The organism is Paraburkholderia terricola, assembly GCF_003330825.1.
In the GTDB taxonomy this organism is placed as follows: domain Bacteria; phylum Pseudomonadota; class Gammaproteobacteria; order Burkholderiales; family Burkholderiaceae; genus Paraburkholderia; species Paraburkholderia terricola.
Genome location: NZ_CP024942.1, coordinates 2,928,533 through 3,043,875 on the forward strand (window position 1 = coordinate 2,928,533; position 115,343 = coordinate 3,043,875).

The window sequence follows — 115,343 nt, forward strand, 5'->3', positions numbered from 1 at the left end:
CTCCGCTTCCGATCCCGATGCGCTCGGGCAGGCCAACGCGTCCACGTCGCCTCAAACTCAAACGCAGAATGATCGAGGCCAGCTTAAATGGTAATGAGCGGGTAATGAGCGCCGTAGTGGAGAATCAACGCGACGCCGCACGTTCTGAAGCGTGATACGCGCGTGCGAATGACGGGCCTCACCGCACGCGCATCTCACCTCACCACAATCTGCCCTGATAGATTTGAAGAATGTCCCGTATGTCGTTTCCGGTCAAAGATCTGAACGACTTCATCCGCTCCGGCGATTGCGTGGAATCACCCGAGCTACCAAGCCGTTCGAGCCTGACGATTGCCGCCTGAGCATCGCCCTCTTCGAGCAGCACGGCAATCGACAGCAACTCGCCCAGCACGCCGCCTCCGTTCAGAAGCGCATTGCGGATGACATCGGAAACCGGCAACTCGTTCACGAAAACCGGCAATTCCATCCGACACGCAACGTGCAGTAACGACAGCACGCCGGTGAGATAGGCGGTGGCCGCCAGCGAACCCGGAACCTCCACCAGCGTGTCGATCGCCTTTTCCATGAAACGCGCGCGCCGCTGTGCGAGCAGCGCAAGCGGGTCTTCCTCGACCGGAAGCCCGGCCGCGTTGGCATAGAGCAGCAATCCGCACCAGTGCATGAGCCTGCGGCTGCCGGCTATCGACAATGCCTGCTTCAACGATGAAATACGCTCGGTCTTGCCGTTGGGCTGTTTGCTGCTGTTGGCAAGCCGCAATAGCTGCGTGATGAGCATCGGAGCGCCCTTCAGGGCGCGCGCGATACTCTCCAGGGGCGCATCGTTGCCGACCAGTTCGAACACATGAAGGATGGCCTTCACCGGCGGCATCGAGCGCTTGCCGCTGACTAGCTGCGGTTTCGCAAAATAATAGCCTTGCAGCAGATCACAACCGAGCTGAAGGGCCAGCTCCGCGTCCTCCGCGCGCTCCACCTTCTCCGCCAGCACGACCTTGCCCGCACGTTTGAACTGGCCGATCAGTTCCGGCAACGCGTCGCGCTGCACGAACGGCCAGTCGATCTTGACGATGTCGACGGAGGGAAGAAAGCGGCGGATATCGTCGGTCATGCTCGTGACGTCGTCGAGAGCGAGTTGGAAGCCCGCGCCTCGCAACTCGTTGCAGCGTCGCGAGAGCGCCGGCGTCAGTTCGACCGACTCGAGGATTTCCAGAACGAAACGCGACGCCGGCAGCACATCGGGGTAGTCGGAGAACAGAAAGTCGTGCGGGCAGTTCAGAAAGGCGGCCTTGTTGCCGACCAGCCGTTCGAGACCGATCGCGCCCACCGCGTGCTCGACCACCGCGGTCGTGCTGCGCAGTTCGTCCTCGATCCGCACGGACGCGGTGGGTCCGTCCCTGAACAGAAGCTCGTAGGCGACCACGCGCCCGGAGCGGTCCATGACCGGCTGTCGCGCCACGAACACAGCCGTATCGCCAGGTGTTACGGCATCTAGTGGCACTGCTGTCACGATTGGCTCCCCGTTGAATCCTGTAATGGATATGTCGACGCTGCTGCCCCGCCCTCGCCCGCTGCGCGCGAGATGGCGCGCCGGCCCGGCGCACAGTCTGCCTTAATTCGTCGTAGGAGTGATTATGCCGAAGTATCGTCCGCGTCTACGCGTCTACGTGTTCCGGGAAGGTGAGCGATCGGCTTTCGATCTGCGCAAACGTCCGCGTCCGCGTCAGCCTCGCCGCGAGACGCCCGCGCCTAGCCGCATCGCCACCTCCACCAGGTATCCGCCTTGCTGCGTCCACACAATGACGCCGCAACTTTGTGTTCGATCCAGGACATCCGCCGGGCGCGTCATGAACGGCGTGCCGTCGCCGCCAGTCGACGCCGGCAACGGCGCCGGACGAGTCCGCTGGCGCGCACCGCATGGGCGCATCCGGGCACATGCCGGTGCTGTGGATCATCACGCAATTCGGAGGCAACCACGATGATGCTCACCGACGAGGAAATCGCCCGGCTTCAAGCCGTCGCGCCGTTTCTGCGCAGCGAGGCCGCCGAGGCACTCAAATCCAGCGGACGACACGAAGTGACGCTCGAACTGGAAGCGCATTTGCAACCCGGCTTGCGCATCCGCGCGCCGCAAACCGCGCAAACGCCACGGTCCGCCCGCGACCGCGACGCCGCCCCGCCCTATCCGCTGGACGTGTTTGTGGGTTTGCCGCTGAACGAACTGCGCGCTCGCCAATGGCGGCGACGCGGCACGCGAGCGCGGCGTCGCCCATTTCGGCGCGACGTTTTTACCTCGGCTTGTAAGCGCGATCCAGACGATGACGCCGGATGAGATCGATCTGACGGCCGGTGTGCAAAGCAAACCCGGCACGCTCTCCGTGATGCTGGACGACGAACAGTAGCCCGGAGAGCGGCCGGACTCGCCGCGCGCGGGCTTGGGGTTTCAGGATTCAAGCTTCGGGATTCGCCAGATCCGCCGCGACGATCTCCGCGCCTTTTGCCCTGGCGCTGTCGCGCGCTTCGCTGGCGGTGTCGAACGGGCCGATCGGCGGCGCGCCGTCGAACGGGAAGATGAGGCGGTCGTCGATCATCCGCACGACTTTCAGGTCGCCCATGAACGCACCACTCGGCGTGCGCCGGTAGGTCGCGTAGATCTGGTAATCGCTGGCTTGCACGGGCACGTCGATTCCCACCGACGACTCCCCGGCATTCTTGCGGAAGCTGAATTTTCTTCTTACCACCACTCCCCCTGTTTCGCTATGAATGACGCGATGTGTCGCGCATGCCAAAGCCGGTTCCACGCGACTAGCCGCAAACGCGGCAGGCGCATGCACGCTGCTGTCTCGCCAGCAACACAGCAAGGGGTATTCCAGAGAAATGGGCGGTGAATGGACGATGATTTCTTGCAAGCCCACGCGCGAGTCGCGAAAGCGAATTGCAAGGATCGCAAGACGACAAAGCGCGGGGGCGGCCCCCTCGATAGGGAAGCCGCCCCCGCGCGAAAGCGATGAATATCGCCTAGAACGCGTGCTTCATGCCGATCCGCACGTCGGACTGCGTGTTCGACGTGGACGGCGCGAAGCTATAGCCGATCACCGCGTTCACGCCATCGGACGCGCGCAGATAGTCGCCGGAAATATATACGTCCGTGCGTTTGGACAACAGGTAATGCAGGCCCAGCGATCCCTGATTCCAGTGATTGCCTTCAAAGCGCGTGTGCTGATAACCGCCGTACAACGCGAGCGCCGGCGTGAAGTTGTACGATGCGCCGCCCTCATAAACCTGCATATGCGAGGTCTGACCCAGGCCCTTGATGGTCGTGTACGTGAAGTCGCCGGTCAGCATCAGCTTGCCGATCGTATAGGCGGCGCCAATGCCGAACGCGCCTTGCTTATCGACCGGAAAGGATGACGAGCTATACAGATCCGTCACCGCGCCGGTTGCCGGATCGACCGAAACAGTCGGCCGGCCGAGGAAACTTCGCGTGCCGATCATCGCATACGGATCGAACGCATAGATGCCGTACGGGTTGTTCAACTGCGTATAAGCGGTGCCGATGTTGAACGCGCCGTGCTCGTAACGTGCGCCCACGCTCCACGCGCTTTTCTGATGGAAGTCGCCCGCCGTATTGCCGAACGAATACATGCCGCCGAAACTGAAGCCCGAGAAATCGCTCGACAGGAACTTGACCGAATTCGGCAGACGGTCGCCGTTCATGCGGTCGAAGTCGCCCTGGTGGATCGCGTAGCCGCTCGCCCATGCGGAGATGTTGTACAGATAGACGAACTCCTCGGTCATGTCGAGCTGATTGCCGAACGACAGCGTGCCCCACGAGTTCTTCAGGCCGACATAAGCCTGGCGTCCGAATTCGGCGCCGCCGAATCCAAGCTGGCCGTTGCCCAGGTGAAAGCCCGATTCGAGCACGAACACGGCTTGCAAGCCGCCGCCGAGATCTTCCACGCCCTTGAAGCCGATCCGGTTGCCGTACGAAATGCCGTCATCGAATTTGAACTGGTGGGCGCCGCCTGCGTTGTTCACGTAAGTGATGCCGGCGTCCAGAATGCCGTACAGCGTGACGCTGCTTTGCGCATGAACAGCCGTGGGCGCGAATGCGGCGCTGGCCGCGAGAGCGAGTCCCGAAAGACTGGCGGCATTTCTCTTCTTCATCTAGATTCTCCCCTGCTCTTTGCCTGCGTATTTCGTTGGATGAAGCGATCCTTGCCGGGCGTTGTATTCGACGCGCGGCGTTTCTCGCATGAGGGCAGTTCGAAACCGGCTGGGACTGACTGAAACGGAGTGGAGCTGGCGTCGAGGCAGTCAATCCGCATGGCGTGCCTGCCTCGACGGGTCAAGAATACGAGTCCAGATTTATAGCGAATCAACCGCACGCGACATGAATCTGTCGCCTGGCGACCTTGCCGCCACGAATGCCGCTTTATTTCACGCCGAGGGCGGTTTGCACCGCTTGCAAGCCATTCGCGCCGCTAGCCGTGTTAACACCGTCGAGCCACGACTTCAACAATTCCGGGTGACGCTTGAGCGCTTCGGTGGCCGCGACGTCGACGCCTGTTTTCTTTTCCAGTACTTCGGTGATCACGCCGTTTTCCAGATCGACATTGAACGTAAGCTGTTTGAAAAGGCGCCCCACATTCGGGCATTGCGCGGCATAACCGCTGCGCACCACCGTATTGACCGTGGCGCCGCCGTAATTCGGCCCGAAGTACTTGTCGCCGCCGTCGAGATAGGTCAGCTTGAACTTCGTGTTCATCAGATGCGGCTCCCAGGCGAGGAACACGATCCACTTCTTCTCGCGCACCGCGCGCTCTACCTGCGTGAGCATGCCGGTCTCGCTCGATTCGACGACCTTCCAGTTGCCGAGGCCGAACGCCTTGTCGTCGACCATCTTCTTGATGTTCTGGTTGGCCGGCGCGCCCGGTTCGATGCCATAGATCTTATTGTCGAACTTGTCGGCGTTCTTCGCGAGGTCCGCGAACGAGTGGACACCGGCAGCCGCCACGTAATCGGGCACCGCGAGCGTGAACTTCGCGTTGGTGAGATTCGGATGCACGACCTCGATCGATTTCTCTTCCTCGAACGGCTTGACGACCGGCGCCTGCGCCGGCATCCAGTTGCCGAGGAACACGTCGATCTGTCCTTTCTTCAAGCCCTGATAGGTGATCGGCACCGACAGGTTCGCCACCTTCTGCGTATAGCCGAGCGCCTTCAGTACAACGCCGGTCATCGCATTGGTCGCGTCGATGTCGGTCCAGCCCGGCCCCGCCATGTTGACCTGCGTGCACGACTGCGGCTCCGCGGCCGAAGCAAGAGTGGCCGCGGCGCAGAAGAGCGCGGCGCCGGATACGGCCTGTTTCAAGAGCTTTTTCATCATGTCGGCTTCCTGTAGGTGGGGTGAATCATGAGCGGGACATCGAGCGGAACACCGGGCGGTAACTAGTGCGCGACGGCGGGAAAGCGCGCCATCGCTTCCAGCGTATCGAGATCGATGTGGTTGCGCATGTAGCGCTGGCTCGCATCCACCAGCGGCTGCCAGTCCCACGACGCAACCGTGCCCTGCGTCGTGGCCGCGAAATGAAAATGACGGCGGCGCTGGCTTTTCAGAACCTCCTCGTGCAACGCGGCGAGATCCCAGCGTCGCGCGATCTCCTCGCGCAGCGCCGCCACTAGCAGCGCGTATTCGGCACGCGCGGCAAGGTTCTCGCGCTCGAACGGGTCCGCCGCGACGTCGTATAGCTGATCGGGATCGGCCGGCGTGTGGATGAACTTGAACTGCCCGCGCCGCAGCATCACGATCGGCGCTATCGCGCCTTCGGCCAGATATTCGCCGATCGCCTCGTCGTGCCCGCCACCGGCGCCGCGCAGATGCGGCATGAGGCTTTGTCCGTCGAGCGAATCCGGCCACACGGCGGGCAACTCGCCACGCGCCAATTCGACGAGCGTGGGCAACAGATCGAGATGCGATACCGACGCCTGCACGCGATGCGCGTCGAACTGCTGCGGCGCATGCACGATCAGCGGCACGCGGCAGCCGCCTTCGAAGAACGTCATCTTGTACCAGAGGCCGCGTTCGCCGAGCATCTCGCCGTGGTCCGATGTCACGACGATCATCGTGTCCTGGGCGAGGCCCGCCTGTTCGAGTGCATCGAGGATCGCGCCGAACTGATCGTCGACGTAGGAAATCGCGCCGTAATAAGCGCGGCGCGCATTGCGGATCTGCTGGTCGGTCGGCGGCGTGCGGTCGGTTTGAGAGACGTGCCGCAAGCGCTTCGAATGCGGATCGGCTTCGTCGAACGAATCGCGATACGCGGGCATGTCGATGCATTCGTCGGGGTACATGCCCCAGTACTTTTGCGGAATCGCGTATGGGTCGTGCGGGTGCGTGAGCGAGGCGACCAGGCAGAACGGCCTCGCGTCTTTACCGGCATGACGCTCGCGCGCGATGTCGAAGAGCTTTTGCCGGGTCGTGAACGTGACTTCGTCGTCGAAGTCGAGTTGATTGGTGCGCACGCACGGACCCGCGTCGATCACCGAACTCATGTTGTGATACCACGTCGGGCGCGTTTCGAAATCGTCCCAGTTGGGCGTCCAGCCGAAATCGGCGGGATAGATGTCGGTGGTGAGCCGTTCCTCGAAACCGTGCAATTGATCGGCGCCGCAGAAATGCATTTTTCCGGACAGGATCGTGCGATATCCTTCCGCGCGAAGATAATGCGCGAACGTCAGTGTTTGCGACGGAAATTCCGCTGCGTTGTCGTAAGCGCCAATCGCGGACGGCAGCTTGCCCGACAAAAAAGAAAAGCGCGACGGCGCGCACAACGGACTCGCGCAATACGCCGACTCGAACACCACGCCCTGCTTCGCGAGGCGATCGAGATTGGGAGTTTTCGTCAGACGATGCCCATAAGCGGCAAGCGCGAAAGGCGTCATCTGGTCGGCCATGAGAATAAGAATATTCTTTTTGGTGTCAAGCATTGGAACGTGCCTCGAATAGAATCGCAAATGTTGGAGCAAATGGCATTGCAAGCGGATGAATCAGGCCGGGCAGCAACAGCACTATTGCCGTCCAATTCGCCGCTGTGAAGACGGCAAATCGTTATGTGCCTATAAGGGGGCGTTATGTCGAGGCAGGATCGCTTGCCGCCGATGCAGGCGTTGACGATGTTCGAATCGGCCGCGCGGCTCGCCAGCTTCACGGCGGCCGCTCGCGAGTTGGGTTCGACGCAGCCGGCGGTGAGTCAGCGCGTCGTGCAGCTCGAAGAAGCGCTCGGCGCGCCGCTCTTCGAGCGCGGCCACCGCGGCGTCACACTGACCGAGGACGGCGTGCGTCTCTTCGAAGCCGTGCACGACGCGCTCGACACGATCCGCGCAGCCACCGCCGAGATTCGCGCGCGGCGCACGCCGCAAACGCTCACGCTCTCCACCGATTTCGGCTTCGCCACGTATTGGCTGATGCCGCGCCTGTCGCAATTCAAGGCGTTGATGCCGGACGTCGACGTGAAGATCATCACCTCGCAGAACGTGTTCGACCCATCGCACGAGCAGTCCGACATTGCGATTGCATTCGGCGACGAGAATGCGGATTGGACCGCGCGCGGCGTGGTCAAGCTGTTTCCCGAACGCGTGACGCCCGTGTGCAGTCCCGCGTTTGTCGCGGCGCATCCGTCGTTGCGCACCCCCGCGGACTTGACGAATCTGCCGCTGCTGCATCTCGAACCCACTCAGCCGGCGCGCTGGCTTTCATGGGCCGACTGGTTCGCCGCGCACAGCCTCGACGCGCCCGCCGCGCATCGCGGCATCACGTTCAACAGCTACACGTTGGTGGCTCACGCCGCGATCATGGGTCAGGGCGTCGGGCTCGGCTGGGCGCCGCTCGTCGACGAACTCCTCGCTACCGGCCAACTGGTCGAACTGTTCGATACGCCGCTCGTCACCGGGCGCGGCTATCTGCTCGTCACGCAGCGCACGGCCACGCCGGTCATCAGCGCGTTTCGCCAGTGGCTGCTGGGCGAATGCGGACTCGACGCCGAATGAGCGCCTGACGTTCCCATTCCAGCGCGACGGCGGTTAGCTTCTATCCGCGCGTCCGGTGGATTTGCTCTACTGCGATGATGCATGCCGCGCCCCGCGGCGTCGTCTTATCGTCTATGTGGAGAGCGCATGTCCGCCGATTCCCGTCCCGATCAACTGGTTCTCACCGTCGCGTGTCCGAGCGCGGCGGGCCAGGTTGCCGCCGTTGTCGGCTTTCTCGACCGGCATCATTGCTATATCGACGAACTGACCGTTTTCGACGACGACCTCAGCGAGCGCTTCTTCGTGCGTTGCGTGTTTCATGGCGTCGAGAGTAAGGAGAGCCTGGACATCGCGGCGCTCGAGCGTGAATTCACCGTCATCGCCGAGCGCTTTCAGATGACATGGGCCATGCACGATGTCGGCACGCGGCCGAAGGTGCTCATCATGGTGTCGAAACTCGAACACTGTCTCGCCGACCTGCTATTCCGCTGGCGCATGGGCGAGTTGAAGATGGACATCGTCGGCATCGGCTCGAATCATCGCGACCTCGAACCGCTTGCGCAGCAGCACGGCCTGCCGTTCCATCATCTGCCGATCACCGCCGACACCAAGCCGCAACAGGAGGCGCGCCTGCTCGATCTGTTCGAGACCTCGGGCGCCGAATTGATGATTCTCGCGCGCTACATGCAGATTCTTTCCGGCGAAACGAGCCGCGCGCTCGCGGCGCGGGCGATCAATATCCATCATTCGTTCCTGCCTGGCTTCAAGGGTGCGAAGCCTTATCACCAGGCGCATGCGCGCGGCGTGAAGCTGATCGGCGCAACCGCACATTTCGTGACCGACGATCTCGACGAAGGCCCGATCATCGAGCAGGTGGTGGAGCGCGTCGATCATGCTTACGGCCCGGAGCGGCTGCTCGCCACGGGACGCGACGTCGAATGCATCACGCTGGCGCGAGCGGTGAAGGCGTTTATCGAGCGGCGCGTGTTTATCAACGGCGATCGAACCGTCGTGCTGCAATAAGCAGAGAATAAGCAAAAACGCCGCTAAAAAGCGGCGTTTCCTTTAGAAGTTGCCGCTCGATACAAGCGGCAACCGTTTCACAAGAGCAGAGCGATCACTTCACCCAACTGTCCACGCGATCGCCATGCGCGCTGATCCATGCATCGGCGGCGGCGGTCGGCTTCTCGCCGTTTTGCGTCGCCAGCATCACGCTGTCGATCTCGCCCGGCTTCCATTGAAACTTCTTCAGGAACGCGACGACCGGCGGCGCTTTCTTTTCGAGTTCCGGATTCACGACGCTATCCACGTGCTCCGCTTCACCGAATACTTTCTTCGGGTCTTCGAGGAATTTGAGCTTGTACTTCGCGAACATCCAGTGCGGTTTCCAGCCGGTCACGATGATCGGCTTGCTCGCCGCTTCCGAGCGTGCCAGTTCGGCGGTCATCGCGCTGCCCGAACTCGGCATCAACGTATAGTTCAGCCCATACGCCTTGATCGCTTCGCTGGTTTTCTGCATCACGCCCGCGCCCGCGTCGATACCGACAATGCGCGCGCCGAATTCCGCCTTCTTCGCTTCCAGATCGCCCACGGTCTTCACGTCGGCATTCTCCGGCACGATCAGGCCGATCTTCGCGTCGTTGAAGTTCGGGCCGAGGTCGACCACCTTCTCCTTGAAGTTGTTCCAGTACGCACCGTGCGTGACCGGCAGCCACGCGGAGAGCGTCGCGTCCAGATCGCCGCGCGCCACGCCTTGCCACATCACGCCGGCCGCGACCGGCACGAGTTGCACCTGATAACCGAGGCGTTTTTCGATCACGCGCGCGGCCACGTTGGACGTCGCCACGCTGTCGTCCCAGCCTTCCACGTAACCGATCTTGATGGTCGGCTTCGTATCGGCCGACACGCTAACGCTGCTTGCCGCCAGCGCCGCGCTCAAGGTACTCAACACCAATATCTTTTTGATCAGTCTCATCGCCATCTCCCGTTCGCCGTCCAAAAAACAACCCATTGAGCATTTAGAATCGCCAGCCAGAAAGGCCGGGTAACGTTGTTTTCCGACATGCAGTTGTCCGCATGCGACCTCGCCCGAAATCCGGGTCCGATTCTTGTCTTACTTATCGACGACGAGATCGCTGAGCGGCTTGCTGCAGCACAGCAGCACCATGCCCTGGTCGATCTCACGCTGACGAATCCCGCCCGCGTGTTTCATCGCGACTTCACCCGACACCAGCTTCACCTTGCACGTGCCGCACATGCCCTGCGTGCACGATGCGGGCAGCCGAACGCCGGCTTTCTTCGCCGCATCCAGCACATGCTGACCGCTGCCGCATTCGATCTCGCGATGGCTTTTGGCAAAGCTCACCTTGAATTTCGTGTCCGTCGACTCGACCGGCGCGGGCGCAAAACCCGGCGCCTCTGCGCGCATTTCGGCAAAGCTCTCCGCGGTAGCGGGAACCGTGGCACTGGCTGTCTGCAACGCATCCGCGACATGCGCGGTCGTCAATTCGGCGGCGACCTCGCTCACCGTCTCGAACGAAAAGCTTTCCTCGTGATAATGGCTGCGATCGAATCCGCCCTCGTCCAGCAAATTGCGCACGGCCTGCATATACGGCGCGGGCCCGCAAGTGAAGATCTCGCGTTCGAGGAAATCCGGCGCGATCAGCTTGAGCAGCGGCAGCGTAAGAAAGCCGGTCACGCCAGGCCAATTCGTGCGCGCGCCGAGCCGTTCGCACACGAACGCCGTGCGGAAATGCGCCTGATTCGAGGCAATCAGATCGAGCTCGCGCGCGAAAATGATGTCGTCCGGCGTGCGCGCGCTGTGCACGAATACGATGTCGCTGTCCTGACCCAGTTCGTGATGCGCGCGGCTCATCGACATCAACGGCGTGATACCCGAGCCCGCCGACAAAAACAGAAACTTGCGCGCCGGATGCCGCGCGCAGGTGAATTCGCCGGAAGGCCCAAGCACGCGTACCTGCGAACCCGCATGCAGGTTGTCGTGCAGCCAGTTCGACACCTTGCCGCCCGGCACCCGCTTCACGGTGATCGAAATCGTATGCGGTCGCGTTGGCGGCGACGAAATCGTGTAGCAGCGATTCACCGCCTCGCCGTCGATCTCCAGTTCGAGCGTGATGAACTGCCCCGGCTCGAACACGAACGCGCGTTCCGACGGCGCGCGAAAGAAAAAGCTTTTGACGTCGTGCGTTTCCTGGCGGACCTGGCAGCACACCAGCGTGTCGTCGGTATCGCTGTTCCAACGCGCCGGCAGCGTCTCCCAGAACCGCGGTTGCGTCACGCGGTTGGGAGCCGGCTCGGTCCTGAGCTGAAACGTCGCCTGATCGCGCATCATTGTTTTCTCCCGCTCCTGGTTGCGGTATTGCGCTCAGCGCTTGAACGACACGACTTTTTCGCCGTGCGGTAGCGGCGCGGTACTGCCCGCGTCGCTGGTTTGGGGTGCGTTGTCGTAATCGGCAATGCGGCCGATGTACCACTCGCAGAACTTCTCGACCAGGCCCTCGGTGAACGGCGAATACGGACCCGGCTCGTAGGCGCTGCTCGTCGCGCCGCGCTGTGAGTATTCGACGAGCGCGCGGTCCTGATCGTTCGTCGCGCGCCACACGGCCGTGAGGTTGTTCACGTCGTAGTCGATGCCCTCGCGCGCGTCCTTGTGCACGAGCCACTTGGTGCGCACGAGCGTCTTGCCGGCGGACAGCGGAATCACCGAGAAGCTCACGATATGGTCGCTCATGAAGTGATGCCATGAATTCGGCTGCGTCCAGAACGACAGGCCGCCGAGGTCGGCTTGCTCGAAACCGCCGAGCAGTTTCTTCGAGGCGACTTTCGCGTCGAGTGTCTGCGATTCGCCGTCGCGATCGAGCGGCAAGCGTTGCGTGCGGAAACCCGTGACGAGATCGGCGAGCCGTTCGATTTCCGCCGAAGGCAGATTCATCGCCTCCCACTGCGCGGTGCGGCGCGCCACGGTTTCCTCGAACGCGGCCATGCCTTCCTCGTTGGCCGGCGTGCGCTGATAGCCGAAGCCGTATTCATAGAGCGAAATCGTCAACTCGGGATGGTTCGCGACGCAGTGATAGCACTCGCGGTTGTTCTCCATCGTGAGCTTCCAGTTGCCTTCCTCGATGATGTCGATCGACGCCGCGATCTTGCAGCTCGGCAGATCGTGCGGCAGCAGATACGGTTCCATCGCGGCGCGCACCACGGCGAAGTCGGCCGGCGGATGTTCCGCGAGGCAAATGAAAATCAGGCCCGCGAGGTTTTCGAGGTGCACGGACTTCAGGCTGTGCTTGCAGCGGTCGAACTGATCGCCCATGTGCTCGGCGTACATCAGATCGCCGGTCAGGCTATACGTCCAGCTGTGATACGGGCAGACGATATTGCCGAGCGAACCTTTCTCGCTGTTGCACAGCCGCGACCCGCGGTGGCGGCAGACGTTGTGAAACGCCCTCACCTGCATGTCGTCGTCGCGCACGATCAGGATCGAATCGTGACCGATTTCCACCGTGATGTAGTCGCCCGGTTCCGGCACATCCGGCTCCACTGCGACCTGAATCCAGTGCTGGCGGAAGATCGCGTCCATGTCGAGCGCGAAAATATCCTCGCTCGTATAGAACGGCGCTTCCAGCGTGTGATTCTTCTTGCGGCGTTCGATCATTGCGCGAACGTCTGCGGAAACTTTCATTGTGTGCTCCGTTGCGTATCACGTCTGGTGCCGCGCCAGGCCCTCCTGGTCGCGCGCTGGCCTGAATGAGAAATCAGTAATCCACGAGTTGATGCTCGCGCAAATACGCGAGTATCACTTGTGCTTTTTCGACGGAACTCCCTTCAATTACGACGCTGCCGCCACGGCTTTCGGTCGTCGTTGCCGAGAGCATGCGGGCGTGGCCGGAGCGCTTTTCGGCGGCGGCGAGGCGCACCGGTTTGGCGCTGGCCGGGCGAACTGTCCAGGCGACGGAGTCGGGGTCGCGGGACTTGCTCTCACTACGCGTGGCGACCGGGCGGATCGTGCCTTCACGCAGCCGTGCATACGCATACTTCGGCACGGCGTTGGCCATCGGATGCACCGCGAGCAAGGCAGGCAGTTGCACCTCGACGCGCCGGCGCAAACCCTTCGGCATGAATTGCCGGACTTCGGCGCAACCGTCGCGCAAGGTCAGATCGACCGCCGCGCCGATGAGCGGCATCTCCAGCGCATGAGCGACGCGATACGGCAGCATGCCGCTGTCGAATGCGCCTTCGGCACGCGTGCCGGTCAGCACCAGGTCGTAACCTCGCAGACGCGCGGCAAGCGGCGCGGCGGCGTCGGCCTGAAATTCAGGCGTCGCCGGCAATTCGAGCACTTCGACCGAGCGCGCGCCGAGCGCGAGATATTCGTTGAGCGCCGGATTCGACGGATCGCCCGCGTGCAGCACGTCGAGCGTCGCGTTGTGCGCTTTCGCGAGCGAGAGCGCCATTGTCAGCGCGGCGGCGTCGTTGCGGCTGTAGCGCGCGGCGCCGCTCACCGGATGACGGCCCACGGAAACTAGTACGGCGATCTTCATGCGAGCGCTCCCTCGGCCGGTGCCGTCGAGTTCAATAAGGCCGCGCCGGTTCCGCGCGCCGTGCGCGCCGCGGATGCGGCTTCGTTCAGCGCGGCGATGGTTTCCTGGGCGTCGGCGATCACGGTGAGATTCGCGCGCTTGGCGATCGGCGCGCTGGCGTCGAGATTCACCGCGATCACGTGACGGCAATCCTTGATGCCTTGCAGATGCTGCACCGCGCCCGAAATGCCGAACGCGATATAGACGCTCGCCTCGACCGTCTTGCCCGTCGCGCCGATCTGCTTGTCGCGCGTGAACTTGCCGTCGTCCACGGCCACGCGGCTTGCGCCGATCGCCGCGCCCAAGGTGGACGCGAGACGCTCGAACGCGGGGACGTCGCTCACGCCGTTGCCCGCCGAGACGATGAAATCCGCTTCTTCGAGCGCCAGTTGCGCGGCGTCGATTTCCTCGATGCCGAGATCGCGCACGGCGCCTTTGGACGAAACCGGCTCGCCGTCGACGCGCCACACAACCCGCTCGCCCGCGCCGACAAACGGCAATTTCGGATCGACGGCGTTCGGCGCGAGCAGCACCACTTCGGGCAGCGAGCGCGCGGCGAAAGCGGTATTCGCCCGCACATAAGCCGCGACGTGCGTGGCATCGATCTCCACCACATGCGTTGCGACGCTCGCATTGGCGGCAGCCGCATAGCGGCGGCCGAGGTCGCCGTCGCCGGTCGCGTTGTCGGGCAGGAAAATATGGACCGGCGCATACGCCGCGACGCATGCGGCCAACGCGTTCAATTCGTCGATCGGCGCAAACTTGCGGCGGTCGAACATCGGCAATTCGATCAGCTTATCCACGCCGAGCATGCCGAGCGCGGCGGCCTCGCCGGTGAACTCGCCGAATACCAGCAGCACCACTTCGGTGGTTGTGTCAGCGATCAATGCGGCGGCGGCCAGCGTTTGACGCGCGTGGTCGTCCAATGCGCCGCGGTCCGCATGGGCGGCAACCAGCAACACGCGCTGCGGCGTCGCGCTCGTGCGGCGCGGCTTGGCCTGCTCGCGATGATGGCCCGCCGAGCCAGCCGCCGCGAAGTCCGCCGACCCGGCCACGCCGGTCGCACCGAGCGTGATGCGCCTGAGGCCATCCGCCGTGATGATGAACGGCCGACGCGGATCGATTCGTTTGAGAGTGTTCATCGCGTTACTCCAGCGCCGCTGCAACCAGTTCGGCAACGTCGAGCACTTCAGGACGCGGTCCGACCACGCCTTCGAGCATCGCCGTGCAATTCGGGCAACCCACCGCGACGATTTCCGCGCCGACCGTGCGAGCGTCGTCGATGCGAATGTCGGGAATGCGGCGCTTGCCGGGAATGTCGGTCAACGGCGCACCGCCGCCGCCGCCGCAGCAACGCCCGCGCATGCCGTTGCGCTCCATCTCGACCACCTTGATGCCGATGCTCTTCAGCAAGCGGCGCGGCGCTTCGGTCTCGCCGTTATAGCGGCCCAGGTAGCATGGATCGTGATAGGTGATCTTGCGTTCGGCCAACGCGGCCACCGCGCGCGGCGACAGTTTGCCGCTCGCGACCAGTTCGTCGATCAGCGCCGTGTGATGCTGCACTTCGTAGAAGCCGCCCAGCGCGCGATATTCGTTGCGCAGGCTGTGCAGCACGTGCGGGTCGGCGGTGACGATCTTGCGGAACGAGTACTGCGAAAGCGTGCCGATCAACTGCCGCGCGAGTTGCTGAAAGGTGGCTTCGTCGCCGAGACGCCGGGCCGTGTCGCCGGTATCGGTTTCCACGCCGCCGAGCACCGCGTAGTCGATGCCCGCGCGATTCAACACCTTGACCAGCGCGCGCAGCGTGCGCTGATAACGCATGTCGAACGCGCCTTCGCCGGCGATCAGCAAGACCTCTACGTGACGCCCCGGTTGCGCGACCTGCACTTGCAAATCGACCGCCCAGTCGTAGCGCGCGCCGATGTCGTAACCGTTCGCGCTGCCCGTCTCGCGCAGATTGGCGAGCGTGATCGGCCCCTTGCCCGGCACGTTGCCTTCGACCAGGGTCTGATTGCGCCGCATGTCCACGATCGCGTCGACGTGCTCGATCAGCATCGGGCACTCCTGCACGCAGGCGCGGCAAGTCGTGCACGACCACAGCGTATCCGCTTCGATCAGGCTGGAAATCAGCGGCTTGCCGGGCGCGCCGGCATGCTTGCCGAGCGGAATGCCGGGCGTGGGACTGCCTGCATAGTTGGCGTCCGTGCCGCCCACCATGCCCGTCACCAGATCCTGAATCAGCTTCTTCGGATTGAGCGGCTGGCCGGCGGCGAACGCGGGACACGCCGCCTCGCACTTGCCGCACTGCACGCACGCGTCGAAACTCAGCAACTGGTTCCAGCGAAACTCGACCGGCTTGCCAACGCCGTATTCCTTTGCGTCGAGGAGCGGCGCCTTTAGCGCGGTCGGCGGCACCACGTCGCTATCGTTGCGCTCGGCGAAACGCTCCTGGCGCGGATGAAACGCGAGGTGCAGCAGACCGGCGAGCGCATGCTTCATCGGGCCGCCGCGCGCCGCGCCGAACGTCATCGTGAACGCGCCCGCCGCGATCAGCAACGCGACGACGATCGCGAGCGCACCCGACATCGCCGAAGCCGGCAGCGCGACGAACAGCACGAGACCGAGCGCGAACGAACCGAGCAGCAGCGGCAGATGATCCCAGGGCCCGCGCGAAAGCCGTGCCGGCACCGCCTTCGCGCCATGTCGGCGACGCCAGACGAATACCGCGCCCACCAGCATCACGAGCGCGGCGAGGAAAATCAACCGGTCGAGCCACACGGAGTAAATCGCCAGCCCGTAGTTGACGAACACCAGCGCCATCGCGAGGATCGCGCCGCCCGCGGTGGCGACGTGCGTCCTGGCAATGTACGGGTCGCGCGCGACCACATGGTGCAGATCGACGAAGTAGCGCTTGGGAATCGACAGCAGATTCGCCCAGCCGTAGGCGCCCGCCGCCGTGGCGCGGCCTTCGCGCCAGTAAGCGGCGCGTTTGGCGAGCGCGAACGCGAGGCCGGCCACCGACAGCCACAGCAGGACGGTGATGACAAACACGGGGCTCATCGTCAGAAATCCTTGCAAAGACGCAGCGCGTCGTAGATCGCGCCGTGAATGTTGTGCATGGAAATGCAGTCGCCGACGCGGAACAGCAGGAAGCGGCCGTTGCCGAGTTCTTCGCTCAAGGACGGTTGCGGCTCCGAGGCGAACAGCTTGTGCACGTCCACCTGGCCGCGATTGACCGACTCGGGCTTGAGCGTCCAGTAAAGCTGGTCATTGGGCGTGCTGCCGTTCTCGATCACCACCTGATCGACCGCGCGCTCCTCCTGCTCTTCCGTGTACTCGTTGCGGATCACGGCGATCTTCTTGCCGTCTTCCTCGTAGACCTTGTCGAGCCAGTAATTCGGCGTATGAATCACGCCCTGCGCATAGAGCCGGCGATAGAAAATCGGGAACGTGGTGCCGCCCACGTCGTCGGCGACCTTCACGTCCGGCGTCACGATCTCGACGTTCGAGCCGCGGCTCGACATGAAATCGGCGACGCCCGCGCCGGCGTGCGTGCTCACCCCGTCGTACACGAGCACGTTCTTGCCCGGTTCGACCTTGCCCGACAGCACGTCCCACGAACTTACGGCAAGACCTTCCTCGACGCCCCATGCCGCCACTTGCGACGTGAACGACGAGCCGCCCGTCGCCAGCACGACGATGTCCGGCTGCTCGGCCATGATGGTTTTCTCGTCGGCGGCAACGCCGAGCCGACGATCGACGCCGAGGCGCTTCGTCTCCATATCGAACCAGCGCACGATGCCCGCCATCTGTTCGCGCTGCGGCGCTTTCGCGGCCAGCATGATCTGGCCGCCCACGTAGTCGTTCTTCTCGAACAGCACCACGTCATGACCGCGCGACTTCGCGACGCGCGCCGCTTCCAGTCCCGCCGGACCCGCGCCGACCACGACGACCTTGCGCTTCGGCCCGCGCGTCTTCGCGATCACGTGCGGCATGGTTTCCTCGCGCGAGGTCGCGGCGTTCTGCACGCACAGCACGTCGAGCCCGTTGTACTGACGGTCGATGCAATAATTCGCGCCGACGCACTGCTTGATTTCGTCCTCGCGGCCATCGCGGATCTTGATGACCATGTGCGGATCGGCGATCTGCGCGCGCGTCATGCCGACCAGATCGACCATGCCGCCCGCCAGCAGACGTTCCGCCTGCCCCGCGTCGCGAATGCTTTGCGCGTGCATGACCGGCACCTTCACCACCGACTTGATGCCGGCCGCGAGATGCACGAACGGTTCGGGCGGCAGCGCCATCGGCGGCATGCAGTTCGCGAGCGTATTGTGCGTGTCCGCGCCCGAGCCGATCACGCCGAGGTAGTCGATCAGGCCCGTTTCGCTCATGGCCTGGGCGATTTCCTTCAACTGCTCATGATCGAGCCCGTCTTCATGAAACTCGTCGCCGCACATGCGCAAACCGATGCAGAAATCCGCGCCCACCGCTTCGCGCACCGCCTTCAATACTTCAGTGCCGAAACGTAGACGGTTTTCGAGCGAGCCGCCCCATTCGTCGGTGCGGAAATTCGTGCGCGGGCTCCAGAACTGGTCGATCAGGTGCTGGTGCGCCGCCGAGATTTCGACGCCGTCCATGCCGGCATCTTTCACGCGCTTCGCGGCCGCCGCGAAATCGCTGATGATGCGGCGAATCTCCTCCACTTCGATGATCTTCGCGTTGCCGCGGTGCACCGGCTCGCGCACGCCGGAAGGCGACATCAGATGCGGCCAATGCTCGCCATGAAACGCCGAACGGCGGCCCATGTGCGTGGCCTGAATCATGATCTTCGCGCCATGCCGATGCATCGCCTCGGCGAGCCGCGCGAGCGGATCGATGATCTTGTCGGTGGACAGATTCACCGACTTCCACCAGCCTTGCGGGCTGTCGATCGACACCGGGCTCGAACCGCCGCAGACGGCGAGGCCGACACCGCCCTTCGCCTTCTCCTCGTAGTAACGGATATAACGGTCGCCGGGCAAGCCGCCCGGTTCCGCATAGACCTCCGCGTGCGCGGTGCTGACGATGCGGTTGCGCAAGGTCAACTGGTTCAGCGTGAGAGGCTTGAAAAGGTTCGGGTAACGCATCGCGATCGACCTCGGAATGGATAGGCTCAGGCGTGTTACGAAGCGAGCGGCGACACTTCGAATACGCAATGATCGTGGCCTTCAGCCGCGCATTGCGCTTCCCGCGAATACGAAGGCGGGCCCTTGCGCGCGGCATCCGGCGCGGTGTCGTTGACCCAATCCATCGCGCCCGCGAACCAGCCGGCGAACATGTAGCAAAGCTTGCCTTCCTTGCCCGGCTGCGCGAGCACGAACGACGAATGATGCAATTCGATGCGCGCACGCGAGCTCGACGGATCGGATTCGGTGATCCTGAAGATGCCCCAGCCGCGTTGCGACAGACGGTTCAGGTAATGCTCGAACACCGCCATGCCGGAAATGCCGTGCTGTTTCGCTTCCTTGTCGCACCAGAAATAGGCGGACTTGTAGCCGGCCTTGTAGAGAATCTCGGCATACGTGTCGCGGCCCAGCGCTTCTTCGACGGCGGTGTGATTGTTCGTGAAGAAATGACGCGGCACGTACAGCATCGGCAGCGCGTCGGTGGTCCAGACGCCGGTATTCGGGTCGACGTCGATAGGCAGTTGGGGTTGCATGTGGAGACTCCGTTTTTTATAGAGTGAGGTTCGTTGAGTGGCGCTCAGACTGTCCAGACTTCACCGAACACCCGCACCCAGTTTTCACCCATGATCTTCCTGATGCGCGTCTCGCTCCAACCGGCGCGCTCCATCGCGGCCGTGAGATTCGGGAACTCGCCGATCGTGCGAATGCCCTCCGGATTCACGACCTTGCCGAAGTTGGTCAGTTGGCGATAGCGGCCCTTGTCGTGCGTGATCCAGTCGAAGAACTCGGTGCTGTAGCCTTGCGTGAAGTCCGTGCCGATGCCGACCTGATCTTCGCCGATCAGATTCACCACGTACTCGATTGCCTCGATATAGTCTTCGACGGTCGCATCCGCGCCGCGCTTCAGGAACGGCGCGAACATCGTCACGCCGACGAAGCCGCCCGCATCGGCAATCTCTTTCAGTTGCTCGTCGCTCTTGTTGCGCGGATGTTCTTTCAATCCCGACGGGCAGCAATGCGAGTAGCACACCGGCTTGTTCGAAGCCGCGATCGCTTCCGAGGACGTCTTGCCGCCCACGTGCGAAAGATCGACCATGATGCCGACGCGGTTCATCTCCTGAATCACTTCGCGGCCATAGCCGGACAGACCGCCGTCGCGTTCATAGCAGCCGGTGCCCACCAGGTTTTGCGTGTTGTAGCAAAGCTGCACCACGTTCACGCCGAGATCCTTGAAGGCTTCGATATAGCCGAGGTTGTCCTCGAAAGCGTGCGCGTTCTGGAAGCCGAAAATGATGCCCGTCTTGTTCTCTTTCTTCGCGCGGAAGATGTCGTCGGTGGTACGCACCAGCGTCAGAATCTCTCCGTATTCGCGGATTTGCTGCTTCATCTCGGCGATGTTGTCGACCGTCTTCTGGAAGCTTTCCCAAACCGAGACCGTGCAGTTCACCGCGGTGACGCCGCCCTTGCGCATGTCCTCGAACACCGAGCGCTCGAACTTCGAAATGTTCAGACCGTCGATGATGATGCTGTTGTCGTGCAGAGTGCTCATCGTGTGCTCCAGGCGTTCTCAGTAGATGGGGAAGCGTTCGCACAGCGCGAAAATCTCGCGGCGCACGCGTTGTTCGGTGGCGGCGTCGCCTTCGGGGTGGTCGCGCAGCGCGTCGAGCACCTCGACGATCAGCCGCCCGATTTCGCGGAATTCGCTCACGCCGAAGCCGCGCGTCGTGCCCGCCGGCGTGCCGAGGCGAATGCCGGAAGTGACCGTCGGCTTCTCTGTATCGAACGGAATGCCGTTCTTGTTGCAGGTAATGCCGGCGCGCTCCAGCGCCTGCTCGACCTGGTTGCCCTTGAGACCCTTCGGGCGCAGATCGACCAGCAGCAGATGGTTGTCGGTGCCGCCCGTCACCAGATCGACGCCGCCTGCCTTCAACACTTCGCCGAGCGCCTGCGCGTTGGCGAGCACGCTGTCGATATAAGTCTTGAAGCCGGGTTGCAGCGCCTCGCCGAACGCCACCGCCTTGCCTGCGATCACGTGCATCAGCGGGCCGCCTTGCAAGCCGGGGAACACCGCGGAGTTGATCTTTTTGGCGATGTCTTCGTCATTCGTCAGGACAAAGCCGCCGCGCGGGCCGCGCAACGTCTTGTGCGTGGTCGAGGTGACCACGTGCGCATGGTCGACCGGATTCTGGTGACGCCCCGCCGCGATCACGCCGGCAATGTGCGCCATGTCCACCATCAACTTCGCGCCCACGCCATCGGCAATCGCGCGCAGCCGTGCGAAATCGAGCGCGCGCGGATAAGCCGAGAAGCCGGCGATCAACAGAGCCGGTTTATGCTGCTGTGCGAGTTCCTCGATCTGCTCGTAATCGATCAGCATCGTGTCGCGATTGACGCCATACTGCACCGCGTTGAACCACTTGCCCGACATTGCCGGCTTCGCGCCGTGCGTGAGGTGGCCGCCCGCGTCGAGCGACATGCCGAGCACCGTGTCGCCCGGCTTCACCAGCGCGAGCATCACCGCGCCGTTGGCCTGCGCGCCGGAATGCGGCTGCACGTTGGCGAATTTCGCGTTGAAGAGTTGCTTGATGCGATCGAGCGCAAGCGTCTCGATCACGTCCACGTATTCGCAACCGCCGTAGTAACGCTTGCCCGGATAGCCTTCCGCATACTTGTTGGTCAGCACCGAGCCTTGCGCTTCGAGCACCGCGCGCGACACGATGTTTTCCGACGCGATCAACTCGACTTGCGACTGCTGGCGCTCAAGCTCTTTCAAAACAGCGCCGCGCACCGCGGCATCGCGCGTGGCCAGCGATTCTTCGAAGAAGGGATTCGGGTTCGACATGGAAGGGTCCGTGAAGTCGTTGACGGAAAGGCCGGAAAGCGCCGCTCAGTGGATCGTTTGAGCCCTGCCGCCGCCGGTCTGCATTGCGTCTATTCTTGACGTTCGCCCCGCGCGCCAATTTATGAATTCAGACGTGTTCTTTGCCTTTTCCGCCATGCCCGTCCTTTTTTCACAAGTCGGCGCTGACGCGCTTTCTCCGCCGATCTTCGCCGCCCAATCATCAGACGCAGGGCCGGCCTTCGTGCTGCACTGCAACCGATCGCCGCGCGCGGTTCAGGTGCGAAAAACAGGCTCGCGGCTCCGTTGTGGTGCCCCTTGTCGGGCTGTCCAACCTTAACCGGCGGCAACTGAGGGTTTAGCCTGATGGCATGGTAGTTGCACAAATACGCAAAATTGCAGGAGTCGCCGCTCCCCACGGCGACGCGACACTATAGATTCGAAGGAATCATTCCTCCCATGGCCACCGACCGCACGGCATCGTTGTCGCATTTCGCATTCATGCCGGTTCCGAACTTCACGATGATCGCTTTCACCAACGCGATCGAAGTCCTGCGCATGGCGAACTACCTGAGCGGACAGACGCTTTACCGCTGGTCGATCGTGAGTCCCGAAGGCGGACCGGTCACGGCGAGCAACGGCCTCTCGGTCGATACGGGGCCGGTGGAATGCGTCGGCCAGCCCGATATCGTGTTCGTGATCGGCGGCATCGACGTGCAGCGCGCCACCACGCCCGCCCATCTTTCCGCGTTGCGCCGCTTTGCCCGCACGGGCAGCGTGCTCGGCAGCCTGTGCACCGGCACTTATGCGCTCGCGCGCGCCGGCTTGCTGGCCGGTTATGCCTGCGCGATTCACTGGGAGAACATGTCGGCGCTCAAGGAGGAGTTTCCCGACACGCGCTTTCTGAAAGAACTGTTCGTGATCGACCGCGATCGGGTCACCTGCACGGGCGGCGTGGCGCCGCTCGACATGATGCTGAACCTGATCGCGCCGCGCGTGGGTACGGCGCGCGTCACGCAGATCGCCGAGCAGTTCATCGTCGAACATGTGCGCGACACCAGCGCGCAACAGAAAATGCCGCTGGTCGCGCGGCTAGGTTCGGCCAACAAGTCGCTCTTCGAAGTGATCTCGCTGATGGAGAACAACATCGAAGAGCCGCTTTCGCGCGAGGAACTCGCGCGCCTCGCCGGCATGTCGCAGCGGCAATTGCAGCGGCTCTTTCGCGAGCATCTCGGGATGACGCCGACGCATTACTATCTGACGCTGCGTTTGCGGCGCGCCCGCGAACTGCTGCTGCAAACCGACATGTCGATCATGCATATCACGATGGCTTGCGGCTTCCAGTCGGCTTGCCACTTCTCGAAGAGCTATCGCGACGCGTTCGGCACCGCGCCGACGCGCGAGCGTCGCAAGCAGGCGCCTTCGCTTGCGGTAGTGCCTGTGATGGCGGCCTGATTCTTCGAGCGTTCAGGTCGGGTTCACATTTCCGAGCCGACGCCGGGCGTCGCGACGGGATCAGCGGCATCAGCGGTATCGGCGGTATCGGCGGTATCGCCAACGGTAAGCGGCTCGATTCTGCCGACGATCACGAGATAACTGAGCGCACCCAGCAGGCAAGAGCCGCCTGCCACACACAGTGGCACCTTGAACGAACCATTCGTCAACGCGACCATGAAACCGGTGAATGTCGTAATGACGATGCCCGCGAGATTCGACGCGAAGTTCTGGATTCCGCCGATCGATGCAACGTGATCCGGCGTCGGCGCCACGTCGTTGGGCAGCGACAGCACACTGGCCGCGGCGAACGCGAGACTGCCATAGGCGACGCTGAAAAACGCGAGCACCAGATAGATGTTCGTCGTAAAGGCGGACAGCGTAATGACCGACGAGAGCAGCATTCCACCGACCATGCAGGATTTGCGCGCGGCCGTCAGACTCCAGCCGCGCCGGACCAGTGAATCGGACACGAAGCCGCCCAGCCAACCGGAAGGGATCGCGACGAGCGCGGGAATCATGCCGAGCGTGCCGAGCGACTTCAGCGAGAAACGGTGCGTCTGGACCAGATAGCTCGGAAACCACGTGATAAAAAAGTAAATCACGAAGTTCAGGCAGAAGAAGCCGAGCATCATTCCCCACAGCGTGCGATGGGTGAAGAGCGAACGCCAGGTGATTTTCCTACGCTTGGCGGCTCCCGATTGCACAGACGAATCGACCGCGCCGGCGCGATGTGCGCGTGAAGGATCGCGATAAATCAGCAACCATCCGACGACCCACACGAAGCCCAACGCGCCCGTGATGACAAAGGCGGCCTTCCAGCCGAAAGAACCGATGATCAACGCGACGACCGGAATCGAAAGCGCGGAGCCGACCCGGGAGCCGCTGTCGTAAATGGCGGTGGCGAAAGCGCGTTGCCGGGGCTCGAACCATTGCGACACAAGCTTCACGCAAGACGGATACGCGCCGGCTTCACCGGCGCCCAGCATCAACCGGCAGCCGAACATTCCCGCGATGCCGGTCGGCACTGCCGTCAGCATGGTGAACAGCGACCACCAGCCCACGGCGAGAGGCAGTGCGATGCGCGCGCCGACGCGGTCGACGAACCAGCCGAACGGCATCTGCATGAGCGCGTAGGTCCAGAAGAACCCGCTCAATACAAGGCCCATTTCAGTCGGGCCTAGGCCTAGCGCGCGCTGAATCTGCGGCGCGGCGACCGCAAGATTCGCGCGGTCGACGTAGTTCACCAGATTGGCCAGAAAGCAGAGAAAAATCACGGTCCAACGTGTGTTGCTCATCAATGCTCTCGTGGCAGAAGCGGGATTTTTTCGTTGCGCTGTGGCTGACGAATAGCGCGCTTTGAACCGAACAGGTCGCGCGCGAGCGACCATCCGGCGCGACACGCGGCGAAAGGATAGCAGAGGTGAGCGGTTGATCGCCCGACATTCTGGCGCGTGGGCACAGTTCGGGCTGGTGAGAGGTGGAGTGCTTGGCGCTCGGAGAGAGCGACGGATGAGTGCGACGCAGCGAAAGCATCCGCGCGCGTCAATTTCCCGGCATTGCATGCACGGACGCGCCGGCCTTCATACCGTCTGCGATTGCCTGCGATTGCGCACGGCAATTGGACGAGCGGGACCGCGAACGATGCGATCCCGCCAGCCCGCTTTATGTTGCCTGATGCTGCTTTACGCCGCTTTCAACAACCCATGCGGGTCGATCACAAACTTGCGCGGCGCGCCGCCGTCGAACTGCCGGTAACCATCGGGCGCCTGATCGAGCGACACCACCGTCACGTTGACGATATCCGCGATCGGCAAGCGGTCCCACAAGATCGCCTGCATCAGATTGTGGTTGTACTTCATCACCGGCGTTTGCCCGGTATGGAACGAATGCGACTTGGCCCAGCCGAGACCGAAGCGGATGCTCAGACTGCCCTTGCGCGCGGCGGCGTCGGCGGCGCCCGGATCGTCCGTGACGTACAGGCCCGGAATGCCGATCGCGCCCGCGGCCCGCGTGATTTCCATCAGCGAATTGAGCACCGTGGCCGGCGCTTCCTCATGCGAGCCGCTGCTGCCGTGGCCGTGCGCCTCGAAGCCGACACAGTCCACCGCGCAGTCCACCTCCGGCTTGCCGAGAATCTGTTCGATCTGTTCGCCGAGCGTGGCGTCTTTGGACAGGTCGATCGTCTCGAAGCCCATCTTGCGCGCATGCGCGAGGCGCGCCTCGTTCATGTCGCCGACGATCGTGCAGGCCGCGCCCAGCAGGCGCGCCGACGCGGCCGCCGCCATGCCCACCGGCCCCGCGCCCGCGATATAAACGGTGGCGCCGGGCTTCACGCCCGCCATCACCGCGCCGTGATAGCCGGTCGGCAGAATGTCGGAAAGGCACGTGAGGTCGCGGATTTTCGACATCGCCTGCGCGCGGTCGGGGAATTTCAGCAGATTGAAGTCGGCGTACGGCACCATCACGTATTCGGCCTGGCCGCCGATCCAGCCGCCCATGTCGACGTAGCCATACGCGCCGCCCGCGCGCGACGGATTCACGTTCAGGCACACGCCGGTGTGCTGCGCCTTGCAGGTCGGGCAGCGTCCGCAGGCAACGTTGAACGGCACGGAAACGAGATCGCCGATGCTCAGCGTCTCGACGTCGCGGCCGATTTCGATCACCTCGCCGGTAATCTCGTGACCGAGCACGAGGCCGACCTCGGCGGTCGTCCGGCCGCGCACCATATGCTGGTCGGAGCCGCAAATATTCGTGCTTACCACCTTGAGGATCACGCCGTGGCCGATCGCCCGGCCACGTGGATCGACCATCTTCGGATAGTCGATCGACTGCACTTCCACCTTGCCCTGCCCCAGATACACGACGCCGCGATTGCTGCTCATTGTCTGTCTCCATGTCTTGTGAGCGGCGTGCGAGACCGTCTGCAACACGCCGTTCAACGAGCGTAGCGCCCGCTGAGCCACGGACATGTACTGAACGCGACATGGGTTTGGCCGAAACCGACACGCGCGGCGCAACCGCCGTCCACGCTGATGCAACCCGGTTTTTATTGATTGACCGTTCAATATAAAAAACCTAACATGGCCCATCGAATCCACGGCCGGCGACCGGGTTTAGCCGCCCTTGGCCATCTGAAGCCCGCCCCAACAGCACCATGCCCAAACTTGGAATGCGCGAAGTCCGCCGCGCTCAACTGATCGACGCGACCTTGCTCACCATCGACCAGACCGGTCTCGCCGGCGCGACGCTCGCCTCGGTCGCGCAGCGCGCGAGTACTTCCACCGGCATCGTCAGCCACTATTTCGGCGACAAGGACGGCTTGCTCGAAGCCACCATGCGCCATGTGCTGCGCGATCTGTGGCAAGCCACATCGCGCCGGCGCCGCGCGGCGAAAGCCGATCCGCGCTCCAAACTACGCGCGGTGGTGGGCGCGAATTTCGACGCCGAGCAGACCAGCGGTCCGGTCATGAAAACGTGGCTCGCTTTCTGGTCCGAAAGCATGCACAAGCCGCAGTTGCGGCGGCTGCAATACGTGAACACACGGCGCCTGAATTCGAACCTGTACGCGGATTTTTCGCAGGCGCTGCCGCGTGCGGCGGCGCGGCGCGCGGCAAGCGGCCTGGCGGCGTTGATCGACGGCTTATGGCTGCGCGGCGCGTTGTCGGGCGAACCGTTCGATACGAAGGCGGCGCTGCGCCTCGCGAACGAATACATCGATCTGGTTTTGCAGGCACGCAGCTAGGCCGGCGACATTTTTAAAGGAGCAAGTCATGGCGGTATTCGCAACGCAACGTCTTTATATCGGCGGCGCCTACGTCGACGCAACCGGCGGAGAAACCTTCGACACGTTCGACCCCGCCACTGGCGAAACGCTCGCCACGGTGCAGCAGGCAACGGCGGCCGACGTCGATCGCGCGGTGCGATCCGCGCGCGACGGTCAGCGTGAATGGGCCGCGCTCACGGCGATGCAGCGCTCGCGCATTCTGCGCCGCGCGGTCGAGCTTCTGCGCGAGCGCAACGACGAGCTCGCCGCGCTCGAAACGCGCGACACCGGCAAGCCGATTGCCGAGACGCTGGCGGTCGATATCGTGACCGGCGCGGACGTGATCGAGTATTACGCCGGCCTTGCCACCGCGATCGAAGGACAACAGATTCCGTTGCGCCCGTCGTCGTTCGTTTATACGCGGCGCGAGCCGCTCGGCGTATGCGCGGGCATCGGCGCATGGAATTACCCGATCCAGATCGCGTGCTGGAAGTCGGCGCCCGCGCTGGCGGCCGGCAATGCGATGATCTTCAAGCCGAGCGAAATCACGCCGCTGTCGGCGCTGAAGCTCGCTGAGATTTACACCGAAGCCGGCGTGCCGGCGGGCGTATTCAACGTCGTGCAAGGCGATGGGCGCGTGGGCGCGATGCTAGCCGCGCATCCCGACATCGAGAAGATTTCGTTCACGGGCGGCGTCGAAACCGGCAAGAAGGTAATGTCGCTGGCGGGCGCATCGTCGCTGAAGGAAGTGACGATGGAACTCGGCGGCAAGTCGCCGCTGCTCGTGTTCGACGACGCCAATCTCGAACGCGCCGCCGACATCGCGATGAGCGCCAACTTCTTCAGTTCCGGCCAGGTTTGCACCAACGGCACGCGGGTTTTCGTGCAACGCGGCGTGCTCGAACAGTTCGAAGCGCTCGTGCTGCAACGCGTGAAACGCATTCGCGTGGGCGCGCCCACCGACGCTGACACCAACTTCGGCCCACTCGTGAGCGCCGCCCAATTGCAGAAAGTGCTCGGCTACATCGAGAGCGGCGTACAGGAAGGCGCGCGATTGATGGCGGGCGGCAAGCGCATTTCCGAAGGGCATTTCGGCAATGGCCAATACGTCGAGCCCACGGTGTTTACCGGCTGCCATGACGACATGCGCATCGTGCGTGAGGAAATCTTCGGCCCGGTGATGAGCATCCTCGCGTTCGACGAAGAGGACGAAGCAATCGCGCGTGCGAACAAGACCGCTTACGGTCTCGCCGCCGGCGTGGTGACGGAGAACCTGTCCCGCGCGCATCGCGTGATTCATCAACTGGAAGCCGGCATCTGCTGGATCAACACATGGGGCGAGTCGCCCGCGGAAATGCCGGTGGGCGGCTACAAGCAATCGGGCGTCGGCCGCGAGAACGGCATCACCACGCTCGAGCACTACACGCGCATCAAGTCCGTGCAGGTCGAACTCGGCCCGTATCAACCCGTGTTCTGAGGAGTGGCGGAGATGGCTTCGAACGAATACGACTACATCATCGTCGGCGCGGGTTCGGCGGGCAACGTGCTCGCCTCGCGCCTGACCGAGGACGCGGACGCGACCGTGCTGCTGCTCGAAGCAGGCGGTCCCGATTACCGCTTCGACTTTCGCACGCAGATGCCCGCCGCGCTCGCGTATCCGCTGCAAGGGCGGCGCTACAACTGGGCGTATGAGACCGACCCCGAGCCGCACATGAACAACCGTCGCATGGAATGCGGCCGCGGCAAGGGGCTCGGCGGGTCGTCGCTGATCAACGGCATGTGCTACATACGCGGCAATGCGCTCGATTACGATGGCTGGGCGACGCGTCCCGGTCTGGAAAACTGGACCTACCTCGATTGCCTGCCCTACTTCCGCAAGGCCGAAACGCGCGATGTCGGCGCGAACGCGTATCACGGCGGCGACGGTCCCGTGCATGTGACCACGAGCAAGCCGGGCAATAATCCTCTGTTCGCCGCGATGGTCGAGGCCGGCGTGCAAGCGGGCTTTCCGCGCACCGACGATCTGAACGGCTATCAGCAGGAAGGCTTCGGGCCGATGGATCGCACCGTCACCGCGAATGGCCGGCGTGCGAGCACGGCGCGCGGCTATCTGGATCGCGCGAAGGCGCGGCCGAATCTGACGATCGTCACGCATGCCATGACCGATCGCGTGTTGTTCTCGGGCAAGCGCGCGGTCGGCGTCGCGTATCTGCATCACGGGAACGCGGTGAATGCGCATGCGCGCCGCGAAGTGCTGGTGTGCAGCGGCGCGATTGCGTCGCCGCAATTACTGCAGCGCTCGGGCGTGGGACGCTCTACATGGCTGCGCGAACTAGATGTTCCGCTCGTGCATGATCTGCCGGGTGTCGGTGAAAATCTGCAGGACCATCTGGAGATGTATATCCAGTACGAATGCAAGGAACCGGTGTCGCTGTACCCCGCGCTGCAGTGGTGGAATCAGCCGGCGATCGGACTCGAATGGATGCTCAACGGCACGGGCATCGGCGCGAGCAACCAGTTCGAGGCGGGCGGCTTCATCCGCACTCGCGACGACGACTTGTGGCCGAACATCCAGTATCACTTTCTGCCGGTGGCGATCAACTACAACGGTTCGAATGCGATCAGGATGCACGGCTTCCAGGCGCACGTCGGTTCGATGCGCTCGCCGAGCCGTGGCCGTGTGAAGCTCACGTCACGCGATCCGGCCGCGCATCCAGGCATCCTGTTCAACTACATGGCCGATCCGCTCGACTGGCGCGAGTTCCGCGACGGCATTCGCATCACGCGCGAGATCATGCGGCAACCGGCGCTCGACCGTTATCGCGGCCGCGAACTGAATCCGGGCGCCGATTTGACGACCGACGAACAGCTCGACGCCTTCGTGCGGATGCGTGCGGAAACCGCGTTTCATCCGTCGTGTTCGTGCAAGATGGGTTACGACGACATGGCCGTGGTCGACAGCGAGGGGCGCGTGCATGGCATGGAAGCGCTGCGCGTGGTCGATGCATCGATCATGCCGCAAATCACCACCGGCAATCTGAACGCGCCGACCATCATGCTCGCGGAGAAAATCGCGGACCGGATTCGCGGCCGCGAAGCGTTGGCGCGAGTGGAGACGCCGTATTTCGTGGCGAATGGGGTGGTGGCGCGGAAACGGGAGGGGGTGGCGGTTTGACGGGAACCCGGTGACGCAGGACTCTGCAAAATCTCGCTGGTTGATATATGATATGTATATATCGAAAGGGAGGCATTAATGAGCCGGATTCTGATTGATCTGCCCGATTCGCAGGTTGAAGAACTGGCATTGCTCGTAGAGTCGGAGCAACGCCCTCGCGCCGCGGTTATTCGCGACGCAATCGAGGCGTATATCGCCCAGCATAAGCGCGTGCTGGGAAATGACGTTTTCGGACTGTGGAAAAACAGAAAAGTCGATGGCCTTGAGTACCAGCGAGAATTGCGCTCGGAATGGTAAAAGCTCTTTTCGACACAAACATCCTGATCGACTATCTCGGCGGCGTCGGCGGAGCGAAGAAAGAGCTTGCGCGCTATGAGTATCGAGCGATCAGCATCATCACATGGATGGAAGTTCTTGTTGGGGCAACCCCGGAAGACGAAGCCTCGATTCGCGGATGGCTTGGCTCGTTCGACGTGATTGCGCTGGACAGCACAATTGCAAACCGTGCGGTTGAGATTCGCAAACAGAAGCGCATCCGTCTGCCCGACGCGATTGTTTGGGCGTCGGCGCAGGTGAATTCCTTGCTGCTGGTATCGCGCAATGTCAAGGACTTTCCTGCGAACGAACCCGGCGTTCGAGTGCCTTACAAAATCTAACCACCCGGCGATTCCAGAAAGCCCCAAGGCCGCGACAACGTCGCGGCCTTTTTAACACCCGCCTCCTGCAACCCTCACTCCCGCACCGGACTCAACACCCCCTGCCCGTCCGTCTCCACCGCTTCGGACACGAGCGTCTCCAACGCCAACCCACGCGTCTCGATCCCCAGTACCCACACCGCCGCGGCCGCGATCACAAAACACATCGCACCGAGCGAAAACACGCCGCCTTGCCCGAACACCGGCAGCACGACGCCGACCACATACGGCCCGATCAACGAACCCACCCGCCCAATCGCGGACGCAAACCCCGAACCGGTAGCGCGCGCGCCCGTGCCGTAAAGCTCCGGCGTATAGGTGTAAAGCACCGCCCACATCGCGAACAGAAAGAACTGCATCGCGAGCCCGGCGCAGATCAGCAGCGCCGGCGTTTGTGCATGCAACGCGGTCTGTCCATAGACATACGCCATCACCGCGCTGCCCGCGAGCGAAGCAATACAGGTCGGCTTGCGTCCCCACCGCTCGACCAGCCACGCCGCGCAAATAAAGCCCGGAATCCCGCCGAGCGAAATCAGCACCGTGTACAACACCGACTTCGTCACCGCGAAACCGGCCTGCTGCATCAACGCGCCGAGCCACGAGGTCAGCCCGTAGAATCCGAGCAACGCGAAGAACCACAGCGTCCACACCATGATCGTGCGGCGCCGGTAGGCGATGCTCCAGATCTCGCGGAATGCGCCCGTCCCCTTCGCCACTGCCGGCTCCGCGAGCATCACGGGCGCGCGCAACTGGCTCAGCCCCGCCGCCTTCATCACTTTCACTTCGATCTGCGCGAGTACTTTGTCCGCCTCGGCGATGCGTCCGCGATGTTCGAGCCAGCGCGGCGATTCCGGCACGACGCGGCGCACGACCAGCACGAATACCGCCGGAATCGCGAGCAGCGCGAACTCGGTGCGCCACCCTAGCGTCGGCAACACGAAATACGACACCACGCCCGCCGTGATGAAGCCGAGCGGCCAGAAGCCGTCCATCAGCGCGATCAAACGTCCGCGCGACGCAGCCGGCACGAACTCCGACAGCAGCGTTTGCGCAATCGGAAACTCCATGCCCATGCCGAAGCCGAGCAGCACGCGATAAAAGATCAGCGCCTCGACGCTCTGCGCGGTCGAGCAGAGGTATGACGCCAGCCCCCACAACACCATGCTCCACTGAAACACGGGCCGTCGTCCGAAACGATCCGCGAGCAATCCGGCAATCGCCGCACCGCCCACCATGCCGAAGAAGCTCGCGCTCGCAACCAACCCCGTCGTCGCGGTCGACAGATGAAACTCCGTCTTGATCGAGCCGAGCACGAAGGTCATCGTGCCGAGATCGACGGAGTCGAAGAAGAACGCGATCGCGATGATGATGAAGATGGTCCGGTGATAACCGGAAAACGGCAGGCGTTCGAGTCGCGCGGCTGCGCTCGCGCGAGGCTGAAAAGCGGTGGACATGTCATCCCCTCATTGATGCGGCGGCTGCCGCGTGGCTGTTCCGATCGGTGTTTTCAGTAGACGCCGACATAAATCGGCCACATAGAAGAAATGCGTCATCGGAATGGAACGGGGGCGTCGTTCCTCGACCGCGGAGCGAAAGCGTTACGCCCGCAGCCGCGCCCGCGCCGCGCCGGCAATGCGCGCGAGCGCATCCGCGCTCAGGCGCGCGGCGATTTTCTCGACGTAGTCGTGATGCCGCGCCTGCAGCGGCGCGCCGAGTTGCTGCGCGAGCAGATAGCGGATCAGCGCGATGCGCCGGTGCCGCAACTCGATGCTCTGTTCGAGCAGCGCGAGCGCGGCGTGCGCATCGCCCTGTTGAAACGCGCGCTCGGTGAGGCGCGCGGTGGCTAGACGTGTCGACGTCATGTCGGTCGATCGCGAGGCAAGCCGCGAGCGGTGCGGGCAAGCACCGCTCGCCGCGTCTCACGACATCAGCGGCTCGGCGGCGTCGAGCATGATCTTGACGAAGTAGTCCGCGAAGCTGCGGCGCACGACGAGATCGAAACTATCCGGCCCGGTGGGCAGCAGCGTCATCGACGCCTTGAAATAATGGCTTTGCGCGCACTGTCCTTCACCGAACAGCTTGGGATGCAGGTCGAGCGGGCACCCGCGCGCGAGCACCTCGCGCACACGCGTGCCGCTGATTTCGAGCACCGTATAGCCGCTGCCGATATCCACCGCCGAAGCAAACACGCCGGCAAACGCGGCGCCGAGCTTCGCTTGCAGCGGCGCGGTGCGCGACGCGTCGTGCGCCGTCGCCGAGCGCGCCAGCCATTCGTCCGGCCCGAGCCACAACAGGTCGTAGCCGTTGCCGCGCGCCATCGTGTTCGCCTTCTCCGGCGGCCGGCAGCCGAGCACGCTTTCCACGGCACGCACAAACGCCGCGTCGCGCGTATCGCCGCGCACGTTCACCAGTTCCAGAAACGGCCGCTCGCTCAGCCGGAACGCGGCGGACGCCGTGGTCTGATGCTTCTTCAGCAGCGCGTCCGTGCCGACCAGCGGCGACTCCTGCCACACGCCGGTTTGCTTGCCGACGGCGCGATCCACCACCGACGCCGTCCCTCCTGTTTCATTCCACATGTTGACGTGCTCCTTCGCTGTCGTAGAACACCGAACTGGTGACCTTGGCCGCAATCTGCCTGCCGCTGGAAAGCGGGATGGTGACGGTTTCGCCGATCTTGTCGAGACCGCCCTTCACGACCGCCATCGCGATCGAGCGCTTCAGAATCGGGCTGTAATAGCTCGACGTGACGTGGCCGAGCATCGGCGCGGTGTCGCCCTGGAATGGGCCGGCGACGATTTGCGAGCCCTCGGGAATCACGAACGACGGATCGTCCGCGAGCAATCCCACCAGTTGCTTGCGCCCCGTCTTCGCCGTATCGGAGCGCGTGAGCGAACGCTTGCCGAGAAAGTCCTTCGACTTCGCGACGAGCCCGCCCATGCCGAGATCGTAAGGCGTCATCGAGCCGTCCGTATCCTGGCCGACGATGATGTAGCCCTTCTCCGCGCGCAGCACGTGCATGGTTTCCGTGCCGTAGGGCGTGATGTCGAACTCCGCGCCCGCGGCCATCAGCGCTTCCCACACCGCGCGCCCGACGTTGGCCGGCACGTTCACTTCATAAGCGAGTTCGCCGGAGAAGCTGATCCGCATCACGCGCGACGCCGCGCCCGCGATCGTGCCTTCGCGATAGCTCATGAACGGGAACGCGGCGTTCGCGAAGTCGATGTCGTGGCACACCTTCTGCAAGACCTTGCGGCTGTTCGGACCGACCACGGCAAAAGTGGCCCAGTGGTCCGTGACCGACGCGAGCCGCACGCGCATGTCGGGCCATTCGGTTTGCAGCCAGCGTTCGAGCCACGTGAGCACACGCGCGGCGCCGCCCGTGGTGGTGGTCATCATGTAATGCTGATCGGCGAGGCGCACCGTCACGCCGTCGTCGAAGATCATGCCGTTCTCGTCGAGCATCAGGCCATAGCGGCACTTGCCGACTTCCAGCTTGCTCCACGGATTCGTATAGACCCAGTTCAGCAGCTTCGCCGAATCGGGGCCCTGAATGTCGATCTTGCCGAGCGTCGAGGCGTCGAGAATGCCGACGCTCGTGCGCACCGCGAGCGACTCGCGCGCCACCGCCGCGTGCATGTCCTCCCCCGCTTTCGGGTAGTACCAGGGACGCTTCCAGTTGCCGACGTCCTCGAACGCCGCGCCGTTTTGCACATGCCATTCGTGCACCGCCGTCTTGCGCACCGGATCGAGAAACTCGCCCAACTCGCGGCCCGCGAACGTGCCGAACGTGACCGGCGTGTAGTTGGGCCGGAACGTCGTCGTGCCGGTCTCGGGAATCGTCTTGCCGAGCGCCTGCGCGAGAATCGCCATGCCGTTGATGTTGCCGAGCTTGCCCTGATCGGTGCCGAAGCCCATCGCCGTGTAGCGCTTCACGTGCTCGACCGATTCGAAACCCTCGCGCGCCGCGAGGAAAATATCGGCCGCCGACACGTCGTTCTGGAAATCGACGAACTGCTTCGGCCCACGCGTGGCGAGTTCGCGTCCGCCGACGAGCCACAGCGGCTGCATCTTCGCTTCCGCGATGTCGGCGACTTGCACCGGATTCGGCCGCGCGACGATATGACCGGCGGCGCGCGCCGCCTCGACGCCGGCATCCATCGCGACACGGATGCCTTGGCCCAGCGTGAAGTCGCCCGCGCAAGCGCCGACGCTCGTTTCCGGCTGCATCGCCTTGCCCGGCACGAAGCAGGCTTTTTCGTCATGCCAGTGCGCCTTGCCGCCCGACTGCGCGAACAGATGCAGCACCGGGCTCCAGCCGCCGGACATCGCCAGCAGATCGCAAGCGAGTTCGCCCTGCTTCGCGCCGACCTGGCCGTTCGAATACGACGCGACCTCCACCGAGTCGACGCGCAGCTTGCCGTGCGCCGCCGTGATCGCCACGCCGTTCATCACCTTCACGCCATAGCGCCGCGCGAGCGCCGGCAGCGTGCCCTTCGATTCGCCCGCGCGCGGATCGACCACCGTCACCTGCGCGCCGGCCGTCTTCAGGTCGAGCGCGCATTGATAGCCGTCGTCGTTGTTGGTGAACACCACCGCGTTGCGCCCCGGCAGCACCGCATAGCGATGCAGATACGTGGACACCGCCGAAGCCAGCATCACGCCCGGCAGATCGTTGTTGCCGAATACGATCGGCCGTTCATGCGCGCCGGTCGCGAGAATCACGCGTTTCGCGCGGATCTTCCACATCAGTTCGCGCGTGCCCTTGCGTTGCGACACCGGCAGATGCTCGGTGAGCCGCTGCGTGACCGTGACCAGATTGTGGTCCTGATAGCCGAATGCGGTGCTGCGGCAGAGGATTTTCACGTCGGGCATTTGCCGCAGTTCGTCCTCGATCTTATGCACCCATTGCAACGCGGGCTTGCCGTCGATATCCGTGCGGCACGACAGCAGCGAGCCGCCGAGTTCCGGCTGATCGTCGACCAGGGTCACGCGCGCGCCGGACAGCGCCGCCGCGTGCGCGGCCGCGAGGCCGGTCGGGCCGCCGCCGACCACCAGCACGTCGCAATGCGCAAAGCACTTGTCGTAGCGGTCGGCGTCGGTGTGCTCGGGCGCCTTGCCGAGACCGGCCGCGTCGCGAATCACTTCTTCGTACTTCGGCCAGAACTTGCGCGGCCACATGAAGGTCTTGTAGTAGAAGCCCGCCGGAATGAAGCGCGCGATCTTCTGATTGACCGCCATGCGGTCTTTCTCGATGCTCGGCTTCGCGTTCACGCTGGTGGCGACGAGCCCCTGATACAACTCCACCTCGGTGGCGCGCGCATTCGGCACGGTGTAGGCGCCGGTTTCGAGTTGCACGATCGCATTCGGCTCTTCCACGCCCGCCGTGACGATGCCGCGCGGCCGGTGATATTTCCAGCTACGCGCGACGAAATGCACGCCGTTCGCGAGCAAGGCCGAAGCCAGCGTGTCGCCCTGATAGCCCTGATACTTGCGGCCGTTGAACGTGAAGCTCAACACGATCGCGCGGTTGATGCGCCCGCCGCTCGGCAGTCGGTCTTTCTGGCTCATGATGCCTTACCCTCGTTTGCTTGACCCTCGTTGCCGCCCATCGTGAGCAGCGGACGCTCGAACGTCTCGTAGCCTTGAATCTCGTAGCTCACGGTGTCGCGCTGCGCCTTGAACCAGCGGCGGCAGCCTTGCGCGTGCAGCCATTGCTCGTGATGCACGCCGCGCGGATTCTTGCGCATGAACAGGTAGTCGCCCCATTCCTTATCGGTGAGTTTGTCGGTGTCGAGCGGGCGGGCGATGTCCGCCTCGCCGCCGCAGGAAAATTCGGTTTCGGCGCGTGGCCCGCACCACGGGCATTCGATCAGCAGCATGTTCCTTTCTCCTCGTGTGCGATTAGTGGGCCACGGCGGCTGCGCCGTGCTCATCGATCAGGTGGCCGGTATAGAAACGCTCCAGCGAGAACGGCGCGTTCAGCGGATGCGGCTCGTCCTTCGCGATGGTGTACGCGTAAGCCCAACCGGAGCCCGGCGTCGCCTTGAAGCCGCCCGTTCCCCAGCCGCAATTGAAATAAAGCCCCTTCACGTCGGTCTTGCTGATGATCGGGCACGCATCCGGCGACACGTCCACGATGCCGCCCCACTGGCGGTTCATCCGCACGCGCGAGAACACCGGGAACATTTCGACGATCGCCTCGAGCGTGCCTTCGATGATCTGGAAACTGCCGCGCTGACCGAAGCCCGTGTACTGATCGACGCCCGCGCCGATCACCAGATCGCCCTTGTCGGACTGGCTGATATACGCGTGCACCGCGTTCGACATCACCACGGTATTGACCACCGGCTTGATCGGCTCGGACACGAGCGCCTGCAACGGATGGCTCTCCAAAGGCAAACGCACGCCGGCCATGTCCGCGAGCGTGGACGTATTGCCCGCCGCGACGATCGCCACCTTCTTCGCCTTGATGAAACCCTTCGTGGTGTCCACGCCGGTCACCTGGCTGCCGTCGCGGCGAATGCCCGTGACCTGGCAGTTCTGCACGATATCCACGCCGGCCTGGTCCGCGCCGCGCGCGAAACCCCACGCCACCGCGTCATGCCGGGCCACGCCGCCGCGGCGCTGGATCGACGCGCCGAGCACCGGGTAGCGGCTGTTCAGGTTGATGGTCGGTTCGAGTTCCTTGATCTGCGCCGGGGTGAGGAATTCGGCGTCCACGCCGTTCAGCCGGTTCGCATTCACGCGGCGCTCGGTGTCGCGCACGTCCTGCAACGTGTGGGCGAGATTCATCACGCCGCGCTGGCTGAACATCACGTTGTAGTTGAGGTCCTGCGAAAGCCCTTCCCACAGCTTCATTGCTTTCTCGTAGAGCGCGGCCGACTCGTCCCACAGATAATTCGAGCGCACGATGGTCGTATTGCGCGCCGTATTGCCGCCGCCGATCCAGCCCTTCTCCAGCACGGCGATATTGCGCACGCCATGCTCCTTCGCGAGGTAATAGGCGGTGGCGAGACCGTGCCCGCCGCCGCCGACGATCACGACGTCGTACTCACGCCTGGGCTCCGGACTCTTCCACTGTCGCTCCCAGTTCTCGTGATACGACATTCCGTTGCGCAACAGGCTGAATATCGAATAGCGGCTCATCATTGATCCTTGTTGGTGCTGTCGGTACTAATGCTCGATACGTCGTAGCGGGTTCAACACTCGATGACGTTCACGGCGAGACCGCCGCGCGACGTCTCCTTGTATTTCGTCTTCATGTCAGCGCCGGTTTCGCGCATCGTCTTGATCACGTTGTCGAGCGACACGTAGTGCTGGCCGTCGCCCTTCATCGCCATGCGCGCGGCGTTCAGCGCCTTGATCGCGCCCATTGCATTGCGTTCGATGCAGGGAATCTGCACGAGCCCGCCGACCGGATCGCAGGTCATGCCGAGGTTGTGTTCCATGCCGATTTCGGCGGCGTTCTCGACTTGCGTCGGCGTGCCGCCCATGACGGCGGCGAGCGCCGCCGCGGCCATCGAGCAGGCGACGCCCACCTCGCCCTGGCAGCCCACTTCCGCGCCGGAGATCGACGCGGTTTCCTTGTAGATGATGCCGATCGCGGCGGCCGTCAGCAAAAACGTGACGATGCCTTCGTCGTTCGACGCGTGCATGAACTTCACGTAGTAATGCAGCACGGCGGGAATCACGCCGGCCGCGCCGTTGGTCGGCGCGGTGACCACGCGCCCGCCTGCGGCGTTTTCCTCGTTGACGGCCATCGCGTACAGGTTGACCCAGTCGAGCATCGAGAGCGGATCGCGCAGCGACTCCTCGGAACGCGAGCGCAATTGCGCGCTCAGATCGGCGGCGCGGCGCTTCACGTGCATCGGGCCGGGCAACTCGCCGCGCACCTTGCAGCCGCGCTCGACGCACGCCGCCATCACGCGCCAGATCGCGAGCAGGCCGTCGCGCACTTCCTGTTCGGGACGCGACGCGCATTCGTTGCGCAGCGTCACCTCGGCGATCGACAGGCCGGTTTCGCGGCACACGCGCATCAGATCGTCGCCGGTGCGAAACGGATGCGGCACCTGAGCGCCGGCGCGCAAGCCGTTCACGCGATCGCCCTCGCGATTCACCACGAAGCCGCCGCCGATCGAGTAATACTCCTTCTCCACCAGCAACTGACCGTTTTCGTCGAATGCCTGAAACCGCATGCCGTTCGGATGCACGATGCTCGAACCCGGCGCGCCGGGCATCAGCTTGCGAAAGAAGCCGAGATGCTCGCGCTCGTCGAACTTGATGGGATGCTTGCCGAGCAGCGTCAGTTGCTTCGTTTCGCGGATCGCCTGCAAGCGCGGCTCGATCTGGTCCGGGTCGATCAGATCGGGCAGATTGCCTTCGAGCCCGAGCAGCACCGCCTTGTCCGTGCCGTGCCCCTTGCCGGTCGCGCCGAGCGAGCCGAACAGTTCGACCTTCACGCGGCGCACGAAGCCGAGCAGGTTGGCGTCCTCGATATGCGAGGCGAAGCGGCAAGCAGCGATCATCGGCCCGACCGTGTGCGAGCTTGAGGGACCGATACCGATCTTGAACAGATCGAAAACGCTGACGTTCATGGCGTGCCTTGTGCGTTGCGATGCATGGGTGGCCGGGTTCGGCCTGAAGTAGCCCCTATTGCACCGCACGTCAATTTGGACCGATAGAATAAAAACGGCATGACAGTGGGATAGTGGCGTCAAGCGGGCCGCCCGCAAAGCGCCGCGGCGCATTTGCGATGACTTCTGACGCATTTGCGACAGGCGTCGCGCCCGTCGCTGGCGATGCTGGCGGCACCGCTTCGGTGGCGCAAATGAAGCGGCCCGGTGAAGCGCCTTGTTTCCCCGGTGCTATGCTTGATTCAACCTTTTCTCTTGCCGGCTGCATGCATGAATTCCGCTGAACCGCTTCCCCTTCAATCGATCGACGGCACCTCGAAACAGCGCATCCGCTTCGGCATCATCCTGCTGCCGAACTTCACGCTGACGGCGTTCTCGGGGTTCGTCGACCTGCTGCGCCTGTCCGCGGATGAAGGCGACTTCAGCAAGCCCGTGCGCTGTTCGTGGAGCGTGATAGGGGAAACCCTCGCTCCGGTGCGCGCGAGTTGCGGCATCCAGATCACGCCGTGGGAAACCTTCGACAACGCCGAGCGGTTCGATTACGTCGTGGTGGTCGGCGGCCTGCTGCATTCCGGTCCCGCCGCCAACGAGGCGACGCTCGCGTTCATCCGCCGCGCCGCCGCCACCGACGCGACGCTCGTCGGCATGTGCACCGGCGTGTTTTCGCTGATGCGCGCGGGCGTGCTGGAAGGCCATCGCATTTGCGTGAGCTGGTTTCACTACTGGGATTTCATCGAGCGCTTTCCGTCGGTGAATGAAGAAGCGCTGGTGGCCGACCGCCTCTTCGTGATCGACCGCCGTCGCATTACGTGTTCGGGCGGGCGCGCATCGATCGACGTGGCCGCGGCGATCTTGCTGCGTCACTTCGAAACCGCCACCGTGCAGAAGGCGCTGCGCATTCTGCTGGTGGACGACATGCAAAAAGGCAACGCGCCGCAGCCGCACCCGCCCGGACTCGCGCCCGCCGCGCATCCCAAGGTGAAGCGCGCGATTCTTCTGATGGAGCAGCACGTGGGGCGTTCGCTGTCGCTGGATGAACTGGCGGGCAAGCTCGATCTTTCGCCGCGTCAGTTGGAACGGCTTTTCAAGGCGCAGACCGGCAAGGCGCCGCAAGCCTACGCGAAGCAGGTGCGCTTGCGCACCGCCGCGTGGCTGCTGACGAGTTCGGATAAAACCGTGGCGGACATTGCATCGAGTTGCGGCTTTTCCGATGCATCGCATCTGGGCCGCGAATTCCGCAAGCAGTTCGGCTTGCCGCCGATGATGTACCGCGAGCAGCGCGGAACGGCCGCGCAAGTGGAAGACGGCTCGGGGTATGACGAAACTTTTCCGGGGCGGGCTCAGGCGATCTGAGCCGGCTTGAACCTGCTTGAACGGGGCATGCGCGGCCGTCACACAAGAAGCGACAGCCGCGCATGCCGCGGCTAGTCCGGCATCACTTCCCCGCCACGAACGCCTTCACCGCCGGCAAGCCGTCCTTGCCGTCGAACGTCTTCACCCCCGCGAGCCATTGATCGAGCACGGACGGATTCGCCTTCAGCCACTCGCGCGCGGCCTTGTTCGGATCGGTCTTGTTCATGATCGGCAGCATCACGTGGTTCTCGATATCGGTCGTGAAGTGCAGGTTCGCCACCAGCTTCGCGACGTTCGGGCAGCGCGTCGCGTAATCGCTCGGCGTGACCGTCAACACCTTCGCTTCGCCGTAGTTCGGGCCGAACACGTCGTCGCCGCCGGACAGATAATCGATCTTCATCTGCACGTTCATCGGATGCGGTTCCCAGCCGAGAAACACGATCGGCTTCTTGTCGCGAATCGAGCGGTTCACCTCGACCAGCATGCCCGCCTCGCTCGACTCCACCAGCTTGAACTTGCCGAGCCCGTACTGATTGCTGTCGATCATCTTCTTGATCAGCGCATTGCCGTCGTTGCCCGGCTCGATGCCGTAGATCTTGCCGTCGAGCTTGTCGTAGTTCTTCGCGATGTCGGCGAACGTCTTGATGCCCGCCTGATACGCGTAGTCCGGCACGGCCAGCGTGTATTTCGCGCCGGTCAGGTTCGGCGTGGGCAGCACGCTGAGCTGGCCGGCCTTCTTGAACGGATCGATCATCGGGTCCATGGTCGGCGACCAGTAGCCAAGGAACACGTCGATCTGCTTGCTCTTCACGCCGGCGAACGTGATCGGCACCGAGGCGATCGTCTTGGTCGGCTTGTAGCCGAGCCCTTCGAGCACCGTCGAGGCGAGGCCGGTGGTCGCCGCGATATCGGTCCAGCCGACGTCGGCGAATCGCACGGCGCGGCAACTAGCGGGGTCCGCGGCAAAGACAGACGACATCGACAGCGCGCACAGCGACGCGGCCCATACATGTTTCATGGCGTTCCCTCAGGGTGGTTGATACTCGACTGGTTTTCTTGCGTGGGTGGTATTGCGTTGCCTGCTTCAGAAGTTCGGGCGCTCAGGCGCTCAGGCGGATAAACGCCGCTCGACGCTCGGCGCATGACCGAACTGCGCGCGATACGCCTTGCTGAAATGACACGGCGAATGAAACCCGCACACGGCGGTCACGCGCGCGATCGACGCATCCGTGTTGCGCAGCAGTTCGCGCGCGCGCCGCAAACGCAGCGTCAGGTAATAGTGCGTGGGCGACGCGCTCAGGAACATCTTGAACATGCGCTGCAAATGCCGTTGCGACAGATGCACGAGCCGCGCGAGTTCGTCGAGCGAGAGCGGCTCCTCGATATTCGCTTCCATGAGCCGCACCACTTCGATCAGTTCCGCGCGCGAGAAACCGACCCGCGCGTCGACCGGAATGTGCTGATAATCGGTCGAGCCGCGAATCCGCTCGACGATGAACTGCTCGGACACCTGCGCGGCGATCGAATGCCCGAGGCGCATGCCGACCAGGTTCAGCAGCAGATCGAGCGGCGCGGTGCCGCCGGTGCAGGTCATCCGGTCACGGTCGATCACGAACAGTTCGTCGGCGAAACGCACGTGCGGGTAGCTCTTGTGCAACGGCGACATGTCCTCCCAATGCACGGTGCAGCGATAACCGTCGAGCAGCCCCGCCGCGAGCAGCGCATACGGCCCGGTGCAGATGCCGCCGAGCGGAATGCCCTGCGCGGCCACGTCGCGCAGCAGCGCGATCACCGTCTCGTCCACGTAATCGCGCACGTGCCAGCCCGCGCAGACGATCAGCACGTCCGGCATGCCGGCTTCGGCCAGCGTGGTGGTGGGCTTCACCGTGATGCCGTTGCTGGCCCGCGCCGGTTCGCCGTCCGGCGTGATCACCGACCACGTGTAGTGCTGCGCGCGGCCCACGTAGTTGGCCATGCGCAGCACTTCGACCGCGCTCGTGAACGCGATCATCGAAAAATTCGGCAGCGTCAGGAAGCCGAAGTGCGCGAGTTTCGACAACGGCGAGTCGGCCGGCGTCTCGACAGGGGCGGCAATCGCGTCGCGCTTCATCGGCGGCTCAGCCGTGCTGCGCCGCGGGCGCGCGGCGCACCTTCATCAGGCTGCGCAAGCCGGAGAGCAGCGGCGCGCGCGCCATGCCCGGCGAACGGCCGAAGCTTTCCGTGATGCGGTCGAGAATGATCGCCAGCATCACCACCGAGAGTCCGCTTTCGAAGCCGAGCCCGATGTCGAGCCGCTGAATACTCGCCAGCACGTCGTTGCCGAGACCGCCCGCGCCCACCATCGACGCGATGATCACCATCGAGAGCGCCATCATGATGGTCTGGTTCACGCCGGTCATGATCGAGGGCAGCGCGTTCGGAAACTGCACCTTGTAGAGCAATTGCCAGGGCGTGCAGCCGAAAGCCTGCCCCGCTTCCACGATTTCGCGGTTCACGTGCTTGATGCCGAGCGACGTGAGGCGCACCGCCGGCGGCATCGCGAAGATCACCGTCGAGAGAATGCCCGGCACGCGGCCCAGACCGAACAGCATCGCGGCCGGAATCAGGTAGACGAACGCGGGCATGGTCTGCATCAGATCGAGCACCGGGCGCACCGTCATCTCGACGTAGCGGCTCTTCGCGGTCCAGATGCCGAGCGGCACGCCGAGCAACAGGCTGATCAAGGTCGACGACAGCGTGAGCCCGAGCGTGATCACCATCTGATCCCAGAAGCCGGTGGCGTAGATCAGCAGCATCGCGAGCAGCGTGAAGAGCGCGAAGCGCCAGCCCACCCGCCACAAACCGATGCCGACGAAGAACGCCATCAGCGCCCACATGGGCACGGCTTGCAAGCCGTGCTCGATCAACGCGGCGAAGCTCTCGATCGCCTTGCCGATCGCGTCGAAGGTTTTTGCGTCGTGGTCGAGCAGATAGTGAACGCCGTGGTCGACCCAGGCGCCGAGTGGAATGACTTCAGACATGGGAACTCCGATGGCGCGTGAGAACGTTCAGCACGTTCGTCTTGTTGACGGAACCGCAGTAGGAGCCGTCGGCTTCGACGACCGGCAGCGGCGCGCGGCTCGCCACCACCCGTTCGACGACGTCGTCGAGCGGCGTGGTGCGGCGGATGCACTCGATGGGGTTGAGCTGCGGCGACGCGCTGCCCATCGCATCGCGGCACACGAAGCCGCGAATCTTGCGCTCGCCGTCGAGCACGAATGCGTAGTCGCCGCTGCCGTTGAGCGTCGCGGCCACGCTCGACGCGTCGATCTGCGTCGCGTGCGAATGCATCAGCGGCACGGCGTCGGTTTGCATCAGATCGCCCGCGGTCAGATAGCGGCTCGTGTCGATGCCTTCGAAGAACGCCCGCACGTAATCGTCGGCGGGGTTCGTGATGATTTGCTGCGGCGTGCCGACCTGCACCACCTTGCCGCCTTCCATGATCGCGATACGCGTGCCGATGCGCATGGCCTCTTCCAGATCGTGCGAGACGAACAGAATGGTGCGCTGCTGCTCGCGCTGCAGATCGAGCAGCACGTTCTGCATTTCCTTGCGCTTGAGCGGATCGAGCGCGGAGAACGCCTCGTCCATGATCATCAGCGAGGGGTTGACCGCCAGCGCCCGCGCGAGACCCACGCGCTGCTGCATGCCGCCCGAGAGCTGCGCCGGCAGCTTCGCGGCGAACGGCGCGAGGCCGACCTGTTCGAGCACCGTCATCGCGCGCTTCTCGCGTTCCTTGCGGCCGATGCCCGCGACTTCCAGGCCGAACGCCGCGTTGGACAGCACGGTGCGCTGCGGCATCAGCGCGAAGGACTGGAACACCATGCTCATGTCCTTGCGGCGCAGCGCCGTCAATTCCGAGCGCGGCACGCTGGCCACGTCGCGGCCGTCGATCAGCACCTTGCCGGCGGTGGGCTCCACCAGCCGATTGATCAGGCGAATCAGCGTCGACTTGCCGGAGCCCGACAGGCCCATCAGCACGAAGATCTCGCCTTCCTTGACTTCGAACGACACATTGTGGACACCGACGATCTGACCGGTGCGCGCGAACACTTCCTCTTTCGTCGCACCGCCTGCCAGCATGCCGATCGCCTGCTTCGGGTTGGTGCCGAACACCTTGCACAGCCCTTCGACCACGACCTTCGGGGAATTCATTGAATGTTCTCCTTGCGTGGCGGACGTCCGTCCGCGCTGTGCATACATAGTTGCCAGAAAAAAGTACGGCTAGCCGACTATTTGCGACAACCACATGAGGAAATACGACACCCCCGCCGCGCGCGCCCCGCCGACAAAACGCGCAAGCCTTGCGGGGCAAGGGTTTGACGGCTATCGAGAGGCTCGGCCCGGCATGTCGCGCGAGAGCAAGTGTAGGCCGCCGGGATGAAAAAAAACCGCGCTTCGAGGGTTTGACCGGTGCGTTTGCCGCGCATCGGCGACGCACGGCTGCGCTCCCGCGAAACCGCATGCCAGGGTAAACCGGCAAGCGGGCCGGTCGCCATGCACGGAAATCATTACGAGAACCTTAAGCCCGCACGCCGTTACGCGGTGTTACCGATCTCGCATCCCCCTTGCACCTGCAAATCGCGGCACTGCCTACACTGCGTTCCATCTCCACTGTCATCGCTTCATCCATGCGGCGAAAACAAACAATGCGCAAGAAATTATTTTCAGTGATGGTCGGCACGGCGGTAGGGATGGCTTTCGCGCTGGCGTCGCCGGTGGCGTCCGCACATGTGGATGTCGGCATCGGCATCGGCATTCCGGGGCCGGTTTTCGTCCCCGCGCAGCCGGCGTATGTCGAGCCGCCGCCGGTGGTGTATGCGCCCGCGCCGGTCGTCGGCTATGGCTACGGCTATGACGACGACTGGCGTGCGCGCGAATGGCGCGAGCATCAGGAGCGGCGTGAGCGGCGTTGGCGCCGCCACGAGGAACACGAGCGCGAATGGCGCGAGCGCCACGGCTGGGGTGACGATTAAGACAGGCTGAGGCGGGCTGTCACCTGCTTCGCATGACAGCCGCGTGGATCATTGCGGCGCGGTCGCCGTCCGATAGCCGCGTCGTCCGATAGCCAGGGCGAGAAAAGCCGACACCGCGAGACTCGCCGCCACCACATAAAGCCCGGCGGCGTATCCTCCGGTCACGCTTTTCAGCCAGCCGATCGCGAACGGGCCGACGAAGCCGCCAAGATTGCCGATCGAGTTGATCATGGCGATGCCGGCCGCCGCGCCCGCGCCCGACAGAAAAGTGCTCGGCATCGCCCACAACGGCGCCTTGGCCGCGCTGATGCCCACGTTCACCGCGATCAGCGCCGCCACCACTGCCACGACGCTATCCGCGACGCCGGCCCACGCGAGCCCCGCGCCCGCCACCACGCAGGGAATCACGACGTGCCAGGTGCGCTCGCCGCTGCGGTCCGAATGCCGCGCCCACATCACCATGCCGATCACCGCGAGCACGCTCGGAATCGCGTTCAACGCGCCGGTGCCGAGCGCGCTGAAACCGAACTGGCGAATGATCAGCGGCGCCCATAAGCCGAGCGTGTAGAGCCCCGCGGACGTGCCGAAGTAGATCATCGCCATGACCCACACGCGCGGGTCGCGCAATGCCGCGAGCGCGCCCGACGCATGTCCTGCCTGCGACTCGCGTCCCATGCGCTCCTCGCGCAAGGTCGTGACGAGCCAGGTTTTCTCGTCGGCGGCGAGCCACGTCGCTTTTTCGGGTGAATCCGTGAGCGCCTTGAGCACCACGAAGCCGAGCACCACCGCCGGAATCGCCTCGATGATGAAGAGCCATTGCCAGTCCTTCAAGCCGAACAACGCGGGCATCTGCATGATCGCGCCGGAAATGGGCGAGCCGATCGCGGTCGACAACGGCGCGGCCGCCATGAACGCGGCGGCGGCCACCGCGCGCTGGCGCGCCGGAAACCACTGGCTGAGATAGAGGATGATGCCCGGAAAGAAACCGGCTTCGGCTACGCCCAGCAAAAAGCGCAACACGTAGAACGAATTCGGCCCGACGACGAACGCCGAAGCCGCCGACACCAGCCCCCACGTCACCATCACGCGCGCGATCCAGACGCGCGCGCCGACTTTGTTCAGGATGAGATTCGACGGCACTTCGCACAGAAAGTAGCCGAGAAAGAAGATGCCGCCGCCGAGCCCGAACATGGTCGGCGAGAGGCCGAGATCCTTGTTCATCGTGAGCGCCGCGAAACCCACATTCACGCGATCGAGAAAGCTCACGAAGTAAAGCAGCATGACGAAGGGCAAAATGCGCCACGTCAGCTTGCGCACCACACGGGCTTGCAATTCATTGGACATGCCTGTCTCCGCTGTGTTGAATTCGCCCGTGACGCGCGCGTCCGGGCGTTATGTTCTTATGTGATGAATGCGTCGCTCGCTCGAAGGCCGAGCGAGCGCGAATAACGAATAACTCAGATCGGCGAATAAGAAGCTGTTGCGAAATTAGTTAAACCAAGGCTTGAGGCGCGTCCAGCAAATCAAGGCGCAAGCTAACGAGAGGAAAGCCTCGTGGATATGGGCGTAGCGTTCATAGCGAATCTTCAGGCGTCGAAACGAGTGAAGCCAGGCAATCGAGCGCTCGACTTGCCAACGCGTTTTGCCGAGTCCGCTGCCATGGGGCGAGCCAATTTTTGCGAGCACGGGCGTGATGCCACGTTCGCGCAAGCGCTGCCGATGTGGCTCGGAACTGTAGCCCCGGTCGCCCTGAACGATTTGCGGCTTGTGCAGGGGACGTCCCCGTTTGCCCCGGATATGTGGAATGGCCTGGACCAGTGCATCGAGCTGCGTAATGTCGTGGCGGTTTGCGCCGGTCAGGATGACCGCGAGCGGGATGCCTTGCGCGTCGACGATGAGGTGGTGCTTGCTGCCGAGCTTGCGCCGGTCCGTGGGATTCGGGCCGGTTTTTTTCCCGCCAGCATGGCGCGAATTGATGAGCTGTCGACGATGGCACGCGTTAAGTCGATTTCGCCACGGCGGCGCAGTTCGGCCAGCAGCGTTTCGTGGATACGTTGCCAGACACCGGCCTTCTGCCATGCGACGAGCCGTCGCCAGCAGGCGGTGCCTGAGCCGCAACCCATTTCCTGCGGCAGCAGGTTCCACGCAATGCCCGAGCGCAGCACGAACACGATGCCAGTCAGCACTGCTCGGTCTGGCGTCGGTTTGCGGCCCGCGTACTGGCGATTGCGCGGTGCTCGCGCGGGCAGAAGCGGTTCGATGAGTGACCACAATTCGTCGTCTATGAGTTCTTTAGGCATTGCTTCCTGTCAGGCAAAACAAGACAAGAAGTTAACACCAAGTCAGAAAAGTTAACAGACCCAAAACTTAATTTCGCAACAGCTTCTAACTCAGATCGCGGCCGATTCCGCCGCGAGATTCGCCGCGAGGAGGTCGCAGACCGCATCGGTCACCTGAGCGGTGGTGGCGCTGCCGCCGAGGTCGCCGGTATGCAGCGCGGGGTTCGCCGTGATGCGTTCGATCGCGTCCATCAACTGGCGCGCGGCGTGCGTCTCGCCGAGATGATCGAGCATCATCACCACCGACCAGAAGGTGCCGACCGGATTGGCGAGACCCTTGCCCATGATGTCGAACGCGGAGCCGTGAATCGGCTCGAACATCGACGGATAGCGGCGCTCGGGATCGAGATTCGCCGTCGGCGCGATGCCGAGGCTGCCGGCCAGCGCCGCGGCCAGGTCGCTGAGAATGTCCGCGTGAAGATTGGTGGCGACGATCGTGTCGAGCGTCGCCGGCCGGTTGACCATGCGCGCGGTCGCGGCGTCGACGAGTTCCTTGTCCCAGCGCACGTCGGGAAACTCCTTCGAGACCTGCAACGCGATCTCGTCCCACATCACCATCGCGTGACGCTGCGCATTGCTCTTGGTAATCACCGTCAGCAGCTTGCGCGGGCGCGACTGCGCGAGCCGGAACGCGAAACGCAGAATGCGTTCGACACCGGCGCGCGTCATCATCGAAACGTCGGTGGCGACTTCGAGCGGATGACCCTGATGCGCGCGCCCGCCCACGCCGGAATACTCGCCTTCCGAGTTCTCGCGCACGATCACCCAGTCGAGATCCTTCGGCGCGCAGCGTTTCAACGGCGCGTCGATGCCGGGCAGGATGCGCGTGGGCCGCACGTTCGCATACTGATCGAAGCCCTGGCAGATCTTCAGGCGCAAGCCCCACAAGGTCACGTGATCGGGAATATGCGGGTCGCCCGCCGAGCCGAACAGAATCGCGTCCTTGTCGCGGATCGCGTCCAGTCCGTCGGCCGGCATCATCACGCCATGCTCGCGGTAGTAGTCGCCGCCCCACTCGAAGTTCTCGAATTCGAAGCGCAAGGCGTCGTGGCGCGCGGCGATGGCTTCGAGAACCCTCTGGCCGGCGGGCACGACCTCCTTGCCGATGCCGTCGCCGGGGATGGTTGCGATGCGGTAGGTCTTCACTGGCGTCTCCTTGATGTTGAAGGTATGGCTCGCATCGTAAGACGCGCACGGCTCGCGGAAACGTTGCTAGACTCAAAGCATCCTTAACCTGAAGTTAACGATACGTCCGCAGTTTGCGTTGATCCAATGACCTCATCGATACAACCCGACGACCTCGCCTTCTTCTCCACGCTGGCCGCAAGCGGCAGCCTGACCGCCGCCGCGCGTGAACTCGGCCTGAGCACGGCGGCGGTGAGCAAGCATCTCGCGCAGATGGAATCGCGCGCGGGCGTTTCGCTCGTGAACCGCACGACCCGGCGCATGAGCCTCACGCCCGAAGGCGAGCTTTATCTGACGCGCGCGCGGCGCATCCTGAGCGAAATGGACGATCTCGCGCAGTTGCTCGGCGGCTCGCGAGCCGCGCCGAAAGGTCTGCTGCGCGTGAATGCGACGCTCGGGTTCGGGCGCAGCCACGTGGCCCCGCTGATCTCGCGGTTCGTGCGGCGCTTTCCCGAAGTGGACGTGCAGTTGCAGCTTTCCGTCGACCCGCCGCCGCTCAGCGACGACGCCTTCGACGTGTGCGTGCGCTTCGGCGAACCGCCGGATGCGCGCGTGATCGCCCGCCGGGTCGCGCCGAACCGGCGCCTGCTGTGCGCGTCGCCCGCCTATCTCGCGAAGCGGCGCGCGCCGCGCGGCCCGGCTGAGTTATCGCAACACAACTGCATCGGCATTCGTCAGGGCGACGACGGCTACGGGCTATGGCGTCTGACGAGCGGACGTGGCGCGACGCAAAAGACGGAGACCGTGAGAGTGCGCGGCAACCTCACCACCAATGACGGCGAGATCGCGGTGAAGTGGGCGCTGGATGGCCACGGCATTCTGATGCGCGCGGAGTGGGACATCGCGGAGTATCTCGCCGATGGCCGGCTCGTCCACGTGCTGCCCGACTATCGAACGCCGGGCGCGGACATTTATGCGGTGTATCCGCAGCAGTTGCAGATGACGGCGCGAGTGAAGGCGTTCGTCGACATGCTGGTCGAGACGCTCGGCGGGCGGTGAACCCGCGCGGCTCACATGCGTCGAGCGGCAGCGCGGCGAGCTAACGCTGCGATCGCTCATTGGCGGAAATTCACGGGACGCTGTCCGTGTTGTCCAGACCGTCTGCTTCGTTAATTGAAAACAGCCGCGCGAGCCCGGTCGGCGCCACGCGGCTGCTGCACGGTTACTGGCTCGCGCCCGTTCCGATGCCCGCCTTCTTCTGCGCTTTCTGCAGATCGTTCGGATAGTTCGGGTCGTTCCTGGACGGCTGATAACCCGCGTCCTCGAGCTTCTTCAACTCGGCATTCTTCTTCGCGCGCGCCTGCTTGCGCGCCGCTTTACGCTCGGCCTTGGTCGGCTTCGCGCTGCTCGCCACGCCGGGCTGGGCGGCCTCGGCCGCGGGCGCGCTCGCGGCATCCTGCGCGACCGCGAGCGGCATGCCGCCGGCCACCAGGGCGGTGACCGCGAGCCCGAGCATGATCTGTTTGACGGCGAATGACTTCATGACTGATATCCCCTCTGGAAAGTTGGCAATGACGTTGAAGCCTGTCTGCGATGTCGTTCATGACGACGAGTCGCGCGATAGGCAGCACGGACTCGCCGATTAAAGCTTACAGGCAAACGCGCGCGAGTGAGGTCTGGGCACACTGGGTATCCATACAGCATGGCGGCGATCGCCGATTGCCGATCTCCGATTCCCCCGGAAGAAGCGAGGTCCGCATATTGCTGCCCGGCAATACATCCATGATCTTTCGACGATCCCGCACGTTTAGCCATGAGCGAATCGCATCGACACCTGCTGGTCATCTCGCCGCACTTCGACGACGCCGTTCTCAGTTGCGGCGAACTGCTCGCCGCGCGGCCGGGGGCGCGGGTCTGCACCGTCTTCGCCGCGCCGCCCACGGAAAACATGACGACGGACTGGGACCGCCGAGCCGGTTTCGCCGACGCCTTCGAGGCAATAAAAGCGCGCACCGAGGAAGACACGCGCGCACTCGCGATACTGCAAGCCACACCGCTGCGCCTGCCCTTTTGCGACGCGCAGTATCTGGCGTCGCCTTCTCACGAAGCGCTCGTGCGCGCGCTGCAACAGACGCTGATCGAGTCGGAAGCGGACATGCTCATGGCACCGCTCGGCCTGTTTCACGCCGATCACATGCTTACGGCACGAGCCTGCCTCGCATTGCTGATCGACACGCCGGGTCTCGCCTTTTATGTCTATGAAGACATCCCCTACCGGTGCATCGAAGGCGCGGTTCAGGCTCGCCTCGCCGAACTATCCTCGCTCGGCTACACGGTCACCCCCGCCGAGGAACTGCAAGCGCCCGCCGATAGGCGAGCCGAACGCGAGCACATGGAACTGAAGCGTGAAGCAATCGGCGCGTACCGCAGCCAGTTGCGCGCTTTCGGTCCGAACGCACGCGCCAGCCTGTTCGCGCAGGAGCGTTACTGGCAGGTCCGCCGCAAAAACGCATAGCGCATGGGCACATCGTTTGCTCGACAGCACGCATCGACCATCAGAAGAACATCGAACCGCATGGAACAGAAGCCGCTTGCCTCGCGCATCTCCGTGGTCGTCCTCACGCACAATCGCGCGGACGAACTGATCGCCACCCTCGAACGACTGCTAGCCCTCCCCGAACGTCCCAACATTTTCGTCGCGGACAACGCGTCCGGCGACAACACGGTTTCACTCGTCAGAACGTTGTTTCCAACCGTCCGCGTGATCGAATGCGGCGCGAATCTCGGCGCGGCCGGCCGCAATCGCGCGGCCGAATGCGTCGGCACCGAGTATGTCGCCTTCTGCGACGACGACACCTGGTGGGAGCCGGGCTCGCTCGAACGCGCGGTGCAATTGCTCGACGCATGGCCGAACGTCGGCGTGCTGAGCGCACGCGTGGTGGTGGGCGAAGCGCGAGTCCCCGACCCGATCTGCGCGGTGATGCGCGCAAGCCCGCTCGGCGGCGACGGCCTGCCCGGCCCGGCATTGATCGGCTACATGGCGGGCGCCTGTGTATTTCGCACCGCGCTGTTTCGCGAGATAGGCGGCTACGAGCCGCGTCTTTTCATCGGCGGCGAGGAAGAACTCGTCGCGCTGGATGTGCTCGCCTCCGGTCATGCGATCGTCTATTGCGATCAGTTGACCGTGCATCATCATCCGTCGCCGGCTCGCAATAGCGGCTTGCGGCGGCGCACGCTGGCGCGCAACGCGGCGTGGATCGCGTGGCTGCGTCTGCCGTGGCAGGAGGCGTGCCGCGCGACGCTGCGCGCTTTCGGCGTGTGGGCTCGGGAAGGCACGCTGCTGCGCGACGGCGTGGCGCTGCTGCGCGGGCTCGCGTGGGCGTTGCCGCGTCGCGAGGTCGTGCCGCCCCATGTGCTGGGTCTGCGGGAGCGTGTGCGGCTGGGCGAGCGCGCGGCGCTGGCGTCGAATACCGGCACGGGGGTGGGCGTGGGTACGGGCGTGGGCGTGGGTGCGGGCGTAACTACCGGCCCGGGCGCGGGGGTTGGCGCGAAGCGCGGCGGCTAATGGCGAGCCGTGTATCCGAAGCGCGGCCGGCAAGCTCACGCTTCATACAGCCGCGCGCGCCGACGCCATCGCCAGATGCCGGATATCGGCGATCAACTGGTCCGCCGCGACGGGCTTCGTCAGATGCGCCTGGAAGCCCGCCGTTTTCGCGCGAATGCGGTCTTCGGCCTGGGCGTAGCCGGTCAGCGCAATGGCGGGCAAGCGCTCCTCCAGCGGCAATTCCCGCTCGGCTTCCAGACGCCGCAAGCGGCGCAGCACGTCGTAGCCGTCTTCATCGGCGAGCACGATATCGCACACCAGCGCGTGCGGCCATTGCTGCGTCGGCGTGTTCGCGAGCCAGGCGAGCGCCTCGTCGCCGGATGCCGCCAGCCTGACGCGCGCGCCGCTCGCGCTCAGCACCGCTTCGAGCGCGTCGCGCGCGTCTTCCTGATCGTCGATCGCCATCACGAAGAGACCGTCGAGCGGCATGGCCCGGTCGACAACGTCGGGCCCCTGGGTAGCGGGCGCGGGCGCGTCGGAGTCGGCCACCGGGCGCAGCGGCAACATGGCGACATAGGCGAGCCGCCCGCCCAGCGGCGTCAACGTGAAGCCGCCGCCCGCCGCGGCCAGGGTTTCTTCCATGTGCCGCGCGGCGGCCTGCGACAACTCTGCGGGTTTGTCGCCCATGCCGAGCACGCTCACCCATGCGTAGTTGTCGTGGCGCTCCACCCGCAGTTCGATGCGCTGCCCCGGCTTGGCCTGGACGATTTCGTCGCGGCACAGTTCGGCGATCAAAGGCTGCAACACGCTCGGGTCGCCGGTCACGCGCAAATCGGTGTCGGTGAGCACGGGATACAGCGTGACCCGATGAGCCGCCAACTCGTCGTGCAATGCGTCGATCACGCCGGCCGTCAACGCGGCGAGACTCACCGATCGCGCGGTGAGCTTGCGTTGCGCGTGCTCCAGTTCGCCTTGCTGCCATTGCAGCGACCACATCTTCGAATACACGCCCTCGCGCGCCAGCAGTTCGCGATGCGTGCCCTGCTCCACCACGCGCCCATGCTCCATCACCAGGATCCAGTCGGCGTCCACCACGGTGGAGAGGCGGTGCGCGATCACGATCGACGTGCGGCCTTGCGCGAGCCGCGTCAACTCGGTCTGGATCGCGCGCTCGGAGCGCGTGTCGAGCGCCGAGGTCGCCTCGTCGAACACGATGATGCGCGGGTCCTTCAGAATGGCCCGCGCGATCGCGATGCGCTGCCGCTCGCCGCCCGATAGCCGCACGCCGCGTTCGCCGACGCGCGTGTCGTAGTGATCCGGCAGACGTTCGATGAACTCGTTCAGTTGCGCCGCGCGCGCGGCGCGCACCACGTCGGCGCGGGTCGCCCCAGGGCGTCCATAGGCGATGTTGTAGGCGATGGTTTCGTTGAACAGCACCGTGTCCTGCGGCACGATGCCGATCGCCTCGCGCAAGCTCTTCTGCGTGACCTGGCCGATGTCCTGACCGTCGATGCGGATCGCGCCGTGGTTCGGCTGATACAGACGGAACAGCAGCTTGACGAGGGTCGACTTGCCCGAGCCGCTGCCGCCCACCACCGCCAGGGTCTTGCCCGGATACGCGTGAAAATCCACGTCGTGCAGAATTTGCCGCGCCGGGTCGTAGCCGAAATCCACGTGCTCGAACGAGATTTGCCCGGCGCTCACCTTGAGCGGTTGCGCCGCGGCTTCGTCGATGTCCTCGCCCACGCGCCCCTGCGTGCCGAGAATCGCGAACATGCGCTCGACGTTGACCATCGCGTCGTTGGTCTCGCGAAACACGAAGCCGAGCGTGTTGAGCGGCATGCAGATCTGGATGATGTAGGCGTTCACCAGAATCAGGTCGCCCACGCTCATTTGCCGCACCATCACATGCTGCGCGGCGAGCAGCATGATCGCCGCGATGCCGAGCGCGATCACCGCGCTTTGTCCCACGTGCAGCGCGGTCAGCGCGCGCTGATTGGCGGTTCGCGCGTGCACCCACTTTTCCAGCACGGCGTTCAGCCGCCGGGTCTCGGTGTCCTCGGTGGCGAAATACTTGACCGTGTCGTAGTTGAGCAGGCTGTCCACCAGCCTTCCGTCCGACTGCGCCTCGAGCACGTTCACCGCGCGCTGGTAAGCCACCCGCCGCCGCGTGAACACGAACGTATAGGCCGCATAACACACGAAGGTCGCGAAGATCACCAGCGTGAATTCGCGCGCATAGCTGCTCACCATGATCGCCACGATCGCGCTGATCTCGAAGGCGGTCGGCACGATCGTAAACAGCGCGACGCCGAGCAGAAAACCGATGCCGTCCGCGCCTTTCTGCACGTCGCGGACGATCGCGCCGGTTTCGCGCTTCGTATGAAAACGCGCGCTCATGCGGTGCAGATGCGCGAAGGTGCGCTCGGTGAACGCCGCGACCGTGCGCTGCGTGACGATGCTGAACACCACGTCGCGGGCTTCGTTGAGCGCGTCGCCGAGAAAACGCAGCAGCGCATAGGCCAGCACGAGGAACACCGGAAACAGCGCCTGCGCCGCCGGATGCCCGAGGTCGTCGACCACCCGCTTGAGCGCGAGCGGCATCAGCACGATGGCGAGTTTCGCCGTCACCATCAGCACGACGGCCGCGACGGTCTGGTTGCGGTAGCGCCAAACCGCGCGCGCGAGGTCGGCGACGATCCGGCGCGTCAGATCGGAGCGGGGCAGCGTGGCGGAATTCGGCATGGTGTCCCTGGTGAGGATTGATCGGCGGCAGTCAGAGATATTGTGCGCGGCTCATCCGCGATGCGCGAGCCCGGAACATTTCTGCGGCGCGTTCGACGCTTGTGCAAAACCTTGCGTGCGAGCCTGGCGAGTAACGAGCGGCAGTCAAGCAGCAAGCAAGCGCGCAGCAAGCGCCGCGCCCGCCGAACAGCGAAAAACGGCCTACGTATAGCGTAATTCGGTTCATCGCGAGGTTCGAGATTCACGCCAAAATTTTCCTCCTTGCAGGACGCGACGCACGCAACGCACGCGAAATTACATACCGCTTGTAGAAACAGGGAACGCCACAGCGTTGGTCCCGATGCAAACAGGGAACGTTACAGCGTCATAGGTGCAGTGCATGCGCCGGCAAGCGTTGCGGCCCGGCGTGGAAACGAACGGGCACATCGGATGCTCAGGCCGAAGTACATGCGTAGCCTCTGCGCCCCGCCCACCCGCTCTCGCGACGGCGCTCACGCCAACGCTTTGAAAACGCCCATCATGCGAAGGAACGTCAATGAAAGTCGCCCTCATCAGTGAACACGCCTCCCCTCTCGCGGTCGCCGGTGGCGTCGATAGCGGAGGACAAAACATTTACGTCGCGAACGTCGCGCGCCAACTGAGCGGGATGGGCCATCAAGTGGATGTGTTCACGCGGCGCGACCGCGCGTTGCTGCCGCTCGTCTCCGACATGGACGGCATTCGCGTGATTCACGTTCCGGCCGGGCCGCCGAAGCAGTTGCCGAAGGAACAACTGCTGCCCTTCATGGGCGAATTCGCCGCGTTTCTGATCGAGTTCTTCCGGCGCGAGCGCCAACCGTACGACGTGATGCATGCGAACTTCTTCATGTCGGGCCTCGCCGCGCTGAAGGTAAAAGCCGCGCTCGGCATCCCGCTCGTCACGACGTTTCACGCGCTCGGCCGCGTGCGTCGCCTTCATCAAGGCGCGGACGACGGCTTTCCCGACGAACGCTTCACCATCGAGGACGACCTCGTCGCGCGATCCGACGTGGTGGTGGCCGAATGCCCGCAAGACGAAGCCGACCTGATCGAGCACTACCGGGCCGATCCCGCCCGCATCGAAATCGTGCCGTGCGGCTTCGACGCCGACGAGTTCCAGCCGGTCGACCGCGCCACGGCCCGCAAGACGCTCGGCTGGCGGCAAGATGAATTTACGGTGCTGCAACTGGGGCGGCTCGTACAGCGCAAGGGCATCGACAACGTGGTGCGCGGCGTCGGCATGCTCAGGCAAAGCTTCGGCGCGCACGCGCAACTGTACGTGGTGGGCGGCAACTCGGACGCGCCCAACGAGCTCGCCACGCCCGAGATCGCGCGGCTGCGCGGCATCGCCGCGCAATGCGGCGTGGCCGGGCAAACCACCTTCATCGGCCGGCGCGGGCGCGCGCAACTGCGCTACTTCTATAGCGCCGCCGACGTGTTCGTGACCACGCCCTGGTACGAGCCGTTCGGCATCACGCCGGTCGAGGCGATGGCCTGCGGCACGCCGGTGATCGGCGCGGATGTCGGCGGCATCCGCTATTCGGTGGCCGACGGCGTGACCGGTTTCCTCGTGCCGCCGCGCGATCCGGCGGCGCTCGCCGCGCGTCTGGAGCAATTGCGGCGCGATCCGGCGCTCGCGCGCCGCATGGGCGAAGCGGGCCTCGCGCGGGCGCGCGCGGAATTCACGTGGCACGGCGTGGGCGAGTCGCTTGCGCACATCTATCGGCGCGCGGCGCGGCTTGCGCCCGCCCGCACGCGCGAGGAGCGCGAGGAGGTGCCGCTGCGCGCCGCGGCCGGCGCGTCGTTCCGCTAGCCGGCAGTTGCCGTTTCGATCCGCCAGGCCGCGCCGCGCGCTGCGGCGCCTGGCCACTCGCATCCGTTATGGGCAGGCGACACATCATGCTGGATACCGCCGTTTTCCTGGACAAGGACGGCACGTTGCTCGACGACGTGCCGTACAACATCGATCCGCAGTCAATGCGTTTCGCGCCCGGCGCGCGCGAGGCGCTAACGCTGCTGGCCGGCCATCCGTTCCAACTGATCGTGGTCAGCAATCAGTCGGGCGTCGCGCTCGGCAAGTTCGAGCGTGCCGCGTTGATCGAAGTGGAAGCGCAACTGCGCCGCATGTTCGCCGAATGCGGCGCCACGCTGGCCGGCGCCTATTGGTGCCCGCATCATCCGCGCGGCAGCGTGGCGCCGTACGCGACGCTCTGCGATTGCCGCAAGCCCGCGCCCGGCATGCTGCTGCGCGCGGCGCGCGAGCACCGGCTCGACCTCGCGCGAAGCTGGTTCATCGGCGACATTCTCGACGACGTCGAAGCGGGCAACCGCGCGGGCTGCCGCACGATTCTGCTCGATAACGGTCACGAAACCGAATGGCTCGAAGGACCGCGCCGCGTGCCCACCGCGCGCGCCGTCGATCTGTACGAGGCGGCGCGAATCGTCGTGCGCGACAGCGGCGCGGCGGCGCATGCCGCGCCGGCCGGCGAGGAAGCCGTGTAATGAACGCGCCGAACGCCCCGCTTCTTTTAGTTCAGCCGATGCTGGCGCATGCCCGCGTGCCGGACACGTCACCGGTCACGCGCTGGGGCGACGAGGTCAAGCGCATTCTGTGCGTGCGGCTCGACAATCTCGGCGACGTGCTGATGACCACGCCGGCGCTGCACGCGTTGCGCGAGGGCGCGCCCGGCCGTCATCTCACGTTGCTCGGCTCGAAGAGCGGGGTCGCGCTCGCGCCGTTCCTCGACGATGTGGACGACGTCATCGAATACGACGCACCCTGGGTCGCGAATCCGCATACGAACGCCCGCACGCTCGCCGACGATCAGCAGATGCAGGAGCGCTTGCGGCGCGGCGGCTTCGACGCGGCCGTGATCTTCACGGTGTATAGCCAGAGTCCGCTGCCCGCCGCGATGCTGTGCTATCTCGCCGGCATTCCGCGCCGTCTCGCGCATTGCCGCGAAAACCCCTACTCGCTGCTCACCGACTGGTTGCGCGAACCCGAGCCGCAGCAGCGCACGCGCCATGAAGTCGAACGGCAGCTCGATCTGGTGCGCCAGGTCGGCGCGCACTCGGCGGACACGCGCATGCGCTTCAGCGTCCACGCGAACGACCGCGCGACGTTGCAGGCGCAACTGGCGGCGCGCGGGGTCGATGGCGACGCCGCTTATATCGTGCTGCACCCCGGCGCGACCGCTGCGTCGCGGCGCTATCCGCCCGAACGCTTCGGCAAGGTGGCCGCGCGCCTCGGGCGCGAAACCCGCGCGCCCGTGCTGATTACCGGCGGTTCCACCGAGCGGCCGCTGGTCGAAGCCGTGATCGAGGCGGCCGGTCCGCGCGTGCGCAAGCAACTGCACGACTTGAGCGGCGCGTTGAAGCTGGGCGAACTCGCCGCGTTGATCGAACGCGCAAGCGTGCTGATCTCCAATAACAGCGGTCCGGTGCATCTCGCGTCCGCGCTCGCGACACCGGTGGTCGATCTGTACGCGCTGACCAATCCGCAGCACACGCCGTGGCAAACGCCGAATCGCGTGCTGTTTCGCGATGTCGAATGCCGCTGGTGCTATCGCAGCGTGTGTCCGCAGCAGCATCACGCGTGTCTGCTCGGCGTCGCGCCCGGCGAGGTCGTGCGAGCGGCACTGGACTTGCGGGCGCAGGCGCAGGCGCATCGGCAACCGGTCGACGGCGCGGCTGAAACGGCCAGCCAGGCCGCGCACGAGCCCGACGACGCCCCGCGCGCCGACTCGCCGCCTCCATTCACCGGCATACCGGTGGCCCCCTGAAACCCCACTTCATGGCGAACGCTCATGTACACACTCGGAATCAATGCCGTCTACCATGACAGCGCCGCGGCCCTGATGCGCGACGGCGTCGTGCTCGCCGCCGCCGAAGACGAGCGCTTCACGCACGTCAAGCATGCCAAGCGTCCCGTGCCGTTCTCGACGTGGCAACTGCCCTTCGACGCAATCGACTATTGCCTGAAAGCCGCCGGCATCACGCTGGCCGAGGTCGATCACGTCGCCTATTCATACGATCCCGCCTTGTTCGGCGGCATGCCCAGGCGCCCCGGCGCCACCATCGAACTGCCGTTCGATCCGGCCAGCACGCGCTTGACGGACCCGTCCGCGTCGCCGTGGGACCCGCTCTTTCTCAGCTACATCGCCAATGCGAAGGGGCAATTGCTCGACGGCGCGCCGCATCATCTGCGCAAGCGTTTTCAGGGCGTGGACCGCGACAAGGGCTTTACGTGGCACTTCGTCGAGCATCACCTCGCGCACGAGGCGAGCGCGTTTCTCGCCGCGCCGTTCGACGACACCGCCGTGCTCACGATGGACGGACGCGGCGAAGGCGTGACGACCAGCATGGGGCAATTCGTCGGCGGCGACTATACGCGGCTCAAGCAGGTCGAACTGCCGCATTCGCTCGGCTTGCTCTATGAGGCGGTGACGGATTGGCTCGGCTTCCTGCATTCATCCGACGAGTACAAGGTGATGGCGCTCGCGTCATACGGCAAGCCGGCCTACGTCGACGTGTTCCGCGAGATCGTGCGCTATCGCAGCGACGGCAGCTACACGGTGGACGCGCCGCGCCTCGTCGAACGGTTCGGCCCGCCGCGCGAACGTGGCGGCCCGCTCGAACAGCGTCACTTCGACATCGCCAATTCGCTGCAACGCGTGCTGGAAGAAACGGTGCTGCAACTCGGCAACTGGCTGCATGAACAGACCGGCTTGAGCAAGCTGACGATGGCGGGCGGCGTCGCGCTGAACTGCGTGATGAATTCGAAACTGCGCGACGCGGGCCCGTTCGACACGGTGTGGGTGCAACCCGCCGCGGGCGACGCGGGCACCGCGCTCGGCGCGGCGCTGTGGATCGACTATCAGGAACGCGGCAAGCTCGGCGACCGCACGCGCCGCTGGCGAATGGATCACGCCTATCTCGGCCCCGAGTACAGCGACGAGGAAATCGAGCAATTCCTGCGCTGGTCCAAAGTCCCCTATCGCCAGCTCATCGACATCGCCGGGGAAACCGCCGACCTGCTTGCCGAAGGCCAGGTGATCGGCTGGTATCAGGGGCGCACGGAATTCGGGCCGCGCGCGCTCGGCGCGCGCTCGATTCTCGCCTCGCCGATCGATCCGCGCATGCAGGCGAAGCTCAACGAGATCAAGGACCGCGAGGACTTCCGCCCGGTCGCGCCGGTCGTGATGGAAGAGCACGCGAGCGAGTGGTTCGTCGACGGCCAGGTCGCGCCGTTCATGCTGTTCATTTTCGACGTGCGCGCCGACAAGGCCGCGCGCATTCCGGCCGTGCGTCACGTGGACGGCACCGCGCGCGTGCAGACCGTGAACCGCGCGCAGCATCCGCTCTATTACGATCTGCTGGACGCGTTCAGGCAGCGCACCGGCGTGCCGATTCTGGTGAACACGTCGTTCAACACGCGCGGCGAGCCGATGGTGAATTCGCCGCGCGACGCGGTCGAATCGTTCTGGACCTCGCCGCTCGACGCGTTGGTGATCGGCCCGTTCCTCGTGCGCAAAGCGGGAGCCGGCGCATGAGTTCATCCGCGGGCGGACCGATCGAGCTGGGTTCGATCGACATGCCGGAGCACGCGGCGGAGCCGATCGCAGCCGGCTATCCCGGCGCGCTGCTTGCGCATCTGGACGTCTCGGTGGTCGTGCCGACCTACCGGCGCCCGGCGATGCTCGCCGCCTGCCTGCACGCGCTGATCGCCCAGGACTTCGCGCCGGAGCGCTACGAGATCATCGTGTGCGACGACGGTCCCGACGACAGCACGCGCGCCTGCGTCGAACGGTTTCGCGACGCCCAGGCGGCACGCGGCCCCGTGCTGCGCTATGTGCCGGTCACGCGCACCCAGGGACCGGCGGGCGCGCGCAATGCCGGCTGGCGCGTGGCCCGTTCGCCGATGATCGCCTTCACCGACGACGACACGCTGCCCAACCGGCAATGGCTCGCCAACGGCGTCGCGGCGCTCGCGCACGGCGCGGCCGCCGCCGCGGGCCGCATCGTCGTGCCGCTGCCCGCCTTGCCGACCGATTACGAAGCCGACGCGAGCGGCCTGGAGCGCGCCGAGTTCGCCACCGCGAACGCGTTCGTCGTGCGCAGCTTCCTCACGATGACGGGCGGCTTCGACGAACGCTTCACGTCGGCGTGGCGCGAGGATTCCGATCTGCAATTCAGGCTGCTGCATGCCGGCGGCAAGATCGTGCGCGCCGACGATGCGGTGGTCGTGCACCCCGTGCGGCCCGCGCGTTGGGGCGTGAGCCTCGCGCAGCAGAAGAAGAGCCAGTTCGACGCGCTGCTCTTCAAGAAGCACCCTGCACTCTTCAGGACGCGAATTCGCGCGACGCCGCCGCTGCTCTACTACGCGATTCTCGGCGCGGCGTTGCTCGCGCTGATCGGCGGCCTGGCGGGCGACGCTGCCGCCGCCTCCACCGGCCTCACCGTATGGATCGCGTTGACCGGCTACTTCTGCGTGCGCCGTTTGCGCGGGCGCGATCTCGGCTGGCGTCACGTCGCCGAAATGGCGTGGACGTCGATCCCGATTCCGTTTCTCTCGATCTTCTGGCGGCTCTACGGCGCTGTCCGTTTCAAGGTGTTCTTTCTATGACTCCACCCACGTTTCTCGCGGCGCTCGCGCCGCGCCGCATCGCCATTTTTCGCGCGCTGCAACTCGGCGACATGCTGTGCGCGGTGCCCGCGCTGCGCGCGTTGCGGCTCGCCGCGCCGCACGCGCATATCACGCTGATCGGCTTGCCGTGGGCGCAGGCGTTCGTCGATCGCTACACCGATCTGGTCGATGAACTCGTGGTGTTTCCCGGCGCGACGGGTTTTCCCGAGCAGCCGGAAACGGATGCGGGCCTGCCCGCGTTTTACGAAGCGATGCGCGCCCGCCACTTCGATCTCGCCATTCAACTGCACGGCAGCGGCGGCGTGGCGAACGATCTGCTGTTCGAATTCGGCGCCCGCGCCTATGCGGGCTTCGTGCAGGCGAACGAGCCGCACCGCGAGGGCGGCTTCATTGCCTGGCCCGAGCACCTGCCCGAGTCCGAGCGCTATCTCGCGTTGATGAGCGCGCTCGGCGCGCCGGTCATCGCGCCGCGTCTGTCGTTTCCGCTAACCGAGCAGGACGCGGCCGAATACGCGTCGCTCGTCGCCGGGCATGGCATCGAAGCGCATCGGCTGGTGCTGATTCATCCGGGCGCGCAGTTGCCGTCGCGCCGCTGGCCCGCCGAGCGCTTCGCGCAGGTCGCGGACCACCTCGCCGCCGACGGCTGGCAGATCGCGATCACCGGCACCGCGGCGGAAGCGCCGGTCACCGGCGCGGCGCTCGGCGCGATGACCGCGCCCGCGCTGCACCTGGGCGGCGCGACCTCGGTGGGCGGACTCGCCGCGCTGGTCGACCACGCGCGGCTGGTGGTGTGCAACGACACCGGCATGTCGCATATCGCGGCGGCGATGGACACCGCCTCGGTCGTGATCGCCTCGGGTAGCGACACGCGGCGCTGGGCGCCGCTCGACCACGAACGGCATCGCGTGCTGGCCGACTATCCGGCGTGCCGGCCGTGCATGTTCCGCGACTGTCCGTATGGTCATCCGTGCGCGTTGAACATCGGCGTGGAACGCGTGGTGGAGACGGCGCGCGCGCAGCTTGCGCGAGTTGGCGACGCGCGCCCGGCGCAGCCGTACGCGCTGCACGCGTCATCCGGCAACCTCGGTTTTCAGGAGCCGCATCATGCTGCGTGACTGCCGCCGCCTGCGGGTGCTGACCTGGCACGTGCACGGCAACTATCTGTACTACCTCACCCAGGCGCCGCACGATTTTTATCTCGTCACGCGGCCCGGCCATCCGCCCGGTTATGCGGGCAAGGTCGGCGTGCTGCCGTGGGGCGACAACGTTCACGAGGTCGACGCGGAGGACGTGCGCAACCAGGAATTCGACGTCATCCTGTATCAGCACAAGACGCATTGGGAACACGACCGCGAGCACGTGCTGAGCGAAGCGCAACGGCGCTTGCCGCGCGTCTATGTCGAGCACGATCCGCCGCAGGACAATCCGTTTCAGCAATGGCATTGGGTCGACGACCCCGACACGCTGCTGGTACACGTCACGCATTTCAACCGCCTGATGTGGGATTGCGGCGTCACGCCCACCCGCGTCATCGAGCATGGCGTGGTGGTGCCCGAGCGCGTGCGCTACACCGGCGAACTGGGGCGCGGCATCGTGGTGGTGAACCATCTGGCGCAGCGCGGACGCCGGCTCGGCGCGGACGTGTTCAGCGAGGTGCGCACGCGCGTGCCGCTCGATCTGGTCGGCATGGACGCCGAGCGGCTGGGCGGGCTCGGCGAAATCGGCAATCTCGATCTCGCCGGGTTCAGCGCGCGCTATCGCTTCTTCTTCAATCCGATTCGCTGGACCAGCCTCGGCCTCGCGATCGTGGAGGCGATGACGATCGGCATGCCGATCGTCGGCCTCGCCACCACCGAACTGGCCACCGTGATCCGCAACGGCGAAAACGGCTTCGTGCATACCGACGTGGATGCGCTCGTCGACGCAATGAACGACCTGCTGCGCGATCCGGACGAAGCGCGGCGTCTCGGCGAAGGCGCGCGGCGCACGGCGCTGGAGCGCTTTCACATCGACCGCTTCGCGCAGGACTGGCACGACGCGCTGCTGCAAGTCACCGCCTGAGCCGGCCGGCCCGCGAAACCGACGCGCTCCACTATCGAGAACACATCATGAAAGAACTCACCCGCAAGCGGATTCTCGTCACCGGCGGCGCCGGTTTTCTCGGCTCGCATTTGTGCGAACGGCTCGTCATGCAAGGGCACGACGTGCTGTGCGTGGATAACTTCTACACCGGCACGAAGGACAACATCGCGCATCTGCTCGATTGCCCCAACTTCGAATTGATGCGGCACGACGTGACCTTTCCGCTCTACGTGGAAGTGGACGAGATCTTCAACCTCGCCTGCCCGGCCTCGCCGGTCCACTATCAGCACGATCCGGTGCAGACCACCAAGACCAGCGTGCACGGCGCGATCAACATGCTGGGGCTCGCGAAGCGCGTGAAGGCGAAAATCTTCCAGGCGTCGACGAGCGAGGTGTACGGCGACGCGCTCGTGCATCCGCAAAAAGAGGACTACTGGGGCCATGTGAATCCGATCGGTCCGCGTTCGTGCTACGACGAAGGCAAACGCTGCGCCGAAACGCTGTTCATGGATTACCGGCGCCAGCACGGGCTGTCGATCCGTATCGCGCGCATCTTCAATACGTATGGGCCGCGCATGCATCCCGCCGATGGCCGCGTGGTCTCGAACTTCATGATGCAGGCCTTGCACGGCGAGCCCATCACCCTCTACGGCGACGGTTCGCAAACCCGCTCGTTCTGCTATGTGGACGACATGATCGACGCGTTCATCGGCTTGATGAACACGGCGGATGATTCGGGCGGCCCCGTCAATCTCGGCAATCCGCATGAAGTGAGCATGCTGGAGATCGCCGGGCGCATCGTCCAGTTGACCGGTTCTTCATCGCGCTTCGAATTGCGGCCCCTGCCGACCGACGATCCGTGGCATCGCCGGCCGGATATTTCGCGCGCGCGCGAGTTGTTCGGCTGGGAGCCGCGAACCGGACTCGACGAAGGGTTGAAGGCGACCGCGCAATATTTCCGCGCGCGAATCGAGGCAGGCGCGGCGGCTGCCCGGCCGCCGCATGTCAGCGGAACGACAGCCTGAGTTATGCAAACGAATGGCGATCGAGAGGTGACGTAATGTCCACGCCCCGAAATCTTAATCAGCGGGTGTTTCAATGCGCGCAGTTTCTTGCGGCAAGACCATCAGCACCCTTTCTAACAATATCCCCAGCTCATTTCCACACGCACGTCGATGGAAACGCTGAACGGCGAAGTCGAATCTGGAGCCCGTCACATGTTCCGTAGAACCCTCTTACCCATTCCGCTTGCGGCGCTGCTCGCGCTCGCCGCGTGCGGCAACGATACCGTGAGCCCGAGCGCGTCCGCGCCCGCCGCGATGGTGTCGGCGCAGGACGCCGTTGCAACGGCCACGCCGATCAAGCACGTGGTCGTGATCTTCGGCGAGAACGTGTCGTTCGATCATTACTTCGCGACCTACCCGCAAGCCGCCAATCCGGTCGGCGAGCCGCAATTCACGGCGGCGGCCGGCACGCCGGCGGTCAACAACCTCAGCAGCAACAACCTCATCGCGACGAACCCGAACGCGCTGCCCACCTCACCGAACACGGCGGGCCGCACGGTCGGCCTCGTGACGATTCTCGGCCTCGGCCTGCCGGCAGCCGATCTGCTGCCGTTCCGTCTGGACCGCTCGCAGGCCAACACGGCGAGCCAGAATCACGCGTATGCCGCGGAACAGCTCGCCTACAACAACGGCGCGATGGACTCGTTCCCGCTCTTCACGGCGGCGGGTTCGACGATTGCCGGCAGCACCGGCGCGTTTGCGACGAAGGGCCAGGTGCTCGGCTACTTCGACGGCAATACCGTCACCGCCTTGTGGAACTACGCGCAGAACTTCGCGATGAACCAGAACGCGTACACCGATACCTACGGTCCGTCGACGCCGGGCGCGCTCGCCGTCGTGTCGGGGCAGAACAACGGCGTGATCGTGTCGGGCGGCACTTCCGCCAACGCGATTCCCGATTCGACGGGCGGCTTCACGATGATCGGCGATCTCGACCCGACCGGCGACGTCTGCACGATCGCGGCGCACAGCACCGTGACGGGCACGATGTCGTCGCAGAACAGGAACATCGGCGACCTGCTCAACGCGAAGGGCCTCACGTGGGGCGGCTTCATGGGCGGCTTCAACCTGCAGACGGTCAATCCGAACGGCACCACCGGCTGCGCGCGCTCCACGTTCTCGCAAGTGCTGAACGCGACCAAGACCGACTACGTGCAGCATCATGCGTGGTTCCAGTATTACGCGAGCACGGCCAACCTCGCGCATACGCGTCCGTCGTCGACGGCGCTGATCGGCTCGACCGATCCGCTCGACAACACCGCCACGCCGGTTCACCACCAGTACGACACGGACGACTTCTTCGCCGCGGTGAAGGCGGGCAACTATCCGTCGGTGAGCTTCCTGAAAGCGCCCGCCGTGGAAGACGGCCATCCGGGCAATTCCGATCCGATCGACGAGCAGGCCTTCGTCACGAAGGTGGTCAACTTCCTGGAACAGCAGCCCGACTGGAAGAACACCGCCGTGATCGTCGCCTATGACGATTCGGACGGCTGGTACGACCATCGCTTCAAGGCGCCGACGAGTTCGTCGTTCGACTCGACCACCGCGCAATCGGCCGGCGGCAAGACGGTGGCCGGCAGCGACAACCTCTCCGGCGCGGGCCAGTGCACGGCGGCGGGCGCGGTGCAGCCGCAGGGCGTGAACGGCGGCGCGGTGAACGGCCGTTGCGGTCCGGGTACGCGCACGCCGTTTATCGTGGTGTCGCCGTGGGCCAAGGTCAATTTCGTCGACGACACGCCGATCACGCAGGCCTCCGTGGTGCGCTTCATCGAGGACAACTGGCTGGGCGGCCAACGCCTCGGCGGCGGTTCGTTCGACGCGAGCGCGGGCAGCATCATGAACCTGTTCGACTTCGCGGGCGCGGGCAAGACGCCGCCGCTGTATCTCGATCCGAACCTCGGCACGAAGCTCTCGGCGCCGCCCGCTATTTGAGCGCGCTCATGCCTCATGCCGTGCGTGGCGCGATCCACACAGCCGTATTCGTGCATCGCGCCCGCAAGCAAGGCTTCAAACCCAGCGTGAAAGACCGCGAGATGTAATCAGGCGTCGAGCCAGTGCAAACGTGCTGGCTCGATTCGCGTTTTGATCGCACCGATCGAATGACTTGTCACCAACGCCATGAACCATTCTTCAGACACCACCTTGCCATCGCCTTTGCCCGCGGGCGGCGAGCCGGGTCCGGTGATCGCCCGCCGCTCGCGGCGCAAGCGGCTTGCATGGAGCGCGGCGGGCATCGCGCTCGCCTTCATCGTTTATTGCGCGTATGCGCTGGTCTACCCCGAGCGCATGCCGCCCGCGGTGGGCGCGATCGTCGAGGACCTCACCGGCGCGAATCCGCATCCGGTTCATTTGCTGCGTCCGCAAAACGCACCGCTGAGCGCGGTCGCTCTGCTCGGCAAACAGATTTTCTTCGACACGAGCCTGTCGGCTTCCGGCACGCAATCGTGCGCGTCGTGCCACTCGCCGCAGCATTCGTATGGGCCGGATAACGCGTTCCCCGTGCAACTCGGCGGCGCGCATCTGAATCAGGCGGGCTACCGGCCGCCGCCTTCGCTGACGTATCTGTACCGGCAGGCGCCGTTCAGCATCGGCCCGGATCAGGGCGACACCGACGCGCCGGTGGACATGACGCAACTCGCGTCGCAGGCCGCGGGCATGCAGCGCGCGCAAAAGACCGCGCTCGCCGCGCCCGCCGCTCCGGCGATGGTGCCGCAAGGCGGCTTGTTCTGGGACGGCCGCGCCGATACGTTGCAGGACCAGGCGCTTGGGCCGCTGACGAATCCGGTGGAAATGGCCAATGCCACGCCGGAGGATGTCGCGCGCAAGCTGCTGCAAACCCGGTACGTGGATCAGTTCAGGCAACTGTTCGGCCCCGCTATCGTCGGCAACCCGAGCCTGTTGATTTCCGAGGCGATGTTCGCCGTGGGTCGGTATCAGATCGAGGACCCGTCGTTTCATGCGTTCAGCAGCAAGTACGACGACTGGCTCGAAGGCAAGGCGCGTCTCACGCATGCCGAACTGCATGGCTTGCAGCTATTCAACGATAAAGACAAGGCCAACTGCGCGGGCTGCCATTTGAGCCAGCCGAGCAAGGACGGCTTGCCGCCGCTCTTCACCGACACGCAGTATGAAGCGCTGGGCGTGCCGCGCAATCCGGCGATTCCGGCCAACAAGAACCCGACCTTCTTCGACATGGGCGTATGCGGGCCGTTTCGCCACGATCTCGCACAACAGACGCAGTACTGCGGGATGTTCCTGACGCCGACCTTGCGCAATGCGGCGCAACGCAAGGTGTTTTTTCATAACGGCGTGTATCACGATCTGAAGCAGGTGATGGACTTCTATAACCTGCGCAATACCGCGCCGGAAAAGATCTATCCGCGCGACGCGGCCGGCAAGGTGCGGAAGTACGACGATCTGCCGGCGCAGTACCACGCCAACGTCGATGTCGGCGACGCGCCGTTCGATCGCAAGTTCGGCGATCAGCCCGCGATGAACGATCAGGACATACAGGACATCATCGCGTTCATGAAAACGTTGAACGACGGGTATCAGGACGGCAAGTCCTGAAGCGTGACGGCGCACGCATGCCTCGCGCTGCCGCTGCGCTGCGCGGCGTCGTGAGAGCCGGTGAGGTATCCTTGCCGGCTCCACGAACTTTTATCCCTACCCGCCAGATGGCCGATTTTCCCTTCGACGCCGTACTCTTCGACTGCGACGGCGTGCTCGTCGATTCAGAACCCATCACCAACCGCGTGCTCACCGACATGCTCGGCGAGTTGGGCTGGCATTTGAGCGTCGAAGAGACGATGCGCATTTTTGTCGGCAAGGCCGTGAAGGACGAAGCCGCGTTGATCGAGGCGCGCACCGGCTACGCGATCACGGCGGACTGGCTCATGCAGTTTCGCGCGCGCCGCAATGCGGCGCTCGATCGGGAACTGGTGGCGATTCCGGGCGCGGCGGCCGCGGTGCGCGCGCTTCATTCGGCGCTGAACGGACGCATTGCGGTGGCGTCGGGCGCGGACCGCATCAAGGTGGAATTGCAACTCGCCAAGGCGGGCATTCTCGAGTGCTTCGAAGGGCGGATTTTCAGCGGTCACGAAACGCCTCGCAGCAAGCCGTATCCCGACGTCTATCTGGCGGCCGCCGCCGCATTGGGCGTGGACCCGCGCCGTTGCGCGGTGGTGGAGGATACGGTGACGGGCGCAACGGCGGGCGTGGCCGCCGGCGCCACCGTGTTCGGCTATTGCCCGAGCGAGTTGGGCCACAGCAGCGCCACCGCCTTGCATGGCGCGGGCGCGGCGCAGATCTTTCGGGACATGGCCGGGTTGCCTCGCCTGCTCGCGGAATGGAGCGCGCGTTAAAGGCGCGTTGCGTTTAACGCTAACGCCGCGTTCGGCTATTCGAACGCGGGGTCGATCGGTACGCGATAGCCCACGGCGAGACGGTTGGTCTCGTTCGCCATGCCGACCACCGCCAGCAGTTCGCCGAACATCTCGTCGGTCATGCCGGCGCGCCGCGCCGCGGCCGTGTGGCTCGCGACGCAATAGCCGCAGTTGTTGGTCACGCTCACCGCGACGTAAAGCAGTTCCTTGATCAGCGGATCGAGCGCGCCCGGCGCCATGACATCTTTCAGGCTGTCCCACGTGCGCGCGAGTGTCGGCGGATGGTTGGCGATGAATTTCCAGAAGTTGTTGACGTCGTCCACCTGGCGGGTCTGCTTGATGTCGTCGTAGACCGCTTTGACTTGCGGGGATGCGGTGGAATAGTCGATGGGTTGAAGCTGGCTCATGGGTGCTCCTTTTGGTGCTGGGTTGGTGCTGGGTTGGTGATGGGCGGCGCGGCTCGCGCCTTTGTCAATTGTGCCCACAATCTTGCGAGCGGTGCGCGCGGACGGTCGGCGCCGCGATCCAGCGCCGCACTATCGCGGTTTATCGAGCGGCCGCAGCACTTGCCCACTCAAGCTGTCTTCCACATGCCAGCCCGCCGCTCGCAACGCATCACGCAGACGGTCGGCTTCGCTCCAACGCCTGGCCTCGCGGGCCTTTACGCGCTCTTGCGCCAGTAGCGCGACTTCCGCGGGAATCGTGGCGGTGTCGTCTCGCCAGTCAGCGAGACCGAGACCGAGTACCGCATCCAGGCGATCGACGGTCGCTCTTCGCGTCGCGGCAGGCAATTCGCTCCTCACCACGTCCCACAACACCGCCAGTGCGCGCGGCAGGTTCAGATCCAGATCGACCTCGGCCTTGAAGCGGGCCATGCAATTCGCGTCCGGCGTGCCGCCCTCCGGCCACTGTGCGTAAGTGCGGCGCAAGCGTTCCAACGCGGCTTGCGCCGCATTCAGCGCGGCATCGTTAAAACGTAAACTGCTCCGATAATGGGCGCTCAGGCACAAATAACGGTAGGCAAGCGGATCGATGCCGCGCTCGCTCAACGTCCTCAGGCGCACAAAGTCACCTCCCGACTTCGACATCTTGCCGGTGTCCAGCGTGAGGAAATGGCCGTGCATCCAGAAATTTGCGAGTCGCGTGCCGTGGCGCGCCTGAGTCTGCGCGATTTCATTGCTGTGATGCACGGCAATGTGATCTTCACCGCCGCAATGAATATCGAACCACGGTCCGAGATATTTCGCCGACATCGCCGAGCACTCGATATGCCAGCCTGGAAAACCGCGTCCCCACGGACTGTCCCATTCCATTTGACGCGTGGCGCCGGGCGGGCTGAATTTCCACAGCGCGAAGTCCGTCGCATGCCGCTTTTCCCCAAGCGCAATCCGCTTGCCGGCATGCAGGCCCGCTGCGTCGAGACGCGCCAAATAGCCGTAATCGTCCTGCCTGCTCGTGTCGAAGTAGACACCGTCCGTCGTCGTGTACGTGTAGCCATTGCGCTCGAGCCCGTCGATAAAGTCGATCTGCTCGGCAATGTGATCGGTCGCGCGGCACCAGACGGCGGGCTCCAGCAAATTGAGCGCGCGCCAGTCGTCCATGAACGCCGACGTGTACCGTTCGGCAATCGCCCATGCGGATTCGCCGGTGCGCCGGCTGCCCTTTTCCATCTTGTCTTCGCCTTCGTCCGCATCGGAGACGAGATGGCCGACGTCGGTAATGTTGACGACGTGCCGCACGATGTAGCCGTTCAGCGTCAGCACGCGCCGCAGTACGTCTTCGAACACATACGTTCGAAGATTGCCGATATGCGCGTGGTCGTACACGGTGGGGCCGCAGCAGTAGAGGCCAACGTGATTCGCGCGAATCGGCTTGAAAGCGCGCAAGGCGCGCGACCACGTGTCGTACAGGGTGAGCGGCATTTTGATTCTTTCGCGCTGAGTGCTTCATGAATGAAAAAAGCCACCGGTCGTGTAACGGGTGGCCTCAGGGATACGGACGTGTTCAGCTCGACTCGCTAGACGCAAGCTCCCCTCGGCAGGCTGTGACAGCATGCGCGCAAAGAATGCGGACGGGAAAGAATAGAAGCGATCATGGAAACGATGCTAACTGGTGTTTGCGGGCGGGTCAATCTCAAAGCCGTCGAGCCCCACGGCGTGCCATATGCCCGTCGACACAAAAACCCCTTCAAGACGCGCCGATCACATGAGCGCGGTCAGCGCTGTGAACGAGCACGCTTCCAAACCAGAGGTCTTCATGTGCGGGAAGAAAACCGGATGCACGACGACCTGCACGAGAATCTGAACCACCGCGTCATGCAAGAGCGTGATTCAAGAGGCTTGTCTCGAAGCGCGCAGAACTGTTTTTGACGCAGCATCCGCGCCGCACATGCCGCACCCGCAATGCACCCCACCCCATCAGCCCGGCGTGCGGACCGCCACAGCAGCAGGAACCGCCGCCTGCAAATGATCGCCGCCGTCCGGCGCCGACTCCGCAGGACGTACCGACCGCTCCGATTGCGCCAGCAGCGTGCCGACCGAAGGATCGATCGCATCGGTAAACGGCTTCGGATCGAGGCCGATGGCGAGCACGAGCAGCGCCATTGCGCCGAGCAAGACGAACTCGCGCTTGCCGAGATCCCGAAGCTTCGCGACGCGCGCATTGGCAATCGCGCCGAAGATCACGCGCTTGTACATCCACAGCGTGTAGGCCGCGCTCAGGATCAGCGTGGAAGCCGCGATCGAGCCGATCCAGAAGTTGAAGCGGATCGCGCCCATCAGCACCATGAACTCGCCGACGAAACCCGAGGTGCCCGGCAGCCCGATATTGGCCATCGAGAACAGCATCACGAATGCGGCGAAGCGCGGCATCGTATTGGCGACGCCGCCGTATTCGGCGATCGACGCGGTTTTCGTGCGGTCGTACAGCATGCCCGTACACAACAGCATCGCGCCGGACACCACGCCGTATGACAGCATCTGCACGATCGCGCCGGCCTGGCCGATGCGGTTGAAGACGAACAGACCGAGCGTGACGAGCCCCATGTGTGCGACCGTCGAATAGGCGAGCAAACGGCGCATGTCGGTTTGCACGAGCGCCAGCAGGCTCGCATAGATCACCGCGACGAGCGACAGCGTGATCATCATCGGCGCGAAGAAGTGGCTTGCCTGCGGCGCGATCGGCAACGCGAAACGCAGCAGGCCATAACCGCCCAGCTTCAGCATGCCGATCATCACGGCGGCGCCGGTCGGACCGTCGAGGTGAACGTCCGGCAGCCAGCTATGCAGCGGCCACATCGGCACCTTCACACCGAAGGCAGCGAGAAAGCCCAGGAAGATCAGAACCTGCGGCATGGTGCCGAGGCGCGTTTCACGCCATAGCGCGAGGTCGAAGCTGTGCGTCTGACTATACAGATACAGCATCGACATCAGCATCATCAGCGAGCCGAGGAACGAGACGAAGAAGAACTTCACCGCGGCGTACGAGCGGTTCGAATGCCCCCACGTGCCGATCAGCAGATAGAGCGGAATCAGCGTCGCTTCGAACGAGATGAAGAACAACATGCCGTCGAGCGACGTGAACACGCCTTGCATGAAACCGGACAGCATCAGGAACGCGCCGAAGTACTGCGCGGTGCGCTCGGTGATCGACTCCCACGAAGCCACGACGATGATGATCGTCGTAAGCGCGGTCAGCGCGACCAGCCACAGCGAAATTCCGTCCACCCCCACATGCCACGCGATATCGAAGGTGGGCGACCAGCGGACGTTCTCGACGAACTGCATCGACGTGACGTCGTTGCGGAAATTCGCGACCAGCGGAATCACCGGCAGGAAGCCCGCCACCGCACCGGCGAGAGCGAGCATGCGGGTGCGGCCGCGGGCCTTGTCCGATCCGGCGCGCAGCACGACCAGGCCGGCAACAATGGGGATCCAGATGAGAAGACTGAGAAGCGGAGGCAATGGCATGTGTTCTTGGATACTTGGTGTGCGAAAACGAGTGCAAAACACCCCTCCAATACTTTCAAATGAGAAAGCATTGAAACGGATTTGAAGGCTTTGGTTCGCTGAGGAAGTCGGGCGGTACTAAACGACGTTTCTTTGAGGCAAATCAGCAAGGAGTAGGAGATTACCCTTATATAAAAGATTTTGCAGCGCATCAATGAAAAAAAGTACTGGGCGAAACGCGCCATTGCCAGGAACGCTCTTGAACGAAAAGACGGAATGTGCAGACGCACATTCCGTCACTCGTCAAACGAGGAAGACGAAGGGCTGCATGCCCCCAAGCGAGGCATGAGGAGAAGAGGAAGCCGCGGCTGGACTACGCGATGTTATGTTTTTGAAAGCATTCGGCGACGAGAGCAGGTTCTTCTCATCGCCCTATTACGTTCGCGCCTAATTCGTTGAGCGCCGGCGCGAGCCGCGCCCCGACACCACGTTGCCGGTACTGTCGAGGATCGCGACGTCGGTCTGTTGCTCCGTCTCGCTGATCGCGGTTGCCGAGGGAAGCATCGGGTACGCCGCGTCCGCACCCGTTTGCTGCGCGTCGTCGCCGGCGGCGCTGATCCACGCCTCGAATTCGCGCGCGTAGTTCGCGAAGCCCTGCCGCGCCGTGGCGATCAATTCAAGCTGATTCTGCGCGACGATTTCGCCGAGATGCGTCATGTAGGCTTTCGCCTTGGTCGCGGCGGCTTCGGTCAGTTGCGTCTGCAAAAGGAACAGGTCGAATGGCGAGGCAGGCGACAGCGCTTCGGACACAATCGCCTGACGTTCCGCGAGACTCGTTTTGATCGCCTGCACATTCAACTGCGTCACTTTTTCGAAACCCTCGAACGCACGTTGCGCGAAGTCGCCAAAAGCGGCGATGCCGGCGCTCTGTGTGTCGACAAGTTGCTGCGAGATCTGGCTGGTCATGGTGCACTCCGGAAAGGACGTTTTCGCCGCGCTGAGGCTGGCGAGCAGTCGTCGACCGCCGCTGGGTCGCAGCAAGCGCTGTTCCATCGGGGTACGGCGGCGAACGATAATGAAGCGCGTCCCGGAGCGCGCGCGGCGAGCCCTGCGCCACGCAGGCAAGCCGCTTATACTGCGCCGGTTCACAAACAACACGCAGGCGCGGCGCGCACATTCATCGGCCGCCGCCACGCCGCCCTCTTCTGCCTGACTGACCGGATACCGCATGCCTGGTGAGGACACTGCCGTTCCCGCGCTCGAGTGCCGCGGACTGAGCAAAAGCTATGGCGCCGGCCGCATCGTGCTGGCGCAACTCGATTTCACGCTGGAGCAGGGAGAATTCGTCGCGATCATGGGCGACTCGGGCGTCGGCAAGTCGACGCTGCTCAATCTGATCGCCGGTCTCGACAGCGCGGATAGCGGCGAGGTGGTCATCGACGGAAGCGCCGTTGCGCGTCTCGACGACAATGCGGCCACGCGTCTGCGCCGGCAAAAACTCGGCTTCGTGTTTCAGGCATTCCACGTGCTGCCGCATCTCACGCTCGCGCAAAACGTTGCGCTGCCACTGTTGCTGAACGATCTGTCCACGGCCAGTGCGCTCGACATGCTCGCGGCGGTCGGCTTGAGCGGCCGCGGCGACGATTTTCCGCGCCAACTCTCCGGCGGTGAGTTGCAGCGCGTCGCAATCGCGCGCGCGCTCGTGCATCATCCCAAACTGATTCTCGCCGACGAGCCCACCGGCAATCTCGATCCCGATACCGCGCACGACGTGCTCGCCCTGTTTCGCGTGCAAAGCAAGGCGACGGGCGCGGCCACGATCATGGTCACGCACTCGCAAGCCGCCGCGGCAATCGCCGACCGCATACTGATTCTGAGCGATCGCGGTTTGCACGCATCGTCCGGGCACACCGCGCGATCCGACCATGACGCGCACTGAGCCACGTTCACTGCCGCGCAGGCACGGACACCGCCTGCTCGCGCGCTGGCTGCTCGGCGCCGAATGGCGCAGTCATCGCGGACGCGCGCTGGTCGCGATCGCCACCATCGCGCTCGGCGTGGCGCTCGGTTACGCGGTGCAATTGATCAATAGCGCGGCCTTCATTGAATTCTCCGCGGCGGCCCGCAGTCTCTCGGGCGTCGCGGATCTTCAGGTGCGCGGCGCGCACGCTTCATTCGACGAGTCCGTTTATCCGCGCCTCGCAACCGAGCCCGGCGTCGCGCTGGCGAGTCCCGTGCTCGCGCTCGACGTCACCGTGCCGAATCAAAGCGCCGCGCTGCCGGTGCTCGGCATCGACGTCTTCAAGGCGAGCCGCATCGCGCCCGATCTGACCGGCGTGCCGTCGCCGGACCGGCCGTTCGATACGCTCGCGAGCGACACGGTGTTTCTCTCCACGGCGGCGCAGCAATGGTTGAAGGTGACAACCGGCGACCGCATCGCGCTGCGAAGCGGCACGTCCATCGTGCATTTGCGCGTGGCCGGCGGCCTGGTGAGAACGCGTCCGGGTCAGCGGCTCGCGGTGATGGACATCGCCGCCGCCCAATGGAAGTTCGGTAATGCCGGCAAGCTCTCGCGCGTCGACTTGCTGCTCAAACGCGGTGTGGACCGCGAGCGCTTCAGGCGTGAACTGCAGGCACGCCTGGGCAACCAGTGGGTGATCGCCGAAACACGCGATGCCGAGAGCCGCACCGATCGTTTATCGCGCGCTTATCGAATCAACATGAACGTGCTCGCGCTAGTCGCGCTTTTCACCGGCGCGTTCCTCGTGTTTTCGACGCAGGCGCTGAGCGTCGTGCGGCGGCGCGCGCAGTTCGCGATGCTGCGCGTACTCGGACTGACACGCGGCCAGTTGCTGCGCCAGATCCTGATGGAAGGCGCGTTGCTCGGGCTGCTCGGCTCGCTCTCCGGGCTCGCGCTCGGCTATGCGATGGCGAGCGGCGCGCTGCGCTTTTTCGGCAGCGATCTTGGCGGCGGCTACTTTCCCGGCGTAGAGCCGCAAGTCGGCTTCGAACCGCTCGCCAGCGCGCTGTTTCTGACGCTGGGAATCGCGGTGTCGGTATTCGGCAGTCTCGCCCCGGCGTTGGAAGCGGCCCGCGCGAGGCCCGCGGCCGCGCTCAAGGCGGGCGCCGAGGAAGGCGCGTTGGCGCGGCTCGCCACGCCGTGGCCCGCTCTACTGTGCCTGCTCGCCGCCGCCGTTCTCACGCGTTTGCCGCCCCTGTTCGATGCGCCGATTGCCGGCTATCTCGCCGTCGCGCTGTTGTTGCTCGGCGGGATTGCGTTGATGCCGCGCGTGACCGCGCTCCTCTTCGGCGCGGCGAGCCGTGCGTTCGGCGCGCGGCGTCGCGTGGGCGCGCCAGGCACGCTCGCGCTGGCGCGTCTCGCGAATGCGCCGGGCCACGCGTCGATCGCGATGGGCGGCGTGTTGTCGAGCTTCGCGCTGATCGTCGCGATGGCGATCATGGTGGCCAGCTTCCGTGTTTCCGTCGAGGACTGGCTGGGTCATCTGCTGTCGGCCGATCTGTACGTGCGCGCAGCGCCGAACGGCGATACCGGCGGCTTGCGTCCCGCTGAACAGACGCTGCTCGCAGCCGTGCCCGGCATCCGCAAGGCGGCGTTCGCCCGCACGTCGCATCTCACGCTCGATCCCGCGCGCCCGGACATCGCCGTGCTCGCGCGTGAAATCGACGCCGCCGATCCCGGCGCGAACCTGCAAATGACCGGCGCGATACTGAGTCCGTCCGAGCTTCACGAAGACGAAACACCCATCTGGGTATCCGAAGCCATGATCGATCTGTATGGGTACCAGCCTGGCCGGCGCGTGCAATTGCCGCTTGGCGAGCGCGGCCACGTGTTCGTCGTGGCCGGCGTGTGGCGCGATTACGTGCGGCAGACGGGCGCGATCCAGATACGGCTCGCCGACTATCGCCGCCTGACCGCCGACACGAGCGCGACCGATGTGGCCGTGACCGTGCAGCCGGGAACGAGCGTCGAACGCGTGATGGCGGGATTGCGCGCGCTGCCCTTTGGCGCATCGCTGGATCTGTCGCTACCCGGCGAGATTCGCGCGCGCACGCTCGTCATCTTCGACCGGAGCTTCGCGGTCACTTATCTGCTGGAGGCGGTGGCGATCGTGATCGGCCTGTTCGGCGTGGCCGCGACGTTTTCCGCGCAGACGCTCGCGCGGGCTCGCGAGTTCGGCATGCTGCGGCACGTGGGCGTGACGCGCTCGCAGATTCTCGCGATTCTCGCGCTCGAAGGCGGCATGCTTACCGCTTGCGGCATTGCGATGGGCTTCGCGCTCGGCTTCGCGATCAGTCTGATTCTGGTGTTCGTCGTCAATCCGCAATCGTTTCATTGGAGCATGTCGCTGCACGTTCCGTGGACCGTGCTGGGCACGGTCGCGCTGGTGATGCTGGCTTCGTCGTGCTCGACGGCGGTGATCGCGGGACGCGGCGCGGTGTCGGTGGATGCGGTGCGCGCGGTGAAGGAGGATTGGTGATGCGGGCGCTACTTTGCGCGGGCGTTTTGCTGGCTTCGTCGGTGTTCGCCGCGACGCCGGAGTTTGCAGCGGTAACGCCGGGCCATTCGATCTCGCTGGCGCAAGACAGCGGCGCGCATGACGGCTTTCGCACCGAGTGGTGGTACGCAACCGGCTGGCTCGATACGCCTGACAAACAGCCGCTCGGTTTTCAGATCACGTTCTTTCGCTCGGCAACGGGTCATGATCCGGCCGATCCGAGCGCGTTCGCGCCGTCGCAATTGATCATCGCGCATGCCGCGTTGAGCGATCCGGCGTTGGGGCATCTTGCGCACGATCAGCGCATTGCCCGCCAGGGTTTCGGACTCGCTTATGCGAAGCGGAACAACACCGACGTCAAACTCGATGCATGGAAAATCGTTCGCGCCGCGGACGGCCACTACGAGGTCACGGTCGACGCGGACGGCTTCTCGCTGCATCTCGCGCTGACGCCGACGCAAGCGCCCTTGCTCCAGGGCGAGCGCGGATACTCACGCAAAGGCCCGCGGCCTGAACAGGCGAGCTATTACTACAGCGAGCCGCACTTGCGCGTAACCGGCACTGTCGTTCGACCGGCCGCGGCGGGCGGCAGATCGAACGACGGCACGGCCGTCACGGGCGCCGCGTGGCTCGATCATGAATGGTCGAGCACGCTGCTCGACGCGAATGCGCTCGGCTGGGACTGGCTCGGCGCCAATCTGACGGATGGCTCGGCGTTGATGGCGTTCAGAATTCGCGGTCGCGATGGGCGCGCGATGTGGGCGCATGCGGCATTGCGAAATCGCGCCGGCGACGTGACCACGTTCGGCCGCGATCAGGTCGACTTCACGCCGGTACGCACCTGGCGCTCGCCGCGCACGAATACGCCCTATCCGGTTTCGATGACGGTCAAGACCGGCGCGCTGACATGGCGGCTCGATCCCTTGATGGACGACCAGGAACTCGATTCCAGGCAATCGACCGGTGCGGTGTATTGGGAAGGTGCGGTGCGGGTGAGCCGCGATGGCGCGGACGTCGGACGGGCGTATCTGGAACTCACCGGCTATGCGAACGCGCTGCGGATCGGCAGGGATTGAAGGCGAAAGACCGGCGGGATGTTCGCGCACTGCGACGCGCGCTAACCGATCAGTTCTTCCGGCGTAAAACGCCGCGCGTCCCACGCATCGGCCAGCGCTTCGCAGCGGCCCAGGCGTATCGCCTCACGTTCGAAATCGACGAATATTATTTCATCGGCGTCGAGCGGGCGAGTCGGCTGATCGCTGCTGCGGCCGTCGGTCAGAATCCACAGCCAGCGCTGCTGCGCGGGACGACGGCGCGCGCTGCGCTCCAGCAAGCGTGCCGCCTCGCGAACGCCGGACGCGAGCGGCGTGCCGCCGCCGCCGCCCACGGGACGCAGCCACCGTTCATTCCACCAGCGCGGCACGGCAGGACCGAAACGCACGTCCGCCCCATTGCCGCCGAAGCAGATCAGCGCCGCCTCGGCGCGCGCGGCGCTCGCGCGGTCGAACAAGGCAATCAGCAGCCCCTTGGCGAGCGCGAGGCGCTGCCCGGCCAGCATGGACCCGGAGCAATCGAGGACGAAGCAATGCAGCACACCGCCGCGCGGCGCCTCGCGCACGAAGCGCAAGTGCTCGGCGCGCAGCGTCTCCCGGCGCATCGCGGCGAGCGTCGGCGGCCACGCGATCCGCTTGCCCGGCGTGCCGCGCAAGCGGTTGCGCGAATTCACGCCCGCGCCTTGCCGCCATCGAAAACCGCTGCGCGAGTCAGCGGCGGCGCCCTTCCGATGGCTCAGCGTTTTTTTGCGCTGAGTGGAATGACGCCTTTGACCTGAGTGGTGGCGGAACGCTCGGGCGGGAGGTAGCCCCAATCGCTTTCGCTACTGGCCGCGGCCGCATCGTGTGCAGTCGGGGACGAGCCCTTTGAACCGCTCTCGCGCGCGTCATCGCCCTGCTGAGGGTCACGCTGATGCCGCCGATGAACCAGCACAGCCTCGGCGACCCGATCGACATGCTCCGCGCTAATCGCCGCCGCCTGTTCCAGCGCCGCCAATGCCCGCGCCGCGCGCAGCATCACGAGATCGGCGCGCAAACCATCCACGGCCGCGCCGATGCAGAGCGCGCTGACGCGCGCGTGCACCGTATCGTCGAACGCGAGTTGCGGCAGCGCTTCGCGCGCCGCACGAATCCGCTGAACATAGCGCTGCTGCTGTTGCTCATGACGCGCGCGAAAACCGCCAGGATCGAGATCGAACGCCAGCCGCGCCTTCACGATTTCCTCACGCACACGCGGCTCATAACAGTTCTGCAACTCGACCATCAAACCAAAGCGGTCGATCAACTGCGGACGCAACTCGCCTTCCTCGGGATTCATCGTGCCGATCAGCACGAAGCTCGCATCGTGACTGTGCGAAACGCCGTCGCGTTCGACGGTATTCACGCCGCTTGCCGCGGCGTCGAGCAAGGCATCGACGAGCGCATCCGGCAGCAAATTGACTTCATCGACATACAGCACGCCGCGATGCGCCCTGGCAAGCAGACCCGGCGAAAAGCGCACCGAACCATCGCGCAGCACGGTTTCGATATCGAGCGTGCCGATCAGACGATCCTCGCTCGCGCCGAGCGGCAAATTCACCAGTTGCCCTTCCGGCAGCAACTCGGCAAGCGCGCGCGCCGCGGTCGACTTCGCCGTGCCGCGCGGTCCGCTCACCAGCACGCCGCCCAGCCCCGGATCGATCGCGGCCAGCAACAGCGCCTGCTGCAACGGCGCCTGGCCGATCAGCGCGGCAAAGGGAAACGCGGGTCGCTGGGTTGCTGCCGTCATGTCGCTGCCTTCATGTTTGCCTTCCTTCGATCTGCTGCTCGCTCGCGAACAGATGCCGTTCGACTTGCGCGCGATAGTCGCCGGGCGCCTGCCACAAACCGCGCTGCATGGCTTCGAGCAGGCGCTCGCAGATCGAATGCAGTGCATGCGGGTTGTGGCGCTGCAAGAACTCGCGCGTATCGGCATCGTTCAGATAAGCGTCGGTGACGAGCGCGTATTGATGATCCGCGACCGCGCGCGCGGTCGCATCGTAACCGTACAGATAATCGACGGTCGCGGCGATTTCCGCCGCGCCCTTGTAGCCGTGACGCTTCACGCCATCGAGCCATTTCGGATTGACCACGCGCGAGCGCACCACGCGCGCGATTTCCTCGTGCAGTGTGCGCACGCGCGGCGCGGCCGGGTTGCTGTGGTCGGCATGATAGACGTGCGGCTGATTGCCGGCCAGATGACGCACCGCCGCGACCATGCCGCCCTGGAACTGGTAATAGTCGTTCGAGTCGAGCAGATCGTGCTCGCGGTTGTCCTGGTTCTGCAAGACCACGTCCATTGCGGCGAGGCGTGCGCCGAACGTGTCGCGCGCTTCCTCACCCGCGTTCTTTTGCGTGTAGGCGTAACCGCCCCACGCCTGATACGCGTTCGCGAGATCGGCATCGGTTTGCCATTGCCGCGAGTCGATCATGTCTTGCAGACCCGCGCCATACGCGCCGGGCCGCGCGCTGAACACACGCCAGCCGGCGCGCTTGCGCGCCTCGGCGGCGTCCATGCCGCGCGCGATCAACGCGTCGCGTTCGCGCAGCACGCGGGCGCGAATCGGATTCAGGTGTTCGGGTTCGTCCAGTTCGGCCACCGCCTGCACGGCCGCGTCGAACAGATGCATCACGTTCGCGAAGGCGTCGCGGAAAAAACCGGACACGCGCAACGTGACGTCGATACGTGGCCGGTCGAATACCTCGATCGGCATGATTTCGAAATCGGTCACGCGGTGGCTGCCCGGCGCCCACTTGGGCCGCACGCCGAGCAACGCGAGCGCCTGGGCGATATCGTCGCCGCTGGTGCGCATGGTCGCGGTGCCCCATACCGACAGGCCGATGGCGCGCGGATAGTCGCCGTGTTCCTGCAGATGCCGCTCGATCAACTGCTGTGCGGATTTCAAACCGAGCGACCACGCGGCTTGCGTGGGAATCGCGCGCGTGTCGACCGAATAGAAGTTGCGGCCGGTGGGCAGCACATCGGGCCGGCCACGCGACGGCGAACCGCTCGGCCCCGGCGGCACGAAGCGCCCTTCGAGGCCGCGCTTCAGATGCCGCATTTCCTGCGGACCGCATGCGTCGAGCCGCGGCAGTACATCGTGACGCAGACGCTCGATCACCCGTTCGGCTTGCGGCAAGCTTCCGGCCGCCGGCGCCATGGCATGCGCATCATCGCCGCACACCGCGCGCAACATCTGCGCCGCCAGCAACTCCAGACGCTCGCGCGTATCGCCGCCGTGCCGCCACGGCGCGTCGCTCACGTGCTGCAAGAGGTCGGGACGCGGCCCGTTCCACACCGCCGACCAATCCACCGACAAAGGATCGAACAGATGATCGATGCACAGATCGCGCGCCAACGCGTCGATCAAACCGGCGTTGCCGCCTTGCCCGTTGCCGACCGGAAAGCGCCCCAAAGCCAGCAACGTATCGCGCCGCTGCACTCCTTCGGGCGATTGCCCGAAGGTGTGCAAGCCGTCGCGAATCTGCGCTTCCTTCAGCTCGCACAGCCACGCGTCGACGCGCGTGAGCAGCGCGTCCTCGTCATCCTGTCCAGCGGGCTCGGCGAGACTCAGTTCCTCATGCAGCCTATGTTCGACGATGGTCGCGAGAATCGTGCGCCGCAACAGCCTGGAACGGCGCGGATCGACCATCAGCGCTTCATAGTATTCGTCGACCTGGCGTTCGAGATCCTGCAACGGCCCGTAGCTTTCGGCACGCGTGAGCGGCGGCATCAGGTGATCGATGATCACGGCCTGCGCGCGCCGCTTCGCCTGGCTGCCCTCGCCCGGATCGTTGACGATGAACGGATACAGGTGCGGCATCGGCCCAAGAATCAGGTCGGGCCAGCACGCGTCGCTCAATGCAACGCTCTTGCCCGGCAGCCATTCGAGGTTGCCATGCTTGCCGACGTGCACGACCGCGTCGATGCCGAACTGGTGACGCAGCCAGAAGTAGAACGCCAGATACGCGTGCGGCGGGACGAGTTCGGCGTCGTGATAGCTCGCGTAATCGCCCTGCTCGCGCGAGCGCGACGGCTGAATGCCGACGAACACATGCCCGCAGCGCCAGCCGGCGATCATGAAACGGCCGCGCCGCAACGTGGGGTCCTGCTCGGGCGGACCCCAGCGCGCGTTCAACGCATTGCGTGCCTCGGCGGGCAATGCGTCGAAGTACACGCGGTAATCGTCGAGCGCGAGGCTTTGCAATGCCGGCCGCAAATCACGCACGACCGGATCGTTGGTCACGCCTTCGGTGAGCTTCTTCAACAGCGCATCGCCGTGCGCGGGCAAGTCCGCGAGACGGTAGCCTTCATCGCGCAGCATCGACAGAATGCCGACCACCGAGGCCGGCGTATCGAGTCCCACGCCATTGCCGATGCGCCCCTCGCTCATCGGATAGTTGGCGAGGATCAGCGCGAGCTTCTTGTCCGCGTTATCGAGCGTGCGCAGACGGCACCAGCGGCGGCTCAGTTCCGCCAGAAAACTCACGCGTTCGAGGTCCGGTTGATACCGCACCACGTCGACTTCCGTGTGCGGACAGCGATACGCGAGCCCCTTGAAGCTGATCGCGCGCGTGATGATGCGGCCGTCCACTTCCGGCAGCGCGACATGCATGGCGATGTCGCGCGAATTCAGACCTTGATTGTCCTTGAGCCAGTCGTCGCGGTTGCCGCCGCTCAGGATCACCTGCAACACCGGCGCGTCGCCGGCGAGCGCGAGCGGCTCGGGGTCGTCGATCGCGGACGCGGCGAACGCGGTCGTATTCAGCACCAGCGCGACGTTATGTTGCGCACAGAGCGACTGCACGACTTCGCGGCTCATCGCGTCTTTCAGCGACGTAATCGCGATCGGCAACGGATTCAGACCTTGCGCATCGAGCGCGTCGATCAGCGCATCGAACACCGCCGTATTGGCCGCTTGCAGATGCGCCTTGTAGAACAGAATCGCGGCCACCGGCGCGTCTTGCCGCCAGCGCGCCTGCCAGTCGGCGATCGTCGGCGTGTCGCGCTCGGGGTGGTAGAGCGTCGCGGCCGGCAACGCGCGCGGCGGCGCGGGCTCGCGTCCCCAACCGAAGCCGCGATACGCGATGCAGCGCAAAAACGCCTCGGCGTTTTGCGGGCCGCCTTCACGCAGATAACGCCATAGCTGATGGCACAGATCGGCGCTCGCGGTGCTGCGCGCAAGCAGGTTCGGGTCTTCCTGGAGATCGCCGGAGAACATCGCGAGCGTCTGCTGCTTGCGCTCGGCGAGCGCGACCACCTGCTCGATGCCGTAGGGCCAATAGGCTTCGCCGCCAAGATGATCGACCACCACGACGCGCGCATGCTGCAACACGTCCTCGACATAAAAATCGACCGAGGCCGGCTGCCGCAGATACGTGACGTTCGCGAGCCTCACGCTCGGGAAGCCGTCTCCGAGACGAGGAAACACGCTGGCGAGCAGCGACAGCGTGGTGTCGGCGGAACTGAGCACCACGATATCGGCGGGCCGCTGATCGATGCGGATCACGCCTTGCGTGTCGTCGACAAAACCACCCGGCGTGGTGCGCAGCAGATGCATGAGCGCTTACGCCTGTTGCGCTTCGGCGCTCGACGCCACACCGAGCGCCGCGTCGAATGCGCGTTGCAGCGCGTGCTGATCCAGGTCCTCGCCGATCAGCACGAAGCGGCTTTGCAGTCCCGCATCGGTTTCATGCGCCTGCCAGCGCCGATCGAAATAACTATCGAAACGCCGGCCCACGCCCTGGATCACCAGACGCATCGGCGCGCCCGGCAAAGCCGCGAAACCCTTGACGCGGTAAATCGTGTTCGTTTCGACGAGCCCTTGCAAAGCGGCGATCAGCGCTTCGCGCGATGGCGCGCTCGCCTGCACCACCACCGAATCGAATTCGTCGTGGTGGTGATCGGCGTCGTCGGCGGAACCGTGGTGATCGTGGCGCAAGTGGATGGTTTCTTCCGAAGCCGCCTCGAGACCCAGCAACGTGTGCAGATCGAGTTGGCCCATCTGCGCGCGCACGATCTTCACTTGCGGTGGAATCTCTTCACGAATGAGGGCTTCCACGGCGCTTTGCCGCGCGTCGTCGAGCAAATCGGTTTTGTTCAGAATCACCAGATCGGCCGCGGACAACTGATCCTCGAACAGTTCGTGCAGCGGCGATTCGTGATCGAGATTCGGATCGGCCTTGCGTTGCGCATCCACGGCGGCCGGGTTGTCGGCGAACTGGCCGCTCGCGGCGGCGGGGCCGTCCACCACGGTCACCACCGCATCCACCGTGAAGCTGTTCTTGATCTGCGGCCAGTTGAACGCCTGCACCAGCGGCTTGGGCAAGGCGAGGCCCGACGTTTCGATCAGCACGTGATCGATCTGCTCGCGGCGCTCGACGAGTTTTTCCATCACCGGAAAAAATTCTTCCTGCACGGTGCAGCACAGGCAACCGTTCGCCAGTTCATACAGTTGCCCTTCGGTTTCGACGCCGTTTTCGTCGCAACCGATTCCGCAGCCCTTGAGGATTTCCCCGTCGATGCCGAGCTCGCCGAACTCGTTGACGATCACCGCAATGCGCTTGCCGCCCGCATGCCGAAGAATGTGCCGAAGCAGCGTGGTCTTGCCGCTGCCGAGAAAGCCCGTGACGATGGTGACGGGGATCTTGCGCATTTGAGTTTGCATCGTGAGGTCCATTCGATCGACGGCGTTGCTGCAACAGGGAAAGACAGCAAGCGGGGTGAGGTCATGAACGCATGCCGCATCCCCGCGGCGTTCGTCCTGCGTGCTCTGGCCGGTATCCGGGCTGGCGAAAGCGCCGCTTCCCCTTCCCGTGCGAGTGATTTCTCGCCCAGTGGTTGTATGCCGACGCGGCCTTGCGCGTGGACATCGAAGCCGGCTCCGCGGTACGTGACGTACCGCATTTCGCTTACCGTTGCGGGGGCAGCACAGGTTGACCCGGTCCTTGAACGCGGGCGCCCTGTTTCCCGTTTAACTGCATGCGCAGGAGCGCGCACACGAGCACCAAAGTGCGTGCGAGTGTAGGCCCGCGACCCGGCGCAGTCAAGAAAACGCGAGGACGGAGGCGCTTATCGGATGGGGCGTCATGTGCTATCGTAAGCGCGCGTTTGGTGCCCGCACATGCATTCGCGTGTGCAGTTAAACGGGAAACAGGCCGCGCTTGCCGCGCTCAACCTGTGCTGTCCCCGCAACGGTAAGCGACCTGCGGCGCTCGATGGGTTTTATAGCGCCGCGCATGCGTTTTCGATGCCACTGTCCGACGAATGCGGACGGGAAGGCAAAGCGCATGAGGCCGCCAGCCCGGATACCGGCCAGACGCGGAGGCAGCGAACGTCACGCTGCCGGCCGCCGGAATCCGCGAGGGACGGATGTGATGGCGCTGAAGCACGGCGTGGTCCCCGCTTGCATGTATCTTGGTGAAGCGGCGCATTACGTCATGCCTGATATCCGTAGCACCGCATGAGTTCTTCCCTTTCCGCCGGCTCGCACGCCCTCCTGGCGCTTCGGCCCTTCCCGTCCGTCACGACATGGCGCGCGCCATGCATGCCGCGATGAGCCGCGCGTGGCTGATCGGCGCGGGCCCCGGCGACGTCGAACTGATGACGCTCAAGGCGACCCGCGCGCTCGCGCAAGCCGACGTGGTGCTGGTCGACGATCTGGTGAATCCCGACGTATTGCAGTTCGCGCGCGCCGACGCGCTGGTGATTTACGTCGGCAAGCGCGGCGGACATCCGTCCACGCCGCAGGCCGGGATCATCGTGCAGATGCTCGCGCATCTGCGGGCCGGGCGCAGCGTCGCGCGTTTGAAAGGCGGCGATCCGTTCGCGTTCGGGCGCGGCGGCGAGGAATTGCAGGCGCTGCAAGCAGCGGGCATCGACGCCGAAGTGATCAACGGCATCACGGCGGGCATCGCGGCGCCCGCGGCGATCGGCATTCCGGTCACGCATCGCGATCATGCGCAAGGCGTGGTGTTCGTCACCGGACATAGCGCCGGCAGCGGCGAGCCCGATTGGGCCGCGCTCGTCGCCACGCGCATGACGCTGGTGATCTACATGGGCATGCGGCGCTTGAGCGATATCGTCGGGGCGTTGCTCGCGGCCGGCATGAACGCTGATACGCCGTGCGCCGCGATCGAATCGGCCACGCGGCCCGAGCAACGGCATGCGCTGGCGCGGCTTGGAGAGTTCGCCGATACGGTGTCTCGCGCCGGGCTCGGCTCGCCGGCGATCGTGGTGATCGGCGGCGTCGCGTCGCTGGCTTTGGCGCGGAGCGTGCCCATGAAAACGCTGAGCGTCGGCGTCGGTTGCCGGTTGCACACCTCGGCCGTGCAGATCGAAACGGCCGTGCGCGCCGCGCTCGGGTCGCATACGTTCGACGAAATCAGCACGATCGCCTCGATCGACAGCAAAGCCCACGAAGCAGGCCTGCTCGAATTCTGCGCACGCCACGCGTTGCCGATCGCACTCTTCAGCCGCGAGCAAATCGCGGCGATACCCGTGGCCGAGCCTTCGGCGGTTGCACGCGAGCATCTCGGCGTGGACGGCGTTTGCGAGCCGTGCGCGCTGCTCGGCGCGGCTAACGTGTCGGCCGGGTCCGCTGCATCGGCTGCGTCGGCTGCGTCGGCTGCGTCGGCTGCGTCGGCTGCGTCGGCTGCGTCGGCTGCGTCGGCTGCGTCGGCTGTACCCAACGCCCAACTCCTCGTCCGCAAGACCGCGCATGCCGGCGTGACCGTGGCGATTGCCTCGATCATCGCCCGGACCGAACACGAACCGACAACCCACGACACCGAGAAACAGGACCTTCCATGAAAACCGATCCCGAATCGCATCAACGCATGACCGAACGCCGGCGCGAAGGCCACGAGAAAAAACAGGCCAACGCCACCGTCGAAAAGGGCTTGCTGATCGTCAACACCGGCACCGGCAAGGGCAAGACCACGGCCGCGTTCGGCATGGCCGTGCGCGTGCTCGGACACGGCATGCGCCTCGGCGTCGTGCAGTTCATCAAGGGCGCATTGCACACGTCGGAGCGCGGTTTTCTCGGCGCGATCGCCAATTGCGATTTCGTCACGATGGGCGATGGCTACACCTGGAACACGCAGAACCGCGACGCCGACATCGCCACCGCCCGCAAGGGCTGGGACGAAGCGCGCCGGATGATCGAGAGCGGCGACTACCAGATGGTGATCCTCGACGAGCTGAACACCGTGCTGAAGTACGAATACCTGCCGCTCGACGAGGTGCTGTCCGTGATCAACGCTCGCCCGCCGATGCTGCACGTGGTGGTGACCGGCCGTCACGCGCCGGATGCGTTGATCGAGGCCGCCGATCTCGTCACCGAGATGCGCATCGTCAAGCATCCGTACCGCGAGCAAGGCGTGAAAGCGCAGCGCGGCGTGGAGTTCTGAGCGATGAGCGCGAGCCCCGATAAGAGCGCTTCGGAGGCGCAGCCGAAAGGCACTTCGTCCGGAGCGCCCGCCGAGGGCAGTTCTTCAGGGGCGTTCCCGAACGGAACGACCTCGACGGCATGTCCCGCGCTGTTCATCAGCGCGCCGGCTTCGGGTCAAGGCAAGACCACGATTACCGCGGGTCTCGCGCGCCATCATCGGCGGCTGGGGCGGCGCGTGCGCGTGTTCAAGACCGGCCCGGATTTTCTCGACCCGATGATTCTCGCGCGCGCGAGCGGCGCGCCCGTGCTGTCGCTCGATCTGTGGATGGTCGGTGAAGCCGCTTGCCGCACGCTGCTCGCGCAGGCGGCGGCCGAAGCGGACCTGATCCTGATCGAAGGCGTGATGGGTCTATTCGACGGCACGCCGAGCAGCGCCGACCTCGCCGCCGTGTTCGGCGTGCCGGTGCTCGCGGTGATTTCAGCGAAGGCGATGGCGCAGACCTTCGGCGCGGTCGCCTTCGGGCTCGCGCGATTCAGGCCCGAGCTGCCGTTTTACGGCGTGCTCGCCAATCGCGTCGGCTCCGCGCGGCACGCGCGGACGCTCGAGGAAGCGCTGCCGCCGGACATACGCTGGTGCGGACACGTCAGCGGCAACGACGAGATCGAGTTGCCCGACCGCCATCTCGGCTTGCATCAGGCGGCGGAAATCGACGACCTGGACGCGCGGCTGAACCGTGCCGCCGATGCGCTCGCGAACACCGCGCTGGCCGAACTGCCGCCGCCGGTCGAATTCGGCGAGCCTGCGCCGGACGTGCCGCCGCGTCTTCTGGAAGGCAAGCGGATCGCGATCGCGCGCGATGCCGCGTTCTCGTTCGTCTATCCGGCCAACGTCACGCTGCTGGAAGCGCTCGGCGCACAGGTCGTGTACTTCTCGCCGCTCGCGGACGATCCGTTGCCCGACCATGCCGACGCCCTCTATCTTCCCGGCGGCTATCCCGAACTGCACGCCGCCGCGCTCGCAAGCAACACGCGCAGCGGCGCGACGATCCGCGCGCATGCGGCGGCGGGCAAGCCGCTCGTCGCCGAATGCGGCGGCATGCTGTATCTGCTCGAACAGCTCACCGATACGCATGGCGTGAGCACGCAAATGCTCGGCCTGCTGCCCGGCCACGCAACGATGCAAACGCGCTTCACCGCGCTCGGCATGCAACAGATCGACAGCGTGCACGGCCCGATGACCGGCCACACGTTCCACTATTCGAAGCTGACGACGCCGCTCACGCCGCTGCGTTCGGCCACCCGGCCACAGGGTGACGCACCCGGCGAGGCCGTGTTCCGCGTCGGTTCGATCGTCGCGACGTACATGCATGCTTATTGGCCCTCCAACCCGGCTTTCGCGGCCGCCCTGTTCCATGGCGAAGCCTTTTAACGACGCCGAGCGCGAGGCGGTCTACCGCGCGATTCACGAGCGGCGCGACATGCGCCACTTCGTGCGCGATCCGGTCGACCCCGCCGTGTTGCAGCGCCTGCTCGACGCCGCGCATCATGCGCCGAGCGTCGGTTATATGCAGCCGTGGCGGATTGCGCGCATCACCGATCCGGTGTTGCGCGAAGCCTTGCACGCAGCCGTCGAAAGCGAACGGCTCGCCACCGCCGACGCCCTCGGCGAACGGCGCGAGGCGTTCATGAAACTGAAAGTGGAAGGCATGCGGGACTGCGGCGAACTGCTGGTGATGGCGTTGATGGACGGCCGCGAGCGGCACATCTTCGGGCGCCGCACGTTGCCCGAGATGGATCTCGCGTCGGTGGCGTGCGCGATCCAGAACATGTGGCTCGCCGCACGCGCGGAAGGTTTGGGAATGGGCTGGGTGTCGCTATTCGACGTCGACGTGGTGCGCACGCTGCTGCATATGCCCGAGGGCGCGCGGCCGGTGGCGATTCTGTGTCTCGGGCACGTCGAGGCGTTTTACAACCAGCCGATGCTGGAAACCGAACGCTGGGCCAGCCGCATGGCGCTCGCCGATTGCGTGTTTGAAAACCGCTGGCCGGAAGTTGAAACGGAAGGCAAAAAGACGCTGGGTTAGCGGCAAGCGAGTCGCAGGATGCGCGAGGCGCGCCTAATCGACTCATGATTTGAGGCGATTAGGCGCGCAATCGCCTCACGGTCGGCTATACTGGTATTCGACTCACGATATGAGTCGATTAGAGCCCGTAATCGCCTCAATATTCACCGAGCGTCATGACATCCACCCACCCTCTCATCTGGCAAGCGTCCACGTGGCCCGGCATGCACTACGACGCTATTCGCGTCGGCGGCGAACTGGCCCGCGCGCACCGGGCTCAGGGCATCGTTGAAGGCAAACTGGCGAGTCTCGGCTTCGAACAGCGCCTCGAACTCGCCGCCGAGGCCTGGAGCCAGGATGCGGTCGCGACGGCAGCCATCGAAGGCGAACGCATCGACCTCACCGCCGTGCGTTCGTCCGTGGCACGGCGACTCGGCGTCGGGAATCAGGATGGCCCCAACGCGCCGCGGAGCGTCGAAGGCCTGCTCGACATCATGGATGACGCGGTGCGGCAAAGGCAAGCGGCGCTCACACACGAGCGCTTGTGCGCCTGGCAGGCGGCTCTCTTTCCTACCGGCTACTCAGGCATGGTCAAAATCCTTGTCGGGGCCTATCGCGAGCATGCCGAGCCAATGCAGATCGTCAGCGGCCGCGTTGGACGCGAACGGGTCCACTACGAGGCCCCGGCCTCGGCCCAGGTCCCGGCGGAAATGCAGCAGTTCCTGGACTGGTTCAACGCAACGACCGAGCACGACCATCTGGTCAAGGCAGCACTCGCTCACCTGTGGTTCGAGACGATTCATCCTTTTGAGGACGGCAATGGCCGCATCGGTCGCGTCCTCATCGACCTTGTGCTGGCGCGCGACAGCGGTGAGGTCAGCCGCTTGATTCGTACCTCGCAGCGCCTGCTCGACAAGCGCCGCGACTATTACGAGCAGCTCGAGCGCGCCCAGCATGGCGAGCTCGACGTGACCGAATGGGTTCTATGGTTCGTCGAACAGGTGCGTGTGTCCTGCGAGGAAGCATCCGGCGTCGTGGACGCCACGCTCGATAAAGCCGTTTTCTGGATGAACCATCGGGACAAGGTGCTCACGACCCGGCAACGCAAAGTCGTCAACGTTCTGCTCGATGCCGGTCCCAAGGGCTTCGAAGGGGGCATGAACACCCGCAAGTACGAGAGCGTCGGCAACACCTCGCGGGCCACGGCGTCGCGCGAACTCATCGAACTCGAGAACATGGGGCTGCTGTCCAGGGTGGGCGCCGGCCGCTCGACCCGCTATTACCTGAACATGCCAGGGTGGGCGGCAGCGGACACGGCCATCGCCGATACGCCCTCCCGCGACGGCTGACTTGCCGTCATGGCTAAATCGTCGGCCGCTCAGGCGGCAGGCTTGCCATGACGGCGACGCCTCACGGCCGAGACCGAGCCTGCACCGGCTTCACCGACACCACGTCCAGCGCGCCGCTCGCCTTATCGGTGCGTAGCTTCACATGCCAGTCGGGCGGCGCATCGAACGGAAATTTTGCCAGCGCGCTTTTCGCGAGCGCGGGCATTGCATGCAGCGGATCGGCATCGCGGTCGCTCATCACCGCGCTGACTTTATAGACCTCCTGTCCGCCCGCGCGCTCGAACAGGCGCAGCGTCAACGAATGCCGGTACGCGCGCCCGCCGAACAGCGAGAAGGGCGGCTCGCTCTGCCGGCCGCAGCCGCTTGGCGCGCAATCCTTCATGTCGTTCACGCCGACGCCGATCGTCGCCGGCCGCGTGTCATACGCAATCGACAACAAGTAGCGCGCGGGCTCGCCCGTCATCTCGACGAAGCCGTTTTTCGCCAGTTCGTCGCGCACCGCGGCCTCGAAACGCGGCTGATCCGCGCTCGCCGCCTGCGACGGCATGCGCGTAATCGCGTAGGTTCGTTCGCCTTGCCGCGCGGCAGCGGAACTGGCGGTATGGACCTCGGCGCTCGGACCCGCGCAACCGCTGAGACTCGCCGCGGCCAGCGCGGCACAGATCAAAATCGCTTTCACCATCTTCTCGCTTCGGTAAGCCTCGGTAAGCTCCATCAGCCTCGATAAGGAACGTGTGCGCGCGTCATGCGCCCGGCCTCGCGGAGACATCGGATTGCGTGTCCTCGAACGCGGGCAGGCAGAGGGTAACAGCGGTGCCCTCGCCCGGCGCGCTGAGCACCGCAACCTCGCCGCCGTGACGCGTCACGACGGTCTTGACGAACGCCATGCCGAGCCCCGCGCCGCCCACCTCCGGCCGGTCGGTTTCGTGAAAACGCCGGAAGCGCTCGAACAGATCCGCCTGCTGCTCCTTCGGAATGCCGTAGCCTTCGTCGCGGATCGTGCAGGACACGCGCCGCGCGGCGCCAGGCGTCGCCGTCACGCCAGGAAGATTGTCGAGGCTGCAGGAAATCCGCGTGTCCGGCGGACTGTATTTGATCGCGTTGTTCAGAATGTTGACGAGCGCGCGCGTCATCAGCGAACGGTCGGCGCAGATCCAGTGGCCCTCGTCGAGCTCGGCCGCGCCGCCCGCGTCCGTTTGCAGCGTGATGCGCTTCGCGTGCGCTTGCGGCCAGACTTCGTCGCTGGCGTCGATTATCAGCTCGGTCAGGCTCACCGGTTCGAGCAGGTAGGTTTGCGATTCCGCGCGCGCCAGTTGCACGAAGTCGTCGGCAAGCGTCAGCGCGCGCTGCGCGTAGCGTTCGATGCGCTCCAGCAAGCCGCGCGCGAGCACCGGTTCGCTGCGGGCGCGCTCGATTTCCACCAGCGCCAGAATCGACGCCTGCGGCGAGCGCATGTCGTGCGACAGCAGCCGCAACGCGTCTTCCCGTTGACGCTCGGCCGCATGCAGGGCCGACACGTCGACGAGACCCGCGATCCACCCGGTCGTCTCGCCATGTGCATTGGTGCAGTTCGCGTAGCGCAGCAGATGGTCGCGCTCGTGCGCGTCGCGCACCTCGACGCCCTGCGCCATCAGCGCGGCAAATTCATGCCGCGCCGGATCGAGCGGCGCGGGCCAGTGAGCATGGGCGAGCAGATTGTTGTCGGCGTCGGACGCATCGTCGGACGCACCCGACGCGGCGCCCCGGTCGATGGTCTTGACGAAGCTCAGCCCGCCGAGCACCGCCTGCATCGGCCGGCCTTCCGGCGGCGGCGCGCCGAGGCGAGCGAAATGGGCTCTCGCGGCATGGTTCGCGATCAGCACGACGCCGTGCAGGTCGCTGACCAGAATCGGCTCGGGCATGCTGTCGAGGCTGTCCCACACGAAGCGCTTCATGTCCTGCACGCGCTGCGCGGCCTGCGCCATCAGCGCCATGTGCTGCTCCAGCACGTCGCCGCCGAACTCGCGGCGGCGCTTGGGCGTTTCGGGCAGCAGGTGCGGTTCGTCGGCGAGGCGCTGCAACTCTTCGCGCAGATAGGCCATCGTCATTTCGAGGCGCCGCCAGTTCCAGATCGGATACACGACGACCACGCCGGCGATCGCCGGCACCGGCGACATCCATAACCGCAAGCCGTACAGCAGCACGGCGCTGCCCGCGGCGGCGAGCGCGCAGAGCGCGCCGGTCAGCAGCAGCGAGCGGCGCGGCGACAACACCAGAAAACCGGCCAGCAACGCGGCGAGCGGCGCAAGCGAGGCCAGGAACAGCGCCCAACGCCCGACCGGTTCGATCTCACGGCCGCTCAGCAGCGTGTCGAGCACGTTCGCGTGGATGTAGACGCCCGGCAGCGGACCCAATTCGCCGGACACCGGCGTCGCGAACCGGTCATACAAACCGGACGCGGTCACGCCGATCAGCACGATACGCCCGCGCAACTGGTCCGCGTTCACCTCGCCGGCGAGCACGCTCGCGAAACTGACTTTCGCGTAGTTCTGCGCGTTCGGGCCGAACGGGATCAGGAAGCGGCCTTCGCCTTCGGCAGTGTTCGATGAACGGATCGCCGCCGCCTCGCTGAACGACCGCCGGCGCGGCAGCCGCTCGTTCAACTGAATCGAGCCGTGTTCGACGGCTTGCGCCACCGGCACCATCAATTGCGGCCAGCGTGATGTTGCGTCGCCCTCGAACTGCGCGACGCTGCGCACGATGCCGTCGCTGTCCACTTCGAGGTTGATATGGCCGAGCCCGGCCGCCGCGTGCGCGAGCGGCGCCACCGGTTCGACGACGACGCGCCGCCCCGCGCTGTCGGGCGGCGTGAGCAGCACCGGCAGGTAGGTCGGAGTCAGCGCGATCGCGCGGGCCAGCTCGGCGTCCTCGGGATTGGCCTCGGTGAACAGCACGTCGTAGATCACCGCGGCGGGCTCGGCCTTCGCGATCTGTTCGAGCAGTTTGGCGTGGGTGCCGCGCGGCCACGGCCAGCGGCCGAGTTGCGCGATGCTGGCGTTGTCGATCTCGACCACCACGATATTCGGCAACAACGGCGGTGCGCGCAGGCTCAGAAAGCCGTCGTAGACGAGATTGTCGACGCTCGCGGTCAGCCGCCCGAGCGAGGCGAGCAGAATCACGACGAGGCCGAGACAGCCGATCCCCACCCATTCGAACAGGAAGCGGCGGCCGGCGCGTCGTCCGAGACGGGCGCGCGGATCGAGGCTCAGGCGTGTAGGTGTAGTTGGCAAAGCGTCGCGTGGTTGATGAAAAGGGCCGGCTGGGTCGCCGGCCCCGTGAATCTACCAGCGTCAGCGCGCCAGCGTAAACGAGCGGATGCTGCTGCTCGTCTCGTAGAAGCGGCCGTTCTCGAACTGCTCGGCGATGATCGTCCAATAGTAGACGCCGGCCGGCAGATCGCTCACGACGAATTGCCCGCCGGTCAGATCGGTGCGGTCCACGATCGGATGGCGCAGATCGGCGCTCGCGGCCAGCACGAAGCGAAAGCGCGTCTCGCCCGCGGCGCGGCTGACGAACCAGCGGAATTCGTAGTCGCGGCTGCCGGCGCGCTGCGCCGCCGATGCGGCCAGCCCGAGACGGCGCCGCTCGAAGCCGTACACCTGAGGCATGCCTTCGAGACCGTGTCCGTCGATGGCCGCGATGCGCACGAAATACGTCCCGTCGGCCAGATTGCCGAAGTCCGCGTGCGGCGCGCTCACGCGCAACTCGCGGATCAGGTCGAGCTGGTCGGCGTCGCGCGCGATCTGCACGCGGTAGGCCACGGCGCGCTCGGCCGGCACGAGGTCGAACGCGACGGTCTCGCCGTCCTGCACCTTGGCGGGCTGCGTGAGCGCGGGCGCGGGCAGCAACTCGACGGGCTCGCCGATCGCCTCGCCCGCGCGCGTGATGTTGCCGAAGCGCGCCTTCACGAGTTGCGCCGACGCCTGCAGCGGCACGCCGGGCGGCGGTCCGGCGCGGTGGGCGGCGACGCCGGGATCGACGCCGACCGCGCCGTCCAGCACCTCGACGGCGGTGGTTTGCGCGTCGCCGTCATAGGCCACCTTGAAGCGCGTGCCGCGCACGCCCGCCACCACCGACGGCGAGCGGATCTGGAAGCGGTCGTCTTTTTTCGTCGCACGCGTGACCTGGCTCTCGACCGCGCCGCGGCGCAGTTCGAGAACGCGGTCGGCGGCGCCCGTCAACGTGGTGCGGCGCAGCCTGCCGATGTCCAGCTCGCCTTCCTGCGCGATCGTGACATGCGAGCCGTCCGGCAATTCCAACGTGACGAAACCATCCGGGCCGGTGCGGATGCGGTCGCCTTCGCCGAGCGTCGTTCCGGGCTTGACCGGCAGATAGGGGTTCTTGCCGAACGCATGCTCGACCGGGCCGCTCGTCGCGATCACGCGGGCCGATTCGGGATCCTGTTTGAGCCGGTCCGCCGGCAGGCGCAAGGCGATGCCGGCCGGCATGCGGCGCGGCGCGGGCATGTCGTTGAGGCGGCTCAACACCGCCCAATCGCCCGGCGCCCGCAGATAGTGGCCGGCGATGTCGTATAACGTGTCGCCTTCGCGGGTCAGGTAGGAGACGTAGGCGGGCGCCGGCGTCTTGATGCGCGGCTGCGGCGCGCGCGGCGATTGCGCATGCGCCGACACCTGCGCGAGGCAGGTCATCGCCAACACGCTTACCGCCGCGAACCATGCGCCGCCGCGGCGAACGGATAAACCCGCGCGGTGGCGCGGAGGCACGACGGCCGAAACCGTCACGCCTCCCCCGCCTGCGGGCGTTCGTGGCCCGGCGCGGGCTGCGGGCCGGATTCGAGCCGCTCCAGCCGGTAGCCGTAGCCGTAGATCGGCGTCAGACGGTAGCCGTGTTCGGGACGCAAGCCGAGCTTGCTGCGCAGCATCGATACGTGGGTGTCCATCGTGCGCGACGGGATGTCGGTCGCCTGCTTCCAGATCACGTCGAGAATGTGCGCGCGCGACAGCGGCCGGCTCAGGTGCTGGAACAGCAGCAGCGCGAGCTCGAACTCCTTTTGCGTGACCGCCACTGTCGCGCCGCGGACCACCACGTGCTTCGCGCTCAGATCGAATTCGAAGTCGCCGAAAATTTCTTTTGCGGCGGCGGGCTTCAGGTGATACGCGCGGCGCAGCAGCGAGCCGACGCGCGCCAGCAGCACGGCGCCGGAGACGGGTTTGACGACGTAATCGTCCGCGCCGGTGTTGAGGATCGACGTGATGTCGGTCTCGCGGCCGCGACTCGTCATGAACAACACCGGCAAGCGCTCGGACAGGCTTTCGCGCACCCAGCGCAGCACCTCTTCGCCCGACATGTCGGGGACGTTCCAGTCCAGCACCAGCAGATCGAACGTCTGTCGCCGCAGTTGCCGCACGAGTTCGCGGCCGGCGCCAAAGGCGTGGCAGACATGGCCGGCCGTAGCCAGCGTTTGACAAACCAGATCGGCCTGAGCCGAATCGTCATCCAGGACAGCTATTCTCATAAAACCCCGCAACGCGACATCGTCATTCGTAACTGGTGGCCGGCAAACCGGCGGATAACCGGGATGACGGCGCTTGCACCGACGATCCGGCTTGCGATTTCATCTCCCGCCGCACATTTTTCGATTAATGGTCCTGCGCCCCGCGCCCCCGTTCGGCTATGCAACCCGACTATCCTGAAATCGCCGCGAACGCCTCGCTCTTATGGCTTTATCGCGCGGTTATTCGTGGGGCAGGTCATGATAATCGAAAACTGTCGCGGCTTTTCCGGGTTGCCGTTAATCGGCAATCCGGCCGGCTCTGCGATTGGAGCCGCTCCCTGCACGTCCCCCGTGCGCTCTCAGGCTTCGCCGGTTCTTCGCCGGTTTTTTATCGACCGCTAATCGGCCGCTCTTTGAATTGTTGGTCTCACTCGCGCGGTGATTCGCCCCGTCTGCGTTTGTCCTGTCTCGCCGCTGCCGTTCTCGCGAAACAGCGATTTGACAATTTGCGAGTCAGTATAGAAACAGTCTCAAAATAAATCGTTTAAGGATTGTTAAGCGCGTTTCGGCTCGATGGGGCGGCACGGCGCAGCGTGCGTAATGAAGATCGGGATTGGGGATTCACGCGATGAGATAAAAATGCGGCGTCGCCTCGCTCGAGCCCGACGCCGCTTAAAAACACCACACGCTCGCGGGGGTCTAGCCACACGAGTGAGATGAAATTAGCCGGTACAGAAATCCAGTTCAAGATGAAAGAACTTCATTTGTAACGGGCGGGCCGGTAGCTCTTACGTGGAGGTCATGGGCGGCACGCGTCCATCGACGTGCGGCTTGCCGCAAAAATCGTATGACCTGAAGCGGTGCGCGGCTCTCCATTTACAGATGCAGACGTTTTGTTACAGCGCCACCCACGCCTCCGGCTAGCGACGCGTTCTTCGCACGCTAACGCGCCCAGTGCAACAGAGCATGAGGCCGCGCCGCCTCATCTTCCGCCCTCGATTTCCGGCATCGGCGCGAACAGCGCGTCGAGGTCGTCGTCGGAGAATTTGGCCGCGCCCGCGGCGTCGTCGGAGAGAATGCTGTCCGCGAGGCCCGCCTTCTGCTCCTGCAACTCCACGATTTTCTCCTCGATGCTGCCGGCGGCGATCAGCTTGTAGACGAACACGGGCTTGTCCTGCCCCAGCCGATGCGCGCGGTCGGTGGCCTGATTCTCGGCGGCCGGGTTCCACCACGGATCGTAGTGAATCACCGTGTCGGCGGCGGTGAGGTTCAGCCCCACGCCGCCCGCCTTCAGGCTGATCAGGAACAACGGCACCTCGCCTTGCTGAAAACGCTCGACCGGCGTGATGCGATCCGCCGTGTCGCCGGTCAGGATCACATACGGGATCGCGGCGTCTTCGAGCGCTTGCGCGATCAACGCGAGCATGCCGGTGAACTGCGAGAACAGCAGCACGCGGCGCCCTTCCTCGATCAGTTCGGGCAGCATCGACAACAGCAGATCGAGCTTCGCCGAACGCATCGCGCGCGCGCCCTTTTCGGCCTTTTCGTTCTTTTCTGCGCGCTCACGCCTCTCGCCGTGCGCGTCGACCTCGTCGGCGATCTTGATCGTTTTCACGAGACGCGGATCGCAGCACACCTGGCGCAGCTTCAGCAACGCATCGAGCACGATGATGTGGCTGCGCGCGAGACCTTGCGCGCTGACCGCCGCGCGCACCTTCTCCTGCATCGCCGTGCGCACGGTTTCGTAGAGATCGCGCTGCGCGCCTTCCAGATCGACCGAGCAGACAATCGTGGTCTTCGCCGGCAACTCCTTCGCGACCTCGTCCTTGCGACGGCGCAGCATGAACGGCCGGATGCGGCGCGCCAGCAGCGCGCGGCGCACGCCGTCGCCGTTCTTCTCGATCGGATTGCGCCAGCGCCGGGTGAAGTCTTTCTGGCTGCCGAGAAAACCCGGCAGCAGAAAATCGAATTGCGACCACAACTCGCCCAGGTGATTCTCCAGCGGCGTGCCGGTCAAGCACAGCCGATGCCGCGCGCGCAATCCGCGGATCGCCTGCGCGGCCTTGGTGGTGGCGTTCTTCACGTACTGCGCTTCGTCGAGAATCAGCAAGTGATAGTCGTGTTCGGCGAGCACCTTCTGATCGCGCCACAGCAGCGCGTAAGTCGTCAGGATCAGTTCGTGTTCGCCGATCTGCTCGAAGCGCTCCTTGCGCTGCGGGCCGTTCAGCACCAGCACCTTCAGTTCGGGCGCGAAGCGGCGTGCTTCCTCGCGCCAGTTGTGCACGAGCGTGGTGGGCACCACGATCAGCGCGGGGCGGTTCAGCCGCCCCGCCTCTTTTTCCGCGAGGATGTGCGCGAGCGTCTGCACGGTCTTGCCCAGGCCCATATCGTCGGCGAGCACGCCGGCCAGATCCTGTGCGCGCAGAAACTGCATCCAGTTCAGCCCCTGCTGCTGATACGCGCGCAGTTCCGCGCGCAAGCCGCGCGGCACGGGCACCTCATGCAAGCCCGGACCGGCTTGCAGACGCTGCGCCAGTAGACGGATCGAATCGTCGCCACGGAATTGCCAGCGGCCGGTGCTGTTCAACGCTTCGAGCCGGCCCGCGTCGACGGAGGGCACGCGCAGCGGCGCGCCGTCGGCGAGTGAACCGCCGAGCGCGTCGAACAGGTCGACCAGCACGCGCACCACCGGCTTCAGACGATCGGCGCGCAAGCGCAGACGCTTGTTTTCTTCGGTCTTGAGTTCGATCGGTTCTTCGTCGGCGATGCTGTCGAGCGCGCCGCCGAGCCAGCGCCGGTCGCGCCGGAACAGATCGGCGAGCAGCGGTTCGAGCCGCACGTTGCGCTCGCCGATGCGGATGCCCATCTCCAGATCGAACCAGCCGTCGCCCGCCTGGTGCGCGGTGCCGTCGATTGCGTCGATCTCGATGACGTTGTAGCGGAACTCGGGCGCCATCGTCACGCGCCAGCCCTTGCTCGCGAGATCCGGCACCGCGTGGTTGACGAACGCGGACCAGGCGTCGGCATCGGGCAGGCCGAGCATCGTGTCGGGCAACAGCCGCGCGCCGTACACGCGGCTCGTGGGCACTTTCTGCAAGCCCGTCTTGCGCAGCTCGAGCAGGCGTTTTTTCTCGGCCTCGTAGCGGCGGCGGATATGGATGACGTCGCCGCCCGGCATCGGCACGAGCGTGACGCTGCTGTCGACGTTGATGCTGACGCCGTCGTAATCGAAACTCACGCCGGCGAGTTCGACCGCTTCGGGCTTGCGCTGCGCGGCTCGGGCCGCCGACGGCAGCGCGTGGCTGTTGAGCGTGAGCACCGGCACCGGATCGACGTCGATCACACGAATCGCGGACGCGTCGTGCGCGGGCGGCAGCGGCAGTTCGGGCGCGATCTCGCGCAGCACCGAGGCGACCAGCGGCGCTTCGGCGAGCGAGATCGGCGGCATTGCCAGGTAGTCGGGCAACTGCTGGAACGGCAGCGACGATTGCACGATGCCGGCTTCATGCGCCGCGCCGTCCACATACCAGACCGGCTCGGTCGGCAGGACCATGCTCGCGCGCGGCTCGGTGCACAGCACCGGCCGCAGACGCTCGTCCGCGAGCGGCTCCCACTCGATCCGGCCGGGCCGGTCGGCGCCGCGCGACAACGGCGTCGGTCCTTCCCGACCGGGCTCGGGATCGAACTCGAAGAACAGACGCCCCGTCGCGATCAGCTTCTGCAGCATTTCCGCACCGCTCGTGCCGCGCAGAATGAACTGGCCGAAATCCTCGCGCGAGCGGCCGAGCCACAGGCCGCGCAGGATCGACAGATCCTCGTCGGAGACAAACTTCGGTTGCTTGAGCAGCGCCGACTCCACATTGCTCCAGGGCTCGTCGACTTCGAAGATGGTGCCGTCGGCATCGCAGCGCGCGCGGTACAGCACGACTTCGTGGCGCATGTGGAAGTTCGACCAGTTCAGCAGATACGCGAGCGTCTGGGTGCGCGCGCCTCCGCCCTTTTGAGCGAGCGCATCGGCGGCTTCGGCGCGCGCGCGAAACCGTTCGAGCCAGCTCACCAGTTCGGGGCGCACGCCCGCCGCGGGCTCCGCTTTCGCCGCGGATCGGGCCTGGCGGTAACCGCCGCGCTGAGCGTCGCGGTCGTCGGCATCGTCATCGACGTAGATGACGTGGTCCATCTCGTCCTGATACTCGAGCGCGGCGAGCAGCAGCGCGGCAACGTGCTTGCAGTTGCGGCCAACGGGGCAAGTGCAGTCGCTCTGCGCCCAGGGCAATCCGCCGCCGTTACGAAAACGCACCCGCGTTCTGTACGGACTGGGTTGCGTGCCCTGTACGTCGCCGCTCAGCGTCGTGCCGCGCCATTGCATGTTAGTGACGGCGCCCACCAGGCGCGCCTTGGCGACGGTATGGTCACCCAGCCATTCCGCGATCCGTTCCCGATCAAAGAAAACTGACGACATCAGGGTCCATCCTATTCGAGCCGGCGAAGGCATCGTGCGCGGACAGACGCGGCGCGGCAGGCGCTCGGCGGCGCCTGCCGGCGCGGTTGCGTCCGGCATCGAATGCCCGTGGTAACCGGCCATTTTACGCGTCGGATGGAATTGGCTGTGGCGGCAGTACGCCGCGCGCCGCTCAATCGGCGCTGTCCGTCGGCATGCTGCCGCTCGCGACGCGGTTGGCGGCCGCTTGCGCGGCGAGTGCCTGCTTGTGCTGCTCGACCTGCTGCGCGAATACAGGGCTCACGTCGGGATACGATGCATCGGTCACGTAGTTCAGGCCGTTCGCCTGCGCTTCGATCAGTTCCTGGTACACCTCGGCGCGGGTCTTGCCTTGTGCAAAAGCGCTCGATGAAGCGGCCAGAACGACAACGGACAATGCGGCAAAAGCGATCTTCTTCATGATGAACTCCAGGGGGTGTTGTGCGGGTTTGCATGAGGGAAAACCACGCGTTCGCGGCTTTTATTCCTGCGGCAACGGTTCCGAAAAAACAAACTTCGAAGCGGGAATAAAGCGGCCGGCGAAGCGGTTTGCTCACGTTCCGAGGCGCGGCGACGCGCAGCACATGTGCTGCCGAAACCGGCCGCCGGATAGCGTCCGGACGGACGCTGCGAACAACGCGCATCGAACGTATGGAATAAACCGCCGTCCGGGTGTGTTCGCTCCCACATGGCTGATACTCGACCACCGCCGACAACCGCCGACACCATGAACCCGACCGACGCCCCATCCGACCCGCCGCTTTCAGAAGCCGACATCCAGGCCTACGCCGACGGCACGCTGACGCCGGAACGCGCCGCCTTCCTGCGGGACTATCTCGGCAAGGACCCGGCGGAAGCGCGCCGGGTGGCCTTCTACGGCAAGCTCAACGCGCAGATCCAGCAGGCTTTTCAGACCACCGACGAACCGGTGACGAGTCGTGTCGCGCCCTGGCGCCGCGCGCTCGAACGCCTGAATGCGGCGCGGCGTCGAAGCAGGCTGCTCAACACGCTGATGGCGCTCGTGCTCGCGGCGGTGACCGCGAGCGGCTGGCTTGCCGCCACCCAGGTATCCGCCGCGGCGCTCGACAATGCCGCCGTCATGGCGTTGGCCGAAACCGACGCCGCGGGTTTTTCCGCCGCGTCGCGGACCCGAACCGACGCCTGGGCGCCGGATCTGACGGCGATCGGACTGCGGCTGGTGGATCGGCGGTCCCTGTCGCTCGGCCCGTTTCAGCGCGCCAGCGAATTCGTCTATCTGAACGGGGACAACCGGCCGGTGGTGGTGATGTCGAGCCTGGCGCTGCTCGCGCCGGCGCAGCCGCAATGGAGCGCGCGCCGCATCGGCGCGGTCCGTCTGCTGACGTGGACGGCGCGGCGGCAGCGTTTCGTCGTGGCCGGCGAAGCCCGCACCCACGGCCTGATGCGCGCCGCCGACGCGATGACGATGCACTGAGCTTTGGCGCAACCTGACGATCCGATGTCACGCGAACGGAATAAAATGCGCCCACGCGTGTTCGCCTCTCAACCGCATCAATTGCCCCTCCAGGCGGCCCGAGCGACGGCCGCCGCTGCCGTGCTCACGAAAGGCCCCTCGACTGGGATGAAAAATGGATGTCCGTGACGAGTTGATGGAGCATGTGCCGCGCTTGCGGCGCTATGCGCGAGCGCTGATCAACAATCGCGATCTCGCCGACGATCTGGTGCAGGACACGCTCGAACGCGCGCTCGGCCGCACCGGCATGTTCCAGCAAGGCACCGACCTGCGCGCATGGCTGTTCACGATCATGCACAACGTCTTCGCGAATCAGGCGCGCAAGGCGTCGGCGCGCGCCGTCCATGTAGCGGTCGACGACGAAAGCGTCCACGAAAGCGAATTCGCCGTGCCCTCCGACCAGATCCGCTCGCTGGAAATGCGCGACCTCGACTACGCGTTGCAGCGCCTGCCGATGGAACAGCGCGAAGTCGTGCTGCTGGTGGGCCTCGAGGAAATGAGCTATGCCGACGTGGCGCTTGCGCTGAACATTCCGATCGGCACGGTGATGTCGCGGCTTTCGCGCGGGCGCGAGCGGCTTCGGGCATTGATGGCGGGCACACAGCCCGGCGCAAGATTACAGGTGGTGCGATGAGCGACCAACAGACGCCGATCGGCGAAGAAGAACTGCACGCCTACGTGGACGGCACGCTGTCCGACGAACGGCGTGCCGAGGTGGAGCGCGCGCTCGAACAGAACCCCGAGTTGGCCGCGCGTATCAGCGATTATTTCTCGCTGAACAACATGTTCCACGAGCGCTATGACCGCGTGCTGAACGAGCCCGTGCCCAAACGCTTGCAGGCGCCCGCGCCGCGCCGCTGGCGCATCGCGGCCAACTGGCCGCAGTTCGCCGGCATGGCCGCGGCGCTGGTGCTGGGCGTGGGTATCGGTGTGGGCACGCACATGGGGCGCGACGTCGTGGCGCCGGTCGTCGGCCGCGCGGACACGCGGACTGTCAGCGCGGACGGTTCCGAAGTATTCGCGCGGCAGGCGGCGCTGGCGCACGTGGTCTATATGCCGGCCGTCGACCGTCCGGCCGATATGACCGCGGATCACGAACAGGATTTTGTGCAATGGCTGTCCAACCGGCTCGGCACGAATGTTCATCCGCCGATGCTCTCGAAGAGCGGCTTCAACCTCTCGGGCGGCCGCCTGCTGCCGGGCGCCGACGGCCCCACCGCGCAGTTCATGTATCGCGGACCGAACGGCGAGCGCGTGACGCTGTGCATTTCGCGCCGTCAGGTGAATTCGAACACGACCGCGTTCAAGCTGTATCAGGACGGGCCGGTGAACGTGTTCTATTGGGTCGACGGCGACTTTGGCTATGCGGTGTCGGGCGGGATCGATCGCCAGGCGCTGCTGCAACTGTCGCACGACGTGTACTCGCAGTTGACGGGTGCCGCGCCGGGTTGACGCTTATCGCGGCGTCGCAATGCGGCGGGTATTCAGCGTATCGAGTTCGATCATGCTGCCCGAATGCGGGCTCGATCTGATCAACTCGCGTGGCGTGACGCCCAGCAACCTGCCCATCCAATGCGCCATGTGACTCTGATGCGCGAAGCCCGTATCCAGTGCGATCCGGCTTGCGCTCAGGCGGCCTTCGAGCAATAGCGTTCTCGCCCGCTCGACTCGCCGCCGCACCACGTACTGATGCACCGGCACACCGAGCGTCTCGCGAAACAGCACCTTGAAATGCGGCACGCTCAGATCGGCGAGCGCGGCCAACTCGGTTAGCGTGAGACGCTGGTCGAGATGCGCCTCGATAAACTCGATCACGCGCGCGGCGGTTTTCGGTGCGAGCGTGCGCCGCTTGTCGTCGAGCGTCGGCGCGCCGCCGATCAGCCGTACCACCATCGCGGTGCAAAGGCTCTCGGCGTAAAGCGGATCGGATGCGTCGTCCGCCTCCAGTTCGGCGTGTAACGCCCACGCGAGATGCTGAAAACGCGGATCGCGCATCTGCATCCGCGGACGAAGCCGCGCCTCGCTCGACTTCAACTCCAGCTGCTCGACCGTCCTTTGTGCGAACTCCACGCCGATCCATACGCTGAAGATCGTGCCTGCGGACTCATCGCTCCATTGCCCGTCGAGTCCGGCCGGGATCACATCCGCGTCGCCATGCGACTGAATGCGCGAATAGCGGCGCTCCTGGCATACGCAACGCGCCCTGACCGGCGCGCCCACATGCACGCCCACACGGTGATGCTTGAGCGCGGGAATCCGATGCGAGCCCGCCGACACGTTGACGAGTTCCGCGCCGAAGCCTTGCCAGCCCAGCGTCTTGCTGGACCGTACAGCAATGCGGGAACCGCTATGCGGTTGCGGTAGGGGTGTCACGGCATTCATCGCGTCCTCTCGTGGATGGCGGGTAACGTGGCTTGCAATTGTGCTGCGTTTTTCGCCGCTTCGCTTGACGCTTGTTATTCCACCCTGCCGCCGGGGTGGCGTCGCAAGCGAAACAATCATCCGAATCTGCGCATCGCGATCCTTGTGCGCGCGTTTTCCGCTTCGCGCCTCCCTATGATGGCCGTGTCCATTGGCGAAGGAGCGCAACGTGTTCGTGATTTTCGGAGCAGCAGGCAATGTTGGCAAAACGAGCGCCGCGGCATTGCGCCGGGCCGGACGACCGGTGCGCGCGGTGGTCCGCGACGAAACGCAAGGCGCGCCGCTGGCGGAAATCGGCTGCGAAATAATGATCGCCGATCTGCTCGACGCATCGACGGTCGCGCGTGCAATCAAGGGCGCCCATGCGGTGCAGATGCTCTGTCCGGTGCCCCGGGCGCGCGCCGATCCCGCATCCGACATGCGGCGCATGATCGAGGTCGCCGCCGACGCCTTGCGCGCCGATCCGCCGCAACGCGTACTCGCGCTCTCCGACTACGGCGCGGAACATGCGAGCGGCACGGGCATCACGACGCTGTTCCACTACCTTGAAACGCAGTTGCAAGCCGTTGCCTCGCAACTGACATTTCTACGCGCCGCCGAACATATGCACAACTGGGCTCGCGTGTTGCCGATCGCGCTTTCCAAAGGCGTCTTGCCGAGTCTGCATCATCCGTTGGACAAGCTGTTTCCCACGGTGGCGGCGCGGGATGTCGGGCTGCTGGCCGCCGAACTGCTGCTGGACGAACAGCCGGCAAAGACCTCGCCGCACGTGGTGAGCATCGAAGCCAAGGAGCGCGTGAGTGCATTCGATGTGGCACAGATCGTCGGCGAATTGGCGCATCGCACGGTGGTCGCGCGCGAGGTGCCGCGTGGCGAATGGGCTGCCACGCTCCACGCGGCGGGACTCGGCGAACAGCACGCGCGCCTCATCACGGATCTGTACGACGCGCACAACGCGGGCCGTATCGATGTGGAAGCGGAAGTCAGCGAGCGGCGCTTTGGCGCGACCGCGCTGGCGGAGGTGCTGGCGGAAATAGTGGCGCGGGTCGCTGCTTCGGCTTCGGCTGCACCGTAACGACGTTGCCCTTCACAGGAGAGACAGCATGGACATGTGCCCCTTGCTGCGCGCATCGGCGCAAGCGCGAAAGATCGCGGACGGTCGTTCCGCTGCAACCGCGCCGACGCGGGCACAGTCGAGCGCCAACGCGCGCTATTGGCTGGCGTTGGCGGCAAATTTCGTGGGATGGCTAGGCTGGCGGGCACTGCGGGACGTGCTCAACGCGATTCCCGATAGCAACGACGATTTCGGTTTGTTCTGATTCGCCGGGGGGCGTTCCCGCTTTCCACGCCACGGCGTGTCTTGATCGATCCAGCCGAAATACGATCCGGTTTCGGTCGTGTCCGTGCATTCTTCGGTGAATGACGGTCCGTACCAGTCACAGTAATCCGCCCTGGCAAGCTTGAGCGGTGTGCTTGCTTTGCCAGCGAGCGGCTTCTGCGGTTCATGTGCGGAGTCTCGGTTTGCATTGGACGGGCTCGCCTGGGCAGTTGGCGTCGTTGCTGGCTGGGCCTCCTGATTTGCATCTGTCGAACCGTGCGGCCTCGCGACGGGAGCGGCAGGCACCGCCAGGCTCGCTTGAGTACTCAATGCCGTCGCCGGTGAATTGCTCGGCGCCGGCGGAGTCGTGCTTGCGAGAATAGGGGTTTGGCGCCACGCCTCGCAGTTCGTCACGAATGGCACGGTTCGAGCCATGAACGGTGCCATGGCGAGATGCATCTGCGCGGACTGTTTTTTCTGGATCGTGATGACTTGAAGAACACGTTACCCGGACCACCAAATGTAATGTTGCCGTTGATGCTGGCAATGTTCACGTCCTTGTCCGCGGCGAGTGACATCGGGCCACGCTGGGCCTGGAACTGAACCGGGCTCCTCGGCGCGAAAAGCCATGATTCCGGAACGGGCAGGCCACGTCGTTAGCCCTGTGCCTTCTGATACTGCCTACCAGCTGCGTTTTTTCAGCGTATAGCCGTAAAGCCCATACTGGGTATTGGTCGCCGGGTCGAAATAGACGCCCTGGGTGATGCCATCATCGGTTTCGTCCCACGACTTGCCGTAGTCGCGACTGACAAGCGTGAAGTCGCGAGGCGCGCCATTGCCTGTCGCGTCCGTCGCGTAGACGAGCAGTACCCCGCGCCTGCCGACGCTGAAGCCATCGAGCATCAGGCGCTCATCGAACGTATGTTTCTGCTCGACAGCAGGCTGCTTCTGGTTCGGCCAGGTCGAGATCGCACCCGTACGATGCCCGTTGTCCTCCGGATGATTAATGAAGTCGCGTGGCAGGCCAAGGCGGGAAAGTGCATAGACGGAATACCGGGCATCCGGCTCGACCTGCTCTGACTGGAGATAGGCAATGACCTGGTCCGGCAACACGACCTCGCGCTCGAAGGCGTCGCTGTCCCACTTCAGACGGTCGACAACGCTTTCGGCTGGGGTCTTGCCTATCGCGTCCAGGTAGTAGGCAACACGCAACGTACCGTCCGAACCGAGATCCACGCCGTTGAACGTTTTGCGCGGGTTCCCCGGCTCAGTCGCCAGCAGGGGAACGCCAATTTCCTTCCAGGTGTTGCCGCCATTCACGGTGCGCCAGACGCGCGGTCCCCATCCCACTGCATAGTGTAGTGGTCCAATGACTCTGGACACCTCTAAAGGGGATAATCTTCAACCGAGGTGAGAAATGAGCAGACGGAACATAACCGACGAATTCAGGGCCGAAGCGGTGCAGCTGGTTGTCGCGCAGGCCTATTCATTTGCCAGGGCGTGCGAGGCGCTGGGCATTGGCGATACCGCGTTGCGGCGGTGGGTGGCGCAATGGCGGGCCGAGCAGGCTGAGCCTCCGCGCACCGAGGTGCAGCTCAAGGCCGACCAGCGACGTATCCGGGAGCTGGAGGCACGCGTGACCGAGCTCGAAAGGGAGCGCGAGATACTAAAAAGGTCCACGGCCTTCTTCGTCAAGGAACTGGATCGCTCCTCGAGGTGATCTGTTCGCTGAAGAAGGCCCGGGATCAACGCCTTCAGTCGCTTGCCGCAAACCCGGTCGGCTGCTTCCCACAACACCGTCAGCGCCTGGCGTATCGCCTCGTCGTACAGCCGGTTGCGCTCGCGCGTCCCCTTTGCCGCGCCGAGCTCTTCCCGCAGCAGCCGAATGGCGTGTTTGCGGTGATACCCGGTCAGAGCCACGAACTCATCGAGAATGCTGATCCGTTCACCGAGCGTCGCGATGCGATACCGCAATTGCAATTGCTGCCATCAACTCCTTGCGTGTCGTCATGCTGATTTGCCTCGTCACCTCGTGCCGCTCCCGCCGGACAATCCGACGTGTAGCAAACTACGTGAGGCAACAGATCAGCGCGAGTTGCAATTCTAATGAGTCAATGCGCAGTAGAAACCATTGTCGCCGTAGCACCGTCAACGGCAATACCTGCCGCACTGGCCGGCATTGGCGCAGCAGCAATCAATAAGGGAAGAAAATAGGCGGCGCGAGCAATCGCCCGGAATTTACAAGGCTCTATTCGTTCTCGTCGAAGTAATGACCGAACTTCAACTGCTTGGTGCGGATATAGCGCTCGTTTTCCTCGCGCATCGGAATCGCCAGCGCGACCCGCTCGCACACCGGAATGCCGTGCTTGGAGAGCGTGTCGAACTTCTCCGGATTGTTGCTCATCAGGCGCACCGAGGTCACCTTCAGCGTGCGCAAAATGCCCGCCGCCGAATCGTATTCGCGCGAGTCGTCGGGCAAGCCGAGATCGAGATTGGCCTCGACGGTATCGCGCCCCTGCTCCTGCAGCGCATACGCGCGGATCTTGTTCGACAGGCCGATGCCGCGCCCTTCGTGGCCGCGCAGATACAACAGCACGCCGCAGCCTTCGGCTGCGATATAGCGCAGCGCGAGATCGAGCTGCTCGCCGCAATCGCAGCGATAGGAGCCGAGCACGTCGCCCGTGAGGCATTCCGAATGCAGGCGCGTGAGTACCGACGACTGGTTCGCGACCTCGCCCATCACGAGCGCGAGATGTTCGGCGCCGCTGTCGACCACGCGAAACACATAGGACGTGAACGTGCCGTAGCGCGTGGGAAGCGTGGCGGTAGCGTCGAGAACGACGCATTCTTCGCTGATGGCGCCGTCTGCCGTGGGCGACGGATCGTGAGACGTGAGCATGGCGTTGGACAGTGGTGCTGACATGAACCCGATCAAACCGGGGATAAGGTACGGACTGGGAGTTTACCGCTAATCGGCACGGTGCACCCGATGCCCTTGCCCGGTGCATGGAGCCGCCCGGTGCCGCGCCGCTACCCGAACTCGGCCCGCGGCGCGCCCCAGGTATTCCCGAAGTACCGCGGCGGCGCGTCGCGCCTATACTGGAATGGCCTGTCCCTCACGACAACGCGCCGTGCCGGCGCGCCGCATAGCGAAACGGAGCCGCTCCATGACAAGCGTTGCACAGCTTCTTAAAACGAAACCGAACAACACCACCGTCTACACGATCGGGGTCGACGATTCCGTCTACGAGGCGATCCGGCTGATGGCCGAAAAAGGCATCGGCGCGCTCGTGGTGACGGACGGCGACAGCATCGCCGGCATCGTCACGGAGCGCGACTACGCGCGCAAGGTCGTGCTGATGGACCGTTCGTCCAAGGCCACGCCGGTGCGCGACATCATGAGCAAGGCCGTGCGCTTCGTGCGCCCCGATCAGAGCACCGACGACTGCATGGCCCTCATGACCGAGCGCCGCATGCGCCATTTGCCGGTCATCGAAAACGACAGGCTGGTGGGCATGGTGTCGATCGGCGACCTGGTGAAGAACATCATCGCTGAACAGCAGTTCACCATTCAGCAACTCGAGTTCTATATTCACGGCGAGCGTCCTTGACGCACGGCGGCGCCTCTCGCGCCGCGCGATTCGACACAAACACGCAGACGCAAAAAAAGCCCAATCCTTAACCAGGTTGGGCGAAGCTACCTTGCGGCAGCGGAGGTTCCTTGTATCGTGGACCGGGACCGCGCCGCGGCGGGCTGGCTACCCAGCGGGCCGCGCACGAGTCTCACGCCGGAACAAAGACACCGTGTCGTGATGCGCGCCGCATCGAGCGGCGCGCGGATTTCTGCTTTTCCAATACCGCGTTACTGCGTTAGTTACCGAAATAAACCGACTTCGGACCCGAGGTCGGCTGGACCATGCCGCCCGACTGCGACGAACCGCTCATCGGCGCGCCGTAACCACTGGTGTCGGCGACCGGCTGCTGGGTTTGTGCGATCGCCGGGTTTTGTTCCTGCACGCGGCGCTCGGCGGCCTGGATATCGGCCGGATAAGCCGGATCGCTGGCGGTGGCCGGGTTATAGCCGGCGCGCTCCAACTGAATCAGTTCGTTACGGACTTCCGCGCGGGTCACGGGTTGTTGGCTCGATTGAGCGAACGAGGCGACCGGGGCCGCGAGAACGGCTGCGAGGGCAACTGCCTTGATAAACGAGTTCATGATGACTTACCTCCAGATTGGTTTTTTGCTTCGCTTGCCACACACCGTGAGCAGCGAGTGATTCCAGTCTAGTCACCGGCACGCCAAGGGAAAACCCTTAATTAAGAGATACATAATTGCCCTAATCGCAACAGTGCGGCGGGATTTACCGTCGCATGCGAATTGGGTCGAGTGTTCCCCGTAATAATGCGCGGCTTCGTAAGCCTTTGTGTCTGAGGTTTCCAAAACGCATCCTGTCCCGGCGGATTTTGCCGGCGCCCGTGCGCTTGCCGGTCAGATTTTCGCGCGAGCCTCGGATCCGGCATGCGCGCTCAACAACAGCTTTCGCGGTCCGCTCACGAACGCGCTGCCCGGTTCGAAAAACCGCAACGGTCGATGCATTTCGCGCGACAGACCGATGCGCGTCGTCACGCCGACCGGCAACTCGCCACGTTCGATCACGCCGATCCAAAGACCACGCCCGGTGCAAAGATCGCGGCCGTCGAACGCCTGGCCGATGCCGAGCGCGGTGGTCAAGCGGCCGGGTCCACGCGTGAGATCGCGCAGCGGCACGCCGGGGCGCCGCGCTTCCATCAACGGCAAACCTTCGAGCGGCTCGATCGCGCGAAACAGAATGCCCGCGCCGACCTCCTCCGCTTCCGCCGACATGTTCAGCATGTAGGACAAGCCATACGTGAGGCGCACATAGGCGTGACCTCGCGCGAGAAACATCGAGCCGTTATGCGGACGTCGGCCGATGAACGCATGGCTGGTCGAATCGCCGACCGGATACGCCTCCGTCTCGACGATCCGTCCGCTGATGCGGCCTTCGGGCAGATCGTGCACAAGGTACTTGCCGATCATGAAGCGCGCCAGGCCGATCGTATCGACCGGCAAATCGTCACGATGCAACGGCAGGATGGGAAGCAACGATTCGGGCATGCGTTAGGCCTATTTAAAGCGCGCAGCGCGCGGTTCGATGGATGCGCCATGCCACGCGGTATCGCGCCATCGGTCTGTTGTCATCGGCCGATGCGTTGTAGCCACGCCTCATTTCGTGGCACCGTCGCAGTCGCCGCGGCATCGATTGGAGTATCGTGTGTTTCCGGTCCGCGGCACAGCCTTTGCCGGCTCGCATGCGCCTCGGCCCGCTCGTATCGCATCACCTCGCCTCGATCAGCAGTCAGCTTGCATGCACTCGCACGACCCGCGGCACAGTCCCGTTCAGATTCGTCCCGAAGTACCGCAGTTGCATTAAAGCGTCCCCACCCGGGGACCGAAGTATTCACGACAACAGGAGAGTTCAATGAAAGCATTCACGGCAATCAAGATGGTCGGCGGCGCGCTGATCGTTCTGGCATCGCTCAACGCCTATGCGCAAAGCAGCGATGCGGCGACCACGGCGGCCCCCGAGGCAGCCTCCGCGGCGCCGACCGCCAAGCAGGCCAAGGCCGCCAATCGTGCCTTGGGCCGCAAGGTGCGTAGCGCGCTGACGAAAACCAAAGGGCTGAGCGTGGCCAATATCTCGGTGCGTGCACGTGGCGGCGCGGTGACGTTGGCCGGCTCCGTGCCGGAGCAGCCGCAAGTCGATCTGGCGACTCAGGCCGCGCAAGGCGTCGCCGGCGTGACTTCAGTGAAGAACGCGCTGACGATCCGCCCGGTCGGACAGTAATTCGGTCGGCCGCGACCGTAGCGGCAGATCCGGGCGTCGCTGGGTTCCGACAACGCAGCGACGCCCGACTATCAGATCACTCAGGTTCAACCGGCTCGCCCCGGCGCTACACGCCGCCGAATCTCGCGAAGCCGCACTACACTGCAACCCACCTGCTTTCCGCGCAAGCCCGCTTGACCGATCGTTCTGGTCAAGCGTCGCCGCTTGTACCGTGCCCTGCGGGACGCCGCCTGCGAAAATCTCGGACGCGGCCAAGTATCCCTTATAATTTAATACGTTAGAACGTATTTATGAGAAGCCGCATGAGCTTCCGCGCTCGCTTCTAGCCCACGTGGAGCCCCTCCGCGCCAGTCAAAACAAGCAACAAAAAGGAAGCCCCAATGACCTCGACCGCGACCGTTCTACCCCGCTGGACCATTGCCGCGCCGTTCGTCGCCTGGATGGTGCTGGGCGCCGCCTATCTGCTGCCGGGCAACGGGCTACTGCTCGCGTTGGTCGGCGTGGCGCTGTGCGCGGCGGTGTTTACGGCGGTGCACCATGCGGAAGTGGTCGCGCATCGCGTCGGCGAGCCGTTCGGCACCCTGGTGCTGGCGGTGGCCGTCACCGTGATCGAGGTCGCGCTGATCGTCTCGGTGATGCTGACCTCCGGCCCCGAAAAGGCCGGCCTCGCGCGCGACACCGTGTTCGCCGCGGTCATGATCGTCTGCAACGGCATCGTGGGCATTTGCCTGCTGGTGGGCGGCATCCGGCATCGCGAGCAGGACTTTCAAAGCCGTGGCGCGGCCGCGGCGCTGGCGGTGCTCGCCTCGCTGTCCGTGCTCACGCTCGTCATGCCGAACTACACGACCACCCGCGCCGGCCCGGTGCTGTCGCCGTCGCAACTGGCGTTCGCGGGCGTTTCGTCATTGGTGCTGTACGGCGTGTTCGTGTTCGTGCAGACGGTGCGGCATCGCGATTATTTTCTCGCCGACGTGCCCGGCGAAGACGTGCACGCCGCCCCGCCGAGCAGCCGCGTGGCGCTCGCGGCCGGCGGTTTGCTGCTGGTGTGCCTCGTCGCCGTGGTGCTGCTGGCGAAGGTGCTGTCGCCGGTCGTCGAAACCGCGGTGCAGAACGCGGGCGCGCCGGCGGCGGTGGTCGGCATCATCATCGCCGCGCTCGTTCTGCTGCCCGAGGGTCTCGCGGCGGTGCGCGCGGCCCGCGCCGATCGCTTGCAGAACAGCATGAATCTCGCGCTGGGTTCCGCGCTCGCCAGTATCGGGCTAACCATTCCGACCGTCGCCGCGGTGTTTCTCGCGACCGGTCAGTCGCTCGTGCTCGGCATCGACGGCAAGCAAACGGTGCTGTTGATCCTCACGCTGCTGGTCGGCACGCTCACGCTCAGCAGCGGGCGCACCACGATTCTGCAGGGCGCCGTGCACCTGTCGCTGTTCGCGGCGTATCTGTTTCTGTCGTTCGCGCCGTGACGCGAAGTTCGCGGCCTCACTCCTGCCAATGCGCGGCGATCCAGTCGCGAAACAGATTGAGCTTTTGCTGATGCGCGGCTGAATCCGGATAGATGAAGTAATAGCGCCAGCCGGTCTTGAGCACCGTATCGAACGGCCGCACCAGGCGCCTCGCCGCGACGTCCTCGTCGATCAGCGCGAGGTCGCTGATCGCCACGCCGAAGCCCTGCAACGCGGCGTTGGTCGCCATGTCGAGCGTGTCGAAACTCGGCCCGTGCTCGGCGTCGATCGCCTGGGCGTTCGCGGCATCCGCCTCGCTCACCTTGGCGAGCCACATTTTCCAGTCGCGATGATCGCGCGTGGGATGCAGCAACGTATGGCGCGCCAGGTCCGCGATCTCGTCCAACGGCTTGTCTTTCAGAAGATCGGGCGCGCACACCGGCGTCAGACGCTCCTCGAACAAGGGCACCGCCTGCACGTCCGCACCCGGCGACGAACCGTAGATGATCGCCGCGTCGAACGGCTCCATCTGGAAGTCGACGTCATGCTGCCAGGTCGTGGTGATCTGCACGTGCAGATCGGGATACTCGGTCTGGAAGCGCATGATCTTCGGCAGCATCCAGCGCATCACGCAGGTCGGCACCTTCAGCGCGAGATCGGTGCGCTGCCGCGTGAGGCGCAGCGAAATCTCCTCGATGCGCGCGAAGCTTTCCTTCACGGCCGGCAGCAGCAGTTCGCCTTCGGCGGTAAGCGTCAAGCCCTTCGCGTGACGCTTGAAGAGCGGGAACTTGTA

At 64.8% G+C, this 115,343-nt stretch carries 96 protein-coding genes, 1 pseudogene and 2 riboswitches (2 of these 99 running past the window's edge); of the genes and pseudogenes, 44 read left to right on the forward strand and 53 right to left on the reverse strand.

Features of this window, described 5'->3' with window-relative positions; translation table 11 throughout:
• On the forward strand, window positions 1–94 hold the 3' portion of the coding sequence (locus CUJ90_RS31705) for a hypothetical protein (RefSeq protein ID WP_152035398.1). Its footprint begins 200 nt before the window's first position; 94 of the gene's 294 nt are visible here — the last part of the coding sequence; its start codon lies beyond the left edge, outside the window; it ends in the stop codon at window positions 92–94.
• Window positions 95–199: 105 nt separating this feature from the next.
• Here CUJ90_RS31705 and CUJ90_RS31710 read toward each other — a convergent pair whose 3' ends face one another.
• A complete protein-coding gene (locus CUJ90_RS31710; RefSeq protein WP_152035399.1) occupies window positions 200–1,504 on the reverse strand; it encodes an EAL and HDOD domain-containing protein in 1,305 nt (434 codons plus the stop codon).
• Between the two features lie 468 nt (window positions 1,505–1,972).
• On the opposite strand from CUJ90_RS31710, the gene CUJ90_RS31715 reads away from it, so the two are divergent.
• On the forward strand, window positions 1,973–2,326 hold the full coding sequence (locus tag CUJ90_RS31715; RefSeq protein WP_340638539.1) for a hypothetical protein: 354 nt from the start codon (window positions 1,973–1,975) through the stop codon (window positions 2,324–2,326).
• Between the two features lie 118 nt (window positions 2,327–2,444).
• Here the strand turns inward: CUJ90_RS31715 and CUJ90_RS31720 are convergent, their stop codons facing one another.
• The 4 genes from CUJ90_RS31720 to betC form a co-directional block, all read right to left on the reverse strand.
• Window positions 2,445–2,687: a DUF6723 family protein gene (locus tag CUJ90_RS31720; RefSeq protein WP_073430226.1), complete on the reverse strand. Its 243-nt coding sequence runs from the start codon at window positions 2,685–2,687 to the stop codon at window positions 2,445–2,447.
• Window positions 2,688–3,012: 325 nt separating this feature from the next.
• Window positions 3,013–4,161, reverse strand: coding sequence for a porin (locus tag CUJ90_RS31725; RefSeq protein ID WP_073431103.1), 1,149 nt, complete (start codon window positions 4,159–4,161; stop codon window positions 3,013–3,015).
• Window positions 4,162–4,429: 268 nt separating this feature from the next.
• Window positions 4,430–5,383 (reverse strand): choline ABC transporter substrate-binding protein, encoded by a 954-nt coding sequence (locus CUJ90_RS31730; protein WP_090518820.1) that lies wholly within the window; start codon window positions 5,381–5,383, stop codon window positions 4,430–4,432.
• Between the two features lie 62 nt (window positions 5,384–5,445).
• The gene (gene betC / locus CUJ90_RS31735; protein ID WP_114164614.1) at window positions 5,446–6,984 is read right to left on the reverse strand and encodes a choline-sulfatase; all 1,539 of its coding nucleotides are present in this window, start codon (window positions 6,982–6,984) and stop codon (window positions 5,446–5,448) included.
• Between the two features lie 144 nt (window positions 6,985–7,128).
• Between betC and CUJ90_RS31740 the strand changes: the two genes are divergently transcribed.
• A complete protein-coding gene (locus CUJ90_RS31740) occupies window positions 7,129–8,043 on the forward strand; it encodes a choline sulfate utilization transcriptional regulator (protein ID WP_114164615.1) in 915 nt (304 codons plus the stop codon).
• Between the two features lie 126 nt (window positions 8,044–8,169).
• Entirely contained in the window at window positions 8,170–9,045 is an 876-nt protein-coding gene (gene purU / locus CUJ90_RS31745) for a formyltetrahydrofolate deformylase (protein WP_073431106.1), read from the forward strand.
• 94 nt (window positions 9,046–9,139) lie between these two features.
• Here the strand turns inward: purU and CUJ90_RS31750 are convergent, their stop codons facing one another.
• The 10 genes from CUJ90_RS31750 to CUJ90_RS31795 form a co-directional block, all read right to left on the reverse strand.
• Complete coding sequence (locus CUJ90_RS31750) at window positions 9,140–9,997, reverse strand: glycine betaine ABC transporter substrate-binding protein (RefSeq protein ID WP_073431160.1); 858 nt, start codon at window positions 9,995–9,997, stop codon at window positions 9,140–9,142.
• A gap of 138 nt (window positions 9,998–10,135) precedes the next feature.
• Window positions 10,136–11,374 carry an FAD-binding oxidoreductase gene (locus CUJ90_RS31755; RefSeq protein ID WP_073431107.1) on the reverse strand — a complete coding sequence of 413 codons (1,239 nt, stop codon included), beginning with the start codon at window positions 11,372–11,374 and terminating at the stop codon, window positions 10,136–10,138.
• 33 nt (window positions 11,375–11,407) lie between these two features.
• Complete coding sequence (locus CUJ90_RS31760) at window positions 11,408–12,721, reverse strand: aromatic ring-hydroxylating oxygenase subunit alpha (protein WP_073431108.1); 1,314 nt, start codon at window positions 12,719–12,721, stop codon at window positions 11,408–11,410.
• A 73-nt stretch (window positions 12,722–12,794) separates the two neighbouring features.
• Entirely contained in the window at window positions 12,795–13,580 is a 786-nt protein-coding gene (locus CUJ90_RS31765; protein WP_073431109.1) for a drug:proton antiporter, read from the reverse strand.
• Window positions 13,577–14,761 (reverse strand): electron transfer flavoprotein subunit alpha/FixB family protein, encoded by a 1,185-nt coding sequence (locus tag CUJ90_RS31770; RefSeq protein ID WP_073431110.1) that lies wholly within the window; start codon window positions 14,759–14,761, stop codon window positions 13,577–13,579. Before CUJ90_RS31770 ends, CUJ90_RS31765 begins: the two co-directional genes overlap by 4 nt.
• Before the next feature lie 4 nt (window positions 14,762–14,765).
• The gene (locus tag CUJ90_RS31775) at window positions 14,766–16,679 is read right to left on the reverse strand and encodes a (Fe-S)-binding protein (RefSeq protein WP_073431111.1); all 1,914 of its coding nucleotides are present in this window, start codon (window positions 16,677–16,679) and stop codon (window positions 14,766–14,768) included.
• A gap of 2 nt (window positions 16,680–16,681) precedes the next feature.
• Window positions 16,682–18,745, reverse strand: coding sequence for an NADH:flavin oxidoreductase (locus CUJ90_RS31780; protein WP_073431112.1), 2,064 nt, complete (start codon window positions 18,743–18,745; stop codon window positions 16,682–16,684).
• Window positions 18,746–18,780: 35 nt separating this feature from the next.
• The gene (locus CUJ90_RS31785) at window positions 18,781–19,317 is read right to left on the reverse strand and encodes a DUF5943 domain-containing protein (protein WP_073431113.1); all 537 of its coding nucleotides are present in this window, start codon (window positions 19,315–19,317) and stop codon (window positions 18,781–18,783) included.
• A gap of 44 nt (window positions 19,318–19,361) precedes the next feature.
• Window positions 19,362–20,333: a dipeptidase gene (locus tag CUJ90_RS31790; protein ID WP_073431114.1), complete on the reverse strand. Its 972-nt coding sequence runs from the start codon at window positions 20,331–20,333 to the stop codon at window positions 19,362–19,364.
• A gap of 18 nt (window positions 20,334–20,351) precedes the next feature.
• Window positions 20,352–21,626, reverse strand: coding sequence for a serine hydroxymethyltransferase (locus CUJ90_RS31795; protein WP_073431115.1), 1,275 nt, complete (start codon window positions 21,624–21,626; stop codon window positions 20,352–20,354).
• Window positions 21,627–22,082: 456 nt separating this feature from the next.
• Between CUJ90_RS31795 and CUJ90_RS31800 the strand changes: the two genes are divergently transcribed.
• Window positions 22,083–23,078: a GlxA family transcriptional regulator gene (locus CUJ90_RS31800; RefSeq protein WP_073431116.1), complete on the forward strand. Its 996-nt coding sequence runs from the start codon at window positions 22,083–22,085 to the stop codon at window positions 23,076–23,078.
• A 23-nt stretch (window positions 23,079–23,101) separates the two neighbouring features.
• On the opposite strand, the gene CUJ90_RS31805 is transcribed toward CUJ90_RS31800, so the two are convergent.
• Window positions 23,102–24,415, reverse strand: a complete 1,314-nt coding sequence (locus CUJ90_RS31805) for an MFS transporter (RefSeq protein ID WP_073431117.1) — start codon at window positions 24,413–24,415, stop codon at window positions 23,102–23,104.
• Window positions 24,416–24,802: 387 nt separating this feature from the next.
• Window positions 24,803–26,002 carry a formaldehyde dehydrogenase, glutathione-independent gene (gene fdhA / locus CUJ90_RS31810; RefSeq protein ID WP_073431118.1) on the reverse strand — a complete coding sequence of 400 codons (1,200 nt, stop codon included), beginning with the start codon at window positions 26,000–26,002 and terminating at the stop codon, window positions 24,803–24,805.
• A gap of 272 nt (window positions 26,003–26,274) precedes the next feature.
• Here fdhA and betI point away from each other — a divergent pair, with 272 nt between their 5' ends.
• The 5 genes from betI to CUJ90_RS31835 all read left to right on the forward strand — a co-directional run bounded on the left by betI (window position 26,275) and on the right by CUJ90_RS31835 (window position 30,714).
• The gene (gene betI, locus CUJ90_RS31815; RefSeq protein ID WP_114164616.1) at window positions 26,275–26,862 is read left to right on the forward strand and encodes a transcriptional regulator BetI; all 588 of its coding nucleotides are present in this window, start codon (window positions 26,275–26,277) and stop codon (window positions 26,860–26,862) included.
• 28 nt (window positions 26,863–26,890) lie between these two features.
• Window positions 26,891–28,360 carry a betaine-aldehyde dehydrogenase gene (gene betB, locus CUJ90_RS31820; protein ID WP_114164617.1) on the forward strand — a complete coding sequence of 490 codons (1,470 nt, stop codon included), beginning with the start codon at window positions 26,891–26,893 and terminating at the stop codon, window positions 28,358–28,360.
• A gap of 12 nt (window positions 28,361–28,372) precedes the next feature.
• Window positions 28,373–30,058 carry a choline dehydrogenase gene (gene betA / locus CUJ90_RS31825; RefSeq protein WP_073431121.1) on the forward strand — a complete coding sequence of 562 codons (1,686 nt, stop codon included), beginning with the start codon at window positions 28,373–28,375 and terminating at the stop codon, window positions 30,056–30,058.
• Window positions 30,059–30,136: 78 nt separating this feature from the next.
• Complete coding sequence (locus CUJ90_RS31830) at window positions 30,137–30,355, forward strand: ribbon-helix-helix protein, CopG family (protein ID WP_073431122.1); 219 nt, start codon at window positions 30,137–30,139, stop codon at window positions 30,353–30,355.
• Window positions 30,349–30,714, forward strand: coding sequence for a type II toxin-antitoxin system VapC family toxin (locus tag CUJ90_RS31835; RefSeq protein WP_114164618.1), 366 nt, complete (start codon window positions 30,349–30,351; stop codon window positions 30,712–30,714). The genes CUJ90_RS31830 and CUJ90_RS31835 overlap by 7 nt, the downstream gene beginning before the upstream one ends.
• Window positions 30,715–30,788: 74 nt before the next feature.
• Here CUJ90_RS31835 and CUJ90_RS31840 read toward each other — a convergent pair whose 3' ends face one another.
• The 7 genes from CUJ90_RS31840 to CUJ90_RS31870 form a co-directional block, all read right to left on the reverse strand.
• Window positions 30,789–32,207 carry an MFS transporter gene (locus CUJ90_RS31840; protein WP_073431124.1) on the reverse strand — a complete coding sequence of 473 codons (1,419 nt, stop codon included), beginning with the start codon at window positions 32,205–32,207 and terminating at the stop codon, window positions 30,789–30,791.
• A gap of 144 nt (window positions 32,208–32,351) precedes the next feature.
• Window positions 32,352–32,615, reverse strand: coding sequence for a hypothetical protein (locus CUJ90_RS31845; protein WP_073431125.1), 264 nt, complete (start codon window positions 32,613–32,615; stop codon window positions 32,352–32,354).
• Between the two features lie 57 nt (window positions 32,616–32,672).
• Window positions 32,673–33,329, reverse strand: coding sequence for a sarcosine oxidase subunit gamma (locus CUJ90_RS31850; RefSeq protein WP_114164619.1), 657 nt, complete (start codon window positions 33,327–33,329; stop codon window positions 32,673–32,675).
• Window positions 33,319–36,321: a sarcosine oxidase subunit alpha family protein gene (locus CUJ90_RS31855; RefSeq protein ID WP_114164620.1), complete on the reverse strand. Its 3,003-nt coding sequence runs from the start codon at window positions 36,319–36,321 to the stop codon at window positions 33,319–33,321. The genes CUJ90_RS31850 and CUJ90_RS31855 overlap by 11 nt, the downstream gene beginning before the upstream one ends.
• Window positions 36,318–36,632, reverse strand: coding sequence for a sarcosine oxidase subunit delta (locus tag CUJ90_RS31860; RefSeq protein ID WP_073431128.1), 315 nt, complete (start codon window positions 36,630–36,632; stop codon window positions 36,318–36,320). The genes CUJ90_RS31855 and CUJ90_RS31860 overlap by 4 nt, the downstream gene beginning before the upstream one ends.
• A 22-nt stretch (window positions 36,633–36,654) precedes the next feature.
• The gene (locus CUJ90_RS31865) at window positions 36,655–37,899 is read right to left on the reverse strand and encodes a sarcosine oxidase subunit beta family protein (protein ID WP_114164745.1); all 1,245 of its coding nucleotides are present in this window, start codon (window positions 37,897–37,899) and stop codon (window positions 36,655–36,657) included.
• A gap of 53 nt (window positions 37,900–37,952) precedes the next feature.
• Window positions 37,953–39,347 carry an L-serine ammonia-lyase gene (locus tag CUJ90_RS31870; RefSeq protein ID WP_073431129.1) on the reverse strand — a complete coding sequence of 465 codons (1,395 nt, stop codon included), beginning with the start codon at window positions 39,345–39,347 and terminating at the stop codon, window positions 37,953–37,955.
• Between the two features lie 309 nt (window positions 39,348–39,656).
• On the opposite strand from CUJ90_RS31870, the gene CUJ90_RS31875 reads away from it, so the two are divergent.
• Window positions 39,657–40,739 (forward strand): GlxA family transcriptional regulator, encoded by a 1,083-nt coding sequence (locus tag CUJ90_RS31875; protein WP_073431162.1) that lies wholly within the window; start codon window positions 39,657–39,659, stop codon window positions 40,737–40,739.
• Between the two features lie 82 nt (window positions 40,740–40,821).
• Here CUJ90_RS31875 and CUJ90_RS31880 read toward each other — a convergent pair whose 3' ends face one another.
• The 4 genes from CUJ90_RS31880 to CUJ90_RS31895 all read right to left on the reverse strand — a co-directional run bounded on the left by CUJ90_RS31880 (window position 40,822) and on the right by CUJ90_RS31895 (window position 44,933).
• Complete coding sequence (locus CUJ90_RS31880; protein WP_073431130.1) at window positions 40,822–41,757, reverse strand: choline ABC transporter substrate-binding protein; 936 nt, start codon at window positions 41,755–41,757, stop codon at window positions 40,822–40,824.
• A 90-nt stretch (window positions 41,758–41,847) separates the two neighbouring features.
• On the reverse strand, window positions 41,848–42,849 hold the full coding sequence (locus CUJ90_RS31885; RefSeq protein ID WP_073431131.1) for a GlxA family transcriptional regulator: 1,002 nt from the start codon (window positions 42,847–42,849) through the stop codon (window positions 41,848–41,850).
• 7 nt (window positions 42,850–42,856) lie between these two features.
• Window positions 42,857–43,759 (reverse strand): choline ABC transporter permease subunit, encoded by a 903-nt coding sequence (gene choW / locus CUJ90_RS31890; RefSeq protein WP_073431132.1) that lies wholly within the window; start codon window positions 43,757–43,759, stop codon window positions 42,857–42,859.
• A complete protein-coding gene (locus CUJ90_RS31895; RefSeq protein WP_073431133.1) occupies window positions 43,752–44,933 on the reverse strand; it encodes a quaternary amine ABC transporter ATP-binding protein in 1,182 nt (393 codons plus the stop codon). Before CUJ90_RS31895 ends, choW begins: the two co-directional genes overlap by 8 nt.
• Window positions 44,934–45,427: 494 nt before the next feature.
• Here CUJ90_RS31895 and CUJ90_RS31900 point away from each other — a divergent pair, with 494 nt between their 5' ends.
• On the forward strand, window positions 45,428–45,754 hold the full coding sequence (locus CUJ90_RS31900) for a hypothetical protein (protein ID WP_114164621.1): 327 nt from the start codon (window positions 45,428–45,430) through the stop codon (window positions 45,752–45,754).
• 48 nt (window positions 45,755–45,802) lie between these two features.
• Here CUJ90_RS31900 and CUJ90_RS31905 read toward each other — a convergent pair whose 3' ends face one another.
• The 3 genes from CUJ90_RS31905 to CUJ90_RS31915 form a co-directional block, all read right to left on the reverse strand.
• On the reverse strand, window positions 45,803–47,098 hold the full coding sequence (locus tag CUJ90_RS31905; protein ID WP_114164622.1) for an MFS transporter: 1,296 nt from the start codon (window positions 47,096–47,098) through the stop codon (window positions 45,803–45,805).
• Between the two features lie 144 nt (window positions 47,099–47,242).
• Window positions 47,243–48,054 (reverse strand): IS5 family transposase gene (locus tag CUJ90_RS31910; RefSeq protein ID WP_114161924.1). Its coding sequence is split into 2 segments (ribosomal slippage): window positions 47,243–47,715 and window positions 47,715–48,054, totalling 813 coding nucleotides; the frame shifts between segments, so codons are not numbered across the junction.
• A gap of 90 nt (window positions 48,055–48,144) precedes the next feature.
• Entirely contained in the window at window positions 48,145–49,239 is a 1,095-nt protein-coding gene (locus CUJ90_RS31915) for a tartrate dehydrogenase (RefSeq protein WP_114164623.1), read from the reverse strand.
• A 126-nt stretch (window positions 49,240–49,365) separates the two neighbouring features.
• On the opposite strand from CUJ90_RS31915, the gene CUJ90_RS31920 reads away from it, so the two are divergent.
• Window positions 49,366–50,277 carry a LysR family transcriptional regulator gene (locus CUJ90_RS31920; protein WP_114164624.1) on the forward strand — a complete coding sequence of 304 codons (912 nt, stop codon included), beginning with the start codon at window positions 49,366–49,368 and terminating at the stop codon, window positions 50,275–50,277.
• Window positions 50,278–50,440: 163 nt separating this feature from the next.
• Here the strand turns inward: CUJ90_RS31920 and CUJ90_RS31925 are convergent, their stop codons facing one another.
• Entirely contained in the window at window positions 50,441–50,761 is a 321-nt protein-coding gene (locus tag CUJ90_RS31925) for a hypothetical protein (RefSeq protein WP_083085645.1), read from the reverse strand.
• Between the two features lie 270 nt (window positions 50,762–51,031).
• On the opposite strand from CUJ90_RS31925, the gene CUJ90_RS31930 reads away from it, so the two are divergent.
• Window positions 51,032–51,733 (forward strand): PIG-L deacetylase family protein, encoded by a 702-nt coding sequence (locus tag CUJ90_RS31930; RefSeq protein WP_114164625.1) that lies wholly within the window; start codon window positions 51,032–51,034, stop codon window positions 51,731–51,733.
• Window positions 51,734–51,793: 60 nt separating this feature from the next.
• Entirely contained in the window at window positions 51,794–52,783 is a 990-nt protein-coding gene (locus CUJ90_RS31935) for a glycosyltransferase family 2 protein (protein ID WP_114164626.1), read from the forward strand.
• Window positions 52,784–52,825: 42 nt separating this feature from the next.
• Here the strand turns inward: CUJ90_RS31935 and CUJ90_RS31940 are convergent, their stop codons facing one another.
• Window positions 52,826–55,507: an ATP-binding cassette domain-containing protein gene (locus tag CUJ90_RS31940; RefSeq protein WP_114164627.1), complete on the reverse strand. Its 2,682-nt coding sequence runs from the start codon at window positions 55,505–55,507 to the stop codon at window positions 52,826–52,828.
• Between the two features lie 535 nt (window positions 55,508–56,042).
• On the opposite strand from CUJ90_RS31940, the gene CUJ90_RS31945 reads away from it, so the two are divergent.
• From CUJ90_RS31945 to CUJ90_RS31995, 11 genes are all read left to right on the forward strand, one after another.
• The gene (locus CUJ90_RS31945; protein WP_073431140.1) at window positions 56,043–57,338 is read left to right on the forward strand and encodes a glycosyltransferase family 4 protein; all 1,296 of its coding nucleotides are present in this window, start codon (window positions 56,043–56,045) and stop codon (window positions 57,336–57,338) included.
• Between the two features lie 86 nt (window positions 57,339–57,424).
• Window positions 57,425–58,027 (forward strand): D-glycero-alpha-D-manno-heptose-1,7-bisphosphate 7-phosphatase, encoded by a 603-nt coding sequence (locus tag CUJ90_RS31950; RefSeq protein WP_073431141.1) that lies wholly within the window; start codon window positions 57,425–57,427, stop codon window positions 58,025–58,027.
• A 38-nt stretch (window positions 58,028–58,065) separates the two neighbouring features.
• The gene (locus tag CUJ90_RS31955) at window positions 58,066–59,307 is read left to right on the forward strand and encodes a glycosyltransferase family 9 protein (RefSeq protein WP_208645301.1); all 1,242 of its coding nucleotides are present in this window, start codon (window positions 58,066–58,068) and stop codon (window positions 59,305–59,307) included.
• A gap of 24 nt (window positions 59,308–59,331) precedes the next feature.
• On the forward strand, window positions 59,332–61,077 hold the full coding sequence (locus CUJ90_RS31960) for a carbamoyltransferase family protein (RefSeq protein WP_073431143.1): 1,746 nt from the start codon (window positions 59,332–59,334) through the stop codon (window positions 61,075–61,077).
• Complete coding sequence (locus CUJ90_RS31965) at window positions 61,074–62,150, forward strand: glycosyltransferase family 2 protein (protein ID WP_114164629.1); 1,077 nt, start codon at window positions 61,074–61,076, stop codon at window positions 62,148–62,150. The genes CUJ90_RS31960 and CUJ90_RS31965 overlap by 4 nt, the downstream gene beginning before the upstream one ends.
• Window positions 62,147–63,286: a glycosyltransferase family 9 protein gene (locus CUJ90_RS31970; RefSeq protein ID WP_114164630.1), complete on the forward strand. Its 1,140-nt coding sequence runs from the start codon at window positions 62,147–62,149 to the stop codon at window positions 63,284–63,286. Before CUJ90_RS31965 ends, CUJ90_RS31970 begins: the two co-directional genes overlap by 4 nt.
• A complete protein-coding gene (locus CUJ90_RS31975) occupies window positions 63,276–64,232 on the forward strand; it encodes a glycosyltransferase family 4 protein (protein WP_073431145.1) in 957 nt (318 codons plus the stop codon). Before CUJ90_RS31970 ends, CUJ90_RS31975 begins: the two co-directional genes overlap by 11 nt.
• Before the next feature lie 47 nt (window positions 64,233–64,279).
• Window positions 64,280–65,278, forward strand: a complete 999-nt coding sequence (locus CUJ90_RS31980) for a UDP-glucuronic acid decarboxylase family protein (protein WP_073431146.1) — start codon at window positions 64,280–64,282, stop codon at window positions 65,276–65,278.
• A gap of 192 nt (window positions 65,279–65,470) precedes the next feature.
• Entirely contained in the window at window positions 65,471–67,249 is a 1,779-nt protein-coding gene (locus tag CUJ90_RS31985; RefSeq protein WP_073431165.1) for a phospholipase C, read from the forward strand.
• Between the two features lie 186 nt (window positions 67,250–67,435).
• Window positions 67,436–68,887, forward strand: coding sequence for a cytochrome-c peroxidase (locus CUJ90_RS31990; protein ID WP_073431147.1), 1,452 nt, complete (start codon window positions 67,436–67,438; stop codon window positions 68,885–68,887).
• A gap of 107 nt (window positions 68,888–68,994) precedes the next feature.
• On the forward strand, window positions 68,995–69,681 hold the full coding sequence (locus CUJ90_RS31995) for an HAD family hydrolase (RefSeq protein ID WP_073431148.1): 687 nt from the start codon (window positions 68,995–68,997) through the stop codon (window positions 69,679–69,681).
• A gap of 35 nt (window positions 69,682–69,716) precedes the next feature.
• Here CUJ90_RS31995 and CUJ90_RS32000 read toward each other — a convergent pair whose 3' ends face one another.
• The 4 genes from CUJ90_RS32000 to phaP form a co-directional block, all read right to left on the reverse strand.
• Window positions 69,717–70,109, reverse strand: coding sequence for a carboxymuconolactone decarboxylase family protein (locus tag CUJ90_RS32000; RefSeq protein ID WP_073431149.1), 393 nt, complete (start codon window positions 70,107–70,109; stop codon window positions 69,717–69,719).
• Window positions 70,110–70,238: 129 nt separating this feature from the next.
• Window positions 70,239–71,624 (reverse strand): cysteine--tRNA ligase, encoded by a 1,386-nt coding sequence (cysS, locus tag CUJ90_RS32005; RefSeq protein WP_073431150.1) that lies wholly within the window; start codon window positions 71,622–71,624, stop codon window positions 70,239–70,241.
• A 495-nt stretch (window positions 71,625–72,119) separates the two neighbouring features.
• A complete protein-coding gene (locus CUJ90_RS32010) occupies window positions 72,120–73,670 on the reverse strand; it encodes a complex I subunit 4 family protein (protein WP_114164631.1) in 1,551 nt (516 codons plus the stop codon).
• 426 nt (window positions 73,671–74,096) lie between these two features.
• A complete protein-coding gene (phaP, locus tag CUJ90_RS32015) occupies window positions 74,097–74,879 on the reverse strand; it encodes a TIGR01841 family phasin (protein ID WP_084561471.1) in 783 nt (260 codons plus the stop codon).
• On the opposite strand from phaP, the gene CUJ90_RS32020 reads away from it, so the two are divergent.
• From CUJ90_RS32020 to CUJ90_RS32030, 3 genes are read left to right on the forward strand one after another with little or no spacing between them, the layout of a single operon-like run.
• Window positions 74,878–75,588 (forward strand): ABC transporter ATP-binding protein, encoded by a 711-nt coding sequence (locus CUJ90_RS32020; protein ID WP_114164632.1) that lies wholly within the window; start codon window positions 74,878–74,880, stop codon window positions 75,586–75,588. The two genes, phaP and CUJ90_RS32020, sit on opposite strands and share 2 nt — an antisense overlap.
• Window positions 75,575–78,148: an ABC transporter permease gene (locus tag CUJ90_RS32025; RefSeq protein ID WP_114164633.1), complete on the forward strand. Its 2,574-nt coding sequence runs from the start codon at window positions 75,575–75,577 to the stop codon at window positions 78,146–78,148. Before CUJ90_RS32020 ends, CUJ90_RS32025 begins: the two co-directional genes overlap by 14 nt.
• Complete coding sequence (locus CUJ90_RS32030; RefSeq protein ID WP_114164634.1) at window positions 78,148–79,242, forward strand: lipocalin-like domain-containing protein; 1,095 nt, start codon at window positions 78,148–78,150, stop codon at window positions 79,240–79,242. Before CUJ90_RS32025 ends, CUJ90_RS32030 begins: the two co-directional genes overlap by 1 nt.
• A 41-nt stretch (window positions 79,243–79,283) precedes the next feature.
• Here the strand turns inward: CUJ90_RS32030 and CUJ90_RS32035 are convergent, their stop codons facing one another.
• The 4 genes from CUJ90_RS32035 to cobW form a co-directional block, all read right to left on the reverse strand.
• Window positions 79,284–79,823 (reverse strand): vWA domain-containing protein, encoded by a 540-nt coding sequence (locus CUJ90_RS32035; RefSeq protein ID WP_412534868.1) that lies wholly within the window; start codon window positions 79,821–79,823, stop codon window positions 79,284–79,286.
• Between the two features lie 131 nt (window positions 79,824–79,954).
• Complete coding sequence (locus CUJ90_RS32040) at window positions 79,955–80,986, reverse strand: magnesium chelatase ATPase subunit I (RefSeq protein WP_114164635.1); 1,032 nt, start codon at window positions 80,984–80,986, stop codon at window positions 79,955–79,957.
• Between the two features lie 10 nt (window positions 80,987–80,996).
• The gene (gene cobN / locus CUJ90_RS32045; RefSeq protein ID WP_114164636.1) at window positions 80,997–84,797 is read right to left on the reverse strand and encodes a cobaltochelatase subunit CobN; all 3,801 of its coding nucleotides are present in this window, start codon (window positions 84,795–84,797) and stop codon (window positions 80,997–80,999) included.
• Between the two features lie 6 nt (window positions 84,798–84,803).
• Window positions 84,804–85,904, reverse strand: coding sequence for a cobalamin biosynthesis protein CobW (cobW, locus tag CUJ90_RS32050; protein WP_277998136.1), 1,101 nt, complete (start codon window positions 85,902–85,904; stop codon window positions 84,804–84,806).
• 90 nt (window positions 85,905–85,994) lie between these two features.
• A riboswitch (cobalamin riboswitch) is annotated at window positions 85,995–86,263 on the reverse strand.
• A gap of 68 nt (window positions 86,264–86,331) precedes the next feature.
• A riboswitch (cobalamin riboswitch) is annotated at window positions 86,332–86,570 on the forward strand.
• Window positions 86,571–86,791: 221 nt separating this feature from the next.
• Between cobW and cobA the strand changes: the two genes are divergently transcribed.
• The 5 genes from cobA to CUJ90_RS32075 all read left to right on the forward strand — a co-directional run bounded on the left by cobA (window position 86,792) and on the right by CUJ90_RS32075 (window position 92,040).
• The gene (gene cobA, locus CUJ90_RS33805; RefSeq protein ID WP_422879731.1) at window positions 86,792–88,048 is read left to right on the forward strand and encodes a uroporphyrinogen-III C-methyltransferase; all 1,257 of its coding nucleotides are present in this window, start codon (window positions 86,792–86,794) and stop codon (window positions 88,046–88,048) included.
• Window positions 88,045–88,647, forward strand: coding sequence for a cob(I)yrinic acid a,c-diamide adenosyltransferase (gene cobO, locus CUJ90_RS32060; RefSeq protein ID WP_114164637.1), 603 nt, complete (start codon window positions 88,045–88,047; stop codon window positions 88,645–88,647). The genes cobA and cobO overlap by 4 nt, the downstream gene beginning before the upstream one ends.
• Before the next feature lie 3 nt (window positions 88,648–88,650).
• Window positions 88,651–90,057 carry a cobyrinic acid a,c-diamide synthase CobB gene (locus tag CUJ90_RS32065; protein WP_114164638.1) on the forward strand — a complete coding sequence of 469 codons (1,407 nt, stop codon included), beginning with the start codon at window positions 88,651–88,653 and terminating at the stop codon, window positions 90,055–90,057.
• Window positions 90,041–90,712, forward strand: a complete 672-nt coding sequence (gene bluB, locus CUJ90_RS32070) for a 5,6-dimethylbenzimidazole synthase (protein ID WP_073432600.1) — start codon at window positions 90,041–90,043, stop codon at window positions 90,710–90,712. The genes CUJ90_RS32065 and bluB overlap by 17 nt, the downstream gene beginning before the upstream one ends.
• Window positions 90,713–90,867: 155 nt before the next feature.
• On the forward strand, window positions 90,868–92,040 hold the full coding sequence (locus CUJ90_RS32075; protein ID WP_073432599.1) for a Fic family protein: 1,173 nt from the start codon (window positions 90,868–90,870) through the stop codon (window positions 92,038–92,040).
• Window positions 92,041–92,101: 61 nt separating this feature from the next.
• Here the strand turns inward: CUJ90_RS32075 and CUJ90_RS32080 are convergent, their stop codons facing one another.
• The 6 genes from CUJ90_RS32080 to CUJ90_RS32105 form a co-directional block, all read right to left on the reverse strand.
• Complete coding sequence (locus CUJ90_RS32080) at window positions 92,102–92,722, reverse strand: DUF4136 domain-containing protein (RefSeq protein ID WP_073432605.1); 621 nt, start codon at window positions 92,720–92,722, stop codon at window positions 92,102–92,104.
• A 61-nt stretch (window positions 92,723–92,783) separates the two neighbouring features.
• Window positions 92,784–95,309: a CHASE2 domain-containing protein gene (locus CUJ90_RS32085; protein WP_073432598.1), complete on the reverse strand. Its 2,526-nt coding sequence runs from the start codon at window positions 95,307–95,309 to the stop codon at window positions 92,784–92,786.
• 60 nt (window positions 95,310–95,369) lie between these two features.
• Window positions 95,370–96,821, reverse strand: coding sequence for a FecR family protein (locus CUJ90_RS32090; RefSeq protein WP_422879718.1), 1,452 nt, complete (start codon window positions 96,819–96,821; stop codon window positions 95,370–95,372).
• The gene (locus CUJ90_RS32095) at window positions 96,818–97,555 is read right to left on the reverse strand and encodes a response regulator transcription factor (protein WP_073432596.1); all 738 of its coding nucleotides are present in this window, start codon (window positions 97,553–97,555) and stop codon (window positions 96,818–96,820) included. The genes CUJ90_RS32090 and CUJ90_RS32095 overlap by 4 nt, the downstream gene beginning before the upstream one ends.
• A 961-nt stretch (window positions 97,556–98,516) precedes the next feature.
• On the reverse strand, window positions 98,517–101,993 hold the full coding sequence (locus tag CUJ90_RS32100; protein WP_114164639.1) for a DEAD/DEAH box helicase: 3,477 nt from the start codon (window positions 101,991–101,993) through the stop codon (window positions 98,517–98,519).
• Between the two features lie 172 nt (window positions 101,994–102,165).
• On the reverse strand, window positions 102,166–102,432 hold the full coding sequence (locus CUJ90_RS32105; RefSeq protein WP_073432594.1) for a DUF4148 domain-containing protein: 267 nt from the start codon (window positions 102,430–102,432) through the stop codon (window positions 102,166–102,168).
• Window positions 102,433–102,738: 306 nt separating this feature from the next.
• Here CUJ90_RS32105 and CUJ90_RS32110 point away from each other — a divergent pair, with 306 nt between their 5' ends.
• The 3 genes from CUJ90_RS32110 to CUJ90_RS32120 all read left to right on the forward strand — a co-directional run bounded on the left by CUJ90_RS32110 (window position 102,739) and on the right by CUJ90_RS32120 (window position 104,955).
• Window positions 102,739–103,464, forward strand: a complete 726-nt coding sequence (locus tag CUJ90_RS32110) for an anti-sigma factor family protein (protein WP_114164640.1) — start codon at window positions 102,739–102,741, stop codon at window positions 103,462–103,464.
• A gap of 154 nt (window positions 103,465–103,618) precedes the next feature.
• Window positions 103,619–104,137, forward strand: coding sequence for a sigma-70 family RNA polymerase sigma factor (locus CUJ90_RS32115; RefSeq protein WP_073432592.1), 519 nt, complete (start codon window positions 103,619–103,621; stop codon window positions 104,135–104,137).
• On the forward strand, window positions 104,134–104,955 hold the full coding sequence (locus CUJ90_RS32120) for an anti-sigma factor family protein (RefSeq protein WP_073432591.1): 822 nt from the start codon (window positions 104,134–104,136) through the stop codon (window positions 104,953–104,955). Before CUJ90_RS32115 ends, CUJ90_RS32120 begins: the two co-directional genes overlap by 4 nt.
• 3 nt (window positions 104,956–104,958) lie before the next feature.
• Here CUJ90_RS32120 and CUJ90_RS32125 read toward each other — a convergent pair whose 3' ends face one another.
• Window positions 104,959–105,885, reverse strand: coding sequence for an AraC family transcriptional regulator (locus CUJ90_RS32125; RefSeq protein WP_083085594.1), 927 nt, complete (start codon window positions 105,883–105,885; stop codon window positions 104,959–104,961).
• A 208-nt stretch (window positions 105,886–106,093) separates the two neighbouring features.
• Here CUJ90_RS32125 and CUJ90_RS32130 point away from each other — a divergent pair, with 208 nt between their 5' ends.
• Together CUJ90_RS32130 and CUJ90_RS32135 are read left to right on the forward strand one after the other, a co-directional pair.
• Complete coding sequence (locus CUJ90_RS32130; protein ID WP_114164747.1) at window positions 106,094–106,999, forward strand: NmrA family NAD(P)-binding protein; 906 nt, start codon at window positions 106,094–106,096, stop codon at window positions 106,997–106,999.
• Window positions 107,000–107,027: 28 nt separating this feature from the next.
• Entirely contained in the window at window positions 107,028–107,243 is a 216-nt protein-coding gene (locus CUJ90_RS32135; RefSeq protein ID WP_073432589.1) for a hypothetical protein, read from the forward strand.
• A 680-nt stretch (window positions 107,244–107,923) separates the two neighbouring features.
• Here the strand turns inward: CUJ90_RS32135 and CUJ90_RS32140 are convergent.
• Window positions 107,924–108,562 (reverse strand): hypothetical protein, encoded by a 639-nt coding sequence (locus tag CUJ90_RS32140; protein ID WP_244220088.1) that lies wholly within the window; start codon window positions 108,560–108,562, stop codon window positions 107,924–107,926.
• A gap of 97 nt (window positions 108,563–108,659) precedes the next feature.
• On the opposite strand from CUJ90_RS32140, the pseudogene CUJ90_RS32145 reads away from it, so the two are divergent.
• Window positions 108,660–108,982: pseudogene (locus CUJ90_RS32145) on the forward strand (transposase); the annotation flags it as partial.
• Window positions 108,959–109,258 carry a hypothetical protein gene (locus CUJ90_RS33090; RefSeq protein WP_208645302.1) on the forward strand — a complete coding sequence of 100 codons (300 nt, stop codon included), beginning with the start codon at window positions 108,959–108,961 and terminating at the stop codon, window positions 109,256–109,258. The pseudogene CUJ90_RS32145 and the gene CUJ90_RS33090, both read left to right, overlap by 24 nt.
• 232 nt (window positions 109,259–109,490) lie before the next feature.
• Here the strand turns inward: CUJ90_RS33090 and ribA are convergent, their stop codons facing one another.
• The gene (ribA, locus tag CUJ90_RS32155) at window positions 109,491–110,141 is read right to left on the reverse strand and encodes a GTP cyclohydrolase II (RefSeq protein ID WP_073431615.1); all 651 of its coding nucleotides are present in this window, start codon (window positions 110,139–110,141) and stop codon (window positions 109,491–109,493) included.
• 268 nt (window positions 110,142–110,409) lie between these two features.
• Between ribA and CUJ90_RS32160 the strand changes: the two genes are divergently transcribed.
• Window positions 110,410–110,853, forward strand: a complete 444-nt coding sequence (locus CUJ90_RS32160) for a CBS domain-containing protein (RefSeq protein ID WP_073431616.1) — start codon at window positions 110,410–110,412, stop codon at window positions 110,851–110,853.
• Window positions 110,854–111,112: 259 nt separating this feature from the next.
• On the opposite strand, the gene CUJ90_RS32165 is transcribed toward CUJ90_RS32160, so the two are convergent.
• Together CUJ90_RS32165 and CUJ90_RS32170 are read right to left on the reverse strand one after the other, a co-directional pair.
• Complete coding sequence (locus CUJ90_RS32165) at window positions 111,113–111,457, reverse strand: DUF4148 domain-containing protein (protein WP_114164641.1); 345 nt, start codon at window positions 111,455–111,457, stop codon at window positions 111,113–111,115.
• 273 nt (window positions 111,458–111,730) lie between these two features.
• The gene (locus tag CUJ90_RS32170; RefSeq protein ID WP_114164642.1) at window positions 111,731–112,378 is read right to left on the reverse strand and encodes a DNA-3-methyladenine glycosylase; all 648 of its coding nucleotides are present in this window, start codon (window positions 112,376–112,378) and stop codon (window positions 111,731–111,733) included.
• Window positions 112,379–112,742: 364 nt separating this feature from the next.
• On the opposite strand from CUJ90_RS32170, the gene CUJ90_RS32175 reads away from it, so the two are divergent.
• Both CUJ90_RS32175 and CUJ90_RS32180 read left to right on the forward strand, forming a co-directional pair.
• The gene (locus CUJ90_RS32175) at window positions 112,743–113,108 is read left to right on the forward strand and encodes a BON domain-containing protein (protein WP_083086178.1); all 366 of its coding nucleotides are present in this window, start codon (window positions 112,743–112,745) and stop codon (window positions 113,106–113,108) included.
• 380 nt (window positions 113,109–113,488) lie between these two features.
• A complete protein-coding gene (locus CUJ90_RS32180; RefSeq protein WP_114164643.1) occupies window positions 113,489–114,571 on the forward strand; it encodes a calcium:cation antiporter in 1,083 nt (360 codons plus the stop codon).
• Window positions 114,572–114,587: 16 nt separating this feature from the next.
• On the opposite strand, the gene CUJ90_RS32185 is transcribed toward CUJ90_RS32180, so the two are convergent.
• On the reverse strand, window positions 114,588–115,343 hold the 3' portion of the coding sequence (locus CUJ90_RS32185; protein ID WP_114164644.1) for a LysR substrate-binding domain-containing protein. 138 nt of this gene lie beyond the right edge of the window; 756 of the gene's 894 nt are visible here — the last part of the coding sequence; the start codon falls outside the window, past its right edge; the stop codon is at window positions 114,588–114,590.

Excerpts from the sequence above, each read along its gene's own strand:
- CUJ90_RS31750 (WP_073431160.1), bottom strand. The coding sequence starts at position 9,997 with ATGAGACTGATCAAAAAGATATTGGTGTTGAGTACCTTGAGCGCGGCG.
- CUJ90_RS31760 (WP_073431108.1), bottom strand. The coding sequence starts at position 12,721 with ATGAAAGTTTCCGCAGACGTTCGCGCAATGATCGAACGCCGCAAGAAG.
- CUJ90_RS31755 (WP_073431107.1), bottom strand. The coding sequence starts at position 11,374 with ATGATGCGCGATCAGGCGACGTTTCAGCTCAGGACCGAGCCGGCTCCC.
- cobO (WP_114164637.1), top strand. The coding sequence starts at position 88,045 with ATGAAAACCGATCCCGAATCGCATCAACGCATGACCGAACGCCGGCGC.
- CUJ90_RS32105 (WP_073432594.1), bottom strand. The coding sequence starts at position 102,432 with ATGAAGAAGATCGCTTTTGCCGCATTGTCCGTTGTCGTTCTGGCCGCT.
- CUJ90_RS31770 (WP_073431110.1), bottom strand. The coding sequence starts at position 14,761 with ATGAACACTCTCAAACGAATCGATCCGCGTCGGCCGTTCATCATCACG.
- CUJ90_RS31955 (WP_208645301.1), top strand. The coding sequence starts at position 58,066 with ATGCTGGCGCATGCCCGCGTGCCGGACACGTCACCGGTCACGCGCTGG.
- cysS (WP_073431150.1), bottom strand. The coding sequence starts at position 71,624 with ATGCCGCTCACCCTGTACGACACGTGGTCGCGCGCCTTGCGCGCTTTC.
- CUJ90_RS32095 (WP_073432596.1), bottom strand. The coding sequence starts at position 97,555 with ATGAGAATAGCTGTCCTGGATGACGATTCGGCTCAGGCCGATCTGGTT.
- CUJ90_RS32100 (WP_114164639.1), bottom strand. The coding sequence starts at position 101,993 with ATGTCGTCAGTTTTCTTTGATCGGGAACGGATCGCGGAATGGCTGGGT.
- CUJ90_RS32035 (WP_412534868.1), bottom strand. The coding sequence starts at position 79,823 with ATGCGCCGGGAGACGCTGCGCGCCGAGCACTTGCGCTTCGTGCGCGAG.
- fdhA (WP_073431118.1), bottom strand. The coding sequence starts at position 26,002 with ATGAGCAGCAATCGCGGCGTCGTGTATCTGGGGCAGGGCAAGGTGGAA.
- betB (WP_114164617.1), top strand. The coding sequence starts at position 26,891 with ATGGCGGTATTCGCAACGCAACGTCTTTATATCGGCGGCGCCTACGTC.
- CUJ90_RS31875 (WP_073431162.1), top strand. The coding sequence starts at position 39,657 with ATGAATTCCGCTGAACCGCTTCCCCTTCAATCGATCGACGGCACCTCG.
- CUJ90_RS32075 (WP_073432599.1), top strand. The coding sequence starts at position 90,868 with ATGACATCCACCCACCCTCTCATCTGGCAAGCGTCCACGTGGCCCGGC.
- CUJ90_RS31765 (WP_073431109.1), bottom strand. The coding sequence starts at position 13,580 with ATGAAGATCGCCGTACTAGTTTCCGTGGGCCGTCATCCGGTGAGCGGC.
- CUJ90_RS32025 (WP_114164633.1), top strand. The coding sequence starts at position 75,575 with ATGACGCGCACTGAGCCACGTTCACTGCCGCGCAGGCACGGACACCGC.
- CUJ90_RS31930 (WP_114164625.1), top strand. The coding sequence starts at position 51,032 with ATGAGCGAATCGCATCGACACCTGCTGGTCATCTCGCCGCACTTCGAC.
- CUJ90_RS31845 (WP_073431125.1), bottom strand. The coding sequence starts at position 32,615 with ATGACGTCGACACGTCTAGCCACCGCGCGCCTCACCGAGCGCGCGTTT.
- CUJ90_RS32000 (WP_073431149.1), bottom strand. The coding sequence starts at position 70,109 with ATGAGCCAGCTTCAACCCATCGACTATTCCACCGCATCCCCGCAAGTC.
- CUJ90_RS32170 (WP_114164642.1), bottom strand. The coding sequence starts at position 112,378 with ATGCCCGAATCGTTGCTTCCCATCCTGCCGTTGCATCGTGACGATTTG.
- bluB (WP_073432600.1), top strand. The coding sequence starts at position 90,041 with ATGGCGAAGCCTTTTAACGACGCCGAGCGCGAGGCGGTCTACCGCGCG.
- CUJ90_RS31925 (WP_083085645.1), bottom strand. The coding sequence starts at position 50,761 with ATGAAGTCATTCGCCGTCAAACAGATCATGCTCGGGCTCGCGGTCACC.
- purU (WP_073431106.1), top strand. The coding sequence starts at position 8,170 with ATGTCCGCCGATTCCCGTCCCGATCAACTGGTTCTCACCGTCGCGTGT.
- CUJ90_RS31805 (WP_073431117.1), bottom strand. The coding sequence starts at position 24,415 with ATGAGCAACACACGTTGGACCGTGATTTTTCTCTGCTTTCTGGCCAAT.
- CUJ90_RS31880 (WP_073431130.1), bottom strand. The coding sequence starts at position 41,757 with ATGAAACATGTATGGGCCGCGTCGCTGTGCGCGCTGTCGATGTCGTCT.
- ribA (WP_073431615.1), bottom strand. The coding sequence starts at position 110,141 with ATGCTCACGTCTCACGATCCGTCGCCCACGGCAGACGGCGCCATCAGC.
- cobN (WP_114164636.1), bottom strand. The coding sequence starts at position 84,797 with ATGCATCTGCTGCGCACCACGCCGGGTGGTTTTGTCGACGACACGCAA.
- CUJ90_RS31905 (WP_114164622.1), bottom strand. The coding sequence starts at position 47,098 with ATGTCCAATGAATTGCAAGCCCGTGTGGTGCGCAAGCTGACGTGGCGC.
- CUJ90_RS32175 (WP_083086178.1), top strand. The coding sequence starts at position 112,743 with ATGAAAGCATTCACGGCAATCAAGATGGTCGGCGGCGCGCTGATCGTT.
- CUJ90_RS32165 (WP_114164641.1), bottom strand. The coding sequence starts at position 111,457 with ATGAACTCGTTTATCAAGGCAGTTGCCCTCGCAGCCGTTCTCGCGGCC.
- CUJ90_RS31960 (WP_073431143.1), top strand. The coding sequence starts at position 59,332 with ATGTACACACTCGGAATCAATGCCGTCTACCATGACAGCGCCGCGGCC.
- CUJ90_RS31995 (WP_073431148.1), top strand. The coding sequence starts at position 68,995 with ATGGCCGATTTTCCCTTCGACGCCGTACTCTTCGACTGCGACGGCGTG.
- CUJ90_RS32160 (WP_073431616.1), top strand. The coding sequence starts at position 110,410 with ATGACAAGCGTTGCACAGCTTCTTAAAACGAAACCGAACAACACCACC.
- betI (WP_114164616.1), top strand. The coding sequence starts at position 26,275 with ATGCCCAAACTTGGAATGCGCGAAGTCCGCCGCGCTCAACTGATCGAC.
- CUJ90_RS32135 (WP_073432589.1), top strand. The coding sequence starts at position 107,028 with ATGGACATGTGCCCCTTGCTGCGCGCATCGGCGCAAGCGCGAAAGATC.
- CUJ90_RS31920 (WP_114164624.1), top strand. The coding sequence starts at position 49,366 with ATGACCTCATCGATACAACCCGACGACCTCGCCTTCTTCTCCACGCTG.
- CUJ90_RS31975 (WP_073431145.1), top strand. The coding sequence starts at position 63,276 with ATGCTGCGTGACTGCCGCCGCCTGCGGGTGCTGACCTGGCACGTGCAC.
- CUJ90_RS31850 (WP_114164619.1), bottom strand. The coding sequence starts at position 33,329 with ATGTGGAATGAAACAGGAGGGACGGCGTCGGTGGTGGATCGCGCCGTC.
- CUJ90_RS31965 (WP_114164629.1), top strand. The coding sequence starts at position 61,074 with ATGAGTTCATCCGCGGGCGGACCGATCGAGCTGGGTTCGATCGACATG.
- betC (WP_114164614.1), bottom strand. The coding sequence starts at position 6,984 with ATGCTTGACACCAAAAAGAATATTCTTATTCTCATGGCCGACCAGATG.
- cobW (WP_277998136.1), bottom strand. The coding sequence starts at position 85,904 with ATGCAAACTCAAATGCGCAAGATCCCCGTCACCATCGTCACGGGCTTT.
- CUJ90_RS31795 (WP_073431115.1), bottom strand. The coding sequence starts at position 21,626 with ATGTCGAACCCGAATCCCTTCTTCGAAGAATCGCTGGCCACGCGCGAT.
- CUJ90_RS32040 (WP_114164635.1), bottom strand. The coding sequence starts at position 80,986 with ATGACGGCAGCAACCCAGCGACCCGCGTTTCCCTTTGCCGCGCTGATC.
- cobA (WP_422879731.1), top strand. The coding sequence starts at position 86,792 with ATGAGCCGCGCGTGGCTGATCGGCGCGGGCCCCGGCGACGTCGAACTG.
- CUJ90_RS31785 (WP_073431113.1), bottom strand. The coding sequence starts at position 19,317 with ATGCAACCCCAACTGCCTATCGACGTCGACCCGAATACCGGCGTCTGG.
- CUJ90_RS31830 (WP_073431122.1), top strand. The coding sequence starts at position 30,137 with ATGAGCCGGATTCTGATTGATCTGCCCGATTCGCAGGTTGAAGAACTG.
- CUJ90_RS32125 (WP_083085594.1), bottom strand. The coding sequence starts at position 105,885 with ATGAATGCCGTGACACCCCTACCGCAACCGCATAGCGGTTCCCGCATT.
- CUJ90_RS32080 (WP_073432605.1), bottom strand. The coding sequence starts at position 92,722 with ATGGTGAAAGCGATTTTGATCTGTGCCGCGCTGGCCGCGGCGAGTCTC.
- CUJ90_RS32065 (WP_114164638.1), top strand. The coding sequence starts at position 88,651 with ATGAGCGCGAGCCCCGATAAGAGCGCTTCGGAGGCGCAGCCGAAAGGC.
- CUJ90_RS32180 (WP_114164643.1), top strand. The coding sequence starts at position 113,489 with ATGACCTCGACCGCGACCGTTCTACCCCGCTGGACCATTGCCGCGCCG.
- phaP (WP_084561471.1), bottom strand. The coding sequence starts at position 74,879 with ATGCGGTATCCGGTCAGTCAGGCAGAAGAGGGCGGCGTGGCGGCGGCC.
- CUJ90_RS31870 (WP_073431129.1), bottom strand. The coding sequence starts at position 39,347 with ATGAACGTCAGCGTTTTCGATCTGTTCAAGATCGGTATCGGTCCCTCA.
- CUJ90_RS31790 (WP_073431114.1), bottom strand. The coding sequence starts at position 20,333 with ATGAGCACTCTGCACGACAACAGCATCATCATCGACGGTCTGAACATT.
- CUJ90_RS31740 (WP_114164615.1), top strand. The coding sequence starts at position 7,129 with ATGTCGAGGCAGGATCGCTTGCCGCCGATGCAGGCGTTGACGATGTTC.
- CUJ90_RS31725 (WP_073431103.1), bottom strand. The coding sequence starts at position 4,161 with ATGAAGAAGAGAAATGCCGCCAGTCTTTCGGGACTCGCTCTCGCGGCC.
- choW (WP_073431132.1), bottom strand. The coding sequence starts at position 43,759 with ATGTCTGAAGTCATTCCACTCGGCGCCTGGGTCGACCACGGCGTTCAC.
- CUJ90_RS32115 (WP_073432592.1), top strand. The coding sequence starts at position 103,619 with ATGGATGTCCGTGACGAGTTGATGGAGCATGTGCCGCGCTTGCGGCGC.
- CUJ90_RS31780 (WP_073431112.1), bottom strand. The coding sequence starts at position 18,745 with ATGCGTTACCCGAACCTTTTCAAGCCTCTCACGCTGAACCAGTTGACC.
- CUJ90_RS31865 (WP_114164745.1), bottom strand. The coding sequence starts at position 37,899 with ATGAGCCGCTATTCGATATTCAGCCTGTTGCGCAACGGAATGTCGTAT.
- CUJ90_RS31950 (WP_073431141.1), top strand. The coding sequence starts at position 57,425 with ATGCTGGATACCGCCGTTTTCCTGGACAAGGACGGCACGTTGCTCGAC.
- CUJ90_RS31940 (WP_114164627.1), bottom strand. The coding sequence starts at position 55,507 with ATGCCGAATTCCGCCACGCTGCCCCGCTCCGATCTGACGCGCCGGATC.
- CUJ90_RS31840 (WP_073431124.1), bottom strand. The coding sequence starts at position 32,207 with ATGTCCACCGCTTTTCAGCCTCGCGCGAGCGCAGCCGCGCGACTCGAA.
- CUJ90_RS31885 (WP_073431131.1), bottom strand. The coding sequence starts at position 42,849 with ATGAAGCGCGACGCGATTGCCGCCCCTGTCGAGACGCCGGCCGACTCG.
- CUJ90_RS31715 (WP_340638539.1), top strand. The coding sequence starts at position 1,973 with ATGATGCTCACCGACGAGGAAATCGCCCGGCTTCAAGCCGTCGCGCCG.
- CUJ90_RS31835 (WP_114164618.1), top strand. The coding sequence starts at position 30,349 with ATGGTAAAAGCTCTTTTCGACACAAACATCCTGATCGACTATCTCGGC.
- CUJ90_RS31900 (WP_114164621.1), top strand. The coding sequence starts at position 45,428 with ATGCGCAAGAAATTATTTTCAGTGATGGTCGGCACGGCGGTAGGGATG.
- CUJ90_RS32030 (WP_114164634.1), top strand. The coding sequence starts at position 78,148 with ATGCGGGCGCTACTTTGCGCGGGCGTTTTGCTGGCTTCGTCGGTGTTC.
- CUJ90_RS31945 (WP_073431140.1), top strand. The coding sequence starts at position 56,043 with ATGAAAGTCGCCCTCATCAGTGAACACGCCTCCCCTCTCGCGGTCGCC.
- CUJ90_RS31855 (WP_114164620.1), bottom strand. The coding sequence starts at position 36,321 with ATGAGCCAGAAAGACCGACTGCCGAGCGGCGGGCGCATCAACCGCGCG.
- CUJ90_RS31800 (WP_073431116.1), top strand. The coding sequence starts at position 22,083 with ATGGCCACCGACCGCACGGCATCGTTGTCGCATTTCGCATTCATGCCG.
- CUJ90_RS31985 (WP_073431165.1), top strand. The coding sequence starts at position 65,471 with ATGTTCCGTAGAACCCTCTTACCCATTCCGCTTGCGGCGCTGCTCGCG.
- CUJ90_RS31895 (WP_073431133.1), bottom strand. The coding sequence starts at position 44,933 with ATGAATTCCCCGAAGGTCGTGGTCGAAGGGCTGTGCAAGGTGTTCGGC.
- CUJ90_RS31980 (WP_073431146.1), top strand. The coding sequence starts at position 64,280 with ATGAAAGAACTCACCCGCAAGCGGATTCTCGTCACCGGCGGCGCCGGT.
- betA (WP_073431121.1), top strand. The coding sequence starts at position 28,373 with ATGGCTTCGAACGAATACGACTACATCATCGTCGGCGCGGGTTCGGCG.
- CUJ90_RS32020 (WP_114164632.1), top strand. The coding sequence starts at position 74,878 with ATGCCTGGTGAGGACACTGCCGTTCCCGCGCTCGAGTGCCGCGGACTG.
- CUJ90_RS32010 (WP_114164631.1), bottom strand. The coding sequence starts at position 73,670 with ATGCCATTGCCTCCGCTTCTCAGTCTTCTCATCTGGATCCCCATTGTT.
- CUJ90_RS32120 (WP_073432591.1), top strand. The coding sequence starts at position 104,134 with ATGAGCGACCAACAGACGCCGATCGGCGAAGAAGAACTGCACGCCTAC.
- CUJ90_RS31775 (WP_073431111.1), bottom strand. The coding sequence starts at position 16,679 with ATGAGCCCCGTGTTTGTCATCACCGTCCTGCTGTGGCTGTCGGTGGCC.
- CUJ90_RS31990 (WP_073431147.1), top strand. The coding sequence starts at position 67,436 with ATGAACCATTCTTCAGACACCACCTTGCCATCGCCTTTGCCCGCGGGC.
- CUJ90_RS31935 (WP_114164626.1), top strand. The coding sequence starts at position 51,794 with ATGGAACAGAAGCCGCTTGCCTCGCGCATCTCCGTGGTCGTCCTCACG.
- CUJ90_RS31970 (WP_114164630.1), top strand. The coding sequence starts at position 62,147 with ATGACTCCACCCACGTTTCTCGCGGCGCTCGCGCCGCGCCGCATCGCC.
- CUJ90_RS31860 (WP_073431128.1), bottom strand. The coding sequence starts at position 36,632 with ATGCTGCTGATCGAATGCCCGTGGTGCGGGCCACGCGCCGAAACCGAA.
- CUJ90_RS32110 (WP_114164640.1), top strand. The coding sequence starts at position 102,739 with ATGAACCCGACCGACGCCCCATCCGACCCGCCGCTTTCAGAAGCCGAC.
- CUJ90_RS31730 (WP_090518820.1), bottom strand. The coding sequence starts at position 5,383 with ATGATGAAAAAGCTCTTGAAACAGGCCGTATCCGGCGCCGCGCTCTTC.